General features: G+C 63.6%; 104 protein-coding genes, 2 tRNA genes and 2 pseudogenes (1 of these 108 running past the window's edge). 58 read left to right on the forward strand and 50 right to left on the reverse strand.

What is annotated here, in order from left to right:
- The 4 genes from GDH07_RS24845 to GDH07_RS24860 form a co-directional block, all read left to right on the forward strand.
- Positions 1-96: IS3 family transposase (locus GDH07_RS24845; protein WP_152899209.1), on the forward strand; the 96-nt coding region annotated here is incomplete at its 5' end.
- Positions 97-506: 410 nt separating this feature from the next.
- On the forward strand, positions 507-692 hold the full coding sequence (locus GDH07_RS32970) for an ATP-binding protein (protein WP_178124114.1): 186 nt from the start codon (positions 507-509) through the stop codon (positions 690-692).
- Positions 693-1,304 carry a hypothetical protein gene (locus tag GDH07_RS24855; protein ID WP_053130902.1) on the forward strand — a complete coding sequence of 204 codons (612 nt, stop codon included), beginning with the start codon at positions 693-695 and terminating at the stop codon, positions 1,302-1,304. It abuts the gene before it with no gap.
- 10 nt (positions 1,305-1,314) lie between these two features.
- Positions 1,315-1,752 carry a hypothetical protein gene (locus GDH07_RS24860; protein ID WP_228022280.1) on the forward strand — a complete coding sequence of 146 codons (438 nt, stop codon included), beginning with the start codon at positions 1,315-1,317 and terminating at the stop codon, positions 1,750-1,752.
- Between the two features lie 408 nt (positions 1,753-2,160).
- Here GDH07_RS24860 and GDH07_RS24865 read toward each other — a convergent pair whose 3' ends face one another.
- Together GDH07_RS24865 and GDH07_RS32580 are read right to left on the reverse strand one after the other, a co-directional pair.
- On the reverse strand, positions 2,161-2,715 hold the full coding sequence (locus GDH07_RS24865) for a hypothetical protein (protein WP_246196033.1): 555 nt from the start codon (positions 2,713-2,715) through the stop codon (positions 2,161-2,163).
- A gap of 575 nt (positions 2,716-3,290) precedes the next feature.
- Positions 3,291-3,458, reverse strand: a pseudogene (locus tag GDH07_RS32580) (lysis protein); the annotation flags it as partial.
- 61 nt (positions 3,459-3,519) lie between these two features.
- Here GDH07_RS32580 and GDH07_RS24875 point away from each other — a divergent pair.
- The 10 genes from GDH07_RS24875 to GDH07_RS24920 all read left to right on the forward strand — a co-directional run bounded on the left by GDH07_RS24875 (position 3,520) and on the right by GDH07_RS24920 (position 10,321).
- Complete coding sequence (locus GDH07_RS24875; RefSeq protein WP_484573191.1) at positions 3,520-3,771, forward strand: deoxynucleotide monophosphate kinase family protein; 252 nt, start codon at positions 3,520-3,522, stop codon at positions 3,769-3,771.
- A gap of 10 nt (positions 3,772-3,781) precedes the next feature.
- Entirely contained in the window at positions 3,782-4,132 is a 351-nt protein-coding gene (locus GDH07_RS24880) for a hypothetical protein (protein WP_152899211.1), read from the forward strand.
- On the forward strand, positions 4,129-4,371 hold the full coding sequence (locus tag GDH07_RS24885; protein WP_152899212.1) for a pyocin activator PrtN family protein: 243 nt from the start codon (positions 4,129-4,131) through the stop codon (positions 4,369-4,371). The genes GDH07_RS24880 and GDH07_RS24885 overlap by 4 nt, the downstream gene beginning before the upstream one ends.
- Positions 4,372-4,476: 105 nt before the next feature.
- Positions 4,477-4,896, forward strand: a complete 420-nt coding sequence (locus GDH07_RS24890) for a hypothetical protein (protein WP_152899213.1) — start codon at positions 4,477-4,479, stop codon at positions 4,894-4,896.
- Complete coding sequence (locus tag GDH07_RS24895; RefSeq protein ID WP_246196034.1) at positions 4,893-5,234, forward strand: hypothetical protein; 342 nt, start codon at positions 4,893-4,895, stop codon at positions 5,232-5,234. Before GDH07_RS24890 ends, GDH07_RS24895 begins: the two co-directional genes overlap by 4 nt.
- A 2-nt stretch (positions 5,235-5,236) precedes the next feature.
- Positions 5,237-5,473: a DUF4224 domain-containing protein gene (locus GDH07_RS24900; RefSeq protein ID WP_152899214.1), complete on the forward strand. Its 237-nt coding sequence runs from the start codon at positions 5,237-5,239 to the stop codon at positions 5,471-5,473.
- 3 nt (positions 5,474-5,476) lie between these two features.
- Positions 5,477-6,541, forward strand: a complete 1,065-nt coding sequence (locus GDH07_RS24905; protein ID WP_343038333.1) for a phage integrase — start codon at positions 5,477-5,479, stop codon at positions 6,539-6,541.
- A 272-nt stretch (positions 6,542-6,813) separates the two neighbouring features.
- Positions 6,814-8,052: a Shedu anti-phage system protein SduA domain-containing protein gene (locus tag GDH07_RS24910; RefSeq protein ID WP_152899215.1), complete on the forward strand. Its 1,239-nt coding sequence runs from the start codon at positions 6,814-6,816 to the stop codon at positions 8,050-8,052.
- A gap of 209 nt (positions 8,053-8,261) precedes the next feature.
- On the forward strand, positions 8,262-9,140 hold the full coding sequence (locus tag GDH07_RS24915; RefSeq protein ID WP_152899216.1) for a DUF2971 domain-containing protein: 879 nt from the start codon (positions 8,262-8,264) through the stop codon (positions 9,138-9,140).
- Between the two features lie 230 nt (positions 9,141-9,370).
- Complete coding sequence (locus tag GDH07_RS24920; RefSeq protein WP_246196035.1) at positions 9,371-10,321, forward strand: hypothetical protein; 951 nt, start codon at positions 9,371-9,373, stop codon at positions 10,319-10,321.
- Positions 10,322-10,685: 364 nt separating this feature from the next.
- Here the strand turns inward: GDH07_RS24920 and GDH07_RS24925 are convergent.
- Positions 10,686-10,759, reverse strand: a tRNA-Cys gene (locus tag GDH07_RS24925).
- A gap of 343 nt (positions 10,760-11,102) precedes the next feature.
- Between GDH07_RS24925 and GDH07_RS24930 the strand changes: the two genes are divergently transcribed.
- The gene (locus GDH07_RS24930) at positions 11,103-12,014 is read left to right on the forward strand and encodes a LysR substrate-binding domain-containing protein (RefSeq protein WP_152899217.1); all 912 of its coding nucleotides are present in this window, start codon (positions 11,103-11,105) and stop codon (positions 12,012-12,014) included.
- A 113-nt stretch (positions 12,015-12,127) separates the two neighbouring features.
- On the forward strand, positions 12,128-13,282 hold the full coding sequence (locus GDH07_RS24935; RefSeq protein ID WP_152899218.1) for an alpha-hydroxy acid oxidase: 1,155 nt from the start codon (positions 12,128-12,130) through the stop codon (positions 13,280-13,282).
- Between the two features lie 24 nt (positions 13,283-13,306).
- Here GDH07_RS24935 and GDH07_RS24940 read toward each other — a convergent pair whose 3' ends face one another.
- A complete protein-coding gene (locus GDH07_RS24940; RefSeq protein WP_152899219.1) occupies positions 13,307-14,347 on the reverse strand; it encodes an ABC transporter substrate-binding protein in 1,041 nt (346 codons plus the stop codon).
- A gap of 483 nt (positions 14,348-14,830) precedes the next feature.
- On the opposite strand from GDH07_RS24940, the gene GDH07_RS24945 reads away from it, so the two are divergent.
- Positions 14,831-15,979, forward strand: a complete 1,149-nt coding sequence (locus GDH07_RS24945) for a MalY/PatB family protein (protein ID WP_152899220.1) — start codon at positions 14,831-14,833, stop codon at positions 15,977-15,979.
- 23 nt (positions 15,980-16,002) lie between these two features.
- On the opposite strand, the gene GDH07_RS24950 is transcribed toward GDH07_RS24945, so the two are convergent.
- From GDH07_RS24950 to GDH07_RS24960, 3 genes are all read right to left on the reverse strand, one after another.
- Positions 16,003-17,613: a gamma-glutamyltransferase family protein gene (locus GDH07_RS24950; protein ID WP_152899221.1), complete on the reverse strand. Its 1,611-nt coding sequence runs from the start codon at positions 17,611-17,613 to the stop codon at positions 16,003-16,005.
- A gap of 93 nt (positions 17,614-17,706) precedes the next feature.
- Positions 17,707-18,714 (reverse strand): zinc-dependent alcohol dehydrogenase family protein, encoded by a 1,008-nt coding sequence (locus tag GDH07_RS24955; protein ID WP_022639275.1) that lies wholly within the window; start codon positions 18,712-18,714, stop codon positions 17,707-17,709.
- 179 nt (positions 18,715-18,893) lie between these two features.
- Positions 18,894-19,862, reverse strand: a complete 969-nt coding sequence (locus tag GDH07_RS24960; protein WP_152899222.1) for a GNAT family N-acetyltransferase — start codon at positions 19,860-19,862, stop codon at positions 18,894-18,896.
- 175 nt (positions 19,863-20,037) lie between these two features.
- Here GDH07_RS24960 and GDH07_RS24965 point away from each other — a divergent pair, with 175 nt between their 5' ends.
- The 4 genes from GDH07_RS24965 (at position 20,038) to GDH07_RS24980 (ending at position 25,100) form a co-directional block, all read left to right on the forward strand.
- Complete coding sequence (locus tag GDH07_RS24965) at positions 20,038-20,547, forward strand: sigma-70 family RNA polymerase sigma factor (RefSeq protein WP_152899223.1); 510 nt, start codon at positions 20,038-20,040, stop codon at positions 20,545-20,547.
- Complete coding sequence (locus tag GDH07_RS24970; protein ID WP_152899224.1) at positions 20,544-21,527, forward strand: DUF4880 domain-containing protein; 984 nt, start codon at positions 20,544-20,546, stop codon at positions 21,525-21,527. The genes GDH07_RS24965 and GDH07_RS24970 overlap by 4 nt, the downstream gene beginning before the upstream one ends.
- 116 nt (positions 21,528-21,643) lie before the next feature.
- Entirely contained in the window at positions 21,644-24,049 is a 2,406-nt protein-coding gene (locus GDH07_RS24975; protein WP_152899225.1) for a TonB-dependent siderophore receptor, read from the forward strand.
- A 112-nt stretch (positions 24,050-24,161) separates the two neighbouring features.
- Positions 24,162-25,100: an alpha/beta hydrolase gene (locus GDH07_RS24980; protein ID WP_152899226.1), complete on the forward strand. Its 939-nt coding sequence runs from the start codon at positions 24,162-24,164 to the stop codon at positions 25,098-25,100.
- A 42-nt stretch (positions 25,101-25,142) separates the two neighbouring features.
- Here GDH07_RS24980 and GDH07_RS32585 read toward each other — a convergent pair whose 3' ends face one another.
- Genes GDH07_RS32585 through GDH07_RS24990 form a run of 3 tightly spaced genes read right to left on the reverse strand, consistent with a single transcriptional unit; the run spans position 25,143 to position 28,731 of the window.
- The gene (locus GDH07_RS32585) at positions 25,143-26,156 is read right to left on the reverse strand and encodes an ATP-binding cassette domain-containing protein (RefSeq protein ID WP_343038334.1); all 1,014 of its coding nucleotides are present in this window, start codon (positions 26,154-26,156) and stop codon (positions 25,143-25,145) included.
- Positions 26,126-26,989 (reverse strand): ABC transporter transmembrane domain-containing protein, encoded by an 864-nt coding sequence (locus GDH07_RS32590; RefSeq protein ID WP_246196036.1) that lies wholly within the window; start codon positions 26,987-26,989, stop codon positions 26,126-26,128. Before GDH07_RS32590 ends, GDH07_RS32585 begins: the two co-directional genes overlap by 31 nt.
- Entirely contained in the window at positions 26,986-28,731 is a 1,746-nt protein-coding gene (locus GDH07_RS24990; RefSeq protein WP_152899227.1) for an ABC transporter ATP-binding protein, read from the reverse strand. The genes GDH07_RS32590 and GDH07_RS24990 overlap by 4 nt, the downstream gene beginning before the upstream one ends.
- Before the next feature lie 376 nt (positions 28,732-29,107).
- On the opposite strand from GDH07_RS24990, the gene GDH07_RS24995 reads away from it, so the two are divergent.
- The 6 genes from GDH07_RS24995 to GDH07_RS25020 all read left to right on the forward strand — a co-directional run bounded on the left by GDH07_RS24995 (position 29,108) and on the right by GDH07_RS25020 (position 36,348).
- Complete coding sequence (locus GDH07_RS24995; RefSeq protein ID WP_152899228.1) at positions 29,108-30,007, forward strand: helix-turn-helix domain-containing protein; 900 nt, start codon at positions 29,108-29,110, stop codon at positions 30,005-30,007.
- A gap of 222 nt (positions 30,008-30,229) precedes the next feature.
- Positions 30,230-32,461: a TonB-dependent siderophore receptor gene (locus GDH07_RS25000; protein WP_152899229.1), complete on the forward strand. Its 2,232-nt coding sequence runs from the start codon at positions 30,230-30,232 to the stop codon at positions 32,459-32,461.
- A 6-nt stretch (positions 32,462-32,467) separates the two neighbouring features.
- Positions 32,468-33,349: a PepSY-associated TM helix domain-containing protein gene (locus GDH07_RS25005; RefSeq protein ID WP_152899230.1), complete on the forward strand. Its 882-nt coding sequence runs from the start codon at positions 32,468-32,470 to the stop codon at positions 33,347-33,349.
- Positions 33,336-34,469: an ABC transporter substrate-binding protein gene (locus GDH07_RS25010; protein ID WP_152899231.1), complete on the forward strand. Its 1,134-nt coding sequence runs from the start codon at positions 33,336-33,338 to the stop codon at positions 34,467-34,469. The genes GDH07_RS25005 and GDH07_RS25010 overlap by 14 nt, the downstream gene beginning before the upstream one ends.
- The gene (locus tag GDH07_RS25015) at positions 34,466-35,533 is read left to right on the forward strand and encodes a FecCD family ABC transporter permease (RefSeq protein WP_152899232.1); all 1,068 of its coding nucleotides are present in this window, start codon (positions 34,466-34,468) and stop codon (positions 35,531-35,533) included. The genes GDH07_RS25010 and GDH07_RS25015 overlap by 4 nt, the downstream gene beginning before the upstream one ends.
- A 47-nt stretch (positions 35,534-35,580) precedes the next feature.
- Positions 35,581-36,348, forward strand: a complete 768-nt coding sequence (locus GDH07_RS25020; RefSeq protein ID WP_152899475.1) for an ABC transporter ATP-binding protein — start codon at positions 35,581-35,583, stop codon at positions 36,346-36,348.
- Between the two features lie 72 nt (positions 36,349-36,420).
- Here the strand turns inward: GDH07_RS25020 and GDH07_RS25025 are convergent, their stop codons facing one another.
- The 5 genes from GDH07_RS25025 to GDH07_RS25045 all read right to left on the reverse strand — a co-directional run bounded on the left by GDH07_RS25025 (position 36,421) and on the right by GDH07_RS25045 (position 42,415).
- Positions 36,421-37,602 carry a sugar transporter gene (locus GDH07_RS25025; protein WP_085598006.1) on the reverse strand — a complete coding sequence of 394 codons (1,182 nt, stop codon included), beginning with the start codon at positions 37,600-37,602 and terminating at the stop codon, positions 36,421-36,423.
- Positions 37,603-37,727: 125 nt separating this feature from the next.
- On the reverse strand, positions 37,728-38,336 hold the full coding sequence (locus GDH07_RS25030) for a TetR/AcrR family transcriptional regulator (protein WP_031320020.1): 609 nt from the start codon (positions 38,334-38,336) through the stop codon (positions 37,728-37,730).
- A gap of 138 nt (positions 38,337-38,474) precedes the next feature.
- Positions 38,475-39,362 (reverse strand): alpha/beta fold hydrolase, encoded by an 888-nt coding sequence (locus GDH07_RS25035; protein ID WP_022639303.1) that lies wholly within the window; start codon positions 39,360-39,362, stop codon positions 38,475-38,477.
- Between the two features lie 25 nt (positions 39,363-39,387).
- Positions 39,388-40,443 (reverse strand): sugar phosphate isomerase/epimerase family protein, encoded by a 1,056-nt coding sequence (locus tag GDH07_RS25040; RefSeq protein WP_022639304.1) that lies wholly within the window; start codon positions 40,441-40,443, stop codon positions 39,388-39,390.
- Between the two features lie 226 nt (positions 40,444-40,669).
- The gene (locus GDH07_RS25045) at positions 40,670-42,415 is read right to left on the reverse strand and encodes an amidohydrolase (RefSeq protein ID WP_152899233.1); all 1,746 of its coding nucleotides are present in this window, start codon (positions 42,413-42,415) and stop codon (positions 40,670-40,672) included.
- Positions 42,416-42,520: 105 nt separating this feature from the next.
- On the opposite strand from GDH07_RS25045, the pseudogene GDH07_RS25050 reads away from it, so the two are divergent.
- Positions 42,521-43,435 (forward strand): annotated as a pseudogene (locus tag GDH07_RS25050) (LysR family transcriptional regulator).
- Between the two features lie 12 nt (positions 43,436-43,447).
- On the opposite strand, the gene GDH07_RS25055 reads toward GDH07_RS25050, so the two are convergent.
- The gene (locus GDH07_RS25055) at positions 43,448-43,927 is read right to left on the reverse strand and encodes an Lrp/AsnC family transcriptional regulator (protein WP_152899234.1); all 480 of its coding nucleotides are present in this window, start codon (positions 43,925-43,927) and stop codon (positions 43,448-43,450) included.
- 123 nt (positions 43,928-44,050) lie between these two features.
- Between GDH07_RS25055 and GDH07_RS25060 the strand changes: the two genes are divergently transcribed.
- The 7 genes from GDH07_RS25060 (at position 44,051) to GDH07_RS25090 (ending at position 53,799) form a co-directional block, all read left to right on the forward strand.
- Positions 44,051-45,289 carry a methionine gamma-lyase gene (locus GDH07_RS25060; RefSeq protein WP_152899235.1) on the forward strand — a complete coding sequence of 413 codons (1,239 nt, stop codon included), beginning with the start codon at positions 44,051-44,053 and terminating at the stop codon, positions 45,287-45,289.
- Between the two features lie 103 nt (positions 45,290-45,392).
- On the forward strand, positions 45,393-46,526 hold the full coding sequence (locus GDH07_RS25065; protein WP_152899236.1) for a branched-chain amino acid ABC transporter substrate-binding protein: 1,134 nt from the start codon (positions 45,393-45,395) through the stop codon (positions 46,524-46,526).
- Between the two features lie 714 nt (positions 46,527-47,240).
- Positions 47,241-47,786 (forward strand): phage tail protein, encoded by a 546-nt coding sequence (locus GDH07_RS25070; RefSeq protein WP_152899237.1) that lies wholly within the window; start codon positions 47,241-47,243, stop codon positions 47,784-47,786.
- 35 nt (positions 47,787-47,821) lie between these two features.
- Positions 47,822-48,397 carry a phage tail protein gene (locus GDH07_RS25075; RefSeq protein ID WP_152899238.1) on the forward strand — a complete coding sequence of 192 codons (576 nt, stop codon included), beginning with the start codon at positions 47,822-47,824 and terminating at the stop codon, positions 48,395-48,397.
- 30 nt (positions 48,398-48,427) lie between these two features.
- Complete coding sequence (locus tag GDH07_RS25080) at positions 48,428-48,967, forward strand: phage tail protein (RefSeq protein ID WP_152899239.1); 540 nt, start codon at positions 48,428-48,430, stop codon at positions 48,965-48,967.
- The gene (locus tag GDH07_RS25085; protein ID WP_152899240.1) at positions 48,967-49,503 is read left to right on the forward strand and encodes a GNAT family N-acetyltransferase; all 537 of its coding nucleotides are present in this window, start codon (positions 48,967-48,969) and stop codon (positions 49,501-49,503) included. Before GDH07_RS25080 ends, GDH07_RS25085 begins: the two co-directional genes overlap by 1 nt.
- Before the next feature lie 114 nt (positions 49,504-49,617).
- Complete coding sequence (locus GDH07_RS25090) at positions 49,618-53,799, forward strand: putative Ig domain-containing protein (RefSeq protein ID WP_152899241.1); 4,182 nt, start codon at positions 49,618-49,620, stop codon at positions 53,797-53,799.
- A 148-nt stretch (positions 53,800-53,947) separates the two neighbouring features.
- Here the strand turns inward: GDH07_RS25090 and GDH07_RS25095 are convergent, their stop codons facing one another.
- The 7 genes from GDH07_RS25095 to GDH07_RS25125 form a co-directional block, all read right to left on the reverse strand.
- Positions 53,948-55,348 carry an aspartate aminotransferase family protein gene (locus GDH07_RS25095; protein WP_152899242.1) on the reverse strand — a complete coding sequence of 467 codons (1,401 nt, stop codon included), beginning with the start codon at positions 55,346-55,348 and terminating at the stop codon, positions 53,948-53,950.
- The gene (locus GDH07_RS25100) at positions 55,345-56,790 is read right to left on the reverse strand and encodes an APC family permease (protein ID WP_022639309.1); all 1,446 of its coding nucleotides are present in this window, start codon (positions 56,788-56,790) and stop codon (positions 55,345-55,347) included. Before GDH07_RS25100 ends, GDH07_RS25095 begins: the two co-directional genes overlap by 4 nt.
- 91 nt (positions 56,791-56,881) lie before the next feature.
- Positions 56,882-58,372 (reverse strand): aldehyde dehydrogenase, encoded by a 1,491-nt coding sequence (locus GDH07_RS25105; RefSeq protein ID WP_343038336.1) that lies wholly within the window; start codon positions 58,370-58,372, stop codon positions 56,882-56,884.
- A 220-nt stretch (positions 58,373-58,592) separates the two neighbouring features.
- Positions 58,593-59,756: an acetylornithine deacetylase gene (argE, locus tag GDH07_RS25110; RefSeq protein WP_152899243.1), complete on the reverse strand. Its 1,164-nt coding sequence runs from the start codon at positions 59,754-59,756 to the stop codon at positions 58,593-58,595.
- Positions 59,749-60,426 (reverse strand): DUF1028 domain-containing protein, encoded by a 678-nt coding sequence (locus tag GDH07_RS25115; RefSeq protein ID WP_152899244.1) that lies wholly within the window; start codon positions 60,424-60,426, stop codon positions 59,749-59,751. Before GDH07_RS25115 ends, argE begins: the two co-directional genes overlap by 8 nt.
- 58 nt (positions 60,427-60,484) lie before the next feature.
- Positions 60,485-60,895, reverse strand: coding sequence for a RidA family protein (locus GDH07_RS25120; RefSeq protein WP_152899245.1), 411 nt, complete (start codon positions 60,893-60,895; stop codon positions 60,485-60,487).
- Entirely contained in the window at positions 60,895-62,193 is a 1,299-nt protein-coding gene (locus GDH07_RS25125) for a flavin-containing monooxygenase (protein ID WP_053130994.1), read from the reverse strand. Before GDH07_RS25125 ends, GDH07_RS25120 begins: the two co-directional genes overlap by 1 nt.
- A 414-nt stretch (positions 62,194-62,607) precedes the next feature.
- Here GDH07_RS25125 and nspC point away from each other — a divergent pair, with 414 nt between their 5' ends.
- The 3 genes from nspC (at position 62,608) to GDH07_RS25140 (ending at position 66,931) form a co-directional block, all read left to right on the forward strand.
- Entirely contained in the window at positions 62,608-63,705 is a 1,098-nt protein-coding gene (gene nspC / locus GDH07_RS25130) for a carboxynorspermidine decarboxylase (RefSeq protein ID WP_053130996.1), read from the forward strand.
- Positions 63,706-63,736: 31 nt separating this feature from the next.
- Entirely contained in the window at positions 63,737-64,981 is a 1,245-nt protein-coding gene (locus GDH07_RS25135) for a saccharopine dehydrogenase family protein (protein ID WP_031320027.1), read from the forward strand.
- 210 nt (positions 64,982-65,191) lie between these two features.
- Positions 65,192-66,931 carry a dipeptidase gene (locus tag GDH07_RS25140; protein WP_152899246.1) on the forward strand — a complete coding sequence of 580 codons (1,740 nt, stop codon included), beginning with the start codon at positions 65,192-65,194 and terminating at the stop codon, positions 66,929-66,931.
- A 42-nt stretch (positions 66,932-66,973) separates the two neighbouring features.
- On the opposite strand, the gene GDH07_RS25145 is transcribed toward GDH07_RS25140, so the two are convergent.
- From GDH07_RS25145 to GDH07_RS25175, 7 genes are all read right to left on the reverse strand, one after another.
- Positions 66,974-67,939, reverse strand: a complete 966-nt coding sequence (locus tag GDH07_RS25145) for a fatty acid desaturase family protein (RefSeq protein ID WP_343038337.1) — start codon at positions 67,937-67,939, stop codon at positions 66,974-66,976.
- The gene (locus tag GDH07_RS25150; protein ID WP_152899248.1) at positions 67,926-68,546 is read right to left on the reverse strand and encodes a phosphatase PAP2 family protein; all 621 of its coding nucleotides are present in this window, start codon (positions 68,544-68,546) and stop codon (positions 67,926-67,928) included. Before GDH07_RS25150 ends, GDH07_RS25145 begins: the two co-directional genes overlap by 14 nt.
- 51 nt (positions 68,547-68,597) lie before the next feature.
- Positions 68,598-69,689, reverse strand: coding sequence for a glycosyltransferase family protein (locus GDH07_RS25155; RefSeq protein ID WP_152899249.1), 1,092 nt, complete (start codon positions 69,687-69,689; stop codon positions 68,598-68,600).
- Positions 69,686-70,420, reverse strand: coding sequence for a hypothetical protein (locus GDH07_RS25160; RefSeq protein WP_031320029.1), 735 nt, complete (start codon positions 70,418-70,420; stop codon positions 69,686-69,688). Before GDH07_RS25160 ends, GDH07_RS25155 begins: the two co-directional genes overlap by 4 nt.
- Positions 70,417-71,448 carry a hypothetical protein gene (locus tag GDH07_RS25165; protein WP_246196037.1) on the reverse strand — a complete coding sequence of 344 codons (1,032 nt, stop codon included), beginning with the start codon at positions 71,446-71,448 and terminating at the stop codon, positions 70,417-70,419. Before GDH07_RS25165 ends, GDH07_RS25160 begins: the two co-directional genes overlap by 4 nt.
- A 38-nt stretch (positions 71,449-71,486) precedes the next feature.
- Positions 71,487-72,542, reverse strand: coding sequence for a glycosyltransferase family 2 protein (locus GDH07_RS25170; protein WP_022639322.1), 1,056 nt, complete (start codon positions 72,540-72,542; stop codon positions 71,487-71,489).
- Between the two features lie 96 nt (positions 72,543-72,638).
- Positions 72,639-73,535, reverse strand: a complete 897-nt coding sequence (locus tag GDH07_RS25175) for a LysR family transcriptional regulator (protein WP_152899250.1) — start codon at positions 73,533-73,535, stop codon at positions 72,639-72,641.
- A 164-nt stretch (positions 73,536-73,699) separates the two neighbouring features.
- Here GDH07_RS25175 and GDH07_RS25180 point away from each other — a divergent pair, with 164 nt between their 5' ends.
- Positions 73,700-74,686 (forward strand): NAD(P)H-quinone oxidoreductase, encoded by a 987-nt coding sequence (locus tag GDH07_RS25180; protein WP_053131433.1) that lies wholly within the window; start codon positions 73,700-73,702, stop codon positions 74,684-74,686.
- 62 nt (positions 74,687-74,748) lie between these two features.
- Here the strand turns inward: GDH07_RS25180 and GDH07_RS25185 are convergent, their stop codons facing one another.
- The 8 genes from GDH07_RS25185 to GDH07_RS25220 form a co-directional block, all read right to left on the reverse strand.
- Positions 74,749-75,477, reverse strand: a complete 729-nt coding sequence (locus GDH07_RS25185) for a PA1136 family autoinducer-binding transcriptional regulator (protein WP_053131011.1) — start codon at positions 75,475-75,477, stop codon at positions 74,749-74,751.
- A complete protein-coding gene (gene hchA / locus GDH07_RS25190) occupies positions 75,474-76,352 on the reverse strand; it encodes a glyoxalase III HchA (RefSeq protein WP_152899251.1) in 879 nt (292 codons plus the stop codon). The genes GDH07_RS25185 and hchA overlap by 4 nt, the downstream gene beginning before the upstream one ends.
- A gap of 181 nt (positions 76,353-76,533) precedes the next feature.
- Complete coding sequence (locus GDH07_RS25195; RefSeq protein WP_152899252.1) at positions 76,534-76,983, reverse strand: hypothetical protein; 450 nt, start codon at positions 76,981-76,983, stop codon at positions 76,534-76,536.
- Positions 76,984-77,495: 512 nt separating this feature from the next.
- A tRNA-Gly gene (locus GDH07_RS25200) sits at positions 77,496-77,571 on the reverse strand.
- 65 nt (positions 77,572-77,636) lie between these two features.
- A complete protein-coding gene (pgsA, locus tag GDH07_RS25205; protein WP_031320034.1) occupies positions 77,637-78,197 on the reverse strand; it encodes a CDP-diacylglycerol--glycerol-3-phosphate 3-phosphatidyltransferase in 561 nt (186 codons plus the stop codon).
- A 32-nt stretch (positions 78,198-78,229) separates the two neighbouring features.
- Positions 78,230-80,053, reverse strand: coding sequence for an excinuclease ABC subunit UvrC (gene uvrC / locus GDH07_RS25210; RefSeq protein ID WP_031320035.1), 1,824 nt, complete (start codon positions 80,051-80,053; stop codon positions 78,230-78,232).
- Between the two features lie 3 nt (positions 80,054-80,056).
- Positions 80,057-80,698: a response regulator transcription factor GacA gene (gene gacA / locus GDH07_RS25215; RefSeq protein WP_031320037.1), complete on the reverse strand. Its 642-nt coding sequence runs from the start codon at positions 80,696-80,698 to the stop codon at positions 80,057-80,059.
- A 145-nt stretch (positions 80,699-80,843) separates the two neighbouring features.
- Positions 80,844-81,209: a helix-turn-helix domain-containing protein gene (locus GDH07_RS25220; protein WP_053131436.1), complete on the reverse strand. Its 366-nt coding sequence runs from the start codon at positions 81,207-81,209 to the stop codon at positions 80,844-80,846.
- Between the two features lie 82 nt (positions 81,210-81,291).
- On the opposite strand from GDH07_RS25220, the gene GDH07_RS25225 reads away from it, so the two are divergent.
- Entirely contained in the window at positions 81,292-81,522 is a 231-nt protein-coding gene (locus tag GDH07_RS25225; protein WP_068581210.1) for a DNA-binding protein, read from the forward strand.
- A 6-nt stretch (positions 81,523-81,528) separates the two neighbouring features.
- On the opposite strand, the gene GDH07_RS25230 is transcribed toward GDH07_RS25225, so the two are convergent.
- On the reverse strand, positions 81,529-81,993 hold the full coding sequence (locus GDH07_RS25230) for a GNAT family N-acetyltransferase (RefSeq protein ID WP_343038338.1): 465 nt from the start codon (positions 81,991-81,993) through the stop codon (positions 81,529-81,531).
- On the reverse strand, positions 81,990-82,745 hold the full coding sequence (locus tag GDH07_RS25235; RefSeq protein ID WP_343038339.1) for a carbon-nitrogen hydrolase family protein: 756 nt from the start codon (positions 82,743-82,745) through the stop codon (positions 81,990-81,992). Before GDH07_RS25235 ends, GDH07_RS25230 begins: the two co-directional genes overlap by 4 nt.
- A 170-nt stretch (positions 82,746-82,915) precedes the next feature.
- Between GDH07_RS25235 and GDH07_RS32745 the strand changes: the two genes are divergently transcribed.
- The 13 genes from GDH07_RS32745 to GDH07_RS25295 all read left to right on the forward strand — a co-directional run bounded on the left by GDH07_RS32745 (position 82,916) and on the right by GDH07_RS25295 (position 99,733).
- Positions 82,916-83,047, forward strand: a complete 132-nt coding sequence (locus tag GDH07_RS32745) for a hypothetical protein (RefSeq protein ID WP_022639336.1) — start codon at positions 82,916-82,918, stop codon at positions 83,045-83,047.
- Between the two features lie 344 nt (positions 83,048-83,391).
- Positions 83,392-84,471, forward strand: a complete 1,080-nt coding sequence (locus GDH07_RS25240) for a 3-deoxy-7-phosphoheptulonate synthase (protein ID WP_152899254.1) — start codon at positions 83,392-83,394, stop codon at positions 84,469-84,471.
- A gap of 117 nt (positions 84,472-84,588) precedes the next feature.
- Positions 84,589-84,870: a peptidylprolyl isomerase gene (locus tag GDH07_RS25245; protein ID WP_022639338.1), complete on the forward strand. Its 282-nt coding sequence runs from the start codon at positions 84,589-84,591 to the stop codon at positions 84,868-84,870.
- Positions 84,871-85,023: 153 nt separating this feature from the next.
- On the forward strand, positions 85,024-86,886 hold the full coding sequence (locus tag GDH07_RS25250; RefSeq protein ID WP_152899255.1) for an extracellular solute-binding protein: 1,863 nt from the start codon (positions 85,024-85,026) through the stop codon (positions 86,884-86,886).
- The gene (locus GDH07_RS25255; RefSeq protein ID WP_022639340.1) at positions 86,886-87,947 is read left to right on the forward strand and encodes a microcin C ABC transporter permease YejB; all 1,062 of its coding nucleotides are present in this window, start codon (positions 86,886-86,888) and stop codon (positions 87,945-87,947) included. Before GDH07_RS25250 ends, GDH07_RS25255 begins: the two co-directional genes overlap by 1 nt.
- Entirely contained in the window at positions 87,947-88,969 is a 1,023-nt protein-coding gene (locus GDH07_RS25260) for an ABC transporter permease (protein WP_152899256.1), read from the forward strand. Before GDH07_RS25255 ends, GDH07_RS25260 begins: the two co-directional genes overlap by 1 nt.
- A 14-nt stretch (positions 88,970-88,983) precedes the next feature.
- The gene (locus tag GDH07_RS25265) at positions 88,984-90,558 is read left to right on the forward strand and encodes an ABC transporter ATP-binding protein (RefSeq protein WP_152899257.1); all 1,575 of its coding nucleotides are present in this window, start codon (positions 88,984-88,986) and stop codon (positions 90,556-90,558) included.
- Positions 90,559-90,783: 225 nt separating this feature from the next.
- The gene (locus GDH07_RS25270) at positions 90,784-92,202 is read left to right on the forward strand and encodes a sigma-54 interaction domain-containing protein (protein WP_022639343.1); all 1,419 of its coding nucleotides are present in this window, start codon (positions 90,784-90,786) and stop codon (positions 92,200-92,202) included.
- Between the two features lie 285 nt (positions 92,203-92,487).
- Positions 92,488-93,879 carry a GntP family permease gene (locus GDH07_RS25275; RefSeq protein WP_022639344.1) on the forward strand — a complete coding sequence of 464 codons (1,392 nt, stop codon included), beginning with the start codon at positions 92,488-92,490 and terminating at the stop codon, positions 93,877-93,879.
- 7 nt (positions 93,880-93,886) lie between these two features.
- A complete protein-coding gene (gene hbdH, locus GDH07_RS25280; RefSeq protein ID WP_152899258.1) occupies positions 93,887-94,660 on the forward strand; it encodes a 3-hydroxybutyrate dehydrogenase in 774 nt (257 codons plus the stop codon).
- A 70-nt stretch (positions 94,661-94,730) separates the two neighbouring features.
- Positions 94,731-96,686, forward strand: coding sequence for an acetoacetate--CoA ligase (locus GDH07_RS25285; protein WP_152899259.1), 1,956 nt, complete (start codon positions 94,731-94,733; stop codon positions 96,684-96,686).
- Between the two features lie 179 nt (positions 96,687-96,865).
- The gene (locus GDH07_RS25290; RefSeq protein WP_152899260.1) at positions 96,866-99,418 is read left to right on the forward strand and encodes a PAS domain-containing hybrid sensor histidine kinase/response regulator; all 2,553 of its coding nucleotides are present in this window, start codon (positions 96,866-96,868) and stop codon (positions 99,416-99,418) included.
- A 39-nt stretch (positions 99,419-99,457) separates the two neighbouring features.
- The gene (locus GDH07_RS25295) at positions 99,458-99,733 is read left to right on the forward strand and encodes a peptidylprolyl isomerase (protein WP_011061856.1); all 276 of its coding nucleotides are present in this window, start codon (positions 99,458-99,460) and stop codon (positions 99,731-99,733) included.
- A gap of 62 nt (positions 99,734-99,795) precedes the next feature.
- On the opposite strand, the gene GDH07_RS25300 is transcribed toward GDH07_RS25295, so the two are convergent.
- From GDH07_RS25300 to GDH07_RS25330, 7 genes are all read right to left on the reverse strand, one after another.
- A complete protein-coding gene (locus tag GDH07_RS25300) occupies positions 99,796-100,713 on the reverse strand; it encodes a sugar kinase (protein ID WP_152899261.1) in 918 nt (305 codons plus the stop codon).
- Positions 100,714-100,784: 71 nt separating this feature from the next.
- Entirely contained in the window at positions 100,785-102,002 is a 1,218-nt protein-coding gene (locus GDH07_RS25305) for an amino acid deaminase (protein ID WP_152899262.1), read from the reverse strand.
- Positions 102,003-102,049: 47 nt separating this feature from the next.
- A complete protein-coding gene (locus tag GDH07_RS25310) occupies positions 102,050-102,814 on the reverse strand; it encodes an IclR family transcriptional regulator (RefSeq protein ID WP_022639350.1) in 765 nt (254 codons plus the stop codon).
- Between the two features lie 61 nt (positions 102,815-102,875).
- Positions 102,876-103,262: a RidA family protein gene (locus GDH07_RS25315; RefSeq protein ID WP_022639351.1), complete on the reverse strand. Its 387-nt coding sequence runs from the start codon at positions 103,260-103,262 to the stop codon at positions 102,876-102,878.
- A 535-nt stretch (positions 103,263-103,797) separates the two neighbouring features.
- A complete protein-coding gene (locus GDH07_RS25320) occupies positions 103,798-104,343 on the reverse strand; it encodes a hypothetical protein (RefSeq protein WP_152899263.1) in 546 nt (181 codons plus the stop codon).
- Positions 104,344-104,530: 187 nt separating this feature from the next.
- Positions 104,531-105,964: an RtcB family protein gene (locus GDH07_RS25325; protein WP_152899264.1), complete on the reverse strand. Its 1,434-nt coding sequence runs from the start codon at positions 105,962-105,964 to the stop codon at positions 104,531-104,533.
- A 159-nt stretch (positions 105,965-106,123) separates the two neighbouring features.
- Positions 106,124-107,092, reverse strand: coding sequence for a hypothetical protein (locus tag GDH07_RS25330; RefSeq protein ID WP_152899265.1), 969 nt, complete (start codon positions 107,090-107,092; stop codon positions 106,124-106,126).
- Between the two features lie 220 nt (positions 107,093-107,312).
- Between GDH07_RS25330 and GDH07_RS25335 the strand changes: the two genes are divergently transcribed.
- The gene (locus GDH07_RS25335; RefSeq protein ID WP_152899266.1) at positions 107,313-107,885 is read left to right on the forward strand and encodes a type 1 glutamine amidotransferase family protein; all 573 of its coding nucleotides are present in this window, start codon (positions 107,313-107,315) and stop codon (positions 107,883-107,885) included.
- Here GDH07_RS25335 and GDH07_RS25340 read toward each other — a convergent pair.
- The 3 genes from GDH07_RS25340 to GDH07_RS25350 all read right to left on the reverse strand — a co-directional run bounded on the left by GDH07_RS25340 (position 107,882) and on the right by GDH07_RS25350 (position 109,695).
- Positions 107,882-108,277: a hypothetical protein gene (locus tag GDH07_RS25340; RefSeq protein WP_022639355.1), complete on the reverse strand. Its 396-nt coding sequence runs from the start codon at positions 108,275-108,277 to the stop codon at positions 107,882-107,884. The two genes, GDH07_RS25335 and GDH07_RS25340, sit on opposite strands and share 4 nt — an antisense overlap.
- A gap of 69 nt (positions 108,278-108,346) precedes the next feature.
- Positions 108,347-109,180 (reverse strand): hypothetical protein, encoded by an 834-nt coding sequence (locus GDH07_RS25345; protein ID WP_152899267.1) that lies wholly within the window; start codon positions 109,178-109,180, stop codon positions 108,347-108,349.
- A 122-nt stretch (positions 109,181-109,302) separates the two neighbouring features.
- Positions 109,303-109,695, reverse strand: coding sequence for a hypothetical protein (locus tag GDH07_RS25350; RefSeq protein ID WP_152899268.1), 393 nt, complete (start codon positions 109,693-109,695; stop codon positions 109,303-109,305).
- Between the two features lie 177 nt (positions 109,696-109,872).
- Between GDH07_RS25350 and GDH07_RS25355 the strand changes: the two genes are divergently transcribed.
- The 4 genes from GDH07_RS25355 to GDH07_RS25370 form a co-directional block, all read left to right on the forward strand.
- Complete coding sequence (locus GDH07_RS25355) at positions 109,873-110,421, forward strand: P-loop NTPase family protein (protein ID WP_152899269.1); 549 nt, start codon at positions 109,873-109,875, stop codon at positions 110,419-110,421.
- A 578-nt stretch (positions 110,422-110,999) separates the two neighbouring features.
- Positions 111,000-112,151, forward strand: a complete 1,152-nt coding sequence (gene wecB, locus GDH07_RS25360; RefSeq protein WP_152899270.1) for a non-hydrolyzing UDP-N-acetylglucosamine 2-epimerase — start codon at positions 111,000-111,002, stop codon at positions 112,149-112,151.
- Complete coding sequence (gene nfrB / locus GDH07_RS25365) at positions 112,148-114,325, forward strand: cyclic di-3',5'-guanylate-activated glycosyltransferase NfrB (protein ID WP_022639360.1); 2,178 nt, start codon at positions 112,148-112,150, stop codon at positions 114,323-114,325. The genes wecB and nfrB overlap by 4 nt, the downstream gene beginning before the upstream one ends.
- On the forward strand, positions 114,322-115,343 hold the start of the coding sequence (locus GDH07_RS25370; protein WP_152899271.1) for an NfrA family protein. Its footprint extends 2,137 nt past the window's final position; 1,022 of the gene's 3,159 nt are visible here — the first part of the coding sequence; it begins with the start codon at positions 114,322-114,324; its stop codon lies beyond the right edge, outside the window. The genes nfrB and GDH07_RS25370 overlap by 4 nt, the downstream gene beginning before the upstream one ends.

Here is a 115,343-nt window from a genome sequence, read left to right on the forward strand (position 1 = left end):
TACATCCGCTTTTACAATCACCGTCGCCGCCACTCGACGTTGGGCTATCTCAGCCCGATGGAGTTTGAGCGGCGCTATGCGAGCAGTAACTCTTAACTACCTGTCCACCAGCTCCGGGACAGACCAGGGGCATGGTTACCGCGACCACTAAAAAGGCCCACATCCCCTAGACGAGCAGGCCAGTCCCACCTCGGCTGGCTTTCGCCTAATCAACCCTTGTTCGCAATAACCCTCTTTGCCAAGGTTGATCAACAGGGACATCTCTTCCAACGGAACTCAACTGCTCCGTTTGTGCGTGGTGGGTGTTTCACCAAACCTTGAAGTCCTTTCCAGGGTTTCTTCAAGCGCTCGAACTAGTACATTTGTGCTAGTTGACTCCCCCCCTCCTACGGGGATCATAGTCCCGACTAGTGCTGCCATTCTGAGATTCCAGTCAATCGGACATTCCGACTAGTCGCGCAGTATCACAAGGGACGTTTGGCTGGGTAGTTTAACGCTCGAAGTTGATGACAATCGATGAAATATGTTATTTACTTCTTGATTGTAACGAAGCTAATTTGCTTCTTAATTTAATCGCCAGACGCTACGAGCATGGCAGCATATGCTGGCCAGCAAATATCACTGACTCTAGATACTCAGTTGAGAAATTCTATTTTTTAGCGTGCTTGTTTGGCTTGATTGATTTAATGTAAATGGATAACAAATTCATGTTCAAGGAGGCACGACACAGCATGCCAGAGTTTTTGAAGTTAAATAAATACGTCATACCAATTACTTTACTACTTGCTGCCTCCACTTCAGCGATAGCTGACAAAGCGAACCCCATTGGCGATTGGTGGCGTGTCTATAGCATAGGCACGGGCAAAAACAACATAGTGTTTGTCGCTGATCTCACGTCCATGACGCCACGGAGTCAAGCGGCGGATGGGCTTCAGTCAGTAGATGTAAACCAAGTCTTCGCTGACCCATCCAAGCCATTGGCGGATGTCTATTCAGTTGAAGTCCAGTGCTCCAAGCACAGAGCCCGCTTTCTTAAAGGAACATCAATAGAACGAACGAGCTACGCACGCCGGGATTTAAAAGTCTCCAATGAGTGGCATACGTTGGATGACGAGGCGCTTTTATATACATTTGCCTTTGTATGTAATCCCCAAGATCGAGTCTTCAACGGCATGTTGTCACTGGGTAAATTTGATCAGATGAAAATGCTCGGGATCATCACGGAGGTACAAGCACCGCCGAAGAGCCCAATGGAAGAGCTGGATGAAATGTTAAACAACAAAAACCCTGAAAAGTCCAGGTAAGGTAAACTCCATGATATATCAATGGATTAAAACGTTTTCTTTAATGCTAGCAGTGTCAGGAATAATGGTAAGCAGCGGCTGTTCCTTAATTGCTCAAAGTCGTTGGGAAGGTCGCGATGCCCAAGAGGCGCTGAATCTGTTTGGCAGGCCCGATACGATGAAAGCAACTCAAGATCCTGATGCAGGTACACTTGTCGTAATGACGTGGTACAAATCCTCTCAGTGGTCGACAACTGAGGCAGCCGGAACATCCATGACACACGGCAGTAATGGTTTGACCCATACCGAGTATTACGAGAACGTCGCTCATAGCTCCGAATGCAAAATTGAAGCAACGGTGAACAAAGCAAAAAAAATAGTGCTTTTCAAAATTCAGAATGGAGAAGTATTTCATGGCAAGTGCCAAAATATTCCTTATGTTCCCGGTTATATCCCCCCAGGCTTTTAGCATCTTCTATAAGTGCTGAAGGGATAACTGATGAGGGGATTCGCGGCAGTTATTTTTTCGAAACAGTCCCTCAGACCGCCTAGTATTGCACCCTCGGATTTTTTCCTAATCCTAATAATGGTCTGAAGGGACGCTCCAAAGTTTTGCCTGGTCTGTCCTGGGCGGCCGGTTTCGGCCAATTGCCTATAACGGTCTGTAACGGCTTCATTTCGCCCTAAATTGGCCCTAAATTGGCCCTAAACATTCCCACGATTTGCAGTTGTGTAACTCACGGAGTCAATCAACACCTGAGTGACCCTGAGCGGCACAAGCCGACCCATTACAATCGGCCACGGCAGGCAGCTTTCGGCCAGAAGATTATGCTTGAAGTAGAAAAATAATTAGCCATCGATTTCCTTCTCCTGGGTTCTAGCGCTCCTTCGCTGCGTGCTCGTAAATGAATGTTCCACCAATAGGCCCGCCTGCGCAGTTGTTGAAGTCTGTACGATAGGTGATAGGGAAAATCTGTGTATTAGACCCAAGCGCCTTTAGCAGCCTGATCTCTTCCTTCTGGTTTAAGTCGCACAACATGGGATGTCGGCTGAACGTGAAGGCTGCACCTGCGTGGAAAACTTCCAGGCAAAATGCATCCTCATTCATCACTGAGCCCTTCAGGAGCTTCCCATCTGCAGTCTCAATTGTTGCTCGGATGTAAATCCGCATCCTTGGCGGAAACGGGTTCGACTCCAGCAACGTGTAAACACAATGCTCGTCACCTGGTGAGTTGATTTCAAACAAAGCAAGCACCTGCTCGCGATCCAACCCCCAGCGAACTACATCGTCGATTTCGTCGAAGTCATAGTGCTCTGACCAAACGGGAAAGAAATCGAACTCCGCTTCCCTCAACTGACTACGCGGCAGAACGCGGAACACCTTCGATTTTCCTGTAATCATCAATGCCCCCATCAATAAAATAGTGTGCAAATCAATTTCTAGTCCAACTTCTGCATCCGGCCAGAAGCGGACGCTTTGTTTTCCCTTCAGCCATCTAGAGAACTAAGAAAACTTTGCTACCACGAGGTATATCCACTTTTCGTATGCCAAGTTGCAAAGAAAACGGTGCGTGCATCAATGGAGCAGTCTTTTTAAGTAGCAAGATATCTATGATGCATGTGACCATCCGTCCACCTGAAGGCGTTTCGATGACAAGCCCTGCTCCCCGGGCTATCGGATATTGGAAATCAACGGGTATGCCTGGGGCAATTACGCAGCACTGGTTCTGCAAATCAAATGCTTCTTCAACCACACAGATCAAGTGCATGAGCGCGCCTATTTGGGATGGATAGATGAGAACGCCACCGTGGCATTCTAGCATCCACTTTTGGCCGATTCTGTTGAAAAAATCGGATTTTCAGATCGCCTAAACGTAGGCACGGCCATCAGCGGAGAATCTGCTCACCACGTTGGGTGACTTCTCGGCCCTTCGTTGACCTTTACTGCTCTGTTATTGGGTTAGTTTGAGGTTTTTTGCTTAGTGCAGGCGCACCTACCAGCCACAATCACTTTGCTGAAATTCCTTTGACGTAGTCCTGGCATGCCCGCAAAGCGATCAATCCTTGGTCACCGTCCCCGGCGATAGCGACAATTCGTTGAGCAGCCGCGGGGTCAAGTTCGGCTCGCGCTGCTCCATGAACCACGCCGCAGGTGCCGGCGGTGGCTGGCAACCCAGACGTCTGGGTCAAGATCGCAGAACAGAACCTGAACTACCTGCAGAACGCCCTAACGAGCGTGATCGGGTTCGTGGTCAGCGATGTGCGCTTCGAGAACGAAGCGGACTTCATCCGCCGTCGTGGCGGCGTGGTGGTCCACATCTGGCGGACAGAAGCTCCAGCAGTGAACCCGCACATCAGCGAAGCCGGCGTTGAGCTAAAGCCCGGCGATTTGCTGTTGACCAACACAGAGTCGATCTCGCACCTCAAGGTCAAGGTCGACCAGTTGCTGGAATGCATCCGCAACCGTCCCCAGCGCACAGCTGCCTGAGACCACCGCCATGAAGACCAAGCAACTCCACGCCTTCACCCACACCGACGGCACCCTCACCCTGATCCCGATCGTCCTGGGGAACCTAGACGTCATGACCCTGAGGCCACAGACCAGTGGCGAACCCGCCGCGGCTGGCGACGAACTGGCAGCAGTAACCCGCCGCGTTAACAGCGTACTCGCACCTGGGCTAATGGCCTTTGTCACCCCCACCAACACTCCCGACGTGTGGGGCGCAGTGGTGGCCGATTCACACGGCCATATCTGCGCCACCGCCCGCAGCGCTGATGCCCAGGGGCTGGCCGATCTGATCCGCGCCAAGCTGCGGCCCCTGGCGGGGTCCGGGGAGGCCAGTCCATGAGCGAAACCCTCGACCAACTGCGGCGCCAGTTCACCACCCCGTGCCCAACCCTTGCGGCCGTGCGGCAGGAGTATTTCCCCCACATCCACACGGATAAGTACCTGCTGGCCGAGATCCGTAGGGGCCGCATCAAGTTGACGATCAAACGGATTCACCACTCCGTCCGGGCGCCCTGGGTGGTCTACCTGCACGACTTGGCCAGCTATCTCGACGACCAAGCAAGTAAGACAGCCGCTTGATTCAACCATAGCCCTCGCCGCCCAGGGATAAACCAGCGCAACACCCGCCGCCGTCCTCTCACCACGTACACGCCCGGCGGCGGGTTCTACTGAGGAGCACAACACATGACCCACATACAGATCATTGCCCTGATCGGCCTGATACTCAACGTCGCCCTGCTCTACTGGGCCGGCTACCTGGTTGGCCGTAGCAATGGCCGAGAGGCAGGGATCGAGGAAGGCAAAGCCCTTGCTCAAGCGGACAATGCTAGAACCCTGCGCGAGCTGACAACCGCCCTCAAGTTCGTGCGAGCCGATAACCAAAGGCTGGTTCAACTGCACAAACACCTGCAGGACAGCCAAGCGCTCAAGCCAGCACACCGCCAGACGCTGCTGGCCATCGCGGATCTGCTGCGCATCGCCGCCGAGACATTCAGCGCCTTCAAGACCGGGGAAAAACTCGAAAGAGATTCGCGCTCGCTGCGCGATCAAGCCCTGACCATGGCCGCCCTACTGGAGCCAGCAGCACAGGAGGAAGCGGCATGAGCCAGCAGATCGAAGGACCAGCCCGCTATCAGAAACCGGAGGAAAGCGGCATGCCGCACGCTCAGCCCACCGCCCAAGCCATGACCGCTTTGCTCCGCAACGCCGCCAGCGTCGACGCGCAGAAAACAAAGAGCCTCTGCTGCGCAGCAGCAGGCATTACTGCTCTTGCCCGCAACACCACCGAGGTGCGTATACCCCACGAGAAGCTGCGCGGGGCTGCCACAACTGGAGCAATGCTGAACGCCCAGAGTGGGCCGCTCGCGCAGCCTGCTCAGGGGTATAAGCACCCGTCGACGATCAAGGGTTACCAGCCAGCGCTACAGGCTCAGGAGGCATAACAATGGAACTACAAAGCGAAACCCTGGCCGACGACGAGCTCGCAACCATCACGGGTTACCAGCTCCCGTCCAAACAGATCCAATGGCTGACCAACAACCATTGGGAGTTTGTTCTGACCGGTGCCCGACGCCCCATCGTAGGCCGGGTCTACGCCAGGATGAAATTAGCCGGCGTTAAACCCTCTGCAGCTAGTGCCGTGACTGAAGTCTGGTCGCTCAACCTTGCGAATGTGAGCTGACCCGTGCGCAAGAGAACCACAGCCAACCGCGACCTGCCGCCGCGCATGGTGCGCCGTATCAGAAAGGGCAAGAACGGCCAGATCTGGACGGCGTACTACTACGACGGCAGGGACACCGCCGGCAAACGCAAGGAAATCCCCCTGGGCACCGACCTCGATCAAGCCAAGGTGGAATGGGCCAGGCTGGAACATAGAGCACCACCCAAGCCCAACCACCTGATGAGCTACGTATTCGACCGGTACGAAAAGGAGATCATCCCCGGCAAATCAATCCGCACCCAATCGGACAACCGCAAGGAACTCAAGCAACTCAGGAGAGCCTTTGAAAACGCACCTATCGAATCGATCACCCCCCAGGTGATCGCCCAATACCGCGATGCCAGAACCGCCAAGGTCAGGGCCAATCGAGAAATCGCCCTGCTCTCCCACGCGTTCACCATCGCCCGAGAGTGGGGCCTGACCGACAAAGCCAACCCGTGCTTCGGCGTTCGCCGCAACAAAGAAAAGCCCAGGGACTACTACGCCGGCGAGACCGTATGGAATGCGGTCTACGCCGAGGCAGTGCAGGAACTCAAGGACGCGATGGACCTGGCCTATTTGACCGGACAACGCCCCGCGGACGTGCTCAAGATCGCCGCCACCGACCTAAACAACGGGTTCTTACTGATAGGCCAGGGCAAGACCGAAAAGCGTTTACGCCTGCGCCTGGAGGAAGAAGGCGTGCAGTCTGGCTTGAGTGCTTTTATCGAGGATCTCCAAGAACGCAGGACCATCAACGGCATCAGGACGTCGACGCTGATCACCAACGCGTCGGGGCTACGAATGAGCCAGCAGATGCTGCGCAACCGCTGGGACGATGCGCGGGAGAAGGCTGCCATCAAAGCTGCGGTCGATGGTGATCCGGCACTGGCTGTCAGCATTCGGCAGTTTCAGTTCAAGGACATTCGACCGAAGGCGGCTAGTGAGATCGAGCTGACGCATGCTAGCCGGTTGCTGGGGCACTCAACCGAGGAGATGACGAAGAAGGTCTATAGGAGGGTTGGTGAAATTGTTAAACCTACGAAGTGAATCCCTGCTTCCAAAAATCATAATCGGCAGTTAACGGCCAATAGCTGCCATTCGTAGACGGCCCCAAGCAGACTGTAGACATGCTACTCATGACTTCGTAATCTGCATACCATCCAATTTTTATCGTCTATTATCTGTTTGGAGTTTCACAGTAGCATCCAGTCCAGATAAGCAGTTATGAACAAGCAAAATTCTATGCAACAAAACCAGCACTTATAAAAATTATTTTTTAGCGATGATTTTCAATTGATCATCATTTAGGCTCTATATAAATGTACGAAAAAGAGAAATTAGATTCTCCTGCAAAAGAATTGACAATGGCCTTTATGCAGGATGTGATGAGCAATTATCTGGCCCCACTATGGGGATATGTGCAAGAGAACCCGAGTCTCATAAAAACAGCTCCTGGCTTCCTGCTAAATCCTGAAGAAATTATTGTGTATATCGGTCGAACCCACATCGCTGTAGAGTATGTCGGCCCAGAGGTTACTGAGAAGCTAAAAACCGACGGAGTGCTTAACCTTAAATGTCATGACTACTCGGCAAAAGAGTGCAACCTTTTCGAAAAAATCATAGGTTTCGAATATGATTCAACCTCAAGCAGTATACTTTCAATGCCCTTGCCGCCGTTCAGTGAAGACTTGGTGCTGCCGACAAATAAAGGCTGGGACAAGCTTACAGAGTTGAAATGGAATTTTGCAGCTCAAAATAGCATTATGGGCTTTAATGTGCCAAGCCCAGCGCCTATGAAAGGGCAATTTACTAGAGTCGTAAATGGAATGTTTTTTGATGCCGACGACTCTGGATTAAGAACCAGGCATATAAAATGGCTAGACTTCTTTCCAATTCATCTTGATAGCAGCGATGAAAAACTCGACCGTATTGGTTTTAATCTGTATGAGATTAAAAAATTTGTAGAACATGACGCACATTACTCTTATCCCACGCCTGATGACTACAAATATATTCAGCTACCAAAGATCAATAGGTTTATCGAAGTGTGGGGCAACTTCAAAAGCACGGAGCCTGATATAACGACCCACTTATCGAAGGAAGAAAACAAATTCATCCTAACCATGAAATTTGGAGCAAAAGATGTATTCCCCGAATTAACCTGTGAGTGGCAGAGCGAAAAAAGGAATAACATAAGGCCAGATTTTTTTGTTTTGCAGCCCAACGGCTATGCAGATATCGTCGAGTTCAAGCTTCCGCAAATTGATAAGGGCTTCATTGTTGGCGGCCAAAACAGAGAAACATTCTCTTCCTGGTTAAATTCTTATATTTCTCAGACCAGAGTATATGCTACTTATTTTGATGACCCGAACAACAGAAGATGGTTTGAAGAAAAGTATGGATTTAAAGTTCACAAACCTCGCAGATGGCTTGTCGTTGGCCGTAGAAGCGATTTTGAGTCTGATGTATGGCGGGAAATCATGTCAGATCATCGAGATTTGGAAATAATTACATTTGACGATTTAATAGATGGAGTTGTGGTGCAATTCTATAAATGAAATCAATTGTAGAGCTAAAACAAATCATCCCTAGCACATCGAACTGCCGTCTACCGGAAGCGTACGACCCTAAACACCGGCGCTTGCAGCAGCCTACCGCCCAAAGCTTAAATAGTCGATTCGCTTCATTCGAAAAACGATTCAGCCTTATCGGCACCTGCCCAGCGTCACTTGTATAGTCTGTTTATGGTTGTTTTTGAGGAAAGGAAATGAAAGCACCAGATATTCTTTATAAATATACAACTGCCAGCACTACACAGATAGTATTAAGAACAGGGCGTTTGAGGTGGCAAAGTCCTTGCCAGTTTAATGATGCTAGTGAGCTCCAGCGAATGCCGATATTATCTCCAAGCTTCGATGAAGCTAAATCTATTTACCCAAACAAGCTTATTGATATTGCGTATTCAGGCATGGATGCCAATCTATCTATTTATTCACAGTGGACACAAGAAATTATTGGGCTGCTGCGGCAACTAAAAAAACAAGGCATCGCCCAAAAGACAATATTAAAAAAACTCGAATCAGTTATTCCGAAACCCATAGAAAGCTTAGAGCTACTTTTTAGAAAAAGCACAGAATTGAATAACAATGGCACCCTCCGTTGTTTCTGTTTAACTGAAAACGAGCTCAGCCCTTTAATGTGGGCACACTATGGGGACAGTTACAAAGGCTGTATGCTAGGATTTCAGCATATTGATGAGCTTTCAACCCCATTCGGCGCGGCCGAAAAAGTAAGGTACACCAATGAAGCTCCAACAATTGGCAGTGCTGTGGATTTTCTTCTGTATGGGCCTAGCTCAGAACAAAACAAAGAAACAAGATTGGCTATCTATCATACAAAAACAAAAGACTGGGAATACGAAAAAGAGTGGCGAGTGATTCACAAAGTAAACCCTGTCGGAGAGGCTCTCTATACGGATAATAAATTCTATCCTGATGAACTAAAATCTATTACGTTTGGTTTGAAAATTAGCCCAGAGATAAAATCTGAAATTTTGAAGCTAATCTCTTCTCGGTACGCTCATTGTGAGCTCTATCAGCTAGAAATGATTGATGGAACAATACGCCGTGTGGAGTATGCCTGCTAACAAGTAGATTAAGACGCTCGCTCCACTCACTAAAACTGTGAAAGCCAACCCTTAGTTTGATGATTGGTCAATCAACACAGCACCACGGAGGCCTGAACAAAGGATAGGCGAACGGTTATCTTTATGACTAATAGCAACGATGAGAGTAGTGAGTATTTGGTCGTCAGCTATCGGTCACCGACGCCTGCTTTTGGCCGACTCCCGTCCATTGTGACAGGCCGAGAGCGGCCATGAATGGCCATTCGGAAGCGCTGAACTTTGAAAGTTTAGGTGACTGTTGTATTTTGGGGCGGCTATTGAGCTCGGGGTTCTTAATGATTGTGAGGACAGATGAATTGCTAAAGTTCGATAAGTCGTGGCGTTTCAAATCCCCGGGGCCAATTCCGCAAGGCGTCGTCCGTGATTTTTATGATCTGATTGAAAAAATTGCATCGCAGGGGAATGTATGGCATGTAGTTGAGCAATGCAAAAACGGCTTCGGCGGGACTGGTCGAAGCAGCAGTCTGGACTGGGCGTGGAGTGATTTATCTCGGCTCATGGTTAGCTCGGCTGAGAATGCGCCTTTGTTTATCGAGGCTTTTTGGAACTGCTGCGTAGATCTCGAACAGTCCGGACTGGGCGTGCCAGACCTCCAAATTATCAACGCTATCATCGCGGAGCATGATGCGGGCTATGAAATTCTACTGCCTGATTTAATCGCAACGCGTGTCTATACGCCGATCACTGTACCGCGTTTAGCACCCTCGCTGGATGAACAGGCCCACGCACTTATCGACGAATGCCTGGCAGAGTCTGAACGGCTGCTCGATGCAGGTCAGGGCCGGCGCGCGGTTCAAGAAATTCTTTTCCTTCTGGAGTCGATCACGACAGCCTTTCGGGGTATGGGCGAGGACACAGTGACGATTCAGGGGAAGTATTTTGGGCCAATCATCAACGAGATGAGAAAGCGAGAGCGGGGCAAGGCGCAAGAAAGTATTCTGACCTGGATGACGACATTGCACGGCTACCTTTCATCGCCGACAGGAGGCGGCGTCCGCCACGGAACCGATCTAAAAGAAGGCATCGCGATCCAGCCTCACGAAGCGCGCCTGTATTGCAACCTTGCTCGCAGCTATCTAACCTTTTTACTAGAAGAGCACGATCAGCAGACCAAAGGCGCGCCCTCTAAGTGGCCTCAATGATAGCTTTCAGACGTCACTCTAGCGCTTATACTAGGACTTGTCGGCCCTTTTCATCGCCTACCGACTGTAGCAGGCAGCTTTGGATCGATTCTTGCTGATCATAGGCAGCAATCGGCCAATAGCAGCCCGTCACTAAAGGCTGCTTTCAACCCATAATCGCCAAGTCCGAAAGATCCATAGGAACGAAGGGAAAACATCTTAGCCGAGAACCATCACCAGCCCGCACTCTGGGAAGGGAAATTCTCTTCAGTGCGACGCCAAAAACAGGCTAATTGCGGAAGCGATCCAAAAATTTGCGGAAGCGATCACCCAAATTTCAGGCAATAAAAAACCCCGTAGACGTTAATCTACGGGGTTTCAAGGGTGGAGGCCGAGGTCGGAATCGAACCGGCGTAGGCGGATTTGCAATCCGCTGCATAACCATTTTGCTACTCGGCCCCAAATGTCCAATGCCTGAAAAACAACACTGGACACGTACAAACTGGAACGGCTTGGAGATCTTTTCGATCTTCCTAACTCTTTATCTAACCTGTTGATTTATAAAGAGTTTTTCCGTTTCCTCGCTGAGGAATGGTCGCAATTATGGACGTGTTTTCCAGTCCTGGCAACTCTTATTCGATATTTTTTCTAGCGAGGGGTTTCTAAGGCTTTTCGGGCTGGGAGCGTCCGCTCCCTGCGCCGTGGCCAGGGGCGGATGATCCCATACATCCCCGGGCATTGCTCGCCCTGCATCGCACCACCCCGTAAGATCCGCTGCTGGCCCGTCCCCGAAGGAATCCCGATGAAGGCTTTCAACGACTACCGCCTACCCTCCCTGGATGCGTTGCTGGCCTTCGAAAGTGCCGCCCGGCTGAAGAGTTTCGAGCAGGCGGCCGAGGTCCTGGCGTTGACGGGCAGCGCGCTGCGCAAGCGCATTGCCGGGCTCGAGCAACTGCTGGGGGTGAGCCTGTTCGAGCGCCAGGGCGGTAGCTTGCGGCTTACTGCCGATGGCCAGTTGTACCTGGAACAGGTGGCCCCGGTACTGCAACAGTTGCTGGACATTCCCCAACACCGGCGCACCGTGCAGCGCAAGCAGCGGCTGATCCTGTGCAGCCCACCGACCTTCGCCCGGCAGGTGCTGATCCCACGCCTTGACGAACATAGTCGGGCCCATCCGCAGATCGACCTGCAGATCCAGCTCTCGGCGCCCTTGTCCAACACCAGTAATGGCCAATGCAACCTCGAGGTCCGTGGCGACAGTCTCGAGGCGCCAGCAGCCAAGCGTTTGCTGGATGAACAGTTGCTGCCAATGGCTGCCCCTGCCCTACTCGCCCGCTTCCGCCCTCTGCAACTACCGGAGGACTTCGCCCGGCTGCCTCTGCTGCGCTCGCCCCTGGAACCCTGGCGCCCCTGGTTGCAGGCCGCCGGCCTGGATTTGCCGGAACCCGACCAGGGGCCGACCCTGCTGGACCTGGGCATGCTGCTGGAGGCCGCGGCCAATGCCCAGGGCGTGGTGCTGGCCCGTCCGTCCCTGGCGCGTAGCTGGCTGGCCCAGGGACGCCTGGTGATCCTCGGGGAAGTCAGCAGCCCGCCGTCCTACCACTACACCCTGGACATCCCGCAGTCCTCGCCCGCCGCCCAGGACCTGGCCCACTGGCTGCAACGCATCTGCCGCGACGCCGTGGTCCAGGGCAGCGCCCACGCCCTGGGTTGAGGCACGCCTTGCCGGGACCTGGGAAAAAACCGCCCGCACGCCGGGAATTGTTTTCCGCAACCTGTTCGGCCCGGCGCACTAGTCTGCTGCGATCCATCACACAGGAGTGCGCCATGCCCATCATCACCTGCATCGAAGACCTGCGCCGGCTGGCCCGGCGCCGGGTGCCGCGGATGTTCTACGACTATGTCGATGGCGGCTCCTGGAGCGAAAGCACCTACCACGCCAACCAGGCCGACTTCGCAGGGATCAAGTTGCGCCAGCGGGTGGCGCGCAACATCGACGATCGCTCGTTGCAGGTACACAGGCTGGGCGTCGACATGGCCATGCCCCTGGCCATCGCTCCCACCGGCCTGGCGGGAATGGTCCACGCCGATGGCGAAATCCTCGCGGCCCGGGCCGCAGCAGCGGCCGGCATCCGCTACACCCTGTCCACGGTCAGCATCTGCTCCCTGGAGGACGTGGCCGAAGCCACGGCCGCGCCGTTCTGGTTCCAGCTGTACGTGATGCGCGACCGCGACTTCGTCGGCCGGCTGATCGACCGGGCCAAGGCCGCAGGCTGCGACGCCCTGGTGCTGACCCTCGACCTGCAACTGAGCGGGCAACGACACAAGGACCTGAAGAACGGCCTCAGCACCCCGCCCCGGCCGACGTTGGCCAACCTGCTGAACCTGCTGGGCAAACCGCGCTGGGTCGCCGGCATGCTGGGCACCCGGCGTCGGCATTTCGGCAACATCATGGGCCACGTCACGGGCGTGCACGACATGCGCCAACTGGCGGAATGGACCTACCAGCAGTTCGATCCTTGCCTGAGCTGGGACGACATCCAGTGGATCAAGCAACGCTGGGGCGGCACCCTGATCCTCAAGGGCATCCTCGACGTAGAAGACGCCCGCCTGGCAGTGGCCAGCGGCGCCGATGCGCTGATCGTCAGCAACCACGGCGGACGCCAGCTCGATGGCGCACCCTCGAGCATCGCCATGCTGCCGGCCATTGTCGACGCCGTTGGCGGCCAGGCCGAAGTCTGGATCGACAGCGGCATCCGCAGCGGCCAGGACGTGATCAAGTCCCTGGCCCTGGGCGCCCAGGGCGCGATGATCGGCCGGGCCCACCTGTATGGCCTCGGCGCGCTGGGCCAGGCCGGGGTCAGCCAGGCCTTGCAGATCATCGCCAGGGAAATGGACCTGACCCTGGCACTTTGTGGCCACACCCGGATCGAGCAGATCGACCGGCAACTGCTGGTGCCCGGCAGCTATCCCTTGCCCTGAACCTGCCAACCAGGATGCGCTCGCTCAGCGGGCGGCCCAGGCGTTGAAGCGCTGCTCCAGGTCCTCGCCATGGTCGACCCAGAAGCCGGCATCCACCGCTCGCGCGCCCTGCAAGTTGGCTTCATAGGTAGGCAACTGTCGCTGTACCGAAGGCGGTAGCAGCCCCAGGGCCTGGCGGTGCACCGGCCCGTAGGGGATGTGCTGCGAGAACGCCTTCTGCGCCTCCGGTTGGCTGGCGAAGCGGATGAACTCCTCGGCCAGCGCCTTGTTCGGCGACCCCTTGACCACCGCCCAGTACTCCGGGTCGTACAGGCTCTGGGGCCAGAGGATGCTCAACTGCATGCCCTCCTTCTGGGCCATGGCGATCCGCCCGTTGTACGCGGCGCTCATCGCCACGTCCCCGGCCACCAGCCATTGTGGCGGCTGGGCGCCGGCTTCCCACCATTGGATGTACGGCTTGATCTGGTCGAGCTTGGCAAAAGCCCGGCTCACGCCCTCCGGGGTACCCAGTACCTGGTACAGCTGGGCTGGCGCTACGCCATCGGCCAACAGGGCAATCTCCAGGGTGTACTTGGCGCTCTTGCGCAAGCCACGCTTGCCCGGAAAATCCTTGAGATTCCAGAAATCGGCCCAGGACTCCGGCGCCCTGGCCAGCTTTTGCGGAGCGAAGGCCATGACCATCGACCAGACATAAGTCGCCACCCCGCACTCGGTCAGGGTGCCGGGTACGAACTGCCCGGGGTCGCCAAACTTGCCCAGGTCCAGGGGCTCGAACAGCCCTTCGTCGCAACCGCGCAGCAGCTCGGGGCTCTCCACTTCGACCACGTCCCAGCTGGTCTTGCCGACTTCGACCATGGCCTTGATCTTCGATAGCTCGCCATTGTATTCGCCGGCCACCACCCGAGCCGCGCCACTCTGGTTGAACGGCTGGAAGTACGCCTGTTCCTGGGCCTGCTTGGTCGCGCCGCCAAAGGAGATGACCGTGAGGTTCCGCGGCTCGGCCGCCACGCCGGTGCACAGCACCAACAACGACCACGCAACACCGCAACGCAAGATATTGGACATGTACCCATCCTCGAATAAGCCGGTCCGCCCGCACGAACCCGCACTGCATGAGCCTGGCAACGACCGTAGCCACGGGCGGTACCGCGCCAGGCAAGAGCAAGCTCTTCAGTGCCGTACCGCAGGCCACAAGGCCCTGGCGGTGTTGCCGCGGGCGCCATGGCCCGGTTCGTTGGAAGTATCCCGGGGCCCGGGTGCAGGGGCCGGCCAGGTCATGTTCGAAGGACAATTCATCGCTTGCCCCCTGTTGTTTTTGTAGGAAGAACAAACCGATCGGTAGTGCAGCGCCAGCACACCCCATCTCTAGGGGCAGGCGCATGCCGGGGCCATTGTTCGCCGAACCCCAGGTATCGCGAAACGAGGCTTTTAAGAGGCACAGGCAAGGAAAAAGCTGCCTTGCAGGCGCACCCCAGGGGCCATGCCCAATGCCGGACAAGCCAGCTAGAATCTCTGCACCTTTGCCTTGCAAGCCGACGAGACCCGCCCATGAGCTACGACTTCGATACCCTGCACCCACGCCACGGCACCGGTAGTACCAAGTGGAGCCGCTACCCCGAGGACGTATTGCCGATGTGGGTGGCCGACATGGACTTCGCCGCGGCGCCGGAGATCATCGATGCCCTGCGCCAGCGCCTGGAGCACCCGCTGCTGGGCTACAGCGTGGCCCGCGACGAGCTGCGCGCGGCGGTCGTCGCCGACCTGTGGCACAAGTACGCCTGGCGCGTGCAACCCGACGAGCTGATCTTCCTGCCCGGGGTCGAGCCGGGCTTCAACATGGCCCTGCACGCCTTCGTCAAGCCACACCAGCAGGTGGTGGTGCAGACCCCCAACTACCGGCCCCTGCGCCTGGCTCCCGACAACTGGCAACTGCGCAAGATCGAGGTGCCGTTCCAGGTCACCGCCGAAGGCACCTACACCACGCCCCTGGCCGAACTGCGCCAGGCCCTGCAGGGCGCCGGCGCGCTACTGCTGAGCAACCCGCACAACCCCCTGGGCAAGGTCTTCCCCCGGGAAGAACTGCAAGCAGTGGCCGAGGCCTGCCTGGAACAGGGCGCGCTGATCGTATCCGACGAGATCCACGCCGAGCTGTGCTTCGACGGTCGCCGGCACATCCCCACCGCCACCCTCGGCCCGGAGATCGCCCGGCGCACCATCACCCTGATGTCGGCCAGCAAGGCCTACAACGTCGCGGGCATGAAGACCTGCTTCGCCATCGTCCAGGACCCCGCCACCCGCCTGGCCTTCAACAACGCCCGCGCCGGCATGGTGGACAGCGTCAGCCCCCTGGGCCTGGAAGCCACCCACGCCGCCCTGACCCAGGGCGACGCCTGGCGCCAGGAGCTGATCGCCTACCTGCAAGCCAATCGCGACTACCTGCTCGAAGCGGTGCGCACTCGCTTGCCGGGCATCCGCATGCACGCACCGCAAGGCACCTACCTGGCCTGGCTCGATTGCAGTGGCCTGGGCCTGGAAGATCCCCACGCCTTCTTCCTCGAACAGGCCAAGGTCGGCCTCAGTGCCGGGCTGGAATTCGGCGACGACTGCCAGCAGTTCGTGCGCCTGAACTTCGGCTGTCCACGGGCACTGCTGGAAGAAGGCATCCGGCGCATGGAACAGAGCCTGGGCCAGCGCTGACCCAGGCGCCACACACCTAGCGCCTACCAGACAGCGATATGCGAGTCCGCCCGGGGCTCGGTGCCGCCACAGAGCACTGCGCTTTGCGGGTCGCGCAGGATGATCTGGCCGCGACCAAAGCGGCTCAGATCATGGGCAACCTGGACCTGGTGCCCACGGCGAACCAGTGCCTCGAGCAACTCGCCAGGGGCACTGTGCTCGATGGCGACCTGCTGCTGGCCCAGCCATTGCCAACGCGGGGCGTCCAGTGCCGCTTGAGGGTTCAGGCCGAAGTCCACCAGGTTCGTCACCATCTGGACATGCCCCTGCGGTTGCATGTAGCCGCCCATCACGCCAAAAGGCCCCAGGGGCACGCCCCCCTGGCTGAGAAACCCCGGGATGATGGTATGGAAGGTCTTCTTGCCCGGGGCCAGGCAATTGGCATGGGCCGGGTCGAGGCTGAACTCCTGGCCACGGTTCTGCAGGGCGATGCCGCTGTCAGGCAGCACCACGCCCGAACCGAACCCGTGGTAGTTGCTCTGGATGAACGAGACCATGTTGCCCTCGGCATCGGCCGTGGCCAGGTACACCGTGCCACTGGCCTGGGGATCGCCCGCCGTCGGGAGCCGCGCCTGGTCACCGATCAGTGCCCGGCGGCGCCGGCTGTAGGCATCGCTGAGCAGGTCGCTGACCGCCACCCGCATATGGGTCGGATCGGTGATGTAGTGCAAGCCGTCGCTATAGGCCAGCTTCAGGGCCTCCAGTTGCAGGTGCCATGTGCGCGGGCTGTCGCGCTGGTCGAACTCGAAACCTTCGAGCAGCTTCAGGGCCATCAACGCCACCAGCCCCTGGCCGCTGGGGGGAATTTCCCAGACTTCATAACCTCGGTAATCGATCTTGATCGGCTGCACCCATTGCGGCCGGTAATCCTGCAGGTCGCTGGCCCGCAGGTAACCGCCCGTGGCCCGGGAATGGGCGTCCAGGCGCTGGGCCAGCTCGCCGCGATACAGGCTTTCACCAGCGCTGGCCGCCAGCGCATGCAGGGTCTGGGCCAGGGCCGGGATGCGGAACACTTCACCGGCCCGCGGTGCACGGCCCTCGATCAGGAAGGTCGCGAACCAGGGCTCCAGTACCGGATCACCCTGCGCGCTGAACAACTCCAGGGCCCGCTGCCATTGCAGGGCGACCACCGGCGACAACGGGAAACCGTCGCGGGCCAGCTCGATGGCCGGCTCCAGCAATCGGGCAAACGCCAACCGGCCAAAGCGCCGGGACAATTCGGCCCAGGCCGCCGGGCAGCCAGGTACGGTCACTGGCGTCCAGCCATGGAGCGGCATCCGCACATGCCCCGCGGCCTTCACCGCATCGATGTTCAGGGCTGCCGGAGCCTGGCCATTGGCGCTCAGGCCATGGAGCTGGCCCTGGGTCCAGACCAGGGCAAAGGCATCGCCGCCCAGGCCGCAACCCGTGGGCTCGACCACTGTAAGCACCGCAGCCGTGGCAATCGCCGCGTCGATGGCGTTGCCGCCCTGGCGCAGGACCTGGATACCGGCCTCGGCAGCCAGTGGCTGGGACGTCGCGACCATGCCACGGCGAGCGAACACGCTCTGGCGTTGCGAGGCATAGGGGTAGTGATGAGCGGAGAACTTCAACATGGCCAGAGCCCTTCCAGAGCGGATTGCGGCACACCGTTGAAGCAGTATGGACGGCAACGCCGGAGTAGCGACCGACGTTGCCCTGGCTGGACCTCAAAGGCTCAGGCAGATTTTCCCCAGGTGGGCGCCGGAGGCTTCATGGGCGAAGGCCTTGGCGATCTCGGCCAAGGGGAAGGTGCTGTCGATCACCGGCTTGATGCCGGTGGCTTCCAGGCCACGGACCATCTCCACCTGCTGCTGGCGGCTACCGACGATCAAGCCTTGCAGGCGCTGCTGCTTGGCCATCAGGGCTGCCGTGGGTACCGGCCCGGCCCAACCGGTGAGCACGCCGATAAGGGCGATGTGCCCACCGATCCGGCACGCAGTGATGGACTGGGCCAGGGTGCCCGGGCCGCCGACTTCCACCACATGATCGACGCCCCGCCCGCCGGTGAGCTTGAGCACCTCGGCGCCCCACTCCGGCTGGGTGCGGTAGTTGATGGTGTGGTCAGCCCCCAGCTCGCGTACCCGCGCCAGCTTGGCGTCCGAGGACGAAGTGGCGATCACCGTGGCGCCCATGGCCTTGGCCAGTTGCAAGGCGAAGATCGATACCCCGCCCGTACCCAGCACCAGGACGGTCTCACCGGCCTTGAGGCCGCCGTCTACCACCAGTGCGCGCCAGGCGGTGAGCCCAGCCGTGGTCAGGGTTGCGGCTTCGGCGTGGCTGTAGCCCTTGGGCGCATGGGTGAACCAGTGGCTGGGCTGGATCACCACCTGCCGGGCATAACCATCGACGCCGTCGCCAGGGGTGGTGCTGAAGTCGGCGATGGCCGGGCCACCGTCATGCCAATGGGGAAAGAAGCAGGACACCACCGCGTCGCCGACCTTGAATTCGCTGACGCCCTCGCCCACGGCCTCCACCACACCGGCGCCATCGGCCATGGGAATTCGTCCATCGGCGGTGGGCAGGCCGCCGGTCACCACCGCATAGTCGTGATAGTTCAGGGAACAGGCATGGATCCGCACCCGGACCTGCCCGGCGCCGGGCTGGCCCGGGTCGGGCAGCTCGACGAGCTTCAGGTTGTCCAGGGATGCCGGCAGGCTGAGCTTGATGGCTTGCATGGGAGGTACTCCACAGATCGATAATCTTCCAGGGGGCTAACCCTACCACCGAACGCCTGGCTGTAGCCGCTGCCGCAGGCTGCGAGCACTGTATCGCCGGGATGCAGGTTTTCAGCCGCTACGGGTTAGACCCAAAATCGCCAGCAAGGCCCTGCGGGCCTTTGCTCAGCTTCGCAGGCTCAGCAGCGGCTACAAGGTTCCACTCCCGGCCGCACAAAACATTGCTCGGTCACGGTCGCGCCCCATTGCTCGCCCAGCTGTTCCTGCACCAGCACAAAACCCTGTTCCTCATACAGCGCGCGTGCCGCATCCAGGCCCTTGAAGGTCCACAAGCGGGTGGCAGCGAAGTTCCACTGGTCGCAGAACGCCAGCGCCTCGACCAGCAGCCGCCGGCCCAGTCCCAGGCCGCGAGCAGCCTCATCGAGAATGAAGCAACGCAGGATCGCCTCGTCGCCCTCGCCCTCCCCATCAATGGCAATGGAACCGACAATCCGTTCCCCCTGCAGCGCCACCCAGACTTCATTGCGCGGGTTGTGCAAACGCCCCATCAGCTCGGCCATGTCCGCCGCCACCAGGCTTTCGAAGGGCTGGCCGAAGCCGGCACGAGCGGCGTAGTAACAAGCGTGCATCTCGGCGATACGGCCAATCACCCCCGGTCGGTAGCCCCGGGCGATGGTGCCGCATGCGAGCTGCTCGGGCGCCTCGCCCAGACGCACCGCGCGCAACGCTCGGGCATAGTCGGCGATGCCCGCAGAAGCACTGCGCTGCTGTTCCGCGGTCAGGTGCGCTAGGGCCGCGGCCACCTGGGTCTGGGCGAAATGGTCGATGCCCTCCAGGGTCTGGCGCCCGCGGGCGCTGAGTTGCAGTTTCTTCGAGCGGGCGTCCTGTTCATGGGCCAGTTCGCTGATCTCGCCCGCCTCCACCAGTTTGCGCACCAGGCGGCTGACGCTGGATTTCTCCAGCCCCAGCAGCGTCACCAGATCACCGGCTGTCAAGGCATGGCCCTGGCCGATCTCCAGCAACGCATGCACCGCCGAGGGTGGGTAGTCGGTGGCGGCCAGGGTGGCTTGCATGAAGCCCAGCTCGCGGACCATCTGCCGGGACGCTTGGCGCAACTGCGGGATAAGGGAAGCGGATTGGCTCGACATAAGGGTGACCTCGCAAGTGAGGTACTTAGTTGTACCTTACAACCATTTAGCCCACAACCCCGGCTCAGGGTGACGACAAGCCCTGGTGGACAGTGATAAAAATTCAAGCATCCAATAATGAGAAGCATTACCATAAGCACCCATTTCGCTCACCTCGACCTCGGAACCCTTATCGATGGTGCCCACCCCTTCGCTCCAGCACGCCGTTGGCGAGCTCTACCTCCAGCATCACAACTGGGTGGTGCAACTGCTGCGACGCAAGCTCGGCAACCAGGACCAGGCCATGGACCTGGCGCAGGACACCTTCGTGCGCATCTTGCGCAGCGAGCAACTGCCGGTGCTGCGCGAACCCCGGGCCTACCTCAACACCGTGGCCAGCCGCCTGTGCGGGCAGTATTTCCGCCGCCAGGCCCTGGAGCGCGCGTACCTGGAGACCCTCGCGCAGCTGGAGCCGCAGCACCAGCCTTCGCCGGAAACCCGACTGCTGGTACTCGAGGCGCTGGACGCCGTGGGCCAGGTGCTGGACGGCCTGGGCGGCCGGGTGCGCGAGGTGTTTCTGCTGTCCCAACTCGAAGGCCTGACCTACCCGCAGATTGCTGAACGCCTGCAGCTCTCGGTCAACGTGGTGCAAAAAGCCATGCTCAAGGCCTACCGCCATTGCTATGCGGCGGTGTACCCGGGATGAACGCCTTCCAGCCGGTGGACGATCAGGGCGCGGTAGAACAGCAGGTTCTGGACCAGGCTCTGGAGTGGCTGGTGCTGCTGCAATCGGGCATCAGCAGCCCCGAGCAGCAGGCCGCCTGCCTGGCCTGGCGCCGGGCCGACCCGCAGCATGAACTGGCCTGGCAGCGCCTGGCCGGCATCGGCCAGGACCTGCGCGACAGCACCCGCAGCCTGCCTGCGCCCCGTGCCCGGCAACTGCTGCAGGCTCGCAGCCACCCGGGGCGGCGCACCCTGCTCAAGGGCATCGTCGGCCTGGGCGTGGTGGCCGCCAGCAGTTGGAGCGTGCGCGAACGACTGCTGTTGCCGCAGCTGTTCAGCGACTATCACACCGCCACCGGCGAGCGCCGCCAGTTGCAACTGGTCGCTGGCGCCAGCCTGCAATTGGACACCCGCACCAGCCTCGATCAGCAGGCCAGCCCCCAGGGCTTGCAACTGCGGCTCAACAGCGGCCGCCTGTTGCTGACCCTGGGCAACGCCGCACCCGTGCAGATCATCACCGCCGATGGACGCATCCAGCTCGCGCCGCGCTCACAACTGATCCTCAGCGTTGGCTTGCCGGGCATCAACGGCACCCGGGTACAACTGCTGGCCGGCAGCAGCTCGGTGAGTACCGCCCATGCCCCTGCGCTAAACCTGGGCCCAGGCCAGCAAGTGGATGTCGCCCAACAGCGAATCGGCGCCCTGGCCGTCGTGCCCACCACGGCCAATGCCTGGACCCAGGGCCTGCTGATTGCCGAGCGTCGCCCCCTGGGCGAGGTGATCGCCGAACTCGACCGCTATCGCCCCGGCCTGTTGCGCTGCGCCGCCGAAGTCGCTGGTTTGCGGGTTTCCGGCTCGTTCTCCCTGAACCAGCCGGACGCCAGCCTCGATTTGCTGGCCAAGACCCTGCCGATTCGCATCCGGCGGGTAATGGGGTACTGGGCCTCCGTGGACGCTGCCTGATTTTTCCTCAGTTTTTTTCAGGACGGCGGCAGTTTTTTCAATCTCGTGCATCAAGACCAGGGAAGAAGCTGGAAAACAGCTCTGTGCCAACCCTTTCCAACCCACGGATTTTCCTTATGCACATTCGCCTTACGCCACTTGCCGCGGCCTTGCGCACGGTCGTCATCGGCCTTGCCATCGCCAGCTGCAGCCCGCCCCTGCTGGCTGCGGATATCCCGTCTGTAGGCTATGACATCGCGCCAGGCAACCTGGACCAGGTGCTGGGCGCCTTTGGCCAGCAGTCCGGAACCATGATCGCCGTCGACTCGAACCTGACCCAGAGCCTACGCAGCCCAGGCCTCAAGGGCCGTTTCGCCGTCAGCGAGGGGCTGCAACAGCTACTGGCCCCACTGGGGCTTGTGGCAGTGAAAGAAGGCGAAGGCTACCGGGTTCAAGTGGCCTCGCAGGTAGCCAGCGCCCCTTTACAACTGGGAACGACCAGCGTTATCGCTAACCAGTTGGGCACGGTCACCGAAGGCACGGGCTCCTACACTCCAGGCACCATCGCCACGGCCACGCGCCTGGTGCTGACGCCACGGGAAACGCCACAGTCGATTTCGGTCGTCACCCGACAAGCCATGGACGACTTCAACATGAAGTCGATCGACGATGTCATGCGCCATACGCCAGGCATCACCGTCGCGGCCTACGACAGCGACCGCACCAGCTACTTTTCGCGCGGTTTCGCCATCCAGAACTTCCAGTACGATGGCATCCCTATCCTTCAGGACCCCCAGTACTCTTCCGGCCATACCCTGACCGACACCGTGATCTATGACCGGGTAGAAGTACTCAAGGGCGCCACAGGCCTGCTCACCGGAGCGGGCGGCCCCGGCGGCACGATCAACATGGTGCGCAAGAAACCCACCTCGGAGTTCAAGGGTTATGTGGACCTGGGGGCAGGTTCCTGGGACAACTACCGCACTGAAATCGACGTCAGCGGCCCTTTGACCGAAACGGGCAACGTACGCGGCCGCGCCGTCGCGGCTTACCAGGACAAAAAGTCCTTCCTGGATCACTACTCGCGCAAGACCAACGTCTACTACGGGATTCTTGAGTTCGACCTGTCGCCCGATACCTTGCTGACCGTAGGCGCCGACTATCAGGACAGTAACCCGAAGGGTTCTAGCTGGTCGGGCGCCGCTTCATTATTCAACTCGGATGGCAACCGTATCAGTACCCCACGTTCATTCAACAACGGTACAACCTACAGCCGCTGGGAACAGTACACCCGTACCGTATTCGCCACTCTGGAACACAGCTTCCAGAACGGCTGGGTAGCTAAAGCGCAGTACAACCACCAGATCAACGGTTACAACGCGCCACTGGCCGCCCTGCTATCGCCGGATGTCCAGACCGGAAATGCCAGGCTCCTGACTCGTAAATACACCGGTGAAACCACCAGTGACACCGGTGACCTGTATGCCACCGGCCCCTTCAGCTTGTTCGGGCGTGAACACCAACTGGTCGTCGGCACTTCGGTTTCCCGTTCACGCTGGCTGGGGCGCGATTACACCAATGCCAGCAGCATCCCAAATCCTGACTACTTCAACTGGACAGGCAAGGCACCAAAACCGGATTGGGGTCCGCAAACCAGACGCAACGACGAGCTCACACGCCAGAGCGCAGGCTACATCACTGGCCGCTTCAGCCTGACCGATGACCTGAGCGTAATACTCGGCACCCGAGTCAACAATTACGAGGTCAGCGGTACCAGCCAGATCAAGGACACAGGCAAGGTGGTTCCTTATGCCGGCGTAGTCTACGACCTCAACGAGAACTTCTCGGCCTATGCCAGCTATACCGAAATCTACCTGCCGCAAGACGACTATCGCGACAGGAACAACAAGCCGCTCAAGCCTGACGAAGGCAAGAACTATGAAGTCGGGCTCAAAGGTGAGTTCTTTGATGGACGCCTGAACTCCAGCCTCGCCTACTTTGAGGTTCACGAGGAAAACCGCCCGGTCGACGACCTCAGCTACATTCCCGACACCATCTCCGGACTCGACAGGGCATCCAAGGGCGCCAAGGCTAAAACCAAGGGATACGAAGCGGAAATCTCCGGTGAGCTGGCACCTGGCTGGCAGCTGCAAGCCGGCTACACCCACAAGATCATTCGCGACCAGACAGGCCAGAAGGTTTCCACCTGGGAACCAGAAGACCAGATCAACCTCTACACCAGCTACAAGCTGACCGGCCCTCTGGACAGGCTCACCCTCGGCAGCGGCGTACGCTGGCAAGGCACCGGCTGGCAGATTCTCAATGTCAATAAATACGGCAAAGAGAGCAAGGAGAAGTTTTCCCAGGATCCGCTCTGGCTGGTTGACCTGATGGCCCGCTACCAGATCACCGATAACCTTTCCGCCTCGCTGAACGTCAACAACGTATTCGACAAGAAGTACTACACCAATATCGGCTTCTACAACTCAGCCTACTACGGCGACCCACGCAACGTGATGGTCAGCACCCGCTGGAACTTCTGACCCGATCCGCCCGGCGCCTGCCGGGCGGTCATTGGAAACTCGACGAAAATCTATGCGACCTTCCTGGCGACATCTGTTAAAACGCGGTTTTGATTCCTCCATGGTGCCCCGCATGTCCCCGCCCCTGCTCCAGCGCCTTGGCCGTCGCTGGCTCCCCCTGCTGTGCATGGCCCTGCTGATCATCGGCCTGCCGACCAGTTGCGCGGTGCTGCAGTACAAGGAACGCCAGCTGGTGTTTCGCATCGAGCCTGGTACTGCCGGCTGGTTCCACGGCCTGCCGCAAGCGGTGCAGGAGTTGGAACTCAAGTCCAGCCGCTTCAGGGCCGGACAGAACCTCCACGCCTGGTGGTGGCCGGCGCAACGCGCCGATGCGCCTGCGATCCTCTATCTGCACGGGGTGCGCTGGAACCTCACCGGCCAGCTGTTTCGCATCGAGCAGTTGCACGCCCTGGGTTATTCGGTGCTGGCCATCGACTACCGGGGGTTTGGCCAGAGCCACGGCGAGCTGCCCTCGGAAGCCAGCGTCTATGAAGACGCCCGCGTGGCCTGGGAACGCCTCAAGGTATTGCAGCCCGAGGCGGGCAAACGCCTGATCTACGGCCACTCCCTGGGCGGCGCGGTGGCCATCGACCTGGCCGCCGAACTGGGTCGCCAGGCCGCCAGCGAACAGCGTCCGGTGGCCGCGCGCGGCCTGATCGTCGAATCCACCTTCACCACCCTGGGCGACGCGGCGGCGGCAGTGACCAAGACTTCGCTGCCGGTGCGCTGGCTGATGTCGCAGAAGTTCGACTCCATCGACAAGATCAGCGAAATCGGCATGCCGTTGCTGGTGGTCCACGGCCTCAAGGACGACTACGTACCAGCGCGCCTGAGCCGGGAGCTGTTCGCGGCGGCGGCACAACCCAAGACATTGCTGCTGGTGCCCGGCGGCACCCATAACAACAGCATGAACCTGGCCGGCAAGGACTATGCCGTGGCGATCGGTACCCTGTTGAAGAGCCAGCCAGGCAAGCTGGCAGGACCAGCCACCGCCAGCAAACCGCTGGGCTGACAGCTGGCGCGAAGCGCGACGAGGTCATCGCGCGACAGACCGTTACCCGCGTGACTTGCTACTCCAGCGTGCCCGATACCTGCGGGGCGCGCAGGAGGGTTCCGATTGCCAGCCCGCCTCTGGATCAGCATCCGCGGCGGCAGCTGCCTGGTCTTGGTCATGAGGCTCGCGCAAGCGCCAGCGATTGATCGCCTCTCGTTCATGAAACAACTGGCGATAGCGCCCTGGTACAGCCATCAGTTGTCCATGGCTGCCACGCTGGACCAAGCGTCCCTGGTCCAGCAACAGGATCTGCCCGGCAGCGGGCGCAAGGGTCGGTTTATGAGTCACCAGCACCACCGTGTGCTTGCGCGCCAGTTGTAGCAGGCAATGATTGACTCGGGCCTCGCTGATGGCATCCAGGGCCGCCGTAGGCTCATCCAGCAGGATCAACGACGCGTCCTTGAGCAGCACCCGGGCCAGGGCCAGGCATTGCCGCTCACCGCCAGACAGGCTGACCCCGCCTTCGCCGACAAGCGTCTGCCAGCGTTCGGGCAAACGTTGAGCAACACGGTCGAGGCCGACACTCCGAGCCACCGCCATCAACTGCTCGTGACTCGCATCGGGACGCCCCACGCACAAGTTCTCCAGCAGACTCGCTGCCAGGGGCGGACAATCCTGGAACATCAGGGCAATAGCCGCATCGCGATGGGATGCCGATACCTGTCGCAGATCGACGCCCCCCAGCAGGATCGCGCCACCGCTGACATCACTGAAGCGCGCCAACAGGCGTAGCAGGCTCGACTTGCCGGAGCCCGAAGCGCCCACCACCAGGTTCAGCGAGCCCGGTTCCAACTCGAAATCGATGTCCTGCAACAGGGCCCTGCCCTGGCGTACCAGACTGGCATTGCGCACCACCACTCGCCGGCCATCGGGCTCGACGGGCTGCACAGGTTCGGCAAGAGCCGGCAGGCTCAGCAACTCACGCACCTGCTCCATGGCGTGGCGGGTCTGGCGCAAGGTGGTTCCCAGATTGACCAGGGTACTCAACGGCTCCACCAGGCAGGTCGCAAGCACCGCCAGCGCCAGGTATTGGGCCGCTCCAAGGCTCCCCCCAGCACAGCGTAGAGCCCGCACAAGAGGACCGCGCTGTAGCCCATCTGGAGTGTCACCGCCAACCCCAGGGCAGCGGGAAAGGTACGCCAATGGACTCGGCGTTGCGCGGCACACTGCTCTTGCAATGCCTCACCCAGCAAATTGAAGCCTTCGCCATTACGCCCGCTGGCTCGCAGCAGCGGCTGCTGCCGGAGAAACTCCAGAACACGTGCAGCGGCTTCGTTGGCCGAAGCCTCGCTGAGTACCTCGGCCTCCCCTCCCCAGCGCACGCCCCAGTGATAGAGCAGCAATAACAGCGGCATGCTGGCCAAGGCTGCCAGTGCCATCGAGTGGTCATAGAAAAACAGCGCCACCAGCAGGGCCAACGGCGTCAGCAATGCGTTGGCCATGGGTTGCAGCAGATGCGCCGGGGCACTCATGACTTGCAATACCGTGTGCGTCACCAGGCGATTGAGCTGAGCGCCACGGCGCTCGACGTACCACTCCAGGGGCAAGCGCGCCAGTTGCTGGCCAATGCGCAGGTTCAACGCCTGCGCGGCGCAAGCTCCCGCACGATATCCGGCGAGCTGCGCCTGCCTGCGCAGCCACAGGCAGAACACGGCAAGGCCGGCCAGCCCCGCGGTCCAGGCGAGGGTCGCATGGCCCACCGGGCCGCTGAACAAACTGGACAAGGCCATTGGAAACAAGGCCAGCGCGCAGCCCTGGGCCAGGGCACTGATCGCCATGCGCAGCAGGGTCCGACGCAGGATCCGGGCCTCCCGGGGCTGCAAGCTGTGCAACAAGGCTGCGATCATGACCGGTCCTCCATCGCGGGCCAGGCGCACAACTGTTCCGCCGCCCACATCCCGGCGTAGACCCCACGCTGCTCCAGCAAGTCTTGATGGCGACCGTACTCCACCAGGCGACCGGCCTGCAGCACCGCGATCCGGTCAGCATCCTGGATGCTGCTCAGACGATGGGCGATGACCAGTACCGTACGTCCCCGGGCCAGGCGCGAAAGCGCCTGCTGGATCGCAGCCTCGGACTCTGGATCGCTGGCGGCGGTGGCCTCGTCCAATACCAGGATCGGTGCCTCGCTGAGCATGGCGCGGGCTATCCCCAGACGCTGCACCTCTCCACCGGACAACTGCAGGTCGTTGCCCAGCAGGGTGTCGTACCCCTCAGGCAAGGCGCGGATGCAGTCATGTATCTGCGCCGCCCGCGCTGCTTGCTCCACCTCTTCCAGGCTCGCCTGCGGCCGAGCCAGGCGCAGGTTGTCCAGGACACTCGCGCGCAGCAGTTGCACGTCCTGGAACACGAAGGCCACCTGGCGATGCAGGTTGCTGTCGACGATGTGCCGCAGGTCGACTCCCCCAATACGGATAGCGCCGCCCGTGACATCGGCAAAACGCAACAACAAGCTGGCCAGCGTGGATTTTCCGGCACCAGAATCACCCACCAGCGCGGTAAGCGTGCCAGGCTGCAGGCGCAGGTCGATCCCCTGCAATACCCGGGATCCATCGGGATAGCTGAAACTCACATTGTCGAACGTCACCACTGCGCCCTGAGGCTGCAGGGAAATGATTGGAGGCGCCAGCACCGGCGCCTTGAGCACGGCGCAGATCCGTTCGGCTGCCTCACGCCCCTGCCCCCAGGCATCCATGCCATGCCCCAGTACAGCGACCGGCGCTGCCAGGGCCGGCCCCAGCAGGGCAAATGGCAGCAACTGCGCCGCAGACAAGATCCCCAGGGCAACCAGCGGCACTCCAGCCACCAATACCAATGCCAGCATGAGCAATGGCGACAGCAGCACTTCCACACTGGCGCCCAGGCCTGCCCAGCGTTCGACCCAGTGGGAGAACAGCCCGGCAAAGCGTTGCACGCATCTGGAGAAATCGTTCTGCACCCGCTCCACCTTGCCGAAGGATTTGACCATGGCAATGCTCTGCACGAAGTTCAGGGTCGCCGTCGACAAGTCACCGAACGCGGCGCCTATCACTTGTCGCTCCTGACGATAGCCAGGGCTGCGCAGCACCCGCAGACGCCACAGGGCCAGCAGCGGCGGCAGTATCACCACCAGGGTCATGGGCAGGCTCACCGTCAACAGATAAACCAGGCTGGCCAGTGGCACCACCACTGCCGCCACCAGGTTATTGGGCATGTGGGCCACCAGTTGATGCAGCGCACCAACGTCATCGAGCAGCGTTCGTTCCGCGGTTTGCCGCTGCCGGCCAAACCAGGCCAGCGGTACTTGTGCCAGATGCGCAGCAATGCGTTGCCGCAGTACTCGTTGCAGATCGGAGTCCGCCAAGTGCGTGATCTGCAATGCCGCCAGCAGCCCCAGCAAGCGCAGCAGCAAGGCCCCGCCACCAGCCAACAGCCAAAGAGAGGCCTGCGATGCAGCCAGCCGGCCATCCAGCAGCAACGGAGCCAACTCCGCCACCGCAACGAAAGGCAAGACCCCTGCCAATGCTGCGACCGCCTGCAATGCCATCGCCGCCAATAACCGTCCACGCACGATCATCAACAACTCAGCGAGCCCGTGCCGCTCGGTCATGGCCGCAGCGCCCCGTAAAGGGCTTGGGCAACGGCACGCCACACCTTGATCCCTACCGTGGATTGGGCTGTCGATCGGGTCCGAGCGACGGCGAGCGGTATGCTCACCGACGTGCCGGATGCTTGAGCGCGGGACTCCTGTGCCATAGGGGATTTCATCCATGAAAAATGAGAGAAATCATTAACGAGCAAATTCCAGGCACCGGCAACGTTGAGTGCTTTCGTTTATGCGGCTTTTTCTTTTGATCAGCAGCCGATCGACACTCGATGCCCGTCGCGGGTCAAGAAGCCGCGACAAAAGAAAATCGTTCTTAATTACAGCATTGCCTTTTCCTGCTAGCGTATGCGCCCTTGTCCAGGCCTACAGGAAGTTCGCCATGCACAATCCTCCTACGAAACCTTCCCGTACCACCGATTTCACCCTGAGTTTCCCCAATATGCAGGGCGGGACAGAAAGCGCCTCGGTACCGGAATTCACCTTGTCCGCCGGCACCATATTGATGGACGGCCAGACCCGGATGCAGGAATCGCTCTGGCAGGGCCTGAAGATCATCCTGGTGCTCAGTGGCCAGCTCAATTGCCGGGTCGAAGGCCAGCCGGAGGTGGAGATCCGCGGCCCGACCCTGTGCGCCGTGGCCAACCAGGGCGAGCACTGCGGCGACCACCTGTTCGCCAGGGGTGTGCCGGTGCGCTACACCACGGTGCAGCTGGACTTCCCCTCGATCCGCAACGTCGGCCTGGAGCCGGAGCGCCTGCTGGACCAGCGTGGCGGCGGGCCTATGCTGTTCTGCCAACCGGCCAGCAAACCCCTGCTGGCCCTGGCGCAGCAGATCGTCACCTGCCCGTTGCAAGGCCCCACCCGCTCCTTCTACTTGGGCGGCAAGGCCCTGGAACTGACCGCCCTGGGGGTCGAGGGCATCCTCGCCCATGCCGAATCCCGACCATTGCAGGACAGCCCCTGCAACTCGGCGGACATCGAGCGTATCCACGCCGCCCGCGACCTGCTGCTCAATTCGTTGCCGGCCTCGCCCTCGCTCTCCGAGCTGTCGCGCCAGGTTGGCCTCAACCCGCGCAAACTCACCGCCGGCTTTCGCCAGGTGTTCGGCACCAGCGTCTACGCCTACCTGCAGGAGCAGCGCCTGGGCGAGGCTTATCGCTTGCTGGCCAGCGGCGAGACCAACGTGTCCAGCGCCGCCTACCGGGTCGGCTACAGCCCCGCGCATTTCTCCACGGCGTTTCGCAAGCGCTTCGGGGTTTCCCCCAAATCCCTGCGCTGACTGTCGCGCCCGCTACACCGGGCGCCCAGTGCTGAACATCGCCTGATCCTCGTCCCCACTCGTCGTTAGTGCCCGCGGGTTTGCACCGGCCCCATCCCGGCTGTGCCAACGGGTACCGCAAACGAAAGAAAAGATCGCTGCAGCCAAAGTTTTAGCCACCAGGCAACGTTCACTAATGAGATACGTTTGCATTCTCATTTAATCCCCATCACGGAGTTAAGCATGGGTACCCGCGTTGCGCACCGAAATACCCCAGGTTGGCCAGTCGAGCATGTGGTCGCGCGCCCCCCGTCCAGCCGCGGTTCGCTGTCCTGCCTGGTCCACGGCGTGGCCCTGGGTCTGTCGCTGACCCAGGCCGCTAGCGCCCTGGCGGCAACCGCCGACCAGGAGCAAGACCAGCCCCTGGTCCTGGACACCAGCGTGATCAGCGCCAACGCCATCGACTCGCCCACCGGCCAGCAAAGTGGCTACGTGGCCAAGCGCAGTCTCAGCGGGACCAAGACCGACGCCACGCTCAGTGAAATCCCCCAGGCGATCTCCGTGGTCACCCGCGACCAGATGGACGCCCTGAAAGTGCAATCGGTGAACGAGGCCCTGCGCTATACCGCCGGGGTCCAGGCCAACACCATCGCCGCCAGCCAGCGCTTCGACACCATTTCGATCCGTGGTTTCGACGTCACTACCGGCATGCTCCGCGATGGCCTCAAGGGCAACACCGCCCAGGCCTGGCCCAAGGTGGAAGCCTATGGCCTGGAGCGTATCGACGTGCTCAAGGGCCCGGCGTCGGTGCTGTTCGGCCAGAACTCTCCCGGCGGCGTGGTCAACCAGGTCAGCAAGCGGCCCCTGGACACCCCTTTCCACGAGGTGGAGATCCAGGGCGGCAGCTTCGGCCGGGCCCAGGGCCAGTTCGATTTCAGTGGCCCCCTGGACGACCAGGGCCAGTTCCTCTATCGCCTGGTCGGCCTGCAACGGGACAGCGGCACCCAGTTCGACCATATCCCCGACGACAAGCAGTTCATCGCGCCATCGTTCACCTGGAAACCCAACGAGGACACCAGCCTGACCCTGCTGGCCGACTACACCAAGGACAGCTTCGGCGCCCCGCGGGTATTCCTGCCAAGTCAGGGCACGCTGCTGGGCAACCCCAAAGGCAAGGTCAAGCGCAACGTGTTCCTCGACGAGCCGGGGCTGGACAACGGCCGCAACCAGTACAGCCTCGGCTACCTGCTGGAACACCGCTTCAACGACGTCTGGAGCCTGAACTCCAGCGCCCGTTATGGCCACGTCAACCTGCTGACCAACACCGTCAGCGGCAGATTCCTCGCCTCCGACCTGCGCACCCTGAAACGCGACGCCTATCGCTTTCGCATCGTTGGCGACACTTACTCGCTGGATAACAACGTCCAGGCCCGCTGGAACCTGAGCAGCACGCAGATGGTCTCGCTGCTGGGGCTGGACTACCGGCGCACCCGCGAGGACTACCATCTGCTGGGCGGCACGGCATCGCCCATCGATATCTATCGCCCGGTGCACGGCGGAGTTTTCTCGCCGGATAAGCCGTTCGCCAACACCATGCAGCGCGCCGATCAGGTCGGGGTCTATGCCCAGCAGCAATTCACCTTCGACGATCACTGGGTAGTCACCGTCGGCGGCCGCCAGGATCGCTCCAACGCCCGTACCGACGACCGCCTGAGAAACACCGGCAACAAGCAGAAGGACGAAAAGTTCACCTACCGTACCGGCCTGGTGTACCTGGCGGACAACGGCCTGGCGCCCTACATCAGCTACTCCACCTCGTTCGACCCGGTGTTGGGCACCAACTTCTACGGCGCGCCGTACAAACCCACCAGCGCCAAGCAGTCTGAGGTGGGGATCAAGTACCAACCGCCGGGCATCGACAGCTACATCACCCTGGCGCTGTTCGACCTGACCCAGGAGAACGTCCTGACCGCCGATCCCGCCCAGTCCTTGAACAAGCTGCAGACCGGCGAGATCAACGTCCGCGGCGTCGAGTTGGAAGGCAAGGCCAGCCTGGCCCAGGGCCTGGACCTGCTGGCGGCGCTGACCTGGAACGACGCCGAGGTGAGCAAGAGCAACAACCCGCTGGAAAAGGGCAAGCGGCCCACCGACACTCCGGAAAAGATGGCCTCGCTGTGGGCCGACTACAGCCTGCCCGACGGGCCGCTGGGGGGCCTGGGGTTCGGCGCCGGGGTGCGCTACATCGGCAGCACCAAGGGCGACCCCGCCAACACCCTCAACGTGCCCTCCTACACCCTGCTCGATGCCGAGGTGCACTACGACTTCGACAAACTGGTCCCGGCGGCCAAGGGCCTGCGCCTGGCGGTCAATGCCAACAACCTCACCGACAAGCACTACTACGAAAGCTGTTCGGTGAGCAGTTGCAGTGCCGGTTACGACCGCAGTCTCATCGCCAGCCTGCGCTACCGCTGGTAGGCCGGCATGCTGCGGCTACGTGAAATCTGGCTCGGGGTCCATCGCTGGCTGGCCCTGGTCCTGGGTTTGTTCCTGGCGCTCCTGGGGCTCAGCGGTGCGCTGCTGGAGCTCAAGGGGCCGATCCTGCGCTGGGAGGTCGGCGGGCAGATGCTACAGCTGGCTCCCGGCGAACACGGCACCCTGCTGGAACAGAGCGCCTGGATCAGCGCTGCGTCCAACGCCTACCCACAGTTGCACAAGGTGTTCGGTGCCGCTGCGCCGCGCCAGGGCTTTCTCGAATCGGACAACGCCATCGTCTTCGGTGCCCTCGAAGATCGTCCTGGCACCGGCATCGCCATGATCGATCCCTACAGCGCCGAGCCCCGGGGGTTCTTCGTGTTCGAGGACCTGTGGCTGGCGCGGCTGGTGGCCTTGCACCGCAGCCTGCTGTTGCCGCCGGCCTGGGGTTCGCTCCTGGTGCTGGCCTGCGGCCTGGCGCTGCTGGCCTCACTAGGTAGCGGCCTGTACCTGTGGTGGCCGGGACGGCGCAGCTGGTGGAAGGCCGCCAGCCTGCGTCCCGGCAGCCGCGGCACCCGGCGCCTGCGCGAGTGGCATAACGTCGCCGCGGCCTGGCTATGCCTGCCCCTGGCGCTGATCGCCGGCAGCGGCGCCTGGCTGGCACAACCGCAGTGGTTCGCCTGGCTGACCGGGCAACCCCTGGCGCTCAAGCCGCTGTTCTCCGCCGCCCACGGCCAGCTGCTGCTGGGCGCTCCCGGTGCCTGGCTGGCTTTTGCCTGTGGCCTGGCGCTGCCCCTGCTGTACATCACCGGCCTGCTGTTGTGGTGGCGCAAGCGCGCCGCTCGCCGGGCCGTCCCATCGTTCAAGGAAATAACCCATGACACACCGTGATCTGTTGCACCGGGCCCGCCGTGGGCTCCTGTTGGGCCTGTTGCCGCTGGGGCTGCTGTGCAGCGCCGCGGCCAGCGCCGCGACCCTCACCGACCTGGCCGGGCGCCAGGTCCAGGTACCGGACAAGGTCGAACGCATCCTGCTCGGCGAAGGCCGGATGATCTATTCGCTGTCGCTGCTGGAGGGCAAGCATCCATTCGCCCGGGTCGCCGGTTGGCAGGGAGATTTTCGCGGCCTCGACGTGCAAGGCTACGGCGCCTTCCACCGGGCCTTCCCGGAAGCCGAGAAGATACCGCTGGTGGGAGGAACCTCCGCCGATACCTTCAGCGTCGAGAAGGCCCTGGCCGTGCATCCGGACCTGGCGATCATGGCCCTGAGCGGCGGCCATGGGCCGAGCCCCGACAGCGAGGCAGTCAAGCAACTGCAAGCGGCCGGGGTGGCGGTGATCTTCGTCGACTTCAGCGACCATCCGCTGAGCAACACCGTGCCCAGCATGCGCCTCTTGGGCCAGGCCCTCGGACGTGAACAGCAGGCCCAGGCATTCATCGACTTCTACCAGCGCTCCCTGGCCCGGGTCACCGACACCCTGGCCCAGGCCGGCCAGCTCGAGCAGCCGACGATCTTCATCGACATGCTCGCCGGCCTCCAGGACTGCTGCGGCTCGCCGGGCACCGGCAACTTCGGCGAGATGATCAAGCTGGCCGGCGGTCGCAATATCGCCGACGGCCGTATCCCCGGGCCCATTGGCACCCTGAACGTGGAATACATCCTCTCCAGCGATCCGGATGTGTACGTGGCCACCGGGGTCTTCGCCGCGGGCCAGGGTGGCGTCACCCTGGGCTACTCGGCCACCCTGCAACAGGCCCACGACAGCCTGCGCCAGGCCGCCCAGCGCCCGCCACTGAACGAACTGCGAGCGGTACGCCAGGGCAACGTGCATGGCCTGTGGCATATCTTCTATGACTCGCCCGAGCACCTGGTGGCGGTCCAGGCCCTGGCCAAGTGGCTGCATCCGCAGCTGTTCAGGGACCTGGATCCGGACCAGACCCGCCGCGAGCTGTACCAGCGGTTCATGCCGATCCCCGCCAGCGGCGTGTTCGCCACGAGCCTGGCGCCATGACCCAGGCGGCTACCGAAGTGCAAGAAGCAATCGCTTCGAGCCACTACCGCCAGCGCCATGGCCGGCGGGTCCTGTTGTTATCCGGCCTGGCCTTGGTGCTGCTGCTGTCCCTGGCCCTGGATATCACCACCGGGCCTTCGGGCATGAGCCTGGAACGCTTGCTGCAAGTACTGTGGGACCCAGGCTCGATGCCCCGGGTCGAAGCGGTGATCGTCTGGAACGTGCGCCTGCCCTACGCCTTGATGGCGGTGCTGGTGGGCGCCGCCCTGGCCCTGGCCGGGGCCGAGATGCAGACGGTGCTCGACAACCCCCTGGCCAGCCCCTTCACCCTCGGCGTCTCTGCTGCCGCGGCCTTCGGCGCGGCGCTGGCCATCGTCCTCGGCCTGGGCTTGCCCGGCGTGCCGGCGCAATACCTGGTCTCGGTCAACGCCTTCGTGTTCGCCCTGGCTTCGGTGGCGCTGCTGTACCTGCTGGCGCGCTGGCGCGGGTTCGGCGTGGAAAGCCTGGTGCTGTTCGGCATCGCCCTGGTGTTCGCCTTCAACGCCCTGGTGGCCCTGCTGCAATTCGTCGCCAGCCAGGACAGCTTGCAGCAACTGGTGTTCTGGACCCTGGGCAGCCTGGCTCGTGCCTCCTGGGAAAAGCTGGCGATCCTGGCCGTGGCGCTGCTGCTGTGCCTGCCATTTTCCCTGCGCCAGAGCTGGGCCCTGACCGCCCTGACCCTGGGCGAGGAGCGGGCCCGCAGCTTCGGCGTCGATGTCGGCCGCCTGCGCCTGCTGTCGCTGCTGCGCATCAGCCTGTTGTCGGCGCTGGCGGTGTCCTTCGTCGGCACCATCGGTTTCATCGGCCTGATCGCCCCGCACATCGCCCGGTTGCTGGTGGGGGAAGACCATCGGCTGTTCCTGCCGGCCAGCGTGCTCAGCGGCGGGTTGATCCTGTCCATGGCGTCGGTGGCTAGCAAGGCGCTGATTCCCGGGGTGCTGATCCCGGTGGGCATCGTCACCGCCCTGGTGGGCATTCCGTTCTTCATGGCCATCGTCATGCGCAACCGTCGAGGTGTCCTGTGAACCATTCTTCATCCTCGGCCAAGGGCTTGAGCACCGCCGGCCTGAGCATGCACTACGGTAACCGGCAGGTGCTCGACACAGTGGACTTGCCGGCCCTGCAGGCCGGCAGCGTGACCGCACTGATCGGCCCCAACGCGGCCGGCAAGTCGACGCTGTTGCGGGGCATTGCCGGCCTGCACAAGACCTCGGGCCAGGTGCTGCTCGACGGTACCGACCTGGCCCGCCTGCCCCAGGTGGAGCGGGCACGGCATATCGTCTACCTGCCCCAGAGCCTGCCGGAGCGGACCCGGCTGTGTGCCTTCGAGGCCGTGCTCAGTGCCGCCATGGCCGGGCACCGCAGCCCCGGCTTCACTCCCGGGCGGCCAAGCCCGGCAGTGTTGCAGGGCGTCGAGCAGGTGCTGGCCGACCTCGACCTGACGCGCCTGGCGGACCGCCCCATCGACGCCCTGTCCGGCGGCCAGCGGCAACTGGTGGGCCTGGCCCAGGCCCTGGTGCGCCAGCCCAAGGTGCTGTTGCTCGACGAGCCCACCAGCGCCCTGGACCTGTACCACCAATGCCAGGTGGTAGAAGCCATCACCCATGCCACCCGCGAGCGCCAGTTGATCACCCTGGTGGTGGTCCACGACATCAACCTGGCCCTGGGTTTCAGCCAACAGGTGGTGGTCCTGCACAACGGTCGCCTGGCCGCCGCCGGCCCGGCCCTGGAGGTGATCGACCCACGGCTGCTGCGCGACGTCTATGGCGTCGATGCCAGCCTGGAACACGTGCGCGGTCGCCCCCTGGTGATGGTCGATGGCCGCCTGCCCTCCCTGTAGGCGCTGTCGAGCCCGCGAGGCTGCGACAAGGCCCGCAGGGCCTTCAATGAACGATCGGTGCCCACCATGGCTTCATTGCGCGGTGGCGCGGGCGATGCGCCAGCTCGACCAGCCATAGAGCATCAGCGCCAGGGCCGCCAGGGCGCCGCCGGCCACGCCGACATAGGCGAACCCCAGTTGCCCGCCGACCCAGCTGCCGAGCAAGGCGCCACCGCCGATGCCGATGTTGTAGATCCCGGAGAACATCGCCATCGCCACGTCGGTGGCGTCCGGTGCCAGGGTCAGGACCTTGGACTGCAGCGAGAGGCCGAACCCCATGATCGCCATGCCCCAGACCACGCTCAGGGCCACCAGCGACCAGACATGCCCGTTGAGCGGCAGCAACAGGCCCAGGCACAGCATCAACAGGGCCACGGCCACCAGCAGGAAACCCTGGGGGCTGTGGCGGTGCAGGCGGCTGAACAGCAGCGAGCCGATGATCCCCGAGCCGCCGAACACCAGCAGCACCAGGGTCACCACGTCGCCGCCCAGGCCCGAGGCCACCTTGATAAAGGGCTCGACGTAGCTGTAGGCGGTGAACTGCGCCGTCACCACCATGGCCGTCAACACATAGGCCGCCACCAGCGCCGGGCGCTTGAACAGCAGCGGCAGGCTACGCAGCGAACCAGAGTTCTGGCTGGGCAACAGCGGCAAGGTGCGGATCAGCCACAGCACCAGCAGAGCCGCCAGGCCGGCGATCACGCTGAAGGTGGTGCGCCAGCCCAGGGCCTCGCCCAGCAGGCGCCCCAGGGGAATGCCCAGGACCATGGCCAGGGAGGTGCCGGTGGCCAGCAGGCCGAGGGCCTGTACCTGTTTGCCCGCGGGGGCCAGGCGCACCGCCAGGGATGCGGTGATCGACCAGAACAACGCGTGCGCCAGGGCGATGCCGATGCGACTGAGCATCAACAGGCCGAAGCTGGTGGCCAGGCTGGACAATATGTGGCTGAGGATGAACAAGCCGAACAGCAGCGTGAGCAAGCGCCGGCGCTCGACGTTGCGGGTCAGCAGCATCACCGGCAGCGAGGTCAGGGAAACCACCCAGGCGTAGATGGTCAGCATCAGCCCGACCTGTTCGCTGGCCAGGTCGAAGCTCGCGCCGATGGCGCTCAGGAGCCCGACCGGGACGAACTCGGTGGTGTTGAAGACAAAGGCGGCCAGGGCCAACGCGATGACCGACTGCCAGTTACCTTGGGGTGTCGCCTGGGGATTGCTCATGTCGGGGTCGTACTACTCGTTCGAAGGTGGAGCGGATGATGGATCCGAGAAAAACCGGGCCCCTGCCCGGCTGGTAGCGCTGTCTGGCGCTCACGGCGAGCGCAGCCAGGGTAATGAGTCGCAGGTTAGCCAGGGGTTAGGTTGCGCGCGTTATCGAACACGCCCATGGCCAGCGCCACCACCTTGCGCAGTTGCTCGGCGCTGGCGCCATCCCGGGCTTGCACCGACAGGCCATGCAGCACCGTAGAGTAATAATCGCCCAGGGAAGTTGCATCGCCATGACCTGCCAGCTCCCCCGCCTGCACCGCCGCCTGCAGCCGCTGGACGATGCTGGCGGTGCGCGCCCGCCGGTGCTCGGCCAGCCACTGGCGCACGCCGTCGTTGTCGCTGGAGCAGTTCACCGCCGAGGACACCACCATGCACCCCAGGGGCTGGCCTGGCCGGGTATAGAGTTGCACGGCCTCGTCGAGCAGGCGGGCGATGGCGGCACGGGCACTGGGCTCTTCGGCCAGGGCGCGGTCGGCGAAACCGCCCTCATGGCTCTCGTACAGCTCGATGGCTTCGCGAAACAGCGCCTCCTTGGAGCCGAAGGCAGCGTAGATCCGTGCCGAGGCGATGCCCAGCGCGGCCACCAGGTCGGCCATGGAGGTGGTTTCAAAACCACGGGCCCAGAACAGTTCGAGCGCCTGGCGCAACGCCTGGTTGCGATCGAATTCGCGGGGTCTTCCAGCCATGGGAATCGGGTATCTCGTCAGGATGAGCGGCGATCGGTGGGGCCCGATCGGCGGCCGGCACGGGGCGCCGGGACGAAATGATATTAGATTTGCGCGCTCCCCGGGCCATTTTCCCTGCCCGGGGACGACGGTCGAGGCTCAGCCCGCCTGCTCTTCCAGGAACGGCAGTAAGTGGGCAAGGAAGGCTTCTGGCGCCTCCTCCATGATGAAGTGCCCGCAGTCCGGCACGATGGCGCCCCGCAGGTTGCTGGCCCGGCCCTGCAGGGTCAGCAGCGGTGCATCGTTGGTGGCATGCTCGGCGCCGATGGCCAGCACCGGCATGTCGAGCATGCGTTCGGCGCGCTGCTGGTTCTGGCGCACGGTCTCGGGAATCGCCCGGTAGTAGGCGAAGCCCGCACGCAGTCCGCCAGGGGCGGCATAGGCCTGGATGTACTCCTCGCTGGCCACCGCTTCGCGGCGATGGGACCACTTGTCGAAGATGTAGTTGAGGTAGACCCGCTCCCGGCCGGCGATCAGCGCTTCCGGCAAATCGCGCAGCTGGTTGAACATGAAGTGCCAGAGAAAGATGTTCTGCCCCGGTTCGACGAAGATCGGCGGCGCCTCGGCCAGCCCCGGAATCACCGCCTCGGTCAGCGCCAGGCGCTCCACGGCCTCGGGCCGGTCGCTGGCCAGGGCGTAGGCGACCCACATGCCCACGTCATGGCCGACCACGCTGTAGCGTTCGAACCCCAGCTGCTCCATCACTCGGTGCAGCACACCGGCCACGGCGCCGGTGTCGTAGCCATGCTCCGGGCGATCGGATTGCCCGGTGCCCGGCGGGTCCACGGCGATGGCCTGGAAACCCCTGGCGGCCAGGGCCTGGATCACCTCGCGCCAGGCGTACCAGGTCTGCGGCCAGCCGGGAATCAGCAGCACCGGCCGGCCACTGCCGGCACTGACGCAATGGATCCGCTGGCCGTCGATGCGCACGTAGCGATGGGCCAGGCCGTTGGCATCGACCTGGGTGTTGTCGGTAAAGGCATTCATCAATAGTGATCTCCGTGGGAAAGGTTCAGGCGATGCCGAGCATGGCGTTGATCTGTTGGCGGTCGATGCGGGCACCGGCGAAGTCGTCGAAGATCCGTTCGGTGACGCGGATCATGTGGCGGTTGATGAACTCCACGCCTTCCCGGGCGCCGTCCTCCTGGTCCTTGAGGCAGCACTCCCACTCCAGGGTCGCCCAGCCGCCGTAGTCGTATTGCGCCAGCTTGGAAAAGATCCCCTTGAAATCCACCTGGCCGTCGCCGAGCGAACGGAACCGCCCGGCCCGCTCGACCCAGGAGCTGTAGCCGCCGTAGATGCCCTGGCGCCCGCTGGGATTGAACTCGGCATCCTTGACGTGAAACATGCGGATGCGCTCGTGGTAGATGTCCAGGTACGCCAGGTAGTCCAGTTGCTGCAGCACGAAGTGGCTGGGATCGAAAAGGATGTGGCAACGCGGATGCCGATCCACCAGGTCGAAGAAGCGCTCGAAACTGGTGCCGTCGTGCAGGTCCTCGCTGGGATGGATCTCGTAGCACAGGTTGACCCCCTGCTCGTCGCAGGCATCGAGGATCGGCCGCCAGCGCCGCGCCAGTTCGGCGAACGCGGTCTCGATCAGGCCGTCGGGGCGCTGGGGAAAGGGAAACAGGTAGGGCCAGGCCAGCGAGCCGGAGAAAGTGCCCATGTCATCCAGCCCCAGGCGCCGGGAAGCCCGCGCCGCCAGTTGCATGCGTTCCATGGCCCAGTCGGTGCGCGCCTTGGGATTGCCGCGCAGGGCCTCGGGGGCGAAGTTGTCGCACATCGCGTCGTAGGCCGGGTGTACCGCCACCAGCTGGCCGAAGATGTGGGTGGTCAGCTCGCTGATCACCAGGCCGTGCTCGGCCAGTTGACCCTTGACCTCATCGCAGTAGTCCTGGCTGTGCGCCGCTGTGGCGACATCGAACAGCCGCTCGTCCCAGGCCGGGACCTGCAACGCCTTGAAACCCAGGTCGGCGGCCCAGCGGGCAATGCCCGGCAGGTCATTGAATGGCGCCGTGTCGGCGCTGAACTGCGCCAGGTGCAGGCTGGGACCCTTGAGGGTTTTCATCGAACGCTCCTATTATTTGTCGATTGACAAAGAATAGGAACAAGCCGCTGCCAACGTCAACTGTTCAATCGTCGGAAAGGCCCTGGCGCAGGCCTTCTCCGCCATTGGAAAAAACGCCGAAGCCCAGGTAAATCAACGTCTCCAACACCATCGACGGAGCCTGATCGACGGCTGAAAAAAAGCCCGCGAACAGGGTCGCGGGCCGCTTTGGCGCAATGGCCCGAGGTCATTCGCTCGGGCGGCGGTAGACCTCGCGACCGGCGAAATAGGTGCTCAGCACCTGGGTGTCGGCCAATTGCTCATCGGGGACCTGGAACACATCGCGATCGAGCACTATCAGGTCGGCCTGCTTGCCCGGGACCAGGCTGCCGATCTGCTGTTCCAGGCCGATGGCGCGGGCGGCATTGCGGGTGTAGGCGTAGAACATGGCCTGGCGGTCGATACCCTCGTTCTTGTTCAACACCCCCTTGGGGCCCTTGCGACTGACCGCCTGGGCGATGGCCTTCCATGGCTCGGGCGTGCTCACCGGCCAATCGCTGGCACCGGCGATGGTGGCGCCGTTCTTGAACAACGAGCGCGCCGGGTACATGAACTGAAACTGCATGGCCGTGATGTAGGGCTTGAGCAGATCGATGCTCAGCTCATCGGCGGAAGCCCAATACAGCTGCATCGAGGCGATCACGTCCAGCGGCTTGAAGCGCGCGAATTCCTTGGGATTGACCATTTGCAAGTGGGTGATCGAGTGCACCACGCCGCTATGGCGCTGGCGCCGGGCTTGCTCGATGCCGTTGAGCGACTCACGCACCGCGCGATCGCCGATGGCGTGCACATGCACCAGCCAGCCACGGGCGTCGGCGGCGCTGACCAGCTCGCCGAAATGCGCCGGGTCGATCAGCAGCTCGCCGCCCTTTTGCGAGTTCTTGTAGGGCGTCAGCAAGGACGCGGTCTGGGCCGGGAACTCGGCGACGCCATCGGCGAAGATCTTGATCCCCGGCAAGCTCAGGTTGGGCACATCGAGAAACTGCCGGCGCACCTGGTCCAGCACCGCAAGATCCGCTGGCCGGCTCTTGGGATTGGCCACCATCAGCGCAGCGACCCGCAGCTCCAGTTCGCCTTGCTCGGCCAGCGCCTTGTACACCGGCAAGACGCCCACGGTCTGGGCCGTGGGATGCATGGCGAACAGCGCGTCACTGGGTACCGCGTTGGCCGCCGGGTCCATCAGCGCGGTGATGCCCAGGCTGTGGTTCAGGTCCCTGGCGGCACGCCCGGCCTCGAGCATCTGTTCGAAACTCGGCGCCGGGACCTGGGAGGTCAGGGCCGAGAGCCCGGCATCGGCGACGAAGCCATTGGGCGTGCCATCGGGATGGTGACCGATGGTCGCCACCGCCTCGCCCGTCAGCGCCTTGACCCGCTGGGCGTCGATGCCGGCGCGCTTGAGCATGGCGCGGTTGGCCCAGCCAGTGTGGTAGTCCCAGCCGACGAACAGAATCGGTGTATCCGCCCACTCGCCCTGATTGAAGCGTTGCTCCAGCGCATCCACCTGGCTCCAGTAGGTGGAAGGAAAACCGCTGACGCTCAGGGTATCGCCATGGCGCGCCTTGCCGTCGTCGCGCCAGCCGCGCAGGCGCCGCTCCAGTTCATCCAGCGGCAACTGCTGGCTTTCCAGGTCCGCGGCCTTGAGCTTGAGACCGCCGAAGATCGCGTGGCTGTGACTGTCGATGAAGCCGGGCATCAGCACCTTGCCCTGCAAGTCGACCACCTGGGTGCCGGCCGCCTTGAGCGCCAGCACCTGGGCGTCGCTGCCGACCTTGACGATCCGCCCCTGCTCCACCGCCACCGCCTGCTGCAGGGGCTGGCCCTGCTCGGCGGTAAACACCTTGCCGTTGTAGAGCAGCAGGTCCACCGCTGCCAGGCTCGACAGCGATGTACCAACCAGCGCCGAGGCCAGCATGATCTTCAGAGCGTTTTTCATTGTCGTTGGCACCCCTTGGTCAGAATGGCCACGAGACTAGCCAAGCCCGGGGGGATTTAAGAATACTGCGCCGAGCAACTCATTCTTTCCAAAGAGGCAAGACCCATGGACCAACTGGGCGCCATCAGCATGTTCGTCGCCACCGCCGACCAGGGCAGCTTCACCCGCGCCGCCGCCTGCCTGGGCAAGACCACCTCGGCCCTGACCAAGGCGGTGACGCACTTGGAGACCCAACTGGGCACGCGGCTGTTCGAACGCTCCACGCGCCGCATCGCCCTGACCGAGGCCGGGCATCTCTACCTGGCCAGTGCTCGCCAGGTGCTGTTCCAACTGCAACAGGCCCAGGAACACATCGACCAACTGCAACAGGAAATGTGCGGCACCTTGCGCCTGGTGGCACCGCCCTCCTTTGCCCCGGCCTTTCTCAACGCGGTGTGCTACCGCTTTCTCGAGCTCTACCCGCAGATGCGCCTGGAGGTGGAGCTGACCGACGAGTTCGTCGACCTGCTCGCTGGCGGCTACGACCTGGCGGTGCGCGACGGCCCGGTGGACCTGCCGGACCTGATCGCCCGGCCACTGACCGCCAATCGCATTCTGCTCTGTGCCAGCCCGCGCTACCTGCAACGCAAGCCGCTGGCGGTGACCCCGCAGACTTTCCACGAACACGACTGGCTGATCTTCCGCCACCCGGCGCTGAACCCGCACTTCTGGCGCTTCAGCCTCGGGGGCCAGCAGCATCGAGTGGCCCAGCCCGTGCCACGGCTGGCCAGCGACAACTACGATTTCCTGTTCGGCGCGCTGCTGGCCGGCCTGGGCCTGTAACTGTGCCCGCAGTGGAGCGCGGCGCCCTACCTGCAACGCGGCGAACTGGTGCAACTGCTACCGGAGGCAGTGCTCGATCCGGAGCAGTTCGGCCCGCGGATCCACGCGATCTACCCGGTGCACCGGCGGCAAACGCGCAAGCACCAGGCGTTCATCGAATGCCTGAAAGAGCACCTGGACCAGCAGCACTTGCACTGATCCGCGCTGCCGTCAGCCGCCTTGCTGCAGCACCGGGATCAACCGCGCCGGCTTGACCGACTTGAACGAGAAACTGGAGTAGATCTCCTTGACCGCCGGCAAGGTCTGCAGCACCTCGCGGGCGAACTCGCCGAAGGACTCTAGGTCCTTGGCCAGCACTTCGAGGAGAAAGTCATAACGCCCGGAGACGTTGTGGCAGGCGATGATCTCGGGAATCTCCAGCAACCGTTGCTCGAAGGCCCGGGCGGTCTCGCGGGAGTGGGATTCCATCATGACGCTGACGAAGGCGGTGACGCCGTAGCCCAGGGCCTTGGGCGAGAGGATCGCCTGGTAGCCGGTGATCACCCCGCTCTCTTCCAGGAGCTTGACCCGGCGCCAGCAGGGAGAGGTGGTGAGCGCGACACTGTCGGCCAGTTCGGCGGTGGTCAGCCGTGCGTTGTCTTGCAGCGCGACCAGCAGGGCTTTGTCGGTACGATCCAGGCCAGCGGGCATATTTTGCCTCTTAATCTTGTTTTTATGGTTTTTTATTCCAATCGAGCGCTTTTACAGGGGCCAGATTAGAAAATATTGCGCCGGATTTGAGCATAGCATTAGAGCAAATCAGGAGCGTCCACCATGAACAATAAAAACAGTGACCTTGGTTTTTCCACCCGCGCCATCCATCACGGCTACGACCCCCAGCAGCACCAGGGTGCGTTGATCCCGCCGATCTACCTGACGTCCACCTTCACCTTCGCCACTGCCGAATACGGCGCGGGTTGCTTTGCCGGCGAAGAGCCCGGCTATTTCTACACCCGTATCGGCAACCCGACCCTGGCCCTGCTGGAGTCACGCATGGCCGACCTGGAACACGGCGAGGCCGCGGTGGCCTTCGGCTCCGGCATGGGGGCCATCGCCGCCACTCTCTGGACCTTGCTGCGTCCGGGGGACGAGATCCTGGTCAACCGTACCCTCTACGGCTGCACCTTCGCCCTGCTGCACCACGGCCTCGGTGAATTCGGGGTCAAGGTGCGCCATGTGGACATGGCCGAGCCAGGCCAGTTGCAGGCCGCCATCAGCCCCGATACGCGGGTGATCTACTTCGAATCGCCAGCCAACCCCAATATGCAATTGGTCGACATCGGCGCCGTGGCCGCGATCGCCCACCAGTACCGCGACCTCACCCTGGTGGTAGACAACACCTACTGCACGCCCTACCTGCAGCGCCCCCTGGAACTGGGTGCGGACCTGGTGCTGCATTCGGCCACCAAGTACCTGAGCGGCCACGGCGACATCACCGCCGGCGTAGTCGTCACCCGCCAGGAACTGGCGCAGAAGATCCGCCTGCAAGGCCTGAAGGACCTGACCGGCGCCGTGCTGTCGCCCCAGGATGCCTTCCTGCTGATGCGTGGACTCAAGACCCTGGCCCTGCGCATGGACCGCCACTGCGCCAACGCCCTGGCCGTGGCTCGCTACCTGGAGGCGCATCCGCTGGTGCAATGGGTGGCTTACCCCGGCCTGCCGTCCTTCGCCCAGTACGCCCTGGCCCGGCAACAGATGAAATTGCCCGGCGGCATGATCGCCTTCGAACTCAAGGGTGGCCTGGCCACCGGCACCCGTTTCATGAATGCCCTGCAACTGTTCAGCCGGGCGGTGAGCCTGGGGGATGCCGAGTCCCTGGCCCAGCACCCGGCGAGCATGACCCATTCCACCTACAGCCCCGAGGAGCGCGCCGAGCACGGCATCGCCGAAGGCCTGGTACGCCTGTCGGTGGGCCTCGAGGACATCGACGACCTGCTGGCCGACCTCGACCAGGCCCTGCAAGCCTGCGCCGCCACCGCGCCGCTGCTGGCCTTCGGCAAGGCGCTGCCCTGAACCGGACCAGTTGCAAACTACCATCCGGATGGCCGCCGAGCCGGCCATCCATGCAGCACCCGCAACACCCTTAGAACCGTTACCCACAGGAGTGGAACCAACAATGAGTCGTATCAATAACAAAGCCACCCAACTGCTCAGCGCCATGATCCTCGCCGGTCTCGCCTGCCATTCCCTGGCCGCCGACACCATCCGGATCGGTATCGCCGGGGCCAAGACCGGCCCGGTAGCGCAATACGGCGACATGCAGTTCAGCGGCGCGCGCATGGCCATCGAGCAGATCAACGCCAAGGGCGGCGTCGACGGCAAGAAGCTCGAAGCCGTTGAATACGACGACGCCTGCGATCCCAAGCAAGCGGTGGCCGTGGCCAACAAGGTGGTCAATGACGGCGTCAAGTACGTGGTCGGCCACCTGTGCTCCAGTTCCACCCAGCCAGCGTCGGACATCTATGAAGACGAAGGCATCGTGATGATCACCCCGGCCGCCACCAGCCCGGAGCTGACCTCCCGTGGCTACAAAATGGTGTTCCGCACCATCGGCCTGGACAATGCCCAGGGTCCGGCGGCAGCGCGCTACATCGCCAAGCTCAAGCCCACCAACGTCGCCGTGCTCCACGACAAGCAGCAGTACGGTGAAGGTATCGCCAGCTCGGTCAAGGACATCCTTGGCAAGGAAGGTATCAAGGTGGCGATGTTCGAAGGCATCAACGTTGGCGAGCGCGACTACTCCTCGATCCTGGCCAAGATCAAGCAGGCCAACGTCGACTTCGTGTACTTCGGCGGCTACCACCCGGAAATGGGCCTGCTGCTGCGCCAGGCCAAGGAAAAGGGCCTGACCGCACGCTTCATGGGGCCTGAGGGCGTGGGCAACGACTCCATCTCGCAGATCGCCAAGGATGCCTCCGAAGGCATGTTGGTGACCCTGCCCAAGTCCTTCGACCAGGACCCGGCGAACAAGGAGCTGGTGGCAGCCTTCGAAGCCAAGAAGGAAAACCCCAGCGGCCCATTCGTGCTGCCCTCCTACTCGGCAGTAGAGGTGATTGCCGGCGCCATCGCCGCAGCCAAGAGTGAAGATCCGGAGAAGGTCGCCGAGGCGATCCACGCCGGTACCTTCAAGACCCCGACCGGGGACCTGAGCTTCGATGAAAAAGGCGACCTCAAGGACTTCAAGTTCGTGGTCTACGAGTGGCACTACGGCAAGCCGAAGACAGCAACGGCCGATAACGCCGGGCTCTAAAGTCCCGTACCGGGCGCCGCCAATCTGGCGGCGCCCGGACGCTTTCAGGTGCAAGGCCTGAAAGCGTCCGGCAAGACGGCCCTCCTGGAGCCAAACTTTTCGCCATAATTCCCGAGTACTCTAGTTGGGAATAAGTTGAAATCCTGGTAACAAAAAGAACCACGCCAGGTAACACTTCCCTCTATCTCCATTCTAAAACCATACCCCCCAATCACTTTTAAATCAGGTCAGGTTTTTTCTGAAAATCGTTAGCGTGCTTTGTTTTATCCGCAACTTTAAATCCTGAAACCTGCCCTGCAAGCTCAACTAAAATTCGCTCTAGAGCCCTGAAAAGCCCGAGACAGAAGGCCCCTGCCATTAATGAAAGCCCAAACCATGGGGCGACAAGCTGTCGCTCGAACGCCTGCCCCTGTTAGGCAAAGGTCGCGCCATGGCGGTAACCAAGCACCCAATCAAGGCATTCTGCCATCCAACTAAAACGTTAAAGCTAAAAACCAGTCCTCCAGCAAGCGTTACCGCCAAAGATGAAACTAATGTTACTGCACAAGCGAAAAACCACCGCAACTAAAAAGTCAATAAAGACAGATGCCAGCTCCACTTATTTCAGCAAAAAAATACTGTTTGCTAACTAAATTATATTTTGTATATCGTGCGCAACATCAAATTGCCAGCTTTAGAAGTCACTTCAGCCAGCATCTTTAAGGAGAGAAGAACATGGATCCCTTTCTCGGCGAAATCCGCCTGTTCCCCTGGGGTTGGGCACCTGAAGGCTGGCTCCCGTGCGAGGGGCAAATCTTGCCATTCAACAGCAACGTGGCGCTGGCCTCCCTGCTGGGCAAGACCTTCGGTGGCGATGGCACCACCACCTTCGGCCTGCCGGACCTGCGTGGCCGGGTAGCCCTGGGACAGAACCTCAAGCCCTCGACTGTTCCTCCGATCATGGATGTCCATGTGCTGGGCACTCAGGGCGGCACTGAAACAGTGGCCATGCCGCAAAGTTCGCTGCTCGCGCACACCCATGCCACCCATGTCTCGAATACCACCGGTAACGCTGGCCCTGCCGGCAACATTCCCGCCATCAGCTCGAACACCGCGGGCGCGGTTGCAAAACCGACCTACGCCCTGGCGGCGAACAATCCTATGCGCATCAACAGCGCCACGGTCGCTCCGACCGAGGGCTTGCCCATGCAGAACATGCAACCTTCCATCGTCGGCTGTTTCTGCATTGCCACGACCGGCACCTACCCTCCGCGCCCCTAACGGCTATCTACAGGCCCTCAAGCAAGGAAACTGATATGTCTGAAGCCTTCGTCGGAGAGATCCGCATATTCGCTGGTAACTATCCACCTCAAGGTTGGACAGTGTGTGACGGCAAGCTTCTCTCGATCAACGACTACCAAATCCTGTATTCGCTACTGGGTACCCTGTACGGCGGCAACGGCACCACCACCTTCGCCGTGCCGAACTACTCCGACCGCCTCGTTGTAGGGATGGGAAGTGGTCCGGGCCTGACCCCAAGGGCACTGGTGACAACCATGGGAGTGACAGCAGTCACCATGCGCCCGGAGAACACGCCAAGCCATAGCCACTCCTTCAACGTGAGCACCGACAACGCCACCTCCTCAGAACCCTCCCCCGCGGCCACTCCCAAGAAGATGACCTTCGGCACGTTCCCGGGTGCGGGCATCATCACTGGCCTGTACAGCAAGGGAACCGGTACCTCTCCCGCCCAAGCCCTGGACCCGGCCTTTCTCGACACGGCGCTGATCCCCCCCAGCATCAACGCGACCCCTCATTCAAACCTGATGGGCTCACTGAGCATCTGCTACATCATTTGCCTGGCCGGCCTGTACCCGACCCGCAGCCAGTAACTTTTATCACTCAATCTGGAATGACCGATCATGGACGCGTTTACCGGTGAAATCAGACTGTTCCCCTACAACTTCGCACCGCGAAACTGGGCCTATTGCGATGGTTCGACCCTTACTGTCCAACAGAATCCGGGGCTCTTTTCGGTCATTGGCAACATGTATGGCGGCACTCCAGGGATAACCTTCCAACTGCCCGATCTCAGCGGACGCGTCGCCATGGGTGCCGGAGCCCTCAGCCAGTTCGCCGTGGGTATCAAGATGGGCGCCGACCGGATACAGCTGCAGCCCAATAACATCTCGTCCCATACCCACTTGGTCCTGGCCAAGGACGGCAGCGAAACGGCAGCGGCCCTGGACACCCCCAACAACACCGCTTACCTGGCACAACCACGCAATGTGCGCTTGTACAGCACCGTCATCCCGACGTCGGGCGACCAAACGCTGGACCCCGGTACAGTGGGACCGGCCGGCAACCCCACGATCCCGCCGACGATGCGCAACACCATGCAGCCCTACCTGACGTTGTGCTATTGCATCTGCCTGGATGGCGAGTACCCGATCAAACCCTGATGACGTACTCCACGCACCTCCCACCAACGGCAGGCCCCCAGGTCGTACTGCGCCAGCAGGACGACCTCGATCGGGCGTTTCTGCATGGGCTGTACCTGTCGCGCCGCTGGGCCGAGGTCAGCGCGGTGCCCGGCTGGCATGACGCCCAGCGCCGTGCCTTCCTGGTGTCCCAGGCTGAGTTGCAACGCCAGCACTATGAAAAACACTACCCCGCGGCGGATTTCCTGATCATCGAGCAGGCGGGCCTCCCCATCGGGCGCCTGTGCGTGAATCGCCAGGCGAACGATGTGCGCATCGTCGATATCGCCCTGCTCCCGGCTTGGCACGGCCAGGGCATTGGCACGCAATTACTGCAGAGCCTGCTCGCCGAGGCCGATGCCCTGGGCCGCTCCTGCAGCCTGAGCGTCGAACAAGGCAGCCCGGCCCGCAGGCTCTATGAGCGCCTGGGCTTCCAGAGCGGCGCCGAAAGCGGCCTCTATACCCAGATGCAGCGGCCCGTCCGGCCTGTTGCACAAGAGGACCTCGACAACCCTTGAGTGTCGTGCAGGACCTGGCCATTGGGCCGGTTGTAGCGATGTTGTAACCGCTTGACCTTTATCAACATTCACGCTGGACACGACCCGCAAGCCGGTCGCAAGGCAGGAAGCCCCATGAAAACGCCACTTATCGCGCTAGGTACCTGGGTGAAACGCCCACTGCTTTCACTCTTTATGCTGCTGGTCATGCTGCCCCTGGCGAACCAGGCAATGGCCGCGGCTCCAGTGATCACCAGCCCGGCCTCGGGCAGTACCTTGCCCAGCGTGGCGGTGGGCCAGTCCATGAGCATCCCCATCAGTTCCACTGGCGGAGCCCTGCCTCTGGACAAGTGGGTGGAATGCGATGCCAACGACCCGGACTACGATGGCGTGACCCCCTGCCTGCCCTCGGGCCTGATCCTCGATCCGTCACCGGGCAGCGCAACCACCACGCTTCACGGCGCTCCAACCACCGCCGGCAGCTACACCTTCAGCATCACCCTCAATGACGGCCTGAATCAGGGCGGTGTCGCCACCTACACCCTGTTGGTCACGGGCGGGGCAACGCCGACCCTGACGTCGGTCTCCCCCAACACCGGCACCACCGCCGGCGCTACCGCCGTCACCCTGAGCGGCACCAACCTGACCGGGGCGACCGCGGTCAGCTTTGGCGGCACGGCCGCCACGGGTTTTAGCGTCAGCAATGCCAGCACCATCACCGCCACTACCCCGGCCCACGCCGCTGGCGCGGTGAATGTGATGGTTACCACCCCAAGCGGCACGGCGACCCTGACCAATGCCTATACCTATGCCGTGCCGGCTCCGACCGTTGGCCCGGTAAGCGCCACGGTCGTGGCCAACAGCAGCAGCAACCCGATCACCCTGAGCCTGAGTGGCGGCGCGGCCACCAGCGTGGCCGTCTCCACCGCCGCGACCCACGGCACCGCCACCGCCACGGGCACCAGCATCACCTACACACCCACCGCCGGTTACTCCGGCAGCGACACCTTTGCCTATACCGCCACCAACGCCAGCGGCACCTCCAGCCCGGCCACCGTGACCATCACCGTCAGTGCGCCGACCCTGGCGATAACGCCGACCACTGTGCCCAACGGCACTCAGGGCACGGCCTACAGCACGACCCTGACTGCCTCCGGCGGCACTGCGCCCTACACCTACGCAATCACCAGCGGCAGCCTGCCGGCCGGGCTGAGCCTGCACACCAGCAGCGGTTTGGTCAGTGGCACACCGAGCGCCAGTGGCACCGCCAACCTGACCGTCACCGCCACCGACGCCAACAGCGCCACCGGCTCCAGGGCCTACACCTTGACGATCAACGCTCAGGCGCCGGTTGCCAACGCCGTCAGCGCCACGGTCGTGGCCAACAGCAGCAGCAACCCGATCACCCTGAATATCACCGGTGGCACCGCTGCCAGCGTGGCCGTCGCCACCGCCGCGACCCACGGGACCGCTACCGCCACGGGCACCAGCATCACCTACACACCCACCGCCGGTTACTCCGGCAGCGACACCTTCGCCTATACCGCCACCAACGCCAGCGGCACCTCCAGCCCGGCCACCGTGACCATCACCGTCAGCGCTCCCACCCTGGTGATTACTCCGGCCAGTTTCAGCAATGGTACGGTGGGCACGGCCTACAGCATCATTCTCAGCACCAGCGGCGGCACGGCGCCCTACTCCTACAACATCACCAGCGGCAGCCTGCCTTCCGGGCTGAGCCTGAATACCATCACCGGCGCGATCAACGGTACGCCAACGGCCAGCGGCACCAGCAACCTGACCATCACCAGCACCGACAACAACGGTGTTACAGGCAACCAGGCCTATTCCCTGCAAATCAATGCACAGGCCCCAGTAGCCAACTCGGTCAGCGCCACGTTGGCAGCCAACAGCATCAGTAACCCGATCACCCTGAGCCTGAGTGGCGGTGCCGCCACCAGCGTGGCCGTCTCCACCGCCGCGACCCACGGCACCGCTACCGCCACCGGCACCAGCATCACCTACACCCCTGCCCCTGGTTACTCCGGCAGCGACACCTTCGCCTATACCGCCACCAACGCCAGCGGCACCTCCAGCCCGGCCACCGTGAGCCTCACCATCAACGCTCCAACCCTGGTGATTACTCCGGCCAGTTTCACCAATGGCACGGTGGGCACGGCCTACAGCACCATTCTCAGCACCAGCGGCGGTACTGTGCCCTACTCCTACAACATCACCAGCGGCAGTCTGCCCGCGGGCCTGAGCCTGAACACTCTCACCGGCGCGATCAGCGGTACGCCAACGGCCAGCGGCACCAGCAACCTGACCATCACTAGCACCGACAACAACGGTGTTACAGGCAACCAGGCCTATTCCCTGCAAATCAATGCACAGGCCCCAGTAGCCAACTCGGTCAGCGCCACGGTCGCGGCCAACAGCAGCAGTAACTCGATCACGTTGAGCATCACCGGCGGTGCTGCTACCAGCGTGGCCGTCTCCACCGCCGCGACCCACGGCACCGCTACCGCCACCGGCACCAGCATCACCTACACACCCACTGCCGGTTATTCCGGCAACGACACCTTCGCCTATACCGCCACCAACGCCAGTGGCACTTCGAGCCCGGCCACCGTGACCCTCACCGTCAGTGCACCGACCCTGAGTATCAACCCCGCGACCCTGGGCGCAGGCACCAGCGGCACGGCCTACAGCGCGGTCCTCAGCAGTTCCGGAGGCAGCGCGCCCTACACCTACAGCATCACCAGCGGCAGCCTGCCCGCTGGCCTGAGCCTGAACTCCAGCACCGGGACAATCAGCGGTACGCCAACGGCCAGCGGCACCAGCAACCTGACCCTCACCAGCACCGATAGCAACGGCGCCACGGGCTCGCGGGCCTACTCGATCAGCATCAGCGCCGTGCCCATCAGCGTGCCGGCCTCCAGCCAGATCCTCTCGGCCGGAGAAGAAGCCATCGTCGACCTGACCCAAGGCGCCACGGGCGGCCCCTTCACCCAGGTCATCCTGGGTACGGTGAGTCCGGCCTCGGCCGGTAGGGCCATGATGCGCGGCCCCTTCTCGATGCGCTTCGTGCCCTCGGCGGCCTTTGCCGGTACCGCGATCATCAGCTTCAGGTTGCACAACGGCACGGGCTCCAGCGCTGCCAGCACGTTCAGCTTCATCGTCCAGCCGCGTCCGGACCCCACCAAGGATGGCGAAGTGATCGGCCTGCTCAATGCCCAAAGCCGGAGCGCAGAACGCTTTGCCAGTACCCAGATGGACAACTTCAACCATCGACTGGAACAACTGCATCAAATGCGTTGCGAGCGCAATTCGTTCAATGCCAGCCTGCGCAAGGACGGTAGCGACCTGCCCCTGGGCGAGATGGCCAAGGCCATCGAGCAGCAACTGGGGAGTTCGGCAAACCAGACCGAGCAGCAAAAACGCGAAGCTGCGAGCGCTGCGCAAAATGGCGAGTGCCAACAGCAGGCCCTGGCGTTCTGGAGCGATGGTTTCGTCAACAACGGCTCGACCCATGCCCGCGGCGCCCGTGACAACAGCTTCACCACCATGGGCCTGAGCGCCGGTGCCGACTATCGCCTGTCGCCTACCGTCATCGCCGGTATAGGCATCGGCTACGGCACTGATCGCAGCGAGATTGGCGACCACAAGACCCGCAGCGATGCGGACGCCATCGGCATCGCCACCTATCTGAGCCTGAACCCCGCCTCGCAGTTCTACCTGGACGGCTTGCTGGGCTATAACCGCATCAGCTTCGATTCGCGTCGCTACATCACCGGCAGCGCCAACGACTACGCCCGTGGCTCGCGCGATGCCGACCAGTTGTTCGCGTCCCTCACCGCCAGCTACGAATACCGCCAGGGCCAGCTGTCGCTGACGCCCTATGGGCGTTTCAATGCCAGCACCACGCGCCTGGACGCCTTCAGAGAAAACGGTGGAGGCATCTACAGCCTGTCCTATGAGGAACAGCGCCAGCAGAACTTCACGTCCTACCTGGGCCTGCGTACCGGCTATGACCTGATGACCCGGGTCGGTGTGGTCACTCCCAAGGTAGGCCTGGCTTGGGGGCACAATTTCAGCACCCACAGCGACTACAAGATGCGCTACACCGACCAGGGCGACGAGGGCATCTTGTATCGCCTCAAGCCTGACGCCCAGGACAGCGATTTCGCCAGCCTGGACATGGGTATGGACTTCAACCTCGGACGCGCCTGGCAACTGGGCTTCTCCTACAAGACCGCCCTGGGCTCCGATGAGCGCAACGACAGCTTCCGCCTGGGCCTGAACGGCAAGTTCTAGACCTAAAATAGGCTAGCGGTAGTGGCCGGCACCATGCAGCGGGAACCCCTTCCCCTGTACTGCAGAAAAAAACACCCCGCCGGAGCCAGGCTCCGGCGGGGTGTTTTTTCTCACCCGATAACGGATCGGGACAAGCGCCTATCGACCATCAGGCCGCTGGCAAGCTCCCGGCGTCGATCTCACCTGCGGTGCGCTCCAGCGCGCGACGGGTCTTGTCCACCAGCTCGTCGATATCCGTCCGAGTCGCCACCAGGGCCGGGGCCATGATCATCCGGCCCAGGGTCGAGCGAATGATCACCCCCTCCTCGAAACCCAGGGTGCGACAGCGCCAGGCGATGTCGTTCTCGTTGGCGAAGCGCTGGCGGCTGGCCTTGTCCTTGGCCAATTGCAAGGCGGCCACCAGACCGGTGCCCTGGATCTCTCCAATCAGCGGATGGTTGCCGAACACCTCCCGCAGGCACTGCTGCAAGTACGGGCCGGTATCGTCGCGGACCCGGTCCACCACGCCCTCGTCGCGCAAGGCCTTGAGGTTGGCGATGGCCACGGCCGCCGCCACCGGATGCCCGGAATAGGTCAGGCCGTGGGCGAACACGCCACCCTCCTCCACCAGCACCTGGGCGATGCGCTTGCCCAGCACCAGGCCACCCATGGGCACGTAGCCACTGGTCAGGCCCTTGGCGATGGACAGGGTGTCGGGCTCGAAACCGAAATGCTGGTGGGCGAACCACTGGCCGGTGCGCCCGAACCCGCCGATCACCTCGTCGGCGCACAGCAGCACGTCGTACTGGCGGCAGATGCGCTGGATCTCTGGCCAGTAGCTTTGCGGCGGGAAGATCATGCCCCCTGCGCCCTGGAAGGGTTCGGCGATGAACCCGGCGACGTTCTCGGCCCCCAGTTCGAGGATCTTCTCCTCCAATTGCCGGGCGCAACGCAGGCCGAACTCGGCCGGGCTCAAGTTGCCCTCATGGGCGAACCAGTAGGGTTCGTCGATATGCGCGACATCCGGAATCAGCCCGCCCATTTCATGCATGAACTTCATGCCGCCCAGGGCCGTGGCCGCGAGCGTCGAGCCGTGATAGCCGTTCCAGCGGCCGATCATCACCTTCTTCTGCGGCTGGCCGAGGATCTGCCAGTAGCGGCGCACAGTGCGGATCAGCACCTCATTGGCCTCGGAACCGGAATTGGTGTAGATGGCATGGCTGTAGTGCGCCGGCAACAGGCTGAACAACAGCTCGGACAACTCCACCACCGCCGGGTGGGTGGTGTGGAAGAACATGTTGTAGTACGGCAGCTGTTCGAGCTGGGCCGTGGCCGCGGCCGCCAGGTCCTTGCGGCCATAACCGAGGTTGGTGCACCACAGGCCGGACATGCCATCCAGGTAGCGCTTGCCGTCGTTGTCCCAGAGCTGCAGGCCCTGGCCACGCACGATCACCCGTGGGCCCTCGGCGTTCAGGGCCTTCTGGTCGAGGAAGGCGTGGATATGGTGCGCCGCGTCCAGATCCTGGTAGTCCCGGGTGCTGCGCTGCGGCTGGGGATTGGAAGCACTCATGGTCGTTCTCCTGCACTGTAGGTGGATTGCTCGGAAGGGGTTGTCGGGGCGGCCGGCACCAGGGGTTCGGGGACGAACAGCGGCTTGTGCATCACTAGCTTGACCCAGAGCACGGCGATCAACGAGATGATCCCCAGCACCACCCCGGCGCTGCCGAAGATCCGCGCAGTCATCTCCGGCGCCGGCGAAGCGTGGTAGATCGCGAACAGCATGCCGCCGATACCCACCACCTGGGGCCAGGGATAGAACGGCGAGCGGAACGGCCGGGGCGCGTCCGGATAGCGCCGGCGCAGGGCGATCACGTCGATGTGCACGATGATGTAGGCCAAGAGCCAGGCCAGGGCCGCGGCCAGCAACAGCAGGCTGACCGAATCCGGGTCCTGGCCCAGCAACAGGATCGGCAGGCCGGTGATGGCGGCGATGAACAGCACCGCTACCCAGGGCGTGCGGGTGCCCGTGCTCAGGCGCTTGAACTGGGGAAAGGCCTGACCGTTCTGGGCCATGCCGTAGAGCATGCGGGGCAGCGCCGCCAGTGACGAGTTGACCGTGCTGCAGGTAGCGGTGAGCACCGCGCCCACCAGGAACGCCTTGCCGGTCTCGCCGAACACCGTGGTGGCGAACAGGAAATGCGGCAGCGGATCGCTCGCCAGCTGGTCCCGGGGGATGCACAGCAAGGCGCCCAGACAATACAGGGTGATCACCAGGAAAATCAGGCTCAGGCCGATGATCATCGAGCGCGGGATATTGCGCTCCGGACGCTTGGTCTCCTCCACCAGCGGGCAGACGAACTCGGCGCCGACGAAGCCCCAGATGGCCATTGCCGCCAGAGCCAGGGCCCCGAAGTGCAGCGGGTTCCAGCCCTGGTCCAGGGGCAGTTGCAGGTCGGCCTGGGGACTGCCGATGGCCCCCAGGCCCAGGGTCAGCAAGATCACCACCATCACCACCGCCAACACCGTCTGCAGCTTGGCGAACACGTCGATGCCCAGCAGGTTGAGCACGGTGAAGGTGCCCAGCACGCCATAGGCCACCACCATGGGCGGCAGCGCGCCGGGGTAGACCTTGCCGATGATCAGGTCCAGGAGCAGCAGCTCGGCGGACAGGGCGAACATCGCCACCACCATGTAGCCGGAGAAGGTCGCGAGGATCGCCGGGAAGTGCCCGATGGCCACCTCGGTGTAGCTGCTCAGGCTACCGGCCCGGGGCACCAGCAGCGCCAGTTCGGAAAACGACAAGGCATAGGTAAGGGCCAGCAGGTAGCCCAGCAGCAGCGGGATGAAGAACCCCATGCCGGCCATGCCTGCGCCTTGCAGCATCATCACCATCACTCCCTGGGAAACCACCAGGCCCACGGCCACCGAGATCAGCGAGCCCAGGCCCAGGACCCGGCGCAAACCACCCTTGGCGGCGGAACCCGTGGCCCCGTCCAAGACATTCGTCGTCATGCCACATACTCCGTTCTTATTGTTGTGAGCCTGCCGCCAGGGCGGCAGGCGCGACGGCACCCGCACGGCGCCGCAAGGCATCGAGCAGGATTCAGCGCAGCTGGAACCAGGTGGTCTTGAGCTGGGTGTATTTATCGAAGGCATGCAGCGACAGGTCGCGGCCGAAACCCGACTGCCGGGCACCGCCAAAGGGCACGGTGACGTCCAGGGCATCCACGGTGTTCACCGACACGGTGCCGACCCGCAGCTGCCGGGCCACGCGATGGGCCCGGTTGAGGTCGTCGGTCCACAGCGAGGCCGCCAGGCCGTAGACGCTGTCGTTGGCCAGGGCGATGGCCTGTTCCTCGCTGTCGAATGCGCTCACCGCCAGCACTGGGCCGAACACCTCTTCGCGGGCGATGCTCATCTGCGGCTGGACACCGGTGAAGATGGTCGGCTCGATGTAGTTTTCGCTGTCGTCGATCCGCAGGCGCCGGCCACCACAGGCCAACTGCGCGCCCTGTTCCCGGGCCCGCTCGATATGGGCCATGACACTGGCAGCCTGGCGTGCATCGACCATGGCCCCGGCGCGGCTGGCCGGGTCCAGGGGATTGCCGGGGCGCCAGTCCCGGGCCTTGGCCAGCAGGCGCTCGACGAATTCATCGTGGATGCTGCGCTGCACCAGCAACCGCGAGTTGGCCGAGCACACCTCGCCCTGGTTGTAGAAGATGCCGAATGCGGCCTTCTCGGCGGCCAGGTCCAGGTCCTGGCAATCGGCGAACACCAGGTTCGGACTCTTGCCGCCACACTCCAGCCAGACCTGCTTGAGGTTGGACTGCGCCGAATACTGCATGAAGTACTTGCCCACCTCGGTGGACCCGGTGAATACCAGGCAGTCCACATCCGGGTGAAAGCCCAGGGCGCGCCCGGCCTCGGGCCCCAGGCCCGGCACCACGTTGAGCACGCCTTCGGGCAGACCAGCCTCCAGCGCCAGCTCGGCCAGGCGCAGGGCCGAGAACGGCGATTGCTCGGCGGGCTTGAGCACCACCGAGTTGCCGGTCGCCAGGGCCGGTGCCAACTTCCAGGCGGCCATGTCCAGGGGATAGTTCCAGGGCACCACGGCAGCGACCACTCCCAGTGGCTCGCGGCGGATGCTGACATGGCTGTCGGCCGCGCCGGGGGCTACCTGGTCGTAGAGTTTGTCGATGCTCTCGGCGTACCAGGCGAAGACGTTGGCGGCGCCAGGCACATCGACATTCCAGGCTTCCATCACCGGCTTGCCCATGTTCAGCGAATCCAGCAAGGCCAGCTCCTCGCGGTGCTCGAGCAGCAACTGGGCCAGGCGCAGCAGTACCCGCTTGCGCTGTACGGGGGCCATGCGCGCCCAGGGCCCCTGTTCATAGGCTTGGCGGGCGTTGGCCACTGCCAGCTCGACATCGTCGGCATTGCAGGCACTGACCTGGGCCAGCACCTGGCCGGTGGCGGGGTTGATGGCGTCGAAGGTCGCGCCTGACCGCGCCGGCTGGCGGCGTCCGCCGATCAGCGCCTGGTCTATGAATGTCTGTTGGGCAGCCCGTTGCTGCCAGTAACGAAGATCGAACACGCTGCATGCCCTCGTCGGCCGTTGCGACGGCCTGGTTGTTATAGGAGTTCAAGGCGATGGTGCGTCACTGGGGAGCGGAGGAAAAATACTAAAAATATGCTCCAGTCCCATGAAAAAGCTCTGTAGCAAGATAAGCCTCGAAAGCCCGTCGCAGAGCCCTCGCGAACCGCAGCCCGGGCTGGCGCGCGGGGCTGTGCCAGGGTCGGCGGACGAGATCGATTCAGGCCGGTTGCGCCAGCCAGTCCACCAGGCGCAGCAGCAGCGCATCGCAGGCCGCGAGCTGCTCCAGGCTGATGAACTCATCCGGCTTGTGTCCCTGGTCCATGCTGCCCGGCCCACACACCACCGTGGGAATGCCGGCCTCATGGAACAAGCCGCCCTCGGTGCCGAAGGCCACGGTGCCAAACTCCCGGGAGCCACTGAGCAGCGCCAGCAGTTCGGCAGCCTCGCTGTCGGGCGCGGTAGCCAGCCCCGGATAGGCGCTCAAGGGCTGCAGGTCGATGGCGGTATCGGCCTGCACGGCGCGCATCCCAGGCAGCAACTGCTGCTGGGCATAGTCTTGCAACTCGTCCACCACCTGCTGGGGGTCGAAGCCCGGCAGGGTGCGCACCTCGAAATCGAACTGGCAATCCTGCGGCACGATGTTCAATGCCCGGCCGCCACGGATGATGCCGGTCTGCAGCGTGGTGAAAGGCGGATCGAACCGTCGGTCATGGTGCTGCGGCTGCGCCAGGCGGGTACCGATCTCCCCGAGCTCGCCGATCAACCGCGCCGCGTACTCGATGGCGTTGACCCCCTGGGGCGCATAGGCCGAATGACAAGCGACGCCCCGCACCTGGCAGCGCATGGCCAGCTTGCCCTTGTGCCCCAGCACTGGCCGCAGCTCGGTGGGTTCGCCGATCAGGCACAGCAACGGCCGGTGCGCTCGGGCCTGCAAGCGGGCGAGCATCGGCCTTACGCCGAGGCAACCCACCTCCTCGTCATAAGAGAACGCCAGGTGCACGGGTAGCCGCAACGGCCGCCGGAGCAAGGCCGGTACCGCCGCCAGCACCGCGGCGATGAACCCCTTCATGTCTGCCGTGCCACGCCCGTACAGGCGCCCTTCATGCTCGCTCAGCACGAAGGGCTCCACCGTCCAGGCCTGGCCATCCACCGGGACCACGTCGGTGTGGCCGGAGAGCACGATGCCGCCACGGTCGTCGGGACCGATGCTGGCGAACAGGTTGGCCTTGGTGCGCTCGGGGTTGTAGATCAGCTCGCTGTCGACCCCGAGGCCCGCCAGGTAATCGCGGATGAAGGCAATCAGCTCCAGGTTGGAATCACGACTGACCGTGGCGAAGCCCACCAACCGTGCCAGCAGTTCGCGGCTCGACGGCTCATTCATTGCCCGGCACTCCATAGCTGGGGGCCGCCGTGGGGTCCAGGGCCCGGGTCAGGTAGTCCTGCATCTGCGGGCGATAGGCTTGCCACAGATCATTGAGCTGACCGATGGGGTTCTCTTCGGCCCAGTCCACCCGCAGGTCGACCACGGGCCAGGTCAGGTCGTCCGCCACCATCAGCGCCGCCGAATGCACCGGCCCGGCCTCGCCGCCGGCGCGCATCGCGGCGTGCATCGCCGCCAGCAAGCGTTCGGCGAGCATCCCCGGGGTGCCCTCGAAGGCTTGGACCATGGCCTCGATGACCTCGGTCCCGGCCAACAGGTTGCCGGCCGCTACGCACTGCTCGCCAGCCACGGCGTTGTGGGTGCCCAGGGCCTGCTGGCCGCTGAACAGCGCGGTGCGCCCCTGGTCGTCGATTACCGTGACCTGGCGGTACTGGCTCCAGCCATTGCGCCCCAGGGCCTGTTGCAGCGCCTGCTGCGGTTCCAGCTTGTAGCTCTCCAGCAGGTCGAGGATCTGCGGCCCCAGGGCCGGCAGGGTGACGTTCTGGGTGGCTACCGCCCCGACCCCGGCCCGCACCCAGGGACAGCGTGCGCCCACGGCGATGCTCGAGGAACTGATGGCAATGCCCAGCTGGCCGGTTTCGGCGCAGCGCCCAACGATGGAAAAAGTCATGGCAACGATAGCTCCTGGGGCGGGCCAAGCGGCGCCGCCGAACTCCACAGTACGGCACTCACTCGGGAATCACCGCGATCACGTCGATCTCCATCAGCCACTGGGGCTGGCCCAGGGCCGCGACCACCAGGCCGGTGGAGATCGGGAACACGCCCTTGAGCCACTTGCCCACCTCCTGGTAGACCGGCTCGCGATAGCGCGGATCGATGAGGTAGGTAGTGGTCTTGACGATATGGGCCAGCTCGCTGCCGGCCTCCTCCAGCAACTGCTTGACGTTCTTCATCGCCTGTTCGGCCTGGGCTCGTGGATCGCCGAGCCCCACCAGGTTGCCGGCGAAATCGGTGCCCACCTGGCCCCGGACATACACCGTGTTGCCGGCGCGCACCGCCTGGCAGAGGTCGTTGTCCAGGGTCTGGTTGGGATAGGTGTCCTTGGTGTTGAACATGCGGATACGGGTATGGACTGGCATCAACGGGCTCCCACGGAACTGAAGGTATGGACGCTGGACTCGGCCGGCTCGCTGCCATAGGCCTGGTACTTGCGCTGGGTGGCGATGTGATCGGCGATGTGCTTGGCGTCGTGCCAGACACCCCAGATGAACGACGAACCGCGCCGTGACAGCCACGGCAGGCCGAGGAAGTAGATCCCCGGCTCGCGGGACACGCCGCGCTGGTGCAAGGGCTTGCCCTGTTCGCTGAAGGTGTCGACCTGCAACCAGGAAAAATCCACGGCATAACCGGTGGCCCAGATGATCGAGGTGATGCCCGCGGCCCGCAGGTCCAGCTCGAGGATCGGTCGCGTCACGCACTCTGGGTCCGGCAGGCGTCGCCGGGCTTCGGGTTCGGCCGGCAGGTCGAGGCCGTTGCGGACGATGTAGGCGTCGGCGGCATCCAGCAGGGCCAGGTAGTTCTCGTCGCCCCGGGCGAGGTTGTCCACCAGGTCGGCCTGGAAGCTCACCCGGTCGCCGTCGAAGGCCTTGGTCAACCCCACCAGGGTGATTCCCTGGTGGGCCAGGGCACGGAAATCGATGGTCCGGCCGCCACGGGCACCACTGACGGCGATAGTCACGTGCTCGCGGCCGGGCTTGGCGATTTCGGCGTCCCACTCCCCCAGGACCCCGAGCCACCAGCAGAAATCACGGCCACGGTAGGCGCGTGGCGGCCGGTCGTGGGCGCCCACCGACAGGTACACCTGGCGGCCGGCACGTTGCAGCTCATCGGCGATCTGCACCCCGGACGATCCGGCGCCCACCACCAGCACCGCACCTGCCGGCAGTTGTTGCGGGTTACGGTAGTCGGCGGAGTGGATCTGCAGGAGCCGGGTATCGACAGGAGCGATGGGCGGGATCACCGGGCGCTGGAACGGCCCGGTGGCCGCTACCACCCGATTGGCCTGGATCGGCCCCATGGACGTCTCGACCGTGAAGCCGGGACGGCCGACGTTGCGCTGCACCTGGCGCACTTCGACACCGGTACGGATCGGCGCGTCGACCTGGCGGGCATAGGCTTCGAAGTAGTCCGCCACCTGGTCCTTGGTGGCGAAGGCGTCGGGGCCCAGGTCGAATTCCAGCCCCGGGAAACGGTCGTGCCAGGCCGGGCCGTTGGCCACCAGCGAATCCCAGCGGCCACTGCGCCAGGCCTCGGCGATGCGCTTGCGCTCCAGCACCAGGTGCGGCACGCCCAGCTTGCCCAGGTGCTCGCTCATGGCCACGCCGGCCTGGCCCGCACCCACCACCAGGGTATCCACGTGTATTTGTTCAACGCTCATGTCTGTGTCCTTCTGCGAGACGGCAGGCACCGGCGGAAGGCTCGGCGCCTTGTTTCAGAACCCGGGTTGTCAAGTCGGATGCGCAGATGGTGCGACAGGCGTTGGCGCAGGAAAATTACTAAATATGTGCTCGCTGGAGAGCAAAAAACGAGGCAGCTTGCGTGGGACATTCAGTGCTTGACCGGCGGCCGCTACGCGCCCGTGCGCAGCCTGCGGCAGTGGCTACAGGGCCTGCCTCGATGATCGGGTCCATGCCTGTGGTCGCTGCCGCGCCAAGGCCCGCAGGGCCTTCGGCCACCGCCCTGCCCCGTACAAGCGAGGCCGTCCGGCGAAAATCCATTTCCGTGCTTTCGATCTGTGGGCACTGAAGGCACAATGCGTACCTTTTTGGCTGGCCCTGCCGGAGATCGCCCAATGATCAAGACGCCTTACTACCTCATCGACAAACAGAAGCTGCTGGTCAACATGCAGAAGATCGCCTATGTGCGCGAGCAATCCGGCGCCAAGGCCCTGCTGGCCCTCAAATGCTTCGCTACCTGGTCGGTGTTCGACCTGATGCAGCAGTACATGGACGGCACCACTTCCTCGTCGCTGTACGAGCTCAAGCTGGGCCGGCAGAAGTTCGCGGGCGAGACCCATGCCTACAGCGTGGCCTGGGCCGACGATGAGATCGAGGAAATGCTCGATAACTGCGACAAGATCATCTTCAACTCCATCGGCCAGCTGCAGCGCTTCGCCGAACAGTCCGCTGGCAAGGTCCGCGGCCTGCGGGTCAACCCCCAGGTAAGCAGCTCCGACTACCTGCTGGCCGACCCGGCTCGTCCATTCAGCCGCCTGGGCGAATGGGACCCGGCGAAGATCGAGCAAGTGATCGAGCAGATCAGCGGCTTCATGTTCCACAACAATTGCGAGAACGGCGACTTCGGCCTGTTCGATCAGATGCTGAACCACATCGAGGAGCGCTTCGGCCACCTGCTGCACAAGGTCGAATGGGTCAGCCTGGGCGGCGGCATCCACTTCACCGGCGAAGACTATGCCCTGGATGCGTTCTGCGCCCGGCTCAAGGCCTTCTCCGAAAAGTACGGCGTGCAGGTGTACCTGGAGCCCGGCGAAGCGGCGATCACCCAGAGCGCCTCGCTGGAAACCACCGTGCTCGACACCCTGTACAACGGCAAGCACCTGGCGGTGGTGGACAGCTCCATCGAAGCGCACATGCTCGACCTGCTGATCTATCGCCTCAATGCCAAGATGGCCCCCAACGACGGCGAGCACACCTACATGGTCTGCGGCAAGTCGTGCCTGGCCGGCGACATCTTCGGCGAGTACCAATTCGAGCGTCCGCTGGCCATCGGCGATCGACTGTCGTTCGTTGACGCGGCGGGTTACACCATGGTCAAGAAAAACTGGTTCAACGGTCTGAAAATGCCGTCCATCGTCGTGAAACAACTCGACGGTAGTGTCGAAGTGGTTCGCGAGTTTGGTTTCGAAGACTACCTGTCCAGCCTTTCCTGAACGGGCAGGTAATTAAGGAGAAGTAAGTAAATTGAAGAAGAATGTTCTTATCATTGGTGCAGGAGGTGTCGCCAAGGTGGTGGCCCACAAGTGCGCGCAGCACAACGACGAACTCGGTCGTATTGCTATCGCGTCGCGCAACATCTCCAAATGCCAGGCCATCATCGAAAGCGTAAAGGCCAAGGGCAGCCTCAAGGTGCCCGCCGATATCCAGGCCTTCTCGCTTGACGCTCTGGATGTCGAGGCGACCAAGGCGCTGATCCGCGAGACCGAATCGCAGATCGTCATCAACGTCGGTTCCGCCTTCCTCAACATGTCGGTGCTGCGTGCCTGCATCGATACCGGCGTGGCCTACCTGGACACCGCGATCCACGAAGAGCCGGGCAAGATCTGCGAGACCCCACCGTGGTACGGCAACTACGAGTGGAAACATCTCGAGGAATGCCAGCAGAAGAACGTCACCGCCATCCTCGGCGTGGGCTTCGATCCGGGCGTGGTCAACGCCTACGCTGCCCTGGCCAAGCAACAGCATTTCGACCGCATCGACTCGATCGACATTCTCGACGTCAATGCCGGTTCCCATGGCAAGTATTTCGCCACCAATTTCGACCCGGAAATCAATTTCCGCGAATTCACCGGACAGGTGTGGAGCTGGCAGGACAGCCAGTGGACCAGCAACACCATGTTCGAAGTCAAGCGTACCGACGACCTGCCAGTGGTGGGCTCGCAAAACCTGTACCTGACCGGCCACGATGAAGTGCACTCGCTGTCCAAGAACCTGCAAGTGCCCAACGTACGCTTCTGGATGAGCTTCGGCGAGCATTACATCAACGTGTTCACCGTGTTGAAGAACCTGGGCCTGCTCTCCGAGCAGCCGGTCAAGACCGCTGAAGGCCTGGAAGTGGTGCCGCTCAAAGTGGTCAAGGCCGTACTGCCCGACCCGGCCTCCCTGGCCCCGGGCTACACCGGCAAGACCTGCATCGGCGACCTGGTCAAGGGCACCAAGGACGGCCAGCCGCGCGAGGTGTTCATCTACAACGTGGCCGACCACGAGGAAGCCTACGCCGAGACCGACAGCCAGGGCATTTCCTACACCGCAGGCGTGCCGCCAGTCGCCGCCGCCCTGCTGGTGGCCCGTGGCGAGTGGGATGTGCAGCGCATGGTCAACGTCGAGGAGCTGGCGGCCGAGCCGTTCCTCAAGGCGCTGGACGTGATGGGCCTGCCGACCCGCATCAAGGACGAGCATGGCGACCGTCCGTGGGACGCCGCCATCTAAGGTAGTCCCGAACGCAGGGGACGCCCGCCGCGGCGCCCCCTGCCCCGCCGGCGACACATCTTTCGTTTGTGCGCCGCTTTTGCATTTCTGTGCGACAGTTCCCCTTTCCGGGGCTCCCGCAGCCCTCCTGCGCAGTGTTAGCTTGGCAAGGTTTCTGTCTGGCCTATCAGACATTCCCTACCCACCTCCTGCAAAGGAATGCCCTGCGTAATGGACTTTTCCCTCAAGCACCTGGCCACCGCCACCCTGATGCTCGCCAGCCTGTCGGCGTTCGCCAACGTCGCCCAGGCCAACATCACGCCGCAACAGAGCGCGGCCATCCTCAAGAACTTCAACGACGCCTCGGTCAAGGACTTCCGCCAGTTCATCGGTGAGGTCGCCAAGAGCCAGCCGGGCAAGAGCGCCCACCTGACCCCGGCCATCGATGGCTTCCTGGCCGGCAAGACGCTCTCGGCCGAGCAGCAGAACGAGATCCACCGTCTGCTTGGGCTCTATGCCCGGGTCAAGTACGGCAAGGCCGCCACTGAAACCCTGCGCGAACTGGTAGCCATCCCCACCTTCCGCGTGGACGGCGTGCCCCAGCACGAGAACCCGGAATTCCTCAAGATCGCCGACAAGATCAAGGGCCTGGCCCAAGACTTCGGCCTGGCGTTTCGCAATGTCGACAACCGCGTCTACGAGATCTCCCTGCCCGGCAGTGGCGACGAAGTAGTGGGCATCCACGCCCACGCCGACGTGGTGCCGGTCACCCCGGAGAACTGGGTGCTGCAGGACGGTACCCGGCTCGACCCGTTCAAGGTCACGCTGATCGGCGACCGGATGTACGGGCGCGGCACCGAGGATGACAAGAACGGCATCGTGGTGGCGCTCTACGCCATGAAGATCGTCAAGGAAGAGCAGTTGCCCCTGGCCCGCAACTTCAAGCTGCTGGTGGACACCACCGAGGAAACCAGCGGCGATGCCATCCCCTACTACTTCGAACACAACCCGGTGCCCAACTACAACCTGGCGCTCGATGGCGGCTACCCGGTGGTGATCGCCGAGAAAGGCTACGGCACCGTGATGGCGACCTTCCCCCAGCGCGCCGCCGAGGGCAAGGGCGCGCAGATCACCCACTTGACCGGCGGCCTGGCCACCAACCAGATCCCCTCCACCTCGGTGGCGACCCTGGTGACCGAGCAGCCAGCCGAACTGGTGGCCAGCCTGCAGAAGGCCGGGGCCGAGTACGTCAAGCGCCACGGCGGCAACTTCAAGATCGACGCCCGGGTGCAAGGCAAGGACGTGCTGCTGACCGTCACCGGCGTGTCCGCCCACTCCTCCGAGCCCGAGTCCGGGGTCAACCCGGTGGCGCGGATGCTGGACTTCGTCCACGGCCTGGAGGGCAAGGTGGCGCTCAAGCACAACTCGTTCACCGACGCCGCGCACTACCTCGCCGACAACTGGGGCCTGGACTACGAAGGCAAGAAGCTGGGCGTGGGCTTCTCGGACGCCTTCATGGGCCCGCTGACCACCTCGCCGACCCTGGTCAGCGTGGATGACAAGGCGCTGAAGGTCGCGGTGAACCTGCGCGTGCCCAAGGGCAAGGCGCCAGAGGCGCTGAAGGCGCAGATCAGCGACAAGCTGGAGGCCTGGAGCAAGCAGAACCAGGTGGCGGTGCAGTTCAATACCTCGGTCGCCGCGCCGATGTACCGCAATCCCGAGGGCGAATGGGTCAAGGCGCTGCTGGACGTGGCCAGCGAGAACCTGGGCATGGCCCACAAGTTCGGCACCTCCGCCGGGGCGACCTCGGTACATGAACTGCCCAACGGCGTGCAATTCGGCCTGGCGCGTCCGGAGGTGAAATACACCGGCCACACCGACAACGAGTTCAAGACCGTGGAGCAGTTCCTGCTGGACCTGCAGATCGTCACCGAGATGGTCGGCCGGGTCGGACAGCTGCCCAAGCTCTAGCCTTCCCCTTGGCACTGGCCCGCGGGGGCCAGTGCACCTGCCTCAGTCGCCCGCAGCGTCCTGCGCCGGGCGGCTGACATCCCGCAGCACCGCGATATAGCCCCGGTAAAGGTTCTCCACCGGCAGCAGCCCTCGGGCCGCCAGCTGGCGATGGGCGCTGCGCAGGTGATAGAAGGGTATGCGCACGTAGAGATGGTGTTCGATGTGGTAGTGGATCCCGTGGGGGCCGAAGACGAAGGTCTGCCAGTTGGGCGCCACGATGCTGCGGGCGTTCTGGCTCTGGTCGGCGTTGGCGGGCAACCCCGCATGCTCGAGGATCGCCCGCACGCGCCCCATCAGCGGCAACAAGGTAATGGCCGGCAGCAACCACAACCCCAGGTAGAGCCATGGGTGTCCGGACCAGGCCAGCAGTCCCAGCAGCAAGCCATTGCCCACCAGCATCGACAGGACTTCGCCGAACACTTGGCGCGCCGACTTGTCGACCCTGGGCAGGCAGTGGCGGTAGTCGCCGCGAACCAGCTTGAAGGCGCTGATGAAGTACCCCACCCCACACAGGTCCGCCGCCAGGCGCAAGGCCAGGCGCCGCCGAGGCAGCGGATAGTCCCCGATGCCGAACACCGCCACCACCGGGTCATCGTGCAGCATGGGCTGGCGATGGTGCTTGAGGTGCCCGGCCCGATAGGTGCGCAGGGAAAGGAACAACGGACCGGCGGCCAGCCATTGGCCGACCAGGTCATTGGCCGACTGACGACGCAACAGCACGCCATGGGCGCTCTCGTGCATGATCACCGCCAGCGCCAGCTGGCTGCGGGCGATGACCAGCGCCGCCAGCAGGTATGTCAGGGGGTGCGGCCAATATGCGGCACAGGCGAATGCCGCACCGATCAGGCCCCAGTCGGCCAGCAACGCCAGCAGGCCGATCCACGGCTTGAGGACGAACCACTCGGCGGCAGGGGTAAAGGTGCGCAATGCCAGGTTGGCCCCGGCACGCGATTCAAGCTGGGACACGGCGAATGCTCCCTTGTCGGTGAGTGGCCAAGGCGCAGGCCAGGGCCAGTAGCAGACCGCCAGCGACGTCGACCAGGGTGTGCTGCTTGAGGGTCAGGGTCGACAGGCAGATCAACAGGCCGCTGCCGGCGACCAGCCATTTGCCACGCCGGCCCCACAGTGCTCGGCAGGCCAGGCAAGTCACGGTTACATGCAGGCTGGGAAAACCGTTGCAGGCCAGGTCCAGTTGCCACATCCGGCTCAGTCGCTGCTGCAGGAAACCGCTGCCGAGCACGCCGAGATCCGGCCGGGGTACCTGCTCGGGAAACAGCCAGAAGCACAACAGGCCCACGACGAAGGCGATGCCGGTTGCGTTGCGCAAGGCCTTGAAGCCCTGTTGGCTGGCGTAGGCCGCCGCCAACAGGACAAAGGGAAAGAACAGCACGTAGAGGAACCAGGACTGGGCCACGAAAGGAATCAGCTCATCCAGCGGCGTGATCCAGTGGTAACGCGGCGTGACCAGGCGCTGCAGGCCGATGAACGCACCCAGCCCCAGCAGCAAGCCGAACGCCGCCGCCAGGGCCTGCCGAGGATTGGCAGCCCCGAGACGCGGCCAGGAGCCGGTCATGGCTGTCGGCTCGCCGCAGGCATGGGGACATGGCGACTCAAGGCGGCGCCCTCACAAGCCAAGCAGATGGTTGGCCCAGGCATCGATCCGTGCCTGGGCCCGCTGGTTGCCCGACATCACGTCAGGCGCTGGGGCGAGCGCGCTCAATTGCTGCGCCGCCGCGCTCACCTGGCGCCGAAAGTCGGCAATGTCGCCGCGCCAGGTCACTACCCGGTGCAGCAGTTGCAACTGGCTGGCCCGGGCGGCATTGCTGGTCTGCTCCGGCTGGTCGCTCACCACCAGGATGATCGGCCGCTGGTAGACCCGGGCGATGGACAGCGCCGCCATGCCCGGTGCCGATACCAGCAGTTGCGCCCGGGCCGCGCGGCTGGCCCAGTGCGGGTCGACCCCGAGCCAGCCGTTGCGCCCGGCATAACCCTCGCCCACCAGGTGCCGATCCAGGCCGGCATCGCCCAGGCCGGCCTCCAGGGCATCGGCCAGCCCGGGTTCGCGAAAGTGCGGATTGAGGTACACCGCCGCACCCACCGCGTCCGGTTCCTGCACCACCTCGGCCAGGGCCACCGGGGTCGGCAGGCGATACAGCGCTCGGGCCACGGTATCGTCGATCTCGTAGGCAAAATCGTGCTCGATGCGCGCCCGCGCAGCGTTGATCTGGCGCCCGACGATCCAGGCGAACAGCCGCCCGAACTGCCGTGGCCACATGCCGTCGAAGTTGTTCAGCAACGCCACCTTCAGGCTCGCGCCGTACACATGCACCACCTTGCGCCGCCAGCCCGGCAGCATGCCCATGTACAGCAACGCCGGGTGGAAGGAGTCGTTGACCACCAGCTCCACGCCGCGCAAACGGCGCCGCAGCTGGAGGATATCGCGCAGCATCCGCCCGGGACGGAACAGGTACTGGGCGACATTGCGATTGGTGGCCCGGCGCAGCATGTTCTGCTGGCTGTCGAATTGCACCGCATAGTGGCGGGAAAGGACCTCGGCCTGGACCCCGAAACTGTGCAGGAAGCGCTGGCCCTGGTCCGACGTGGTCAGCACCTCGACCTGGGCGCCGGCCGCGCGCAGCGCATGCACCAACAACTGCGCGCGCATCAGGTGGCCACGGGCATCAGCGGTGGCGAGATAAAGAATGCGTGGAGTCATCGAATGGCGCCGCGCCCACCGCCCAGCACCCAGCCAGCCAGGTACATCGCCAGGGCACCGGTCACGCCAAAGCTCGCATCGACCCGGCGGATATCCTTGAGCAGGCGCGCCAGGTGCACGGTTTCATGGGGGGCGACAATGCGTTGCAAGGTGCCCTGGCACAGGCGCACATGGGCTTTTTCATCGGCCAGGACCTGCGACAGCAACGGATACAGCCCATGCTCGGCGCCGATGACCGCGCAGTGGCGGCTCAGCACCCGTTGCGCCATCTGTTCGGCACACAGGCCGGTGGCATAGGCCGGCACCAGCAGGCCATGCTCGAAATGCCCCGCATAGCGACGGGCCAGGCGCTGCCAGCGCAGGATCTTGCGCCGGCTGAGCCAATCCGGTTCCAGGCGTGCCGTACCTTCGCCGCCACGTTCGCCCAGGGCCGCGGCGAACAGCGTCACGTGCCGTTGCTCATCGGCCAGGTGCCGCTCGACCTGGCGCTCGAGCCAGGGTGGCGACTGCGGCAGCAACTCATCCAGCAGTGCACGTTCGGTGGCATCCTCCCCAGCCAGGTAGATACGCAGCAGCAAGCGCTCCCCACGCACGCTGCGATGCAGGCGCTGCAGGGCGACGCGCTTGATGCGATCCACCAGGCGCGCCTGTACGGCTCCCAACCCACGGGGCCGGGGCATGTCCAGGCAACTGAAGTCCGCTTGGCTTGCAAGCGCTTCGCCAGCACTCATGGCACGGACTGCGCGGTGTCCACGCCCTGGGTCGCAGTCGTGGCCGCCTGGGCGCTGCGATGCCAGGCCAGGATCAGGCCGATGAAGCTGTCACGCATGAAGGCCGTACCGCTGGCAGTGGCCCCGGGGAAACTCTGCTCCTGGCCGTTGTAACGCAGGTAGCCCTTGCCATTGACCGCGCCCAGCTCCAGGCGGTCGTGCTTGTGCAAGCCACGCTGGCGCACGTCCTCGAGCAAAGGGCTGTCCTCCAGGCCGAAGACGAACAGCTGGCGCTGGACCACCCACCGCGGAATCTGGCCGCTCAAGGCTTGCAGGTCGAGGCTCCAGGTGCCCTGCTCCAGCACCTGGTCCAGCGGCAGGCTGCCTGGTTGCCTCGAGCTGAAGCGGGCACGCATCAGCGACTTCGAGACCCGCCCGACCCCCAGGCCGATGGTGATGTCATCGGCCGTCGGATTTTTCTCGTCGCTGGGACGCACCACCACCAAATAGCTGGCGACCCGCGCGGCGATCGATGGCTGCGCCAAGACCTTGCGCGCCAGCTCGGGATTGAGCAGCACGTGCTCGTCACGCCCCTGGTGGACGCTGATCTGGTAAGGGTCCAGGGCGATATCCCGGAAGGTGCCACGCACCGGCGCATGTACATAGGTGTCGGCCTTCCAGGTCTTGCCCGAGCGCCGCACCAGTACCTGCAAGCTCAAGGGCACGCGCTGGCCCTCGCTGGCGATGCCGCTGCCATGCAGCAGCACGTCGCCGATCACGCCCTTGCCGGCATGCCGGGCCTCGACGCTGAACACTATGGTGCGCGCCTGCGGGTCAACGCTGGCCCGTGCGTCCGCCACGTCCAGGGCCAGGCGGTTGCAGTTTTGCGCGGCGCCGCCCTGGACCGTCGCACAGCCACTGCCGGAGACGAAGTGCAGCACGCTGCGGCCGTTGATTTCGCTGGGGGCGGCGCTGGCCGGGGTGGCGCACGCCAACCATGCCAGGCACGCCAGGGAGGAGCCGAATGCGGCCAGGGGTTTCATGCTCATGGGAACTTCCTGTAGGAGCGCCAAGGGGGCGGTGCGGATCAATCCAGCTGGCGGTGATAGGACAGGGCTTGCCCCTGGCGCGCGCTGGCACGGCCGATGTTCAACCCCAGCCCGCGGACCAGCGCGCCGGCGCTATCGAGGGACGAGATACCGAGTATCGCCAGGATCGCACCCAGGCGCCGCCGCCCATGCACGGCGGGCAGGTCCTGGTGGTTGAGTGCGCGCAGGCTGTAGCCCAGGCGCCCGAGCATCACGCACAAGGGGCCGATAGGGCCGCTGCGTCCGAGCCATTGCAACCAGCCCGGCATATAGGCACGCACCAGGTAGGGGGTCAGGTCGACACTGTCGCCACCACGCAACCAGCGCAGCTTGAACACTTCGCCACGGCTGTCGGGCAACCGGTGCTCGGTATGGGCCGCCGGAACGTAGCGTACCGCCACCCCCGCCGCCTGCAGGCGCAGGCCCATGACCTGGCAGTGGGCACGGTAGACGCCGTCCAGCGGCTGGTAGCGATACTGCTCGAAGGTGGCACAACGAAAGGCCACGTTGTTCGCGTAGAAATTGCGGGTCGCCCGGGCTCCGAGCGGGCTGGGGAAGTACATGAAGTCGATGGTGGTCAACGCGCTGCCGACCACGCTCGGGGCGTAGCTGGTGCGCCCGGCGACGGCCAGGGGCGCATCCGCCTCGGTGAAGGGCAAGAGCAACTGTTCCAGCCAGTGGCCGGCGGGAAGGCAGTCGGCATCGGCGAACACCACGTACTGGCAGCGCGCCTGGTCGACCGCCTCGAAACCGATATTCTTGGCCTCGTAGTAACCGGTGCGGGGATCGATCTCGACGAACTCCAGCACTCGCCCGGCCAGTGCGCACAGCGCCTCCCGGGCCTCTTGCCCGAGGCCATCGTGGGTGATGACCCATTGGCCGAGCGATTGCGGGCAGAGGCTCTGGCGAGCCAGGCGGGCTACCAGGTGCTTGAGGCTGTCCAGGGCCTGCGCCGCGTCCTTGCCGCCGCGCAGGTTGTTGGTTTCCAGCACCAGCGCGGTACTGCCGGCGATCGCTGCCAGGGGCCCGGTATCACAGGCGGGCTGTTGCGACATCCGGGTCGTCGATTGTTGGCTATCCATGGCGCGGTATCTCAGGAAAAGGCAGGGCTGCAGGGCTTCAGGGGCGCAATCACAGCATTATTCCGGGGATTATTCAAACGGCGGATTCGCCGGCCCGCCAGTATTGGCGAAGGACCGCGCCAGGTGCTCCATCACCAGGCGCATGCGCGTGGTATGCCGCAGGTCCTGGTGGGTGACCATCCACACCTCATATGGCTTGCCGGCCGTGCGCCCGGGCCAGATCCGCTCCAGGCCGTCACGCCGGCCCATCTCGATGGGGATCTCGCTGATGCCCAGGCCCTGGGCGATGGAGCGTCGCAGCAACATGTTGGAGTTCACCGCCATCACCACCCGGGCCTGGTCGATGGGCTCGTCGAGCAAGGTCGGCTGCGCACGATCCCGCCAGTACGGCTCGTACATCACCAGGTCATGGCCCTTGAAGCCGGTGCCTGGCTCGGGCTGGCCATGGCGCTCCAGGTATTCGCGCGCTGCGAACAGGCCCATCGGCCACTCGGCCAGCTTGCGCAGGATCAGGTCGGGATTGTCCGGACGCAGGTTCCTGATGGCGATGTCGGTTTCGCGCCGTGACAGGTTGACCACCTCGGAGGTGCTGTTGAGCACGATGCGGATATCCGGGTGCGCAAGGTGCAGCGCCTTGAGTGCCGGCATCACGAAATCACAGGCCAGGGAGTCGGTGGTGGAAATCCGTACTTCGCCGGCCAGTTCGTTATCCATCCCCCCGGTACGCCGGATCAGCTCCAGGGCCATCTGCTCCATCTTCCCGGCCATCGCGAAGGCCATTTCGCCAACGCTGGTCAGCTGGTAGCCGGCCGGAGTGCGCAGGAACAGGGTCGATCCCAGGTCCGCCTCCATGGCCGCGATACGCCGCCCCACCGTGGCCTGGTCCACGTGCAGGACCCGCGCCGCACGGCGCAAGGTCAGCTCGCGCCCGAGGGCCAGCAGGACCCGTGCATCATCCCAGTTCATTCAAGATTTCCCCATGAAGAATCATTGCAACACAGCCTCGCAAAATCGCCGCGCGCCGGCACCGGCCCGCTTGCGTAACCTTTGCCCACCCCAGCCCGAACGGCCGGCATCCACCTTACCAGGACCCATTTATGAGCCATTCCCATAGTGCGCCAGAGGCGCAGATGACCGTTATCGAGATCACCCGGCCGGGTGATCCACAGGTATTGAAACCTGCCCGCCGGGCGGTGCCTACCCCTGGCCCACGAGAGATCCTGATCCGGGTCCACGCCGCTGGCGTCAACGGCCCCGACCTGCTGCAGCGCAAGGGCCTCTACGATCCACCAGCCGGCGCCTCGGACATCCCGGGCCTGGAGATCGCCGGGGAAGTCGCGGCCCTGGGCAGCGAGGTGACGCGCTTCAGCGTGGGTGACCCGGTGATCGCCCTGGTCACTGGCGGCGGCTACGCCCAGTACACGGTCGCCGACGAGCGCACCACCATGCACCTGCCCGGTGGCCTGTCGATGATCGAAGCTGCGGCGCTGCCCGAGACCTTCATGACCGTGTGGGTCAACCTGTTCCAGCGCGGCCAGTTCAAGGCCGGCGAATCGCTGCTGGTGCATGGCGGCGCCTCCGGCATCGGCACCACGGCGACCATGCTGGCCAAGGCCCTGGGCGCGTCGAAGATCTTCACCACGGTCGCCAATGCACAACAACAGGCGGCCAGCCTGGCCCTGGGTGCCGACGTGGCCATCGACTACAACCGCGAGGACTTCGTCGAGCAAGTGCTGCTCGGGACCGAGCAGCTTGGGGTCGACGTCATCGTCGATATCATTGCCGGCGACTATGTGGCGCGTAACTTCCAGGCCGCAGCGATGAACGCGCGGATCGTGCAGATCGGCGTGGTCAAGGGCCCGGCGACCCAGGTCGACCTGTTCCCGATGCTGGTCAAGCGCCTGACCCACCTGGGCTCGACCCTGCGCTCGCGCAGCCCAGAGGACAAGGCCGGGATCATCGCCGAGCTGGAATCCAAGGTCTGGCCCCACGTCCAGAGCGGCGCGGTCAAGCCATTGATCTTCAAGACCTTCGCCTTGACAGATGCCGACCAGGCCCACGCCCTGATGGAGTCCGGCCAGCACATCGGCAAGGTGGTGCTGACCGTCGCCCACTAGCCCCGGAGCCCAGGCCGAGGTTGTCCATGGCGACCTCGGCCGTGCCCTGCCCGGCAACCCGGCTACGGCTCCTGTCGGCCAGGCACGGCGTCCAATTCGCCGTTGCGCACCGCCACCTTGATGGCTTGTGCGGTGGTACTGGCGCCCAGGCGTCGACGCGCCGCTCGCAGGTGGTTTTCCACGGTGCGCCCGGATAACCCCAGCGTCACGGCGATATCGGCCTGGCGCTTGCCGGCGGCGGTCCAGGCCAGGACTTCACGCTCCCGATCCGACAATTGCCTGGACGGGTCGCTGACGGCCACCTCCAGCAACCGCCGTGCGGCACAGAACGCCGCACTGGCGACGTTGCCCAACATCAGCCGAACCCTGGGGCTGCTGTCGATCCGCTCACCGCCCAAGCTCATGGCGCCCTCCAGGCCCAGGGGACCGAACACCGGTACCTGCAGGCCATGCAGGCCGGCGCCCTGGGGGCGGCGGACCACCTGGTAGCGGTCACCACGCTTGCTCCAGAAGAACGGCTCGCGTGCCTCCAGGATATGCCGGGTGACCGGGCAGCGGCGCACGTAGGTCGCGGCGTCGACCACCTGGCCATCGCCGAACCAGTCCCCCTCGACCCAGTAGATGCGCTCGAGCACTTCGTCCCTGGCCGATGAAGCGGAAAACAGCACGAAACGGTCATAACCGAAAGGGCCCGCCAGGCCCCGCACCAGCGCCTGGATCGCAGGCAGCGCCGTGGCGCGCTCCAATTCCAGGACGCTGTGCAGGGCCGCTTCAGCGCTGGTCGCCGTCACCCGGCCGCCACTGCTTGCAGCAACGCGGTGGCCGCCAGCTTGCCCAGGGCGTTGCCCGCCAGCGGGCTGTCGCCGGTGAGCAGCTTGCGGTCCTGGTGCACTGCCCCGGAAATGTCCTGGTTGAGGATCTCGATCCCCAGGGCGGACAGCTGTTCGCCGAACTTCCAGGTCAGGTGGCCGGGCATGTAGCCGATGTCCGGGGTCTGGGCGTCCAGGGCGTCGGGGAAGGCGCAGATGCGGTAACCGTTGAACAGGCAGGAGTCCCTGGTCTCGCCCAGCCCGGCAGCCAGCAATGCCGCGGGGCCGTGGCACAAGGAAATGACGAACTTGTCGTTGGCCATGGCCCATTGCAGGATTTTTTTCACCTCGGCACTTTCGGGCAGGCCGATCAGCGCGCCATGGCCACCAGGGATGAACACCCCGATGTAGTCGGAATCGGCGCCCAGGGCGTTGTCCAGGACCTCGGCCAGCTTCAAGGGTTGCTTGAACTGGTCGCGGTACTTGGCATACAGGCCTTTGACCTCGACATCTTCGGAGGGCATGGCCCAGAACTCGAACTTGACCGGGTTACCCGACAAGGTGGCGATATCAAAACCGAACCCGGCCTTGTCCAGGTGGTACATGGGCAACAGGGTTTCCACCGGATGATTGCCGGTGGAGAACATCGTGCCGTTGTCGGTCAGCAGATAGCGCTCGTCCGCACCGATCACCAGCACCTTCCAGCGCCCACCGGTATAGGGCCGCTGGTAGTCGGCACCACTGAGATCGGAGTGGGCGGAAGTGAATTGGCTTAGCGAGTACGGCGAGGGAAAAAACGCATTGTCCTCGGCCGGATCCGGAGTCGGGCGTTTGTCGTCGATGGGGGTATGACTCATGGCTTGCTCCATTGTGCAGGGCGAATTCCATCATCATTGTAGGAAAGCGCGCAGGCAGCAATGAGGGTTTTCCCTCAAGTCGAGCATGGCCAGAAGAGGTTGCAGCTATCAGGAGGCTGTTCAATCACGCCGTCACAGTATCGGCACCTGAAACACGGGCCGGACGACTCCAGCACCTCAACTAGAGCCCAGCGGCCTTGAACTCATCAGCAAAGAAGTCATAAACCTCGACTACATCCTCGTTGCGGCTTTCCTTGCATTTGCTCACGAAAACAGCTTTCAGATCGAAGTAATCCAACTCCAGCAACAGTTCAGCGACCCTCATGTACACATAATAATCTTCGGCTTCGAGATACCCGCTCAAACTGGACGCGAGTTTTTCCTTGACCAGACCATTCTTCCTGAACTTATGCAGCACACTTCTGGCGAGAGGCACATTACCTATATCACCTTCTATCGCTGCATCAATAATTCCCGGAAGCAAATCATCAAGCTCATTATCCGCAAACACATCATCCCGGATAAACCTGAGAGCGGTTCCCTGCTCCAAACGGTCCGCGAGGGCCAACGACAACTCGCTGATAAAGCCCACAGAATGCCTAAACTCATGGCATGCTGAAAACAGCTCCATCTCTGCTCCTGACAGGCGAAGCCATTCTTTTGAATATGTCCCTTCACTCGCCATTCTTCACTTCCACACCACTCCATTGAACATCACGAGATGAGCGCACCATGCCCGGTGAACGCTAAGTGCGTTCATGGGGCCATCCTCAAACCAAGACCATTGAATGATTGCACCCCTTGGCTTTACTTGAGGCCCTTGTTCAGGCGCCAAGGCCGAAACAGCATTCTATTGGATACTTGAGCTAGCTTGATTGGCGATATGGTCATGCCAGACCATCAGCATCGCCAACGACATATGCCTTGGCCTGCGGGAGTCCGGTGCAAGCTGGGTATGGATGAATGGATGGCATCATCATGCCGGGAAATCCCGTAACCATGGCCGGTAGATGCTTTGCCGACAGGGATGATATCGCCCGGCAGACACACTGAGCGAGCGGCCTGGGAATGCCACGCTGCGGCAGAGCGGCCCTGTATTTCAGGCGAAAAAAAAGCCACTCGAATGAGTGGCTTTTTTGAATTTGGAGCGGGAAACGAGACTCGAACTCGCGACCCCGACCTTGGCAAGGTCGTGCTCTACCAACTGAGCTATTCCCGCAACGTCTTGGTGTTGCGCATTCTATAGAAATCAGAATGAACGTCAACCCCTTGATTCAAAAAAACTTATTTTTTCTCGCCGTCGATTTTCAGGTGTGGCCATGCGGCCCGCAGGTATTGCTGCATCGACCACAAGGTCAGGCCCGCCGCCACCAGCAGCAAGGCGTAGCCCAGCAACACCCAGAAGCTGAAGACCGAAGGATTGGCCAGCAGGATCACCAGCGCCAGCATCTGCGCCGCGGTTTTCCACTTGCCCATGTTGGACACCGCCACCTGCGCCCGGGCGCCGAGCTCGGCCATCCATTCGCGCAGGGCCGAGACCACGATCTCGCGCCCGATGATCACGGCCGCCGGCAGGGTCAGCCACAGGTTGGCGTGCTCCTGCACCAGCAGCACCAATGCCACCGCCACCATCAGCTTGTCGGCCACGGGGTCGAGGAACGCGCCGAAAGGCGTGCTCTGCTCCAGGCGTCGCGCCAGGTAGCCGTCCAGCCAATCGGTGGCGGCCGCGAAGGCAAAGACTGAACTGGCTGCCATATAGCTCCAGCTATAAGGCATATAGAACAGCAATATGAAGATCGGGATAAGCAGGACGCGTAGAACGGTGATCAGATTAGGGATATTCATCGGCACAACTGGCTACGAGGTGATTGGGCATTCTACTCGCTGTGCAGGTTTGCATAAATCAACTCTGCGAGCTTTTTACTGATTCCCGGTGCCTTGGCGATCTCGTCGATGCTGGCCCGGGACAATTCCTGTAATCCACCAAAATGCTTGAGCAGGTCGCGCCGGCGTGTCGGGCCGACCCCCGCCACCCCTTCCAGGGTCGAGGTACGTCGAGCCTTGCCACGCCGGGCGCGGTGGCCGGTGATCGCGAAGCGGTGGGCCTCGTCGCGAATTTGCTGGATCAGGTGCAGCGCCGGCGAATCCCCCTTGAGGGTGAACTCGTGGGCCGCGTCGTTCAGGTATAGCGTTTCGAAACCGGCCTTGCGAGTCGTGCCCTTGGCCACGCCGAGGAGGATCAGGTCCGGTACCGCCAGTTCGTTGAGCACATCGCGGGCCATGGCCATCTGGCCCTTGCCGCCGTCCACCAGGAGGATGTCCGGCAGCTTGCCCTCGCCGTCCTTGAGCTTGCTGAAGCGTCGGGTCAGGGCCTGATGCATGGCCGCGTAGTCGTCGCCGGCGGTGACGCCCTCGATGTTGTAACGACGATAGTCGGACTTCAGCGGCCCCTCGGGTCCGAACACCACGCAGGAAGCCACGGTGGCCTCGCCGCTGGAATGGCTGATGTCATAGCACTCCAGGCGCTGCGGTGGCTCGTCCAGGTTCAGCACCTCGGCCAGGGCTTCGAAACGCGCGGCCACGTGCTGACGGTTGGCCAGGCGCGCGCCCAGGGCCTGCTCGGCATTGGTCACCGCCAGTTGCTGCCAACGTGCCCGGGTGCCACGCACCCTGTGGCTGATGGTCAATTCGCGACCGCGTAACTCATCGATGGCGGCGATCAGGATCGGAAAGTCTTCATGGGTCACATTGACGATCAACTCGGCCGGCAGGTCGCGCTCAGGACTGCTGACGAAATACTGCCCCAGGAACGCCAGCATGACTTGCGCCACGTCTTCCTCGATGCCCACCTGGGGGAAGAAGTTCTTGCTGCCCAGCACTCGCCCGCCACGCACACTGATCAGGTGCACACAAGCGCCGCCGGGGTTGACGAAAGCCGCCAGCACGTCGACATCGCCGGTACCGCCTTCCATGCTCTGCTGATCCTGGACCCGACGCAGCAGGCCGATCTGGTCGCGCAGCTCGGCGGCCTTCTCGAAGTCCAGGGTACTGGCGGCGGCTTCCATGGCACCGGACAACTCGTCGGTCAGGGCATTGCTGCGCCCCTCGAGGAACATCACCGAATGGCGCACGTCCTCGGCATAGACCTCGGGCTCCACCAGGCCGACGCACGGCCCCTTGCAACGCTTGATCTGGTACTGCAGGCAAGGCCGCGTACGGTTCTTGTAGTAGCTGTCCTCGCACTGGCGGACCAGGAAGGTCTTCTGCAACAGGCTCAGGCTCTCACGGATGGCGCCGGCACTGGGATAAGGCCCGAAATACTTGCCCTTCTGCTTCTTCGCCCCGCGATGGATGCTGAAGCGCGGAAAGGCGCCATCGGAGAGGAAGACGTAGGGATAGGACTTGTCGTCGCGCAGGAGGATGTTGTACGGCGGCCGCCACTCCTTGATCAGGGTCTGCTCCAGCAGCAACGCCTCGGTCTCGTTGGCGGTGATGGTGGTCTCGATCTGGGCGATACGCGCCACCAGGGCGGCGGTCTTCGGTGCCTGGCCGGTCTTGCGGAAGTAGCTCGACAGGCGGTTCTTCAGGTTCTTGGCTTTACCGACGTAGAGCAGGCGCGCATCGCTGTCGAACATGCGATACACACCGGGGCGGCCACTGCAGGTAGAAAGAAAGGCGCTGGGATCAAACAGGTCGGTCATTTTTCAGAGGCTGGCATCGACCATGCCGTGGCGAACCGCAAGCAGCGTCAATTCCACATCGCTGCTGATCGAGAGTTTCTCGAAAATCCGATAACGGTAGGTGTTTACGGTTTTCGGCGACAGGCACAGCTTGTCGGAGATGATCTGCACCTTTTGGCACCCGACGATCATCAGGGCAATCTGGATTTCCCGCTCCGACAACGCATCGAACGGCGATTCACTGGAAGGCTGGAACGACTTGAAGACCAACTGCTGGGCGATTTGCGGGCTGATGTAGCGCTGGCCGGCGAAGACCAGGCGGATGGCCTGGACCATTTCATTGAGCCCCGCGCCCTTGGTCAGGTAACCCGCCGCACCCGCTTGCAGCAATCGGGTAGGGAATGGATCTTCCTCACAGACCGTCACGGCCACGACCTTGATGTCCGGATGACTGCGCAACAACTTGCGCGTGGCTTCAAGCCCACCGATCCCTGGCATCTTGACGTCCATCAGGACTACGTCGGGTTTCAACTCCCGCGCCTTGAGCAGGGATTCCTCTCCCGACTCCGCCTGCCCGACTACTTGCAGGCCATCGATGTCAGCCAGCATTCGTGTAATGCCCGTACGAACGAGATCGTGGTCATCGACTACTAGCACCCTAATCAAGCAGACACCTCGCGAAATGGTCTTTACAGGTTGCCCGACACCTTAGCAAAAAAGCACCGTACAAACCTAATCACATGCGCTATTAAAAACACATCAGCCGCGATAACAACGCACACCCGGCCCGCCTCCCCGGCAGGCCCTGGCTTCAGGGCTCGGCGGGCTGGGGCTTTTTCCTGGAGCCCTGGCCCTGCGACAGCTCGGCCAGGGTGGCAGTCAGACGGCAGATTGCATCCTGATCGCCCTTGAACAGCGCCCGATAGCAGTCAAGCACCTTTTCCTCGGTCCGGCTCAACCTGCCGGCCTGGACCGGCGTCCGACTGCCGGTCAGCACATACAGCACATCCACTCCCCTGGCCGCCACCCGCGACAGATAATCTGCCTTGGGTGCTCGATCCCCACTCTCGTATTTACCCTGGGCGTTGGCTTCCACCCCGCCGATTTCACCAAAAACTTTTTGCGACAGTCCAAGGCGTTCCCGCTCCTGCCTCAACCGCGAACCGATTCCACTCATTTGGATGTATGATCCCATCAGATACACCCCAAGGGGGTGTCATACTCTTCAAGCTTTGAACAAAATTGAACGGTTTTGAACTATGCCCGGTATACGCACTGCCGCACAAGCCAAGGCCTGGCTGGAACACCAGGGAAAGTCGGTTCAACAGTTCGCGCGCGAACATGGGGTTGATCCGGCCACTACCTATCAGGTATTGGCCGGCCGCAAGAAGGGCAAGCGAGGGGAAGCACACAAGGTCGCGGTGCTGTTGGGCATGAAGGACGGCATTATCCTCGACGAAGTGCCGGTAGTGGATCCGGCACTGATCTGAGCCCCCCTATTCTTTTCTGCCTGGCGCAGCGCCAACCGCAGTGGTAGAGCGCTCCATGCGCCAGAAGCAATCATCGGCTCCCACTACCTTAAGGCCCGTTCGCTCGTACAGGCTTTGTGCCGGGTTGTCCTTGAACACCGTCAAGCGCAACAAGCCACGGTGCTCCTTTCGCGCCATCTCGAGTACCTGCTGCAAGGTCCAGCTCCCTGCGCCCTGCCCGCGCCAGGCCGGCAGCACATGCAGCTCGCGGATGTAGAGCGCCCGCGAGTCGCGGCTCAGGCTGACGAAACCCAGCACTTCAGTCCCCTGGCAGATCAGCAGGTTCTCGCGGCCGGCCCAGGCCACGTCGAAGGCGTCGTCGAGCCACAGCAGGTCATGACGGATGTAGTAGCGCAGCATGCCGGAACAGGTCAGCTCCCGGGCGAAGGCCAGGTCGGCCTCCCGGGCCGGGCGCAGCTCGAAGTCGTTCACCGAGCCACCGGCAGCACTTGGGCCTGCCACTGCCCGGCACCGCCTCGAACCAACAGCAACGCCTCACCGACCCCGTCCACCGCTGCCAACAGTTGTCCCTCGGGGCCCCAGGCCGCACTGCGCCCGGCGCAGGTCCAGCCGCCACTGGGCCCGCCATGATTGGCCATCAGCACCAGCAATCCATGCTCCCGGGCATACCCTTGCAACAGCGTGCCGTCGACGGCATACCCGCCTTCGCTGATCAGCACACCGGCGGCATAGACATCGGCCCCGGCCTGTGCAGCCGCCTGCACATGGCTGGCATGGCTGAAGTCCGCACAAACCGCCAGGGCAACCTGGTGCTCGGCAAATGCCAAGGGCGCGCCGCCACTGCCCGCGGCAAAAGCGCGCTCCTCTCCGGGATGCAGATGCTGCTTGCTATAGACCGCCAGCGAACCATCGCCCCCCAGCACCAGCGCACCGATCAGTACCGGTCCGTCATCGACCAGGCGAATCGGCAACCCCACCACCGTAGTCATCTGCAGCTCCCGCGCCAGGTCGCGCAGGGGTTGCAATACCGGCGAATCCGGAGCCAAGGCCAACTCGGCCGCCAGTTGTGGCTCGTAGCCGGTCAGCGACAGCTCGGGGAACACCAGCAACTGCACGCCCTGCTGCGCCGCCAGTCGCATCAAGCGCTGGTGTCCGGCGAGGTTGGTCGGCAGGTCTCCGGCAATGGACACCGATTGGGCAGCGGCAAGGGTCAACAAGGTCACGGGCAGTCCTTTTTGGGGCAACGATGGAGGTAAACATGCAGGCGCCGCGAGTGTCGCACAACCCCCATTGGATTGATCCATAGTCGCGCCCCCGCCTGCGCCATAGAAATTACTGATTGAATCGCCGGCCCGCCCTCTAGTAAGCTCGCTGCACTTCACGGAGAAACCCCATGCTGTCCCAGACCCTTTCCCTGCATCGCCACACCGCCAGCGCACTGCGTTCGGTTGCGGCTGCCTGGGTCAATGGCAGCGCGGCGGCGAGCTTTTATTTTGGGTATTGGTTTAGCCACTGGCGCGCCTGATACCCAACCGGCGCCCATAAAAACGGGTCGCCCACCAGAGAAATCTCAACCCCCGGTCGGCCTCCCGACCGGGGGTTTTGTTTTTCCGGGCCTGGATTTTCAACCACGATTTTTGCGACACACCGAACTTACCGAGGATTGCACCATGAACTACGCCACCTATTACCGTTACGACATGTTTTCCACCTGGCGATTTAGCAGCCTCCGCTCGGGACAGCCTGCCGCCTCCGATCGGTCACCTACCGGTGGCAATTGCACACTCATGGCCAGTACGGCCAATTGTCGAACACCCCAGTAGGGCCGCGCGCGGGACATCACCCGCCGCCCGCCCAGGAAGACCGCACATGAACTCGTCCGTATCCGCTCTGTCCCTGTCCGCTCAAGCCAGCGCCAACGAACCCCTGAGCCAGCGCCTGCCCAGCTCCCTGGAACTCAAGCAGCACCTGCCGCTATCCACGGCCCTGAGCCAGCAAGTCGCCACCCATCGCCAAGCCATCCGCGCCATCCTCCAAGGCCAAGACCCTCGCCTCTTGGTAGTGGTCGGCCCCTGCTCCATCCACGATCCGCAATCGGCCCTGGAATATGCCGCCAACCTGGCCCGGCTGTCCGCGCAAGTGAGCGACCAGATGCTCCTGGTGATGCGCGCCTACGTGGAAAAACCCCGTACCACCGTCGGCTGGAAAGGCTTGGCCTACGACCCGCACCTGGACGGCAGCGATGACATGGCCGGTGGCCTGGCCCTGTCCCGGGAACTGATGCGCGAGATGCTGCGCCTGGGCCTGCCGATCGCCACCGAATTGCTGCAACCCATGGCCGCCGGCTACTTCGACGACCTCTTGAGCTGGGTCGCCATCGGCGCGCGCACCACCGAATCGCAGATCCACCGGGAAATGGCCAGTGGCCTGGAGATCCCCGTGGGCTTCAAGAACGGTACCGACGGCGGCGTCGCCATCGCCTGCGACGCCATGCGCTCGGCGGCCCATCCGCACCGCCACTTCGGCGTCGACAGCCAGGGCCATCCGGCGATCATCCAGACCGCGGGCAATCCCGACGCCCACCTGGTGCTGCGCGGCGGCCACCGAGGGCCGAACTACGACCGCCAGAGCGTGGCCCAGGTCCAGCGCGACCTGCACAAGCTGAAGATCCCGGCACGGATCATGGTCGATTGCAGCCACGCCAACAGCGGCAAGGACCCGGCGCGCCAGCCGGCAGTGTTCAACGAGGTGCTGGAGCAACGCCTGCAAGGCGACGCCTCGCTGATGGGGGTGATGCTCGAAAGCCACCTGTTCGAAGGCTGCCAACCGCTGAACGGCAACCTGCGCTACGGCGTCTCGATCACCGACGGCTGCCTGGGCTGGGACACCACCGAGCACCTGCTGGGCAACGCCGCCCAGCGACTGCGGGCACTGGCGGCCAGCGCCTGAGCATCAGCCGTTACCGCCACGCCGGCAGTCGTGGCGGTAACGGCTTGAAGGAACTTTGACAAGAAATGGCCACCTGAATCCGGTAGGCTCTCCACTTTCTTGAAAGGAGCAACTCCCATGGCCAAAGCCACTGCCCGTCACATCCTGGTTGCCAGCGAAGCCAAGTGCAACGAACTCAAAGCCGAAATCGAAGCCGGCGCCGATTTCGCCGACGTAGCGAAGAAGAACTCCACCTGCCCCTCCAGCCGTGACGGCGGCAACCTGGGTTCCTTCGGCCCGGGCCAGATGGTCAAGGAGTTCGATACCGTGGTGTTCAGCGCCCCGATCAACGTGGTCCAGGGCCCGGTGAAGACCCAGTTCGGCTACCACCTGCTGGAAGTGACCAGCCGCCAGGACTGACCGCCCGGCGATCACGCCTGCCCCAACGGCCCGCCACTCGGTGGGCCGTTGCCTTTATGCCCCCAAGATGCGCGACAACGGATGCGGCTGGCCAGTCACGCGCGGCTAGCGTACAAATCGTGGTCATCGATCACCCGGCTTGCAAGGCTGACAATGCGACTGCTTTTCCCCTCCGTACTGCTCACCACCCTGTTGTTGGGCGCCACCAGTGCCCAGGCCGCTCCCGGACACGCCATGACCGTCTATGGCGAACCGGCCAAGTATTCCCAGGGTTTCAGCCACTTCGACTACGTCGACCCTCTGGCCCCCAAAGGCGGGACCCTGCGCCGCTCGGCCATCGAGATCGGCCGCTTCGACCATGTGCTGCCCTACATCGACAAGGGCATCGGCGTGTCCCAGCTGGATGGCCTGGTGTATGCCCCCCTGGCCCAGCGCTCCCTGGACGAACCCTATACCGTCTACGGCCTGGTGGCCGAGAAGATGGAGCGCGCCGAAGACGGCCTGTGGCTGCGTTTCTACCTCAACCCCAAGGCGCGCTTCGCCGACGACACCCCCATCACCGCCGAAGACGTGCGCTACAGCTACGACCTGCTGATGACCCAGGGCAGCATGCGTTATCGCACCCAGTTCGCCGATGTCAGCGGCGTCACCGTGGAGTCGCCACGGGTGATCCGCTTCGATTTCAAGAACAGCGAGAACCGCACCCTGCCCCTGGATATCGCGACCCTGCCGGTGTTCCCCGAACACTGGTGGAAGAGTCGCGACTTCGCCGGCGGTGGCGGCTATGAAGCGCCCCTGGGCAGCGGCCCCTACCGCGTGGGCAAGGTGGACTCGGGCAACAGTATCACCTTCATCCGCAACCCCGACTGGTGGGGCAAGGACCTGCCGGTCAGCCGCGGCCTGTACAACTTCGATCACTTCAGCGTCGAGTACTTCGGCGACATCGACGTTGCCCGCCAAGTGCTGCGCGGTGGGGCCTACGACTACAACCGCGAGTTCTCCGCCACCGGCTACTCCATCGGCTACGACAGCCCGGCCCTGAACGACGGGCGCCTGCAGAAGGCCCACCTGGCCCAGGCCGCACCGCAACCGGCCCAGGGCTATGTGTTCAACCTCGACCGCCCGGTGTTCCAGGACCGTCGCACCCGCCAGGCCCTGGCCATGCTCTGGGACTTCGAGTGGAGCAATCGGCAGATGATGCGCAACCTGTACATCCGCCAGCAGAGCTTCTTCTCCAACACCCCGCTGGCGGCCCGCAGCCTGCCGGACGCCGAGGAGTTGAAGATCCTCGAGCCATTGCGCGGGCAGATTCCCGACGAGGTCTTCACCCAGGTGTTCGAAGCGCCGAAGACCGACGGCAGCGGTGTGCTGCGCGACAAGCAATTGCAGGCCCTGGCCTTGCTGGAGCAGGCAGGCTGGAAGCCCGAGGGCGACAAGCTGGTCAATGCCCAGGGCGCCCCCCTGGCGTTCACTTTCCTGATCACCCAGGGCTCCATCGAGCGCCTGTTGCTGCCCTACAAGCGCAACCTGGCGCAGATCGGCATCACCCTAAACATCCGCCGCATCGATTCCGCGCAGTACGTCAATCGGCTGATGGCCCGCGACTACGACATGATCGTCACCGGCTACCCGGTGACCACCTCGCCCGGGCTGGAGCTGTACAACTACTTCGGATCGGCCGCGGCCAACGATCCGGGCTCGAACAACCTCATGGTGCTCAAGAACCCGGCGGTGGACACCCTGGTCAACGGCCTGGTCAAGGCCACCAGCCAGCCGCAAATGCTGCGCTACGCCCACGCCCTGGACCGGGTGCTGCAATGGAACTACTACTGGATCGCCAACTACTACCCACCCGGCACCTCCACCGTCTGGTGGAACCGTTTCGGCAGGCCCAAGGTGCCGGCCAGCAACGACGAAGCCATCGAAACCTGGTGGGAAGTCAGCCCCACCCCACTGACCAATGACCAGATGGCCGCCGAACTCGCGCGCCGTGGCAAACCCGGAGGGCGCCCCTGATGCCGGCCTACATCCTGCGGCGCTTGCTGCTGATCATCCCGACCCTGCTGATCATCCTTCTGGTGAACTTCGTCATCGTCCAGGCCGCTCCCGGCGGCCCGGTTGAGCAGGCCATCGCCCGCTTGCAGGGCATTGGCGGCGGTGGCGTCGGTGGCTCCGCCGACGCCATGACCAGTGGCGGTTCGCGCGCCAGCCGCGGCCTGGACCCCAAGCTGATCCAGGACATCGAGAAACAGTACGGTTTCGACAAGCCGGCCCATGAACGCCTGTGGCTGATGCTCAAGAACTACGCCCAACTGGACTTCGGCAAGAGCTTCTTCCGTGGCGCCACGGTCACCGACCTGATCCTGGAAAAGATGCCCGTGACCATTTCCCTGGGGCTGTGGGCGACCCTGATCACCTATCTGGTGTCGATCCCCTTGGGGATTCGCAAGGCGGTGCGCCATGGCAGCCACTTCGATGTCTGGAGCAGCACCGCGATCATCATCGGCTACGCCATGCCGGCCTTCCTGTTCGCCATGTTCCTGATCGTGCTGTTCGCCGGTGGCACCTCGCTGAACTGGTTCCCGGTACGCGGCCTGGTCTCGGACGACTTCGACCAGCTGAGCACCCTGGGCAAGATCGCCGACTACTTCTGGCACCTGGTGCTGCCGGTCAGCTCCCTGGTGATCGGCGGCTTCGCTACCCTGACCATCCTCACCAAGAACAGCTTCCTCAACGAAATCACCCGCCAGTACGTGGTCACCGCCCGGGCCAAGGGCCTGAGCGAACGCCGGGTGCTGTACGGCCATGTGTTTCGCAACGCCATGCTGCTGGTGGTCTCGGGCATTCCCCAGGCCTTCATCAGCGTGTTCTTCGCCGGCTCCCTGCTGATCGAGGTGATCTTCTCCCTCGATGGCCTGGGGCGCATGAGCTACGAGGCCGCGGTCTCCCGGGACTATCCGGTGGTGTTCGGCTCGCTGTTCATCTTCACCCTGTTCGGGCTCTTGATAAAACTCATCGGCGACCTGTGCTACACCCTGGTCGACCCGCGCATCGACTTCGCCGCGAGGAACGCCTGATGCTCAAGCTCTCCCCCCTGGCGCGCCGGCGCCTGGACCGTTTCAAGCAGAACCGCCGCGGCTGGTGGTCGCTGTGGCTGTTCATCGGCCTGTTCGTCCTGACCCTGGGCGGCGAGCTGATCGCCAACGACAAGCCGCTGGTACTGAGCTACCAGGGCTCGCTGTACTTCCCGGTGTTCAAGCGCTACACCGAGCAGGAGTTCGGCGGCCAGCTGCCGTTCCAGGCCGACTACCGCAGCGACTACGTGCAGCAGCTGATTCGCAAGGACGGCGGCTGGCTGCTGTTCCCGCCCATCCCCTTCAGCGAAGACACGCCCAACTACGACCTGACCCGACCGGCCCCCAGTCCGCCCACGGCGACCAACTGGCTGGGCACCGACGACCAGGCCCGGGACGTCCTCGCGCGGGTGATCTACGGCGCCCGGGTGTCGATCCTGTTCGCCCTGGCCCTGACCGCCATCAGTGCCCTGGTCGGCATCGCTGCCGGCGCACTGCAGGGCTACTACGGCGGCTGGGTCGATCTCCTGGGCCAGCGCCTGCTGGAAGTCTGGTCGGGGCTACCGGTGCTGTACCTCTTGATCATCCTGTCCGGTTTCGTCGAACCCAACTTCTGGTGGCTGCTGGGGATCATGGCGCTGTTCTCCTGGCTGGCCCTGGTGGACGTGGTACGCGCCGAATTCCTGCGTGGGCGCAACCTGGAATACGTCAAGGCCGCCAGGGCCCTGGGCCTAAGCGATCGCAAGGTGATCCTGCGGCACATCCTGCCCAACGCCATGAACGCCACCCTGAGCTACCTGCCGTTCATCCTCACCGGCGCCATCTCGACCCTCACCGCCCTGGACTTCCTCGGTTTCGGCATGCCCGCCGGCAGTGCCTCCCTGGGCGAGTTGATCGGCCAGGGCAAGCAGAACCTGCAAGCGCCATGGCTGGGGCTGACGGCGTTCTTCGCTCTGGCGCTGATCCTCTCGCTGCTGGTGTTCATCGGCGAGGCGCTGCGCGATGCCTTTGACCCCCGATCTTGAAGCGGACTGTAGAAATGACTGAAAACCTGATCGAAATCCGCCAGCTCAATGTGGCCTTCGGCGGCCGCCCCGCGGTCCGCGACCTGTGCCTGGACATCCGTCCCGGCGAGTGCCTGGCGCTGGTGGGCGAGTCCGGCTCGGGCAAATCGGTGACGGCCCACTCGATCCTGCAACTCCTGCCCCAGACCGGCTGCAGCAGTAGCGGCAGCGTGCGCTACCGCGGCCAGGAGCTGATCGGCGCCGACAGCGCCACCCTGCAAAAGCTGCGGGGCAACCGCATCGCCATGATCTTCCAGGAACCCATGACCTCGCTGAACCCGCTGCACAGCATCGAGAAGCAGATCGGCGAAACCCTGCTGCTGCACCGCGGCCTGGGCGGCAAGGCGGCCCAGGCGCGCATCCTCGAACTGCTGGAGCTGGTGGGCATCCAGAAACCCCGTGAACGGCTCAAGGCCTACCCGCACCAGTTGTCCGGCGGCCAGCGCCAACGGGTGATGATCGCCATGGCCCTGGCCTGTGAACCTGAGCTGCTGATCGCCGACGAACCCACCACCGCCCTGGACGTCACCGTGCAGCGCAAGATCCTGTTGTTGCTCAAATCCCTGCAGCAACGCTTGGGCATGTCGCTGCTGCTGATCAGCCACGACCTCAACCTGGTGCGGCGCATCGCCCAGCGCGTGTGCGTGATGAAGGCCGGGGAAATCGTCGAGCAGGCCGACTGCGACACCCTGTTCAACGCTCCGCAGCACCCCTATAGCTGCGAGCTGCTGCACGCCGAGCCCGAGGGCTTGCCATTGCGCCGCGACACCCGCGACACCGTGCTCGAGGTGGACAACCTCTGCGTCGAGTTCCAGGTCGGCGGCGGCCTGCTGAGGCGCAAGCAGTACCTGCGGGCCGTGGACGGTATCAGCCTGCGCGTGCAGCAGGGCAAGACCCTGGGCATCGTCGGTGAATCCGGCTCGGGCAAGTCGACCCTGGGCCAGGCGATCCTGCGGCTGCTGGACTCCCAGGGCGGCATCCGCTTCCAGGGCCAGGCCCTGGACGGTCTCAACCAGAAACAACTGCGGCCCTGGCGCAAGCAGATGCAGGTGGTGTTCCAGGACCCCTTCGGCAGCCTCAGCCCGCGCATGTCGGTGGCGCAGATCATCAGCGAAGGCCTGGAGGTACATAGCCAGTACGATGCCCGCCAGTGCGAGGAACAGGTGATCCGCGCCCTGGAGGAAGTCGGCCTCGACCCGGACAGCCGCCACCGCTACCCCCACGAGTTCTCCGGCGGCCAGCGCCAGCGCATCGCCATCGCCCGGGCCTTGGTGCTCAAGCCGGCGCTGATCCTGCTGGACGAACCCACTTCGGCCCTGGATCGCACCGTGCAGAAACAAGTGGTGACCCTGTTGCGCCAGCTCCAGGAGAAGTACGGCCTGACCTACCTGTTCATCAGCCACGACCTGGCGGTGGTCCGCGCCCTGGCCCACGACATGATCGTGATCAAGGACGGTCAGGTAGTGGAAAGCGGCGCTAGCCACCAGGTATTCGCAGCCCCGCAGCACCCCTACACCCGGGAACTGCTGGCCGCCGCCCAACCCGGCTGAACCTCCGGCGATCTGCGGCCCTCCCCGCTCGTGGCCGCTGCGCGCCCATGCGCAGCCTGCGGCAGCGGCTACACCAAGCACCGCCCCCTGTAGCCGCTGCCGAGCCCGCGAGGCTGCGCCAAGGTCCGCAGGAGCTTCCGGCAATCTCCAGCCACCCCTTCCCTGGTCGCGCCCGGGAGGGGATTGTCGGCATAATCGGCGCCGCCAGCCCCAGGACCCCAGCCCATGAACGACAGCGAAAACCTCAAGGACTACCAGCGTGTGCGCCAACTGGCGATCCGCTCGCTGTTCGAGATCATAGAGCAATCCAGCGAAGGCACGGTGATCGTCGACCGCGACGCCAATATCGTCTGGATGAACGAGCGCTATGCCCGGCGCTTCGGCCTGGAGTCGGCGGCGTTCGCCATCGGCAAGCCCTGCGAGAGCGTGATCCCCGGTAGCCTGCTGCGTGAAGTGGTGCGCACCGGCCGGCCGATCCTGCTGGACATGCAGGACACCCCCAAGGAACCGCTGGTGGTCATGCGCCTGCCGATCCACGACGCCGCGGGCCTGGTGATCGGCGCCATCGGTTTTGCCCTGTACGACGAGTTGCGCAGTCTCTCGCCGATGCTCAAGCGCTACCTGAGCATGCAGGAAGAACTGGCCTCCACCCGCTCGCTGCTGCGGGCCCGGCAGACCAAGTACAACTTCGCCCATTTCATCGGCACCAGCAGCGCCAGCCTGGAGGTCAAGCGTCGGGCCCGGCGCGGCGCCAGCACCGAATCGCCGGTGCTGCTGCAAGGCGAGACCGGCACCGGCAAGGAGTTGCTGGCCCAGGCCATCCACGCCGCCTCGCCACGGGCGCACAAGCCGTTCGTCAGCATCAACAGCGCGGCGATTCCCGAAGCCCTGCTGGAAGCGGAGTTCTTCGGCACCGCCCCCGGCGCCTTCACCGGCGCCGACCGCAAGGGGCGCGCCGGCAAGCTGCAGATCGCCCAGGGCGGCAGCCTGTTCCTCGACGAAATCGGCGACATGCCGTTGCCCCTGCAGAGCAAGCTGCTGCGGGTGCTGCAGGAAAAAGAGTTCGAGCCGGTGGGCTCCAACGAGGTGATCCACAGCGACGTGCGGATCATTGCCGCCACCTCCACCGACCTGGAGGCGGCGATCAAGCGCGGCGAGTTCCGCGCCGACCTGTATTACCGCCTCAATGTGTTGCCGATCCAGGTGCCGGCCCTGCGCGAGCGCCTGGACGACCTGCCGGCGCTGAGCGAAGGCATCCTGGAAGAACTGCGCAGCCAGCACGAGCTGACACCCGAGGCCCTGGCGCTGCTGGGCCAGCACGCCTGGCCGGGGAACATCCGCGAACTGCGCAACGTGCTGGAACGGGCGGCCTTGCTCAGCGACGACTTGCTGCTCGGAGCCGGGGATATCCGCGCGGCCATCGGCAACTTCAGTGCGTTGCCGCGCGCGGCCCTCGCCGCGTCCACCGAGGCGTTGCCCCATGAAACCTTTGCCACGGCGCGCGAGCGTTTCGACCGTCAGTTGATCGAAGCGACCCTGGCGCAATGCGCCGGTAAAGTGGACCAGGCGGCCCGGCGCCTCGGCCTGGGCCGCTCGACGCTGTACAAGAAAATGGCAGCCCTGGGCATAGCCGAGTCCCAATAAAGAGACAAACATCTCAATATTGAGAAAAATCCATCATCTGCACCTATTACCGGCAATCGAGCCGCGACTATCTGCTACTGCATGCTTCTGCTGGAGCGAGACTTGCCCGCGATAACGCCCCGATGATCGAAAAAAGTCTCAAAATAGAGACAAAATTCCTTATCGCCACTTAATAAATATAAAAACTTCTTATATTTCAATAGCTTGTAAAAATGGCACAAAACTCGCTATAGCCCCTCTCCACACGCAGTACCCACAACAAGAACAATCCTGGAGAGACACACCATGAGTGTGATCATTGCCCTGGCAGCCCTGGCGCTGCTGATGCTGGCCGCCTACCGAGGCTACAGCGTCATCCTGTTTGCCCCCATCGCCGCCCTCGGCGCCGTCCTGCTCACCGACCCATCCGCCGTAGCGCCTGCCTTCACCGGGGTGTTCATGGAAAAGATGGTGGGTTTCATCAAGCTGTATTTCCCGGTGTTCCTGCTGGGCGCGGTGTTCGGCAAGCTGATCGAGCTGTCGGGGTTCTCCCGCTCCATCGTCGCCGCCGCCATCCGTCTGCTGGGCACCCGCCAGGCGATGCTGGTGATCGTGCTGGTCTGCGCCCTGCTGACCTATGGCGGCGTGTCGTTGTTCGTGGTGGTGTTCGCGGTCTACCCGTTCGCCGCCGAGATGTTCCGCCAGAGCGACATCCCCAAGCGCCTGATCCCGGCGACCATCGCCCTGGGGGCGTTCTCCTTCACCATGGACGCCCTGCCCGGCACCCCGCAGATCCAGAACATCATCCCCAGCACCTTCTTCAACACCACCGCCTGGGCCGCGCCCTGGCTGGGGCTGATCGGCACCCTGTTCGTGTTCTGCGCCGGCATGCTGTTCCTCCAGCGCCAGCGCAGCAAGGCGCAAAAGGCCGGTGAAGGCTACGGCAGCGACCTGCGCAACGAACCGGAGACCGCCGCCGACCTCAAGCTGCCCAACCCCTGGGTCGCCCTGTCGCCGCTGTTGCTGGTAGGGGTCATGAACCTGCTGTTCACCCACTGGATCCCGCAGTGGTATGGCAAGACCCACAGCCTGGCCCTACCGGGCATGGCGGCGCCGGTAACCACCGAGATCGCCAAGCTCACCGCCATCTGGGCGGTACAGGCCGCCTTGCTGGTGGGCATCCTGATGGTGCTGGCATGTGGCTTCGGTGCCATTCGCAGCAAGCTCGCCGAAGGCAGCAAGAGCGCGGTCAGCGGCGCCTTGCTGGCGGCCATGAACACGGCCTCGGAGTATGGCTTCGGCGCGGTGATCGCGTCCCTGCCGGGGTTCCTGGTACTGGCCGACTGGCTCAAGAGCATCCCCAACCCGCTGGTCAACGAGGCCATCACCGTGACCCTGCTAGCCGGTATCACCGGCTCCGCCTCGGGCGGCATGAGCATCGCCCTGGCGGCCATGTCCGAGACCTTCATCAGCGCCGCCCACGCCGCCAACATTCCCCTGGAAGTGCTGCACCGGGTGGCCGCCATGGCCAGCGGCGGCATGGACACCCTGCCCCACAACGGTGCGGTGATCACCCTGCTGGCGGTCACCGGGCTGACCCACCGCGAGGCCTACAAGGACATTTTCTGCATTACCCTGATCAAGACCCTGGCGGTCTTCGTCGTCATCGCCACTTTCTACGCCACTGGCATCGTGTGAGGTATTCATGACCACTCTTTCTGGCAAGACCGCCCTGGTCACCGGCTCCACCAGCGGTATCGGCCTGGGCATCGCCCAGGTCCTGGCCCGGGCCGGAGCCAACCTGATTCTCAATGGCTTCGGCGACGCCTCACCCGTCATCGCCGAGCTGAAGCAACTGGGGGTCAAGGTCGGCCACCACCCGGCGGACGTCAGCGACCCGGCGCAGATCGCCGAGATGTTCGCCTATGCCGAACGCGAGTTCGGTGGCGTCGACATCCTGGTGAACAACGCCGGCATCCAACACGTGGCCACCGTCGAGGAGTTCCCGGTGGAGCGCTGGGACGCGATCATCGCCATCAACCTGTCGGCGGTGTTCCACAGCACCCGCCTGGGGCTGGCGGGTATGCGCGCCAAGGGCTGGGGGCGGATCGTCAACGTCGCCTCGGTGCACGGCCAGGTGGGGTCGGTGGGCAAGGCCGCCTATGTCGCGGCCAAGCACGGGGTGATCGGCCTGACCAAGGTGGTGGGCCTGGAGACCGCCACCAGCAACGTCACCTGCAACGCCATCTGCCCGGGCTGGGTGCTGACCCCGCTGGTGCAGAAGCAGATCGACGACCGCGCGGCCAGCGGCATCGACCCGCAACAGGCGCGCCACGACCTGCTGGCGGAAAAACAACCCTCCCTGGAGTTCGTCACCCCGGCGCAGCTGGGCGAGCTGGTGCTATTTTTGTGCAGTGATGCCGCAGCCCAGGTCCGCGGCGCGGCCTGGAACATCGATGGCGGCTGGCTGGCGCAATAACGGAGCGACAAGCTGTAAGTGGTGAGCCGCAAGCAACAGCAGATCAAAAGAACAACAAGAGAGCCCTTGCATGTCCGACATACTCTGGCAACCCAGCGCCGAGCGCATTGGCAAGACGCGCATCGACGCCTTCCGCCGCTTCGTGAACCAGCGCCACGGCCTGGACATCGGCGACTACCCCGGCCTGCATCAGTGGAGCATCGACCAGCGCGAAGCCTTCTGGCAGGCCATCGTCGACTTCTTCGAGGTCAGCTTCCACCAAGACGCCGAATGCGTGCTGCGCGAAGGGTCGCAAATGCCCAGCGCCCAGTGGTTTCCCGGGGCCACCCTGAACTTCGCCGAACACCTGCTCAAGCGCCGCGACGACAGTGTGGCGGTGGTAGCGATCGCCGAAGACGGCCAGCGCCAGCAACTGACCTACGCCGAGCTGGCGGCCCAGGTCGCCGGCCTGCAAGCCAGCCTGCGGGCCATTGGGGTCGGCCAGGGCGACCGGGTGGCGGCCTGCATGCCCAATACCTGGCAGACCCTGGTGGGCATGCTCGCCACCACCAGCCTGGGTGCGGTGTGGTCCAGTTGCTCGCCGGACTTCGGCACCCAGGGCGTGATCGACCGTTTCGGCCAGATCGAGCCCAAGGTGCTGATCACCTGTGCCGGCTACCGCTACGCCGGCAAGGATGTGGACCAGGGTGAAAAGATCGACCAGATCCTCCAGCGCCTGCCCTCCCTGGAACAACTGCTGATCGTGCCCGGCACCCGCCCCCAGGCCCGCGCCGAGGACTACCGGACCCAGGCCCGGGTCAGCCTCTGGCAGGACTTCTACCGGAGCGGCGGCGACCCCGTGTTCGTCGCGGTGCCCTTCGCCCACCCGCTGTATATCCTCTACTCCAGCGGCACCACCGGGGTGCCCAAGTGCATCGTCCATGGCACCGGCGGAGTGCTGTTGCAGCACCTCAAGGAACACGGCCTGCACGCCGACCTCGGTCCCGGCCAGCGGCTGTTCTACTACACCACCTGCGGCTGGATGATGTGGAACTGGCTGGTCTCGACCCTGGCCACCGGCGCCAGCCTGGTGCTCTACGACGGCTCGCCGTTCCACCCCCATAACGAGCGCCTGGTCGACCTCATCGACAGCGAGGCGATCAACGCCTTCGGCACCAGCCCCAAGTACCTGGCCGCACTGGAGAAAGCCGGTAGCCGGCCACGCCTGAGCCACCGCCTCGACAGCCTCAAGACCCTGCTGTGCACTGGCTCGCCGCTGTCGCCCCAGAGCTACGACTACGTGTATCGGCAGATCAAGGCCGACCTGTGCCTGGCCTCGATGTCCGGCGGCACCGATATCGTCGCCTGCTTCGTCGCCGGCAACCCGGTGCAAGCGGTGCGCCGTGGCGAGATGCAGGGCAAGGGCCTGGGCATGGCCATCGAAGTCTGGAACGACCAGGGCCAGCCGGTGCTCGGCGAGAAAGGCGAACTGGTCTGCACCCGGCACTTTCCGAGCATTCCGGTGGGGTTGTGGAACGACCCGGACCAAAGCCGGCTGCGCGACTCCTACTTCAAGCTGTTTCCCGGGGTCTGGGCCCAGGGCGACTACGCCGAACAATTGGCCGATGGCGGCTGGCTGATCCACGGTCGTTCGGATGCGGTGCTCAACCCCGGCGGCGTGCGCATCGGCACTGCGGAGATCTACCGCCAGGTGGAGAAGCTCGAGCAAGTGCTGGAGAGCCTGGCCATCGGCCAGAGCTGGGAGCAGGACGTGCGGGTGGTGCTGTTCGTGCGCCTGCAAGAGGGCGTGGTCCTGGACGACGCCCTGCGCGAGCGCATCCGCCAGGTGATCCGCAGCAACACCACGCCACGCCATGTACCCGCCAGGATCCTTGCGGTGACCGACATCCCCCGGACCATCAGCGGCAAGATCGTCGAGCTCGCGGTGCGCAACGTGGTCCACGGCCTGCCGGTGAAGAATACCGACGCCCTGGCCAACCCCGAGGCCCTGGAACAGTTCCGCGACCGCGAGGAACTGCGCAGTTGATACACCCCGCCGGCCGCTCCTGCGGGCGCTGCGCGATACCCGGCGCTGGTCATCCAGCGCCAAAGCGGGTGAAAATGACCATGCCAGAACCGCCTACACTCCATCCGTTTGCATAGGCAGCACGACTTCACAGGCTGTCGGTCATTGCGCAATACCGCTGCACCCAGGACTCCCCCGATATGAATGGTTCCCACCACGGCAGCGAAGCCGCCACCCTGATTGCCCGCCTGGACTGGACGACCACGGCCCTGGGCGACTCCCGGCAATGGCCGCAGAGCCTGCGTACCGCGGTGGACATCGTGATCCATTCCCCCATGCCGATGCTGCTGCTCTGGGGCGACGAGCTGACGCAGATCTACAACGACGGTTTCGCCCTGCTGGCCGGCAACAAGCATCCCAAGGCCTTCGGCTTGCCAGCGCACCTGACCTGGCCAGAGCTGAAGGACTTCACCGACCCGATCTACCGCGCCGTGCTCAACGGCCAGGTACGCAGCTTCAGCGAGCAGCGTTTCAACCTGCAGCGCACCAACGGCACGGCCCATGACGTCTGGCTGGACCTGACCTACAGCCCGATCCGCAACGAACACGGGGCCGTGGCCGGGATCCTGGTCACCGCCATCGAGACCAACGAGCGCCGGCGCATCGCCCTGGAGCTCAAGCAGCGCTCCGACGACAGCCTGCGCGCCCAGCACGAGACCGAGGAACGCCTGCAACTGGCCCTGGCCGCCACCGACGCGGTGGGCACCTGGGACTGGGATATCGGCGAGGATCGCTTCATCGCCGATGCGCATTTCGCCCAACTGCACAGCGTCGATCCGCAACGCTCACGGCAACTGCCCATCAGCGAGTACCTCAAGGGCGTGCATCCCGAGGACCGGGGCATGGTGGCCCGCAGCATCAAGCACTGCATCACCCACGGCAGCGAATACGCCGAGGAATACCGCCTGCAACTGGCCGACGGCCAGGTGCGCTGGGTCTTCGCCCGGGGCCGCTGCTACAAGGATCACCACGGTCGGCCGACGCGTTTTCTCGGCGCCGCCCTGGACCTCACCGAACGCAAGCAGATGGAACAGGCGCTGCGCCAGGGCCAGACCGAGCTGCAGTTGATCATCAACGCCATGCCGGCGCTGATCGGCTACGTCGACCACGAGGAACGCTTTCGCCTGAACAACAGCGCCTACCTGGACTGGTACGGCTTCACGCCCCAGGAGCTGTACGGCAAGACCATCCGCGAAGTGGTGGGCGAAGAGATCTACGCCACCCGCGCCGAGCAGATCGCCGCCGCCCTGGCGGGCAAACCGTGCAGCTTCGAGGCCGACTCGCCCCATCGCGACGGCCGAGCGCGCCACGCCTTGACCCGCTTCCTGCCACGCCACGGCGCCGATGGGGCAGTCAACGGTTTCTATATCTTCGTCTACGACGAGACCGAGCGCCGGCAGACCGAGGAAGCCCTGCGCAACCTCAACGAAACCCTGGAAGAACGGGTCAATCGCCGTACCGAGGCCCTGGCCACGGCCAACCAGCGCCTGCAAAACGAGATGTTCGAGCGTGAGCGCGCCGAAGACGCCCTGCGCCACGCACAGAAGATGGAGGCCGTGGGCCAGCTCACCGGCGGCATCGCCCACGACTTCAACAACATGCTCACCGGCATCATCGGTAGCCTGGACCTGATGCAGCGCTACATCGACAACGGCCGCAGCAACGAGATCGGCCGCTTCACCGAGGCCGCCATGTCCTCGGCCAAGCGCGCCGCGTCCCTGACCCATCGCCTGCTGGCCTTCTCCCGTCGCCAGTCCCTGGATCGCCGGCCCCTGGACCCCAACCAGCTGGTGCGTTCGCTGCAGGACCTGTTCAACCACACCAAGGGCGAGCACATCGAGTTGCAGTTGCGACTGGCCGACGGCATCTGGCCGGTGAGCACCGACGCCAGCCAGTTGGAAAACGCCCTGCTCAACCTGGTGATCAACGCCCGCGACGCCATGCCCGGTGGCGGCCGGCTGCTGATCGAGACCGCCAACAGCTACCTGGACGGCAGCGACATCAGCACCCTGGAGCCGGTCAAGGCCGGCGACTACGTCATGCTCGGCGTCAGTGACAACGGCGCGGGCATGAGCCCGCGGATCCTGGCCAAGGCCTTCGATCCGTTCTTCACCACCAAGCCCATCGGCCAGGGCACGGGCCTGGGCCTGTCGATGATCTACGGTTTCGCCCAGCAGTCCGGCGGCCACGTGACCATCAACAGCGAACCGGACCACGGCACCTGCGTGCGCCTGTACCTGCCGCGCCTGTATGCCGCGCCCCTGGAGCACGCCGAATCCGGGACCCTGGGCGAGCCGCCCCAGGCCATCGCCGGGGAATGCGTGGTGGTGGTCGAGGATGATCCGGCGGTGCGCATGCTGGTGCTCGATGTGCTGAGCGAACTGGGCTACCGCGCCTTCGAGGCCGAGGACGCCCGCAGTGCCCTGCCCTTCCTGGAGTCGCCCATGCGGGTCGACCTCTTGGTGACCGATGTCGGCCTGCCGGGGATGAACGGCCGGCAACTGGCGGAGATCGCCCGCCAGCATCGCCCGGGGCTCAAGGTGCTGTTCATGACCGGCTACGCGGAAAAGGCCGCCGAGCGCCAGGGTTTCCTGGAGCCGGGCATGGACTTGATGGCCAAGCCGTTTTCCATCGAGGAACTGGCGCAGAAGATTCGTCAGATGATCGGTCGCGAAGATGGAATTCAGGCATAATCCGCGGCCGCCGTATTCCCGCTACAAGGTCACCCGCCCATGAAAGCCCAAGCCCGCCATATCCTGGTGAAAACCGCCGAAGAAGCCGAACAGCTCAAGCAGCGCATCGCCAAGGGAGAAGCCTTCGACGTGCTGGCCAAGAAATACTCCACCTGCCCCTCCGGCAAGCGCGGCGGCGACCTGGGCGAAGTGCGCCCGGGACAGATGGTCGGCGCCATCGACCAGGTGATTTTCAAGAAACCCCTGCGCACCGTACACGGCCCGATCAAGAGCAAGTTCGGCTACCACCTGGTGCAAGTGTTCTTCCGCGACTGACCGGTAGCCGCTGCCGAACCCGCGAGACTGGGCCAAGGCCCGTACGCAGCCTGCAGCAGCGGCTACACCGAGTGGCGAGGGATCAGGGCACCTGGATACTGGATCACCCGTGCCGCCAGGCGATGCCCGGCTTCGGCGGCTGACACCGGCTCCTGGCCCGACAAACGCGCGGCCAGGTAGGCGGCGCTGAACGAATCCCCCGCCGCCGTGGTATCCACCACCTTTTCCACCCGCTGCGCCGCTACCTGGTACAGGCCCTCGCCACAACGCACCCAGCACGGCTGGGCGCCGCACTTGACCACCACTTCGGCCAGCCCCGGATAGGCCGCCAGCACCGCTTCAGCATCGGCATGGCCGAACAGCGCCTGTTCGTCATCCAGGGTCAGCAGCGCCAGGTCGACCTGCTCCAGCACCTGCTGGTAGGCCTGCCGCGCCTGTTCCACGGATGCCCAGAGCCTGGGCCGGTAGTTGTTGTCGAACACCACCCGGGCCCCGCGCCGGCGGGCCTCGGGCAACAGTTCCAGCAGCCGGGCACGACCTGCCTCGCCCAGCACCGCCAGGGTGATGCCGCTGAAATACAGCACGCCGTAATCGCGCAACTGCTCCAGGATCGCCCCGGCCGCCGGAGTGGTGAAGCAATCACGCACCGCCGCCTCGTTGCGCCAGTACAAAAAGCGCCGCTCGCCACGCTCATCGGTCTGGATGCAATACAACCCCGGCAAGCGCCCGGGCAGGCGCTGGACCTTGTCCAGGCCGATCCCCTCGGCGGCCCAGGCCTGGCACATGGCTTCGCTGAAACTGTCGTCGCCCAGGGCGGTGACGTAATCGACCCGGGCGCCCTCGCCCAGCTCGCGGGCCAGGTACACCGCAGTGTTCAAGGTGTCGCCGCCGAAGCTCTGTTGCAGGTTGCCGTCGGCGCGGTGTTGCAGTTCGATCATGCATTCGCCGATCAAGGCGATGCGCAGGTTGGCGGTGTTCATGATGAAGGCATCTCTGGCGAGTATTTGTGTTGTCGGGGAGGACATCATCACCTGCGCAGCAGGTGCCAGAATCAGAAGCAGGTCTCGAGGTTTTCCAGGACCCGCAACTGCTCGTCCACCAGCAACCCGGTGCGCCACTTGTCGAACGTCAGGCATGGGTGGGACGTGCCGAAGGAGAGGATGTCCCCCACCCGCAGCTGTACCCCAGGGGCGACGGTGAGGAACGCATGCTGGTCCATGACCGCGGTGACCTTGCAGCCACTGACGTCATCCCCGGCGCCCGCCTCGGCCCCGGCCCGGTAGCGCCGCAACGGCAGCGGCAGGCCGGCGTCATAGGCCACGTCGCGCTTGCCCAGGGCCACCACCGCGAAGCCCGGCTCCGGCAGCGACTGCACATGGGCCCAGACTTCCATCGCCGGGCGCAGGCCTTCGTCCAGGTCGCTGCGCCGGTCCAGCACGCAGCACTGGGCCTCTTTGTAGATCCCATGGTCATGGGCCACATAGCTGCCCGGGCGCAGCACGCTGAGGAACCGGCCCTTGGCGTTATGGGTCTTAAAAGACTCGGCGATCAGGTCGTACCAGGCCGAACCCGAAGCCGTGATGATCGGCTGCTCGATGGCGAACAGGCCGTCATCTTGCAGGTCCACTGCCAGGCGCACCAGGGAGTCGGCGAACCGGCGAATGCCCGCCACCGCCTGGTCGCCATGGATCACCCCCTCGTAGCCTTCGATCCCGCATAGGGCCAGCGCCGGCTGGGCCTTGATCGCCCGAGCCAGTTCCATGACCTCCTGCTCGCTGCGGCAGCCACAGCGCCCGCCCACCACGCCGTACTCGATCATCACCTTGAGGGTGACGCCGCGCTGGGCGAAAAACGCCCCCAGGTCGGCCACGTTGTCCGGGTGATCGACCATGCAGTAGAAGTCGAAATCCCCAGCGGCCAGCAACTCGGCCACCAGCGCCATGTTCGGCGCACCCACCAGTTGGTTGGCCATCAACACCCGGCGCACGCCATGGGCATAGGCCGCCCGCGCCTGCACGGCGGTGGCCAGGGTGATGCCCCAGGCGCCGGCGTCCAGCTGTCGCTGGAACAGCCCCGGCATCATGCTGGTCTTGCCATGGGGGGCCAGCTCGGCGCCGCTGGCGCTGACGAATGCCTGCATCCAGCGGATATTGTGTTCCAGGGCCTCGCGATGCAGGACCAGGGCCGGCAGGCTGACATCCTTGAGCAAGCTGGCGCCAGTGGCGGCCGCGCCCTTTTGCACCAGCGGCAGATTCGAAACAGAAGACATGTGGCTACTCCTTGGCAAAGCGGCCAGCGACGGCCGCGGGGTACACGTTAGTCGTTGATCCGCCGGGCCAGGCGATCGGCGCTGTCGAGCAGCACCTGGCGATAGTGGCGATAGTTGGCCTGTGCATCGGCCCGGGGCGCGACGATGCACAGGGTACAGACACACACCCCGTGTTCGTCGCGCACCGGCGCGGCAAAACAATGGGTGAAGGTGTCGGCGACGCTGTCGAAAGAGAAGAAACCTTCCTCGCTGGCCTGGCGGATTTCCCCAAGGAAGCGCGCCAGCGGCAGGCGTTCGCCGCCAGGCAGGATGAAATCGCCCTCGTCGATCAACTCGACGATCTGCTCATCACTCAAGTGCCCCAGCAGCAAGCGCCCGGACGCGGTCCAGGGAATGGGCGCGTTCTCGCCGATGTCCGAGGAAATGCGAAAGTGCCGCTCGCCCTCCTTCATCAGCGCCACCGTGTACTTGCGCCCATTGAGCAGGCACATCTGCGCGGTTTCGCCGGTCTGGGCGACGATGTCCTGCAGGGCCTGGTCGGCTTCGCGGCTCAGGTCGAAATGCCGCAAGTGCGCCTGGCCGAGAAAGTACAGCTGGCGCCCCAGGTATACATGCCCGTCGCGCCCCACCGGCTCCAGGATGCGCCGCTCCAGCAGGGATTCCACCAGCTCGTAGACCGTGGACTTGGGGCTGCCCACGCCCTTGGCGATATCGTTTGGGCGCAGCGGCTGGCCGACCTCCTTGAGGAAATCGAGGATATCGAACGCCCGGTCCAGGCCCCTGGCCCGGCGCTTGATGTTGTCTTCGCTCATCTTCGTACCATTCCCAAAGCACTCCCATTCACGCCTCGACTTGCCGCTTGCAGCTAGCCGCTTACCGCTGCTTGTAAGCCACGCAATCGATCTCGACCTTGCAGTCCACCATCATGCTGGCCTGCACACAGGCCCGGGCCGGCGCATGCTCGGGCTTGAAGTACTCGCCGAAGACCTTGTTGAAACTCCAGAAATCCCGCGGGTCCTCCAGCCACACGCCAACCCGCACCACATCCTCCAGGCCATAACCGGCCTCCTCGAGAATCGCCACCAGGTTGCGCATGGTTTGATGGGTCTGCTCGACGATCCCGCCATGGATGATCTCGCCATCCAGCGCCGGCACTTGGCCGGACACATGCAACCAGCCATCGGCCTCCACGGCGCGGGCGAAAGGACGCGGCTGGCCACCGCCTGCGGTGCTACCGGTGCCGTAACGGGTAATGCTCATGGGGTTTCTCCTGGTTGAAGGTGGCCATCCACGACCACGCCTGAGAGCTCCGAAGCCCATCGCAGCAGCGACGGGCTCCGAACAATATTTCCGCTATAACGGAATTTAAATCGTAACAACGGAATATTTCCGAAGTCTGCCACACAAACCAACGGCGACAACAGAGGAAAATCGAACGCGTCCTCTCAGCCCCTGTAACCGCTGTCGAGCCCGAGCGAGGCTGCGACAAAGGCCAAAGGACCTGCGGCGGATTGACGATCCCAGCGGCCGCTGCGCACCCGTGCGCAGCCTGCGGCAGCGGCTACACAAGGCGATGCCAGGGCTTTCGCTCTGCTTAGATTTGCTTTGGCTGCTGATCTTGAAGGCCCCGTTGACCACGATGGCCGAACGCAGGCATTGAACCGTGGGTGACCCGGCAGGACGCCGGGTCAGCCGCATTGGGCCATGGATCAATGCCGAAGAGAGAGCATGTCGAGCCTAGGCGAGGCACCGAGTGGAGGGGCAAGCGTTTTTGCTTACTTTTTTGGCGAAGGCATCAATCAAAGTCGGAAACGCACAACACCCACCAGAGATTCCGAGCCCCCTGACACACCACATAAGCGGAAGAAATCGTCGACCCCCGGGTCAACTCACACCAATCGAGGCTGTCAAACCGATACACCACAAGCTCGGAAAACGGCGCCGGAAACACTGCCTCCAGCGCCTCTCCCACCAACTTCCGGGCACTGGCCTGGCCCAACCCGCGGGTCGAGTGATGACAGCCGCCTCGCAGCACCACCGCCAGCAACGAGCCCTCGAACTCGTATCGATTCAGCAGGGAAAAAGGTCCGAAACCAGGCTCGACCTGCCCGATCGCAGTCGACCCGGCGAAGTCGCTGAAACGCTCCAGAAACTCGGCCAGTCGCCGCCTCTCACCCAATACCTTGATGCAAGGATCTGGCTTGAAGAAGCTGGAAACCACCTCGCCACACTGGGCAAGCACGGCAAGCAGTTCGGCAAGGGGTGGCTTGTCGACGACGAACTCGCTGGCACCTGTCAAAGGCGCTCCCGCCTCGTGCTTCAGGTTCTGATCTTGACTCATACTGGATACCCGACTTTCAACGCAAACAGGCAATCGCCCTGGCGGCTAACGCGTCTCGGGCGTTGGCGGCCGCCGATGACTGCAAGGGCAACGCTCAGAACGAACAGGCCAGAGGGGGCGACAATGTAGCGGCCGCCTACCTGAACGGCAAATCCGCAAGCCATCGCGCCCCAAGCGCCCATCGCTTTTACGCCTTGAAGGTCAACACCGGCGAAAACCGCGCAATCACCGAGACCGTCTCCTCCTCCACCTGGGAACGAATCACCTGCCCGATCTCCTTGTACGCCCCCGGCGCCTCCTCGATCATCCGCTCCTCCTTGGTGGTGATGCACTCCACCCCCTGTAACCCCAGGAACGCCTTGTCCCGCTTGGCCCGCACTATCACGTCGCCGCGCGACATCGAACGCCCGGCGCCGTGGCTGGCCGAACGTACCCAGCGTTCGTTGCCCAGGCCGGTCAACAGATAGGAATCGTGACCCATGCTCCCGGGAATCAGCAACGGCTGCCCGGCATAGGCCGGGGTCGCGCCCTTGCGGTGCACGTTGCCCACCTCCTCACGCAACACGATGTTGTGCGGCACATCGACGATCAGCGGCGCCTCGATCCCCGCGCCGAACACCTGCCGGGTGCGCTGGCGCACCATCTCGGCGATCAGCGCGCGGTTGGCATCGGCATAGTGCGCGGCGCTGTGCATCGCCAGCAGGTACTCGTCGGCCATCTCGCCGAACAGGGCGAAGATCTTCGATTGCGGATGCTTCAGGCCCGCCGGCCACAAGGCCTTGGCCTTGTCCATCCAGCGCCGGCCGACATAGAACCCGACATCCCGCGAGCCGGTGTGGATCATCATCACCACCTGCCCCACCGCCAGGCCGTGGGTAAAGCAGGCCTGGCGATCCACCAGCTCGGTAACCACCTGGATCTCGACGAAGTGATTGCCGCCGCCCAGGGAGCCCAGGCCCGGATCACGAAGAACCTGCCGCGACCGGTCCTGCAAGGCTTCCGGGCCATAGGCGGCGCGACCTCGGGCAAAGGACGAGCCATGCAGGCCGGCCAGCTCACGCTGCAACTGGGCGAAATCCGCTCCGGCGAACAAGCCCACCGGAGCCTGCTGCCGGACCTGGGCCCAGAAATCTCCCAGGCCCGCCTCGAACAACGCGCTCATGGCTTGCGGGCTGGTGGGAATGTTGCGCGTGCCTTCCAGCAGGTCGCCACGCACCAGGGCGGTCCACTTGGCCTTCTGCGCCATGAACTGCTCATAGTCCAGGCCCAGCTTGTGCAGGCGCATGCCGCAATTGATATCGGTGCCGATGGCCTGGGGCACCACCAGGTCGTGGCTGGTGACGATCACGCTGCCCACCGGAATCGAGCTGCCGGTGTGGAAGTCCGGCGTGGCGCAAGCGCACTTCACCTCGCCGCCATGGGGGTGGGCGACGCGGGCGAAATCCATGAGCTGGGTGATGGCCTTCTCTTCGATGGCAAAACCTTCGGGCAGCAGCAAATCAGCCTTGAGCCCGGCGTCATTGATCGAGGAGATGGAAAGGGAATTGGAATTCAGGCGTTCGATGGCCACCCCGGAACGGGCGAGCTTGTGCTGAATTCTCTTGAACGGTACTTGGGTCATATTCGACTGCTTTTCTTGGACGCAACAAAACAACCACCCTTTTGGTGGCTGGAATTGTCTGGTCAGCAGCGAAACTTAGACGGCGCATATGGTGATGAGCCCGAGGCTTCATGTAAATACCCGCCGGCGATTTTTTTGTCGTCCAGCCCCGAACTGGTCCTACCTACGCTTGGCCTGGAAAGCGCTCAGCCCCTGCGTCGCGGGCTCCATGGCCAGTTTGCTGCAGTCGTCGGTCACGTCCCGGGTCACCTTGGCCTCCTCCAGCGAACAGGCCTTGCCGACCGCGTCGGTGGTCTCTTTCTGCCAGGTGGCGAATACATCGACCGCACTGGAGGTTTCCTTGAAGATCGCCTCGTCGAGCTTCTTGAAGACCACGTCGGAGCAGTAGGTGTAGATATTCTTGAGGGCCGTGGTGTTGTATTTTTCCTGGCGGAAACGGTACTGCTTCAAGGTATTGCCGACCTTGCAATCACGCTCCCGTTTCAAGCGGTACAGGCTCAACTGCGGGTCCTGCCGCAACCTATCGGGCCAGATAGCCTGGTCCCAATCATTTCTCACCGAATAGGCGGCCGTCAGCGCAAGGTCGTGGACCACCGTGACATCCCGGAGCTTCTCGATGGTGTTGCGGAAGGTTTCCTGGCTATCCAGGCCGGCCGGCACCACCACCCGCCCCAGGTAGTCCCGGGCGTCGGGGAAGATCTCATTGGTCTTCAGGAACACCGCGTCGTAACTGCGCTTGCGCTCATTGACCATTTCAGTGGTGAAGCCCCAATTCAACGCCGACCCCAGCATGCTGCCCTGCAGCAGGCGCGCTCGATGGGCCTGCTTGTACTTGAGATAGACGCCGATGTTCTCGGCATGGCGCAACTCGCGCTTTTGCTGGTCATCCTGGATCCGGGAGACCGTGAAGGATGCGAAGAAGGAAAAGGCCCCGGCAATCAGCGTACCCACCGCGACCGGCCCCAGCAGGTACTTGAACAACTGGTCCCGGTATCGCTCCTTCCTGGCTGGAAAAGAGCGCAGCGCAGCCTCCTTTATGGAGTCCAGGGCAATCTGTTCGACGGCGCGATTGACATAGCGCTCGAGTTTTTCGTCGACGGCCGGCTCATTTGCAGACCCCTCGCCCATTGAACACCTTCCTTGGCAGGAGCAACCCCGCCAGCGACCATCCTGATCGACTTGCAGCCCCAGGCCACGGGTTCACAAGCGCCTTGCCAAGAATCGATGGCGATGCGCCACCTCATGTCTTGAAGCCTAGACCAAGCACCGGAACATGCAGCCGCGATGTAACATGCAGCGAGCTGCCCTGATGCACCTCAACCTCCATTTATTCCAGCAAGGATTGCCCATGCCCCGCGCCATCACCCTGCTCACCGAAGACTTCGCCGACTGGGAAACCTCCCTGATCAACGCCACTGCCCGGGCCTACTACGGTTTCGACTGCCGCTACGCCAGCCCCGGCGGCACGCTCGTCACATCCATGGGCGGCTTGCGAGTGACGCCCGACCTGGCACTGGAGGACATCGACCTGGAGCAACTCGACCTCTTGATGATCTGCGGCGGAACCTTCTGGCAGAGCGGCCAGCCCCTGGAGATCGGCGCCCTGCTGCGTGACGCCCAGGCACGCGGCATCGTGCTCGCAGGAATCTGCGACGGCACCCGGGTCCTGGCCCAGGCCGGGGTTCTCGATCGCCTGCAGCACACCTCGAATTCGGCAGCCAACCTGCTCTCGGTGAACTACGGCGGCGCCGCGCATTACCAGGATGTAGCCCACGCCGTGGCCGACCAGCGCGTGATCACCGCGCCGGGCAGCGCCCCGGTGAGCTTCATGGAACAGATCCTGCGTACCTTGGGTATCGACGATCAGAACCTGCAGGACTACATCGCCCTGCACGCTGCGCAACACCGCCGGCAAGGCTAGTCGGCCAGCGGGTTATCCACCGCCAGCACCGCTTCGTAGTGCCCGCTGTCAGGCGCGAAGGAAACAAAGTCCTCGAGGCCGGGCTTTTGCAACCACAACCGCCCGCAGCGGCTGCACTCGTAGGCCGTGGAAGTGCAGGCCAGGTAGACGCTGGACAAGCGATCCTCGAAATACTCGGTGGGCTGGGGCCGCCAAGGGCCCTTGGCGTACTCCCGGTCCAGCAGTTCGTCGACCTTGCCGGCGCTGGCGGCGACCAGCAGGTCGTTGGCCAACTGCGCCGCCCCGGTGAAGAACTCCTGCTCCTGCCCATCGGGCAAGATCGCCGCCTTGTAAGGCAGGTCGTCAGTTTGGTCGACGATGACATGTCCGCAGCGGCAGGCCAGTTTGCTCACAGGGGTTAACCTCGATGTGGATTGCACAAAAGATCGAGGGCATCGCTGCTGCGCTACCCTCCCGGGCGGTTATGGCAGCGGCGCCGCTCCGGAGTCTTGCCCCTGGCCTGGTCGATACGAGTCGACCTTCCATGGGGAGTATTCCAACTCCACCCGAAACTGCTCCTGCGTGGGCCGCAATACAAGGAAAACCGACATTCGCTGCGGGTCCAGGGTCATGCAGCGCGCCTCCAGGCGTTGTCGCAGGCCAGGGTCCTGCCTGAAATCTTCCTCTCGCCCATCAATGGCCACCAGCTCGACCTGGCAATCGACCACTTGCCCCTGCTCATTGGCTCGGGCGCGCATACGGGCGGTACCGATGCTGTCCAGGGACTCCTGGGCGAACAGCCGATGCCAGAGGTACTGCTCTTGCAGCGCGTACCCGCGGACCGTTGCGCGAATCTTCTGCTCCTCCATCGGCCGCGACTTCGGCTGCGGGAAGACCACCGGCAGCACTACTTGCAGATCGTCCCCGGGAGCACTGGCGAACAACTGCGCCCCGGCCCTGGGAAATACCATGTTCCAGCAGATGCTCTCCAGCAACGGTGCAAGCCTGCGGTTGTCCGGAAAACGCTGCAGGGGATAGTCGGGCAATGCCTCGGCGGAACAACCGACTACCGCGTTGCGACGATCGATCAGCGCATGCAGGGCCAGGCCGCCGACCCAGTCATCGACGTTGTAGCGGTTCACGCCCTGGTTCAACACCCGCTCGAAGCTCGAAACAAAGCCGGCCATCTGTTTAGCGGCCTGCTGCTCGGGAGTGGGCGCCGAGGTGCCTTGGCAACCGGCGCCGAGCAGCAGGCCGGCCAGCAGCAAGCCCCCTGCGACAAGCCGCGGCAGGCATTCAAAAGATCGGTAGTGCACGGTTCGCTCCATGGGCCTGCCCAGGCCCCGGGGCCCGCAGCAGGTCGAATCATCCAGGGGCCGGGAGCATATAGGCTGGCGCGAAGACACACAAAAGCTTGTTGCGCCCCGGCGACTCCGACTCAGGGACGGCTGCCCTTGACCCCCAGCACCTGCTCCAGGTGCCGGGCCTCGGCGTCCGACAGCGGCGGTGCGGGAAGCGCTGCGCCCTGCTGCTCGGATGCCCGTCGCGCCGACACCGCAGGCTTGATCCTGGTCACCCGATTACGATTCGAGCTGCTTGCAGGATACAGCGCCTCATCCAGGCACTTATCGCGCATGCCCTGGCTGGACAAGCCCTGGCAGCCCTTGCCATTGGACAATGCACGAGCACCGCAGGTGGCCTTGCTGTCCGGGTCTTGCAGGTCGATGCAGCTCAAGGAACCGAAGCCATGCCCCAATACAGAGGCCGCATCCTCCCCATGGGCAATACCGGCGCACAGCAGCAATGGAGCTAAAAGCAGTAAGACGCGCATATGACAGGAGCCTCCCTGGCGGCCGGACGCTCCAACGGAGCCTGCGGCCTGGCTAAGTAAAAGCCCCGTTCTAGCAGGCGAAGATGAACATTTTCCGTTCCCTGGACACAAATAGCGGCCCAACGGCCTGCGCGATGGCATGCTGTCGCCCCTTGCCTGGCTCTGGAGGAGCAGCCCTTGAATCAACGCATCTACCTGATCGGCGCCTCGGGAGCCGGCGTCAGCACCCTGGGTACTGCCCTGGCCCGGCACCTGGGCTTGCCCCATGTCGATGTCGACGATCACTACTGGCAACCCAGCGACCCGCCTTTCGTGCAAGCCTGGCCCCCGGAGCGACGTGTGCAGAACCTGAGCCGCGCGCTGGGGCGCGAGCCCTGGGTAGTGTCCGGGTCCATGGATGGCTGGGGCGATACCCTCATCGCCCAGGCGGACTGGGTGCTGTACATCGACACGCCGACGCCGCTGCGCCTGGAACGCATCCGTGCCCGGGAACGCCAACGCTTCGGCCCGCGTATCTTGCCCGGCGGCGACATGCATGCCCGGCACCTGGCCTTCCTCGAATGGGCGGCAGCCTACGACAACGGCACCCGGGAAGGGCGCAACCGCCCACGACACCAGGCGTGGCTGGCACGGCTCGAGCGGCCCCAGGGGCATATCGACGGTTCGGTATCGGTACCACAGATGCTGGGGCAAGCCCTGGCGATCATGGCCAGGAGCACTTGCTGATTGCCGTCACGGACCAGGGCATCGGCCCTGGATGACTGAAGCGCCCACCGATCGGCAAGCGCCAGAATTGGATACGCCACAAGGGCGTCTCAATGGAACAGGGAAGACGCCGCCCAAGCGAAGCACGTCAAGACCAACGCCATTCCCATTACATACACCGCCAACGCACGACCCACGGAACCACCCCACGCAACAGACTCTTGACTTGCAGCCGCTCGACGAACGACCAATAGCGCGCATTCTAGCAGCGAGCGCCGTCATATTGACACGCAACCCATCGCCGTTTTCAGTCATCCCGATAAATGGCAATTCGCGTCATTTTTATGACGAAAATGTAATGAAAGATTGACTCTCAGCCCTGGAACCGGGGACTTGCCGACACATCCTTTTGCATTTTCCGAACGATTTATCCCAGGCCGGCGGAACTTCAATTTCACCCTACTGCCAGACACCCTCTTTTCTTCTGCAACCTCGCCCTTGAGCGCTCCCCAGGGTTCCGCCCCCTGGTTGGACAAGAGTGGTTCCCACTGCTTTCATTCAGGGTCAGGCCCGGTTGCATTACTACCCAGGAGGGGTCAATGCCTTTCAAAGTCATGATGGTTTTCGGAACACGCCCAGAGGCAATCAAGATGGCGCCCCTGGCGCGAGTCCTGCGTCAATGGCCAGGAATCGAACTGCACATCTGCTCCACCGGACAGCACCGGGAGATGCTCAAGCAGGTGCTCGATTCGTTCGAGCTGGAAGTCGACGAAGACCTGCAGGTCATGACCCAGGGCCAGTCCCTGAATGGCCTCTCGCAGCAATTGCTGATCAACCTCGACACCACTTACCAACGCCTGCGCCCGGACATGGTGCTGGTGCATGGCGACACCACCACCAGTTTCATCGCCGCCCTGGCCGCGTTCAACCGCCAGCTCCCCATCGGCCACGTCGAGGCCGGCCTGCGTACCGGCAACCTCAGGGCCCCCTGGCCCGAAGAGGCCAACCGCCGCCTGACCGGGGTGATCGCCGACCTGCATTTCGCCCCCACCGCCAAGTGCGAGGCCAACCTGCTGCGCGAAGGCGTGCCGGAAGCCAACATCGAGATCACCGGCAACACCGTGATCGACGCCCTGCTGTGGATGCGCAGCCACCAGGAAGAACTGCACTGGCGGCCGAGCGCCCGTTCACCGCTGGCGATCCTCGATGACAGCCGGCGCATGGTATTGATCACCGGCCACCGCCGGGAAAACTTCGGCGATGGGTTCCAGCAGATCTGCGAAGCTTTGGCCGAACTGGGACAGCGCTACCCGGACGTCCAGTTCGTGTACCCGGTCCATCTCAATCCCCAGGTGCAGAACGCGGTATACGGCCTGCTGTCGGACAAGCCCAACATCTACCTGATCCCGCCCCAGGACTATCAGCATTTTGTCTGGCTGATGGGACGTTCGTACTTCATTCTCAGCGACTCCGGCGGTATCCAGGAGGAGGCCCCGGCCATCGGCAAGCCGTTGCTGGTGCTGCGCGAAGTCACCGAACGCCCCGCGGTGCTCGAAGGCGGCACCGTGCTTTTGGTGGGCACCGACCGTGAGCGCATCGTGCGCCACGCCAGCGAACTGCTGGACGATCAACAGGTGTATGCACGCATGAGCCGGGTCCACAGCCCCTATGGCGATGGCCACGCCAGCGAACACATCGCCCGCCGCTTGAGCGCCTGGCTGGAGGCTCAAGCCGCGGGTGGCCCTGCATGAACCTGGAGCTGATCGATTTTTTCATCTACATCCTCTATGGCCTGAAGTACCTGGCCATCACCCTGGCCCTGCTGATGTTCCTGCTGGGCCTGGATGACCTGTTCATCGACCTGGTGTACTGGACCCGCAAGCTGATCCGGCGCTGGCGCATCTACGAGAAGTTCCAGCCGGCAGACGAGCAACGGCTGTTCGAGGCAGCGGAAAAACCCCTGGCGATCATGGTCCCGGCCTGGAACGAGGTCGGCGTGGTGGGCGAGATGGCGCGCCTGGCCGCCTCCACCATCGACTACCAGAACTACCAGATCTTCGTCGGCACCTACCCCAACGACGCCGAGACCCAGGCCGACGTCGACGCGGTGTGCCAGCACTACCCCAATGTGCACAAGGTGGTCTGCGCGCGCCCCGGCCCCACCAGCAAGGCCGACTGCCTGAACAACATCATCGACGCCATCCTGCGCTTCGAGAGCGAAGCGAAGATCGAGTTCGCCGGGTTCATCCTGCATGACGCCGAAGACGTGATCTCGCCGATGGAGTTGCGCCTGTACAACTACCTGCTGCCCAACAAGGACCTGATCCAGATCCCGGTCTATCCCTACGCACCGGAATGGCAGGGCTTCACCGCCGGCCACTACGTCGACGAGTTCGCCGAGAACCACGGCAAGGACGTGATCGTGCGCGAGGCCCTGACCGGCCAGGTGCCCAGCGCCGGGGTCGGCACCTGCTTCAGCCGCCGGGCCATCAGCGCCCTGCTGGAAGACGGCGACGGCATCGCCTTCGACGTGCAGAGCCTGACCGAGGACTACGACATCGGCTTTCGCCTGAAGCAAAAAGGCATGAAGTGCATCTTCGCCCGCTACTCGGTGAACGATCCGAAGCTGGCCCTGGATTATGAGTGGGCTCCGGGGATGAACCGCCAGTTCGCCCAGGTGATCTGCGTGCGCGAGCATTTCCCCCGGGACTGGCAGCACGCCGTCCGGCAGAAGTCGCGCTGGATCGTCGGCATCGTGTTCCAGGGCACCACCAACCTGGGCTGGAGCCGCAAGAACCTGCTCAACTACTTCCTCTGGCGCGATCGCCGCGGGCTGATCGCCTACCTGCTGAGTTTCCTGGTGAACCTGCTGCTCCTGGTCCTGCTGGGCATGTGGCTGATCACCGTGCTGTCCCCGGACGCCTGGCACTTCCAGTCGATCCTCACTGACAGCCCGCTACTGGCGGCGCTGCTCTGGCTCAACGGCCTGATGCTGGCCAACCGCCTGTTCCAGCGGGCCTGGTTCGTTACCCGTTTCTATGGCCTGGGCCAGGGCCTGCTCTCGGCTCCACGCATGATGTGGAGCAACTTCGTCAATTTCTTCGCCAACCTGCGGGCACTGCGCCAGGTCTTGCAAATGGGCGACTCGCGACGGGTCGCCTGGGACAAGACCACCCATGAATTCCCGGCCCTGACCAAGGCCCAGCGCACACCCCTGGGCCATCGCCTGGTGGAAAAGGGCCTGCTCAGCGAAGCACAGCTCGAAGCCGTCCTCACCAGCCCGCTGCACCGGCGGCTGGGGCGCGAACTGCTGGTGCGCGGCTACATCGACAGCATCCAGCTGGTACAGGAGCTGGCCGCGCAGTTCGAGCTGGAGTGGGCACCGCTCAACCCGTTCAAGCTCGATCCCCAACTGATCGCCAGCGTGCCCCGGCGAATCGCCGTGCAGTACGGCGTGCTGCCGGTCATGGACGAGAATGGCACGCTGGTCCTGGCCTCCGAGGATCCGGTCAGCCAAGTCTCGCTGGGGGCCATCAGCCGCCAGCTCAAGCGCCCGGTCAAATGCCGCCTGGCGCCCCAGGGCCGAGTGACCCTGGGTATCCGCCACTGGTACCCGGGCAAGCACCAGGGCGAGGAAACCCGGCGCATGCTCGCCACCCTGGAACGGCATCAGGATGACGAGGCGCTGCTCGAACGGGTCAGCCATCACCAGGTGCAGATCGGCCGCCTGCTGCAGGCACACGGCCTGGTCCCGGCGAGCTTGTTCAACCAGGCCATGATCGACTACGACGCCGACCGCGGCTCCCTGGGCGAGCACCTGGTCGAACGCGGCATGATCACCGCCGAGGTGCTGCAACAGGCCCTGGCCGACCAGGCCGAGGAACAACAGGCGGCCTACAGCATCGTGGCGCAGGTGACCCCATGAACAAGCACACTCCATGGCTGCTGGGCAGCCTGCTGCTGGGCCTGTCCGGCACGGTCCTGGCCCAGGAACTGACCGAGTTCGAGCGTTTTCGCAGCTATCCCTACCTCGACCGTGGCTACCGCGAAGCACAGAAGGGCAACTGGAAGGAAGTCGAGCGCCTGACCCGGCACCTGCTGCAGCGCGTGCCCAGGAACCAGGAAGCCCAGGGCCTGCTGGCCCAGTCCCTGGCCAAGCAGCGGCGCTACAAGGATGCGGTGCAAGCCATGGCCAACGCCCCCCAGGACAGCGAGGCGCTACTGGACCTGCACCTGACCTGGATCGACCAGGATCCGCCCGCCCCGGAGGAAGTGCAGCGCTGGCTCGACAGCGCTCCCCCGGCCCAGCGCACCCAGTTGTGGCAGGCCTATAGCCTGAGCCTGGCCACCTCCGGCGGTCCCCGGCGCGCCTACGACTGGCTGGCGCAGTTGCCGGCCAAGGGCGACGACACCGAACTGCGTCAGGCCCGGGCCAACTGGTCCGAGCAGTTGAGCAACACCGGCGACACCATCGCCCAGCTCGAACCGCTCGCCGCCAGCAGGCAACTGGACGCCGAAGGCTGGCAACGTCTGGCCAACGCCTACATGCAGCATCTGGACGAAGCCAAGCTGGAACAACTGCTCGAACAGGCGCCCAGCCCCCAAGCGGCGCATCAGGTGCACCGGGCGATGATCCAGCGGGCCATCGCCCTGGGCCGCAACAACCAGGCCCAACGCTGGATCCTGCGCCTGTCGCCGGCCGAGCAGGCCGACCCGGCGATCCGCCTGCAGCACTGGGAACTGGCCCGCGAGGAGAACGACAGCGACACCGTGCGCCGCCTCAGCGACGAACTGCGCCGCCCCTGCCTGGAGACCGTCGAATGGCTCTCGCGGCACGACCCGGACGCGGCCCTCAAGCAGCTGCGCCAGTGCTCGCCCCAGGATGATCCCCAAGCCTGGCTGGTGCTGGCCCAGCGCCTGCAGGCCAGCGACCTGCTGCAAAA

It is taken from the genome of Pseudomonas piscis, assembly GCF_009380155.1.
GTDB classification, from domain to species: domain Bacteria; phylum Pseudomonadota; class Gammaproteobacteria; order Pseudomonadales; family Pseudomonadaceae; genus Aquipseudomonas; species Aquipseudomonas piscis.

Coding starts and splice junctions, on each gene's coding strand:
- GDH07_RS32970 (WP_178124114.1), top strand. CDS start 507: ATGACAATCGATGAAATATGTTATTTACTTCTTGATTGTAACGAAGCT.
- GDH07_RS24855 (WP_053130902.1), top strand. CDS start 693: ATGGATAACAAATTCATGTTCAAGGAGGCACGACACAGCATGCCAGAG.
- GDH07_RS24860 (WP_228022280.1), top strand. CDS start 1,315: ATGATATATCAATGGATTAAAACGTTTTCTTTAATGCTAGCAGTGTCA.
- GDH07_RS24880 (WP_152899211.1), top strand. CDS start 3,782: ATGAAGACCAAGCAACTCCACGCCTTCACCCACACCGACGGCACCCTC.
- GDH07_RS24885 (WP_152899212.1), top strand. CDS start 4,129: ATGAGCGAAACCCTCGACCAACTGCGGCGCCAGTTCACCACCCCGTGC.
- GDH07_RS24890 (WP_152899213.1), top strand. CDS start 4,477: ATGACCCACATACAGATCATTGCCCTGATCGGCCTGATACTCAACGTC.
- GDH07_RS24895 (WP_246196034.1), top strand. CDS start 4,893: ATGAGCCAGCAGATCGAAGGACCAGCCCGCTATCAGAAACCGGAGGAA.
- GDH07_RS24900 (WP_152899214.1), top strand. CDS start 5,237: ATGGAACTACAAAGCGAAACCCTGGCCGACGACGAGCTCGCAACCATC.
- GDH07_RS24910 (WP_152899215.1), top strand. CDS start 6,814: ATGTACGAAAAAGAGAAATTAGATTCTCCTGCAAAAGAATTGACAATG.
- GDH07_RS24915 (WP_152899216.1), top strand. CDS start 8,262: ATGAAAGCACCAGATATTCTTTATAAATATACAACTGCCAGCACTACA.
- GDH07_RS24920 (WP_246196035.1), top strand. CDS start 9,371: ATGAATGGCCATTCGGAAGCGCTGAACTTTGAAAGTTTAGGTGACTGT.
- GDH07_RS24930 (WP_152899217.1), top strand. CDS start 11,103: ATGAAGGCTTTCAACGACTACCGCCTACCCTCCCTGGATGCGTTGCTG.
- GDH07_RS24935 (WP_152899218.1), top strand. CDS start 12,128: ATGCCCATCATCACCTGCATCGAAGACCTGCGCCGGCTGGCCCGGCGC.
- GDH07_RS24940 (WP_152899219.1), bottom strand. CDS start 14,347: ATGTCCAATATCTTGCGTTGCGGTGTTGCGTGGTCGTTGTTGGTGCTG.
- GDH07_RS24945 (WP_152899220.1), top strand. CDS start 14,831: ATGAGCTACGACTTCGATACCCTGCACCCACGCCACGGCACCGGTAGT.
- GDH07_RS24950 (WP_152899221.1), bottom strand. CDS start 17,613: ATGTTGAAGTTCTCCGCTCATCACTACCCCTATGCCTCGCAACGCCAG.
- GDH07_RS24955 (WP_022639275.1), bottom strand. CDS start 18,714: ATGCAAGCCATCAAGCTCAGCCTGCCGGCATCCCTGGACAACCTGAAG.
- GDH07_RS24960 (WP_152899222.1), bottom strand. CDS start 19,862: ATGTCGAGCCAATCCGCTTCCCTTATCCCGCAGTTGCGCCAAGCGTCC.
- GDH07_RS24965 (WP_152899223.1), top strand. CDS start 20,038: ATGGTGCCCACCCCTTCGCTCCAGCACGCCGTTGGCGAGCTCTACCTC.
- GDH07_RS24970 (WP_152899224.1), top strand. CDS start 20,544: ATGAACGCCTTCCAGCCGGTGGACGATCAGGGCGCGGTAGAACAGCAG.
- GDH07_RS24975 (WP_152899225.1), top strand. CDS start 21,644: ATGCACATTCGCCTTACGCCACTTGCCGCGGCCTTGCGCACGGTCGTC.
- GDH07_RS24980 (WP_152899226.1), top strand. CDS start 24,162: ATGTCCCCGCCCCTGCTCCAGCGCCTTGGCCGTCGCTGGCTCCCCCTG.
- GDH07_RS32590 (WP_246196036.1), bottom strand. CDS start 26,989: ATGATCGCAGCCTTGTTGCACAGCTTGCAGCCCCGGGAGGCCCGGATC.
- GDH07_RS24990 (WP_152899227.1), bottom strand. CDS start 28,731: ATGACCGAGCGGCACGGGCTCGCTGAGTTGTTGATGATCGTGCGTGGA.
- GDH07_RS24995 (WP_152899228.1), top strand. CDS start 29,108: ATGCACAATCCTCCTACGAAACCTTCCCGTACCACCGATTTCACCCTG.
- GDH07_RS25000 (WP_152899229.1), top strand. CDS start 30,230: ATGGGTACCCGCGTTGCGCACCGAAATACCCCAGGTTGGCCAGTCGAG.
- GDH07_RS25005 (WP_152899230.1), top strand. CDS start 32,468: ATGCTGCGGCTACGTGAAATCTGGCTCGGGGTCCATCGCTGGCTGGCC.
- GDH07_RS25010 (WP_152899231.1), top strand. CDS start 33,336: ATGACACACCGTGATCTGTTGCACCGGGCCCGCCGTGGGCTCCTGTTG.
- GDH07_RS25015 (WP_152899232.1), top strand. CDS start 34,466: ATGACCCAGGCGGCTACCGAAGTGCAAGAAGCAATCGCTTCGAGCCAC.
- GDH07_RS25020 (WP_152899475.1), top strand. CDS start 35,581: ATGCACTACGGTAACCGGCAGGTGCTCGACACAGTGGACTTGCCGGCC.
- GDH07_RS25025 (WP_085598006.1), bottom strand. CDS start 37,602: ATGAGCAATCCCCAGGCGACACCCCAAGGTAACTGGCAGTCGGTCATC.
- GDH07_RS25030 (WP_031320020.1), bottom strand. CDS start 38,336: ATGGCTGGAAGACCCCGCGAATTCGATCGCAACCAGGCGTTGCGCCAG.
- GDH07_RS25035 (WP_022639303.1), bottom strand. CDS start 39,362: ATGAATGCCTTTACCGACAACACCCAGGTCGATGCCAACGGCCTGGCC.
- GDH07_RS25040 (WP_022639304.1), bottom strand. CDS start 40,443: ATGAAAACCCTCAAGGGTCCCAGCCTGCACCTGGCGCAGTTCAGCGCC.
- GDH07_RS25045 (WP_152899233.1), bottom strand. CDS start 42,415: ATGAAAAACGCTCTGAAGATCATGCTGGCCTCGGCGCTGGTTGGTACA.
- GDH07_RS25055 (WP_152899234.1), bottom strand. CDS start 43,927: ATGCCCGCTGGCCTGGATCGTACCGACAAAGCCCTGCTGGTCGCGCTG.
- GDH07_RS25060 (WP_152899235.1), top strand. CDS start 44,051: ATGAACAATAAAAACAGTGACCTTGGTTTTTCCACCCGCGCCATCCAT.
- GDH07_RS25065 (WP_152899236.1), top strand. CDS start 45,393: ATGAGTCGTATCAATAACAAAGCCACCCAACTGCTCAGCGCCATGATC.
- GDH07_RS25070 (WP_152899237.1), top strand. CDS start 47,241: ATGGATCCCTTTCTCGGCGAAATCCGCCTGTTCCCCTGGGGTTGGGCA.
- GDH07_RS25075 (WP_152899238.1), top strand. CDS start 47,822: ATGTCTGAAGCCTTCGTCGGAGAGATCCGCATATTCGCTGGTAACTAT.
- GDH07_RS25080 (WP_152899239.1), top strand. CDS start 48,428: ATGGACGCGTTTACCGGTGAAATCAGACTGTTCCCCTACAACTTCGCA.
- GDH07_RS25085 (WP_152899240.1), top strand. CDS start 48,967: ATGACGTACTCCACGCACCTCCCACCAACGGCAGGCCCCCAGGTCGTA.
- GDH07_RS25090 (WP_152899241.1), top strand. CDS start 49,618: ATGAAAACGCCACTTATCGCGCTAGGTACCTGGGTGAAACGCCCACTG.
- GDH07_RS25095 (WP_152899242.1), bottom strand. CDS start 55,348: ATGAGTGCTTCCAATCCCCAGCCGCAGCGCAGCACCCGGGACTACCAG.
- GDH07_RS25100 (WP_022639309.1), bottom strand. CDS start 56,790: ATGACGACGAATGTCTTGGACGGGGCCACGGGTTCCGCCGCCAAGGGT.
- argE (WP_152899243.1), bottom strand. CDS start 59,756: ATGAATGAGCCGTCGAGCCGCGAACTGCTGGCACGGTTGGTGGGCTTC.
- GDH07_RS25115 (WP_152899244.1), bottom strand. CDS start 60,426: ATGACTTTTTCCATCGTTGGGCGCTGCGCCGAAACCGGCCAGCTGGGC.
- GDH07_RS25120 (WP_152899245.1), bottom strand. CDS start 60,895: ATGCCAGTCCATACCCGTATCCGCATGTTCAACACCAAGGACACCTAT.
- GDH07_RS25125 (WP_053130994.1), bottom strand. CDS start 62,193: ATGAGCGTTGAACAAATACACGTGGATACCCTGGTGGTGGGTGCGGGC.
- nspC (WP_053130996.1), top strand. CDS start 62,608: ATGATCAAGACGCCTTACTACCTCATCGACAAACAGAAGCTGCTGGTC.
- GDH07_RS25140 (WP_152899246.1), top strand. CDS start 65,192: ATGGACTTTTCCCTCAAGCACCTGGCCACCGCCACCCTGATGCTCGCC.
- GDH07_RS25150 (WP_152899248.1), bottom strand. CDS start 68,546: ATGACCGGCTCCTGGCCGCGTCTCGGGGCTGCCAATCCTCGGCAGGCC.
- GDH07_RS25155 (WP_152899249.1), bottom strand. CDS start 69,689: ATGACTCCACGCATTCTTTATCTCGCCACCGCTGATGCCCGTGGCCAC.
- GDH07_RS25160 (WP_031320029.1), bottom strand. CDS start 70,420: ATGAGTGCTGGCGAAGCGCTTGCAAGCCAAGCGGACTTCAGTTGCCTG.
- GDH07_RS25165 (WP_246196037.1), bottom strand. CDS start 71,448: ATGAGCATGAAACCCCTGGCCGCATTCGGCTCCTCCCTGGCGTGCCTG.
- GDH07_RS25170 (WP_022639322.1), bottom strand. CDS start 72,542: ATGTCGCAACAGCCCGCCTGTGATACCGGGCCCCTGGCAGCGATCGCC.
- GDH07_RS25175 (WP_152899250.1), bottom strand. CDS start 73,535: ATGAACTGGGATGATGCACGGGTCCTGCTGGCCCTCGGGCGCGAGCTG.
- GDH07_RS25180 (WP_053131433.1), top strand. CDS start 73,700: ATGACCGTTATCGAGATCACCCGGCCGGGTGATCCACAGGTATTGAAA.
- hchA (WP_152899251.1), bottom strand. CDS start 76,352: ATGAGTCATACCCCCATCGACGACAAACGCCCGACTCCGGATCCGGCC.
- GDH07_RS25195 (WP_152899252.1), bottom strand. CDS start 76,983: ATGGAGCTGTTTTCAGCATGCCATGAGTTTAGGCATTCTGTGGGCTTT.
- pgsA (WP_031320034.1), bottom strand. CDS start 78,197: ATGAATATCCCTAATCTGATCACCGTTCTACGCGTCCTGCTTATCCCG.
- uvrC (WP_031320035.1), bottom strand. CDS start 80,053: ATGACCGACCTGTTTGATCCCAGCGCCTTTCTTTCTACCTGCAGTGGC.
- GDH07_RS25220 (WP_053131436.1), bottom strand. CDS start 81,209: ATGAGTGGAATCGGTTCGCGGTTGAGGCAGGAGCGGGAACGCCTTGGA.
- GDH07_RS25225 (WP_068581210.1), top strand. CDS start 81,292: ATGCCCGGTATACGCACTGCCGCACAAGCCAAGGCCTGGCTGGAACAC.
- GDH07_RS32745 (WP_022639336.1), top strand. CDS start 82,916: ATGCTGTCCCAGACCCTTTCCCTGCATCGCCACACCGCCAGCGCACTG.
- GDH07_RS25240 (WP_152899254.1), top strand. CDS start 83,392: ATGAACTCGTCCGTATCCGCTCTGTCCCTGTCCGCTCAAGCCAGCGCC.
- GDH07_RS25245 (WP_022639338.1), top strand. CDS start 84,589: ATGGCCAAAGCCACTGCCCGTCACATCCTGGTTGCCAGCGAAGCCAAG.
- GDH07_RS25250 (WP_152899255.1), top strand. CDS start 85,024: ATGCGACTGCTTTTCCCCTCCGTACTGCTCACCACCCTGTTGTTGGGC.
- GDH07_RS25255 (WP_022639340.1), top strand. CDS start 86,886: ATGCCGGCCTACATCCTGCGGCGCTTGCTGCTGATCATCCCGACCCTG.
- GDH07_RS25260 (WP_152899256.1), top strand. CDS start 87,947: ATGCTCAAGCTCTCCCCCCTGGCGCGCCGGCGCCTGGACCGTTTCAAG.
- GDH07_RS25265 (WP_152899257.1), top strand. CDS start 88,984: ATGACTGAAAACCTGATCGAAATCCGCCAGCTCAATGTGGCCTTCGGC.
- GDH07_RS25270 (WP_022639343.1), top strand. CDS start 90,784: ATGAACGACAGCGAAAACCTCAAGGACTACCAGCGTGTGCGCCAACTG.
- GDH07_RS25275 (WP_022639344.1), top strand. CDS start 92,488: ATGAGTGTGATCATTGCCCTGGCAGCCCTGGCGCTGCTGATGCTGGCC.
- hbdH (WP_152899258.1), top strand. CDS start 93,887: ATGACCACTCTTTCTGGCAAGACCGCCCTGGTCACCGGCTCCACCAGC.
- GDH07_RS25285 (WP_152899259.1), top strand. CDS start 94,731: ATGTCCGACATACTCTGGCAACCCAGCGCCGAGCGCATTGGCAAGACG.
- GDH07_RS25290 (WP_152899260.1), top strand. CDS start 96,866: ATGAATGGTTCCCACCACGGCAGCGAAGCCGCCACCCTGATTGCCCGC.
- GDH07_RS25295 (WP_011061856.1), top strand. CDS start 99,458: ATGAAAGCCCAAGCCCGCCATATCCTGGTGAAAACCGCCGAAGAAGCC.
- GDH07_RS25300 (WP_152899261.1), bottom strand. CDS start 100,713: ATGAACACCGCCAACCTGCGCATCGCCTTGATCGGCGAATGCATGATC.
- GDH07_RS25305 (WP_152899262.1), bottom strand. CDS start 102,002: ATGTCTTCTGTTTCGAATCTGCCGCTGGTGCAAAAGGGCGCGGCCGCC.
- GDH07_RS25310 (WP_022639350.1), bottom strand. CDS start 102,814: ATGAGCGAAGACAACATCAAGCGCCGGGCCAGGGGCCTGGACCGGGCG.
- GDH07_RS25315 (WP_022639351.1), bottom strand. CDS start 103,262: ATGAGCATTACCCGTTACGGCACCGGTAGCACCGCAGGCGGTGGCCAG.
- GDH07_RS25320 (WP_152899263.1), bottom strand. CDS start 104,343: ATGAGTCAAGATCAGAACCTGAAGCACGAGGCGGGAGCGCCTTTGACA.
- GDH07_RS25325 (WP_152899264.1), bottom strand. CDS start 105,964: ATGACCCAAGTACCGTTCAAGAGAATTCAGCACAAGCTCGCCCGTTCC.
- GDH07_RS25330 (WP_152899265.1), bottom strand. CDS start 107,092: ATGGGCGAGGGGTCTGCAAATGAGCCGGCCGTCGACGAAAAACTCGAG.
- GDH07_RS25335 (WP_152899266.1), top strand. CDS start 107,313: ATGCCCCGCGCCATCACCCTGCTCACCGAAGACTTCGCCGACTGGGAA.
- GDH07_RS25350 (WP_152899268.1), bottom strand. CDS start 109,695: ATGCGCGTCTTACTGCTTTTAGCTCCATTGCTGCTGTGCGCCGGTATT.
- wecB (WP_152899270.1), top strand. CDS start 111,000: ATGCCTTTCAAAGTCATGATGGTTTTCGGAACACGCCCAGAGGCAATC.
- nfrB (WP_022639360.1), top strand. CDS start 112,148: ATGAACCTGGAGCTGATCGATTTTTTCATCTACATCCTCTATGGCCTG.